General features: G+C 70.0%; 106 protein-coding genes and 2 tRNA genes (1 of these 108 running past the window's edge). 68 read left to right on the plus strand and 40 right to left on the minus strand.

Going from position 1 to position 113774, the window contains the following annotated elements; genetic code table 11:
- Positions 1–15 precede the first annotated feature (15 nt).
- From BMH31_RS15790 to upp, 3 genes are all read right to left on the minus strand, one after another.
- On the minus strand, positions 16–141 hold the full coding sequence (locus BMH31_RS15790) for a hypothetical protein (RefSeq protein WP_256382370.1): 126 nt from the start codon (positions 139–141) through the stop codon (positions 16–18).
- A gap of 156 nt (positions 142–297) precedes the next feature.
- Positions 298–1023 (minus strand): winged helix-turn-helix domain-containing protein, encoded by a 726-nt coding sequence (locus BMH31_RS00005; protein ID WP_099723875.1) that lies wholly within the window; start codon positions 1021–1023, stop codon positions 298–300.
- A gap of 381 nt (positions 1024–1404) precedes the next feature.
- Positions 1405–2040: a uracil phosphoribosyltransferase gene (upp, locus tag BMH31_RS00010; RefSeq protein ID WP_099723876.1), complete on the minus strand. Its 636-nt coding sequence runs from the start codon at positions 2038–2040 to the stop codon at positions 1405–1407.
- Positions 2041–2137: 97 nt separating this feature from the next.
- Between upp and BMH31_RS00015 the strand changes: the two genes are divergently transcribed.
- Complete coding sequence (locus BMH31_RS00015; protein ID WP_099723997.1) at positions 2138–2572, plus strand: nucleoside deaminase; 435 nt, start codon at positions 2138–2140, stop codon at positions 2570–2572.
- A gap of 30 nt (positions 2573–2602) precedes the next feature.
- Here the strand turns inward: BMH31_RS00015 and BMH31_RS00020 are convergent, their stop codons facing one another.
- The 5 genes from BMH31_RS00020 to BMH31_RS00040 all read right to left on the minus strand — a co-directional run bounded on the left by BMH31_RS00020 (position 2603) and on the right by BMH31_RS00040 (position 7847).
- Entirely contained in the window at positions 2603–3682 is a 1080-nt protein-coding gene (locus BMH31_RS00020; protein ID WP_099723877.1) for an ABC transporter ATP-binding protein, read from the minus strand.
- On the minus strand, positions 3672–4568 hold the full coding sequence (locus BMH31_RS00025) for an ABC transporter permease subunit (RefSeq protein WP_099723998.1): 897 nt from the start codon (positions 4566–4568) through the stop codon (positions 3672–3674). The genes BMH31_RS00020 and BMH31_RS00025 overlap by 11 nt, the downstream gene beginning before the upstream one ends.
- The gene (locus BMH31_RS00030; RefSeq protein ID WP_099723878.1) at positions 4565–5410 is read right to left on the minus strand and encodes an ABC transporter permease; all 846 of its coding nucleotides are present in this window, start codon (positions 5408–5410) and stop codon (positions 4565–4567) included. The genes BMH31_RS00025 and BMH31_RS00030 overlap by 4 nt, the downstream gene beginning before the upstream one ends.
- 143 nt (positions 5411–5553) lie before the next feature.
- Positions 5554–6696 carry an ABC transporter substrate-binding protein gene (locus tag BMH31_RS00035; RefSeq protein WP_241898046.1) on the minus strand — a complete coding sequence of 381 codons (1143 nt, stop codon included), beginning with the start codon at positions 6694–6696 and terminating at the stop codon, positions 5554–5556.
- 188 nt (positions 6697–6884) lie between these two features.
- Positions 6885–7847 (minus strand): cation diffusion facilitator family transporter, encoded by a 963-nt coding sequence (locus tag BMH31_RS00040; protein WP_099723879.1) that lies wholly within the window; start codon positions 7845–7847, stop codon positions 6885–6887.
- A 104-nt stretch (positions 7848–7951) separates the two neighbouring features.
- Between BMH31_RS00040 and proC the strand changes: the two genes are divergently transcribed.
- The gene (gene proC / locus BMH31_RS00045; RefSeq protein ID WP_099723880.1) at positions 7952–8815 is read left to right on the plus strand and encodes a pyrroline-5-carboxylate reductase; all 864 of its coding nucleotides are present in this window, start codon (positions 7952–7954) and stop codon (positions 8813–8815) included.
- A gap of 7 nt (positions 8816–8822) precedes the next feature.
- On the opposite strand, the gene BMH31_RS00050 is transcribed toward proC, so the two are convergent.
- Positions 8823–9488 carry a TrkA family potassium uptake protein gene (locus BMH31_RS00050; protein ID WP_199068322.1) on the minus strand — a complete coding sequence of 222 codons (666 nt, stop codon included), beginning with the start codon at positions 9486–9488 and terminating at the stop codon, positions 8823–8825.
- Positions 9481–10854, minus strand: coding sequence for a potassium transporter TrkG (locus BMH31_RS00055; protein ID WP_199069918.1), 1374 nt, complete (start codon positions 10852–10854; stop codon positions 9481–9483). The genes BMH31_RS00050 and BMH31_RS00055 overlap by 8 nt, the downstream gene beginning before the upstream one ends.
- Positions 10855–11013: 159 nt before the next feature.
- On the opposite strand from BMH31_RS00055, the gene BMH31_RS00060 reads away from it, so the two are divergent.
- The 5 genes from BMH31_RS00060 (at position 11014) to BMH31_RS00080 (ending at position 14380) form a co-directional block, all read left to right on the plus strand.
- Positions 11014–11469: a metalloregulator ArsR/SmtB family transcription factor gene (locus BMH31_RS00060; protein WP_099723883.1), complete on the plus strand. Its 456-nt coding sequence runs from the start codon at positions 11014–11016 to the stop codon at positions 11467–11469.
- Between the two features lie 106 nt (positions 11470–11575).
- Positions 11576–11674: an AURKAIP1/COX24 domain-containing protein gene (locus BMH31_RS00065; RefSeq protein ID WP_005504750.1), complete on the plus strand. Its 99-nt coding sequence runs from the start codon at positions 11576–11578 to the stop codon at positions 11672–11674.
- Positions 11675–11802: 128 nt separating this feature from the next.
- Entirely contained in the window at positions 11803–12099 is a 297-nt protein-coding gene (locus BMH31_RS00070; RefSeq protein ID WP_099723884.1) for a glutaredoxin family protein, read from the plus strand.
- Positions 12100–12156: 57 nt separating this feature from the next.
- Entirely contained in the window at positions 12157–12459 is a 303-nt protein-coding gene (locus tag BMH31_RS00075) for a Dabb family protein (RefSeq protein ID WP_099723885.1), read from the plus strand.
- A 118-nt stretch (positions 12460–12577) separates the two neighbouring features.
- Positions 12578–14380, plus strand: coding sequence for a cell wall-binding repeat-containing protein (locus tag BMH31_RS00080; protein ID WP_099747343.1), 1803 nt, complete (start codon positions 12578–12580; stop codon positions 14378–14380).
- Between the two features lie 14 nt (positions 14381–14394).
- On the opposite strand, the gene BMH31_RS00085 is transcribed toward BMH31_RS00080, so the two are convergent.
- Positions 14395–15216, minus strand: coding sequence for a helix-turn-helix domain-containing protein (locus tag BMH31_RS00085; RefSeq protein WP_099723887.1), 822 nt, complete (start codon positions 15214–15216; stop codon positions 14395–14397).
- Between the two features lie 121 nt (positions 15217–15337).
- On the opposite strand from BMH31_RS00085, the gene BMH31_RS00090 reads away from it, so the two are divergent.
- Entirely contained in the window at positions 15338–15847 is a 510-nt protein-coding gene (locus BMH31_RS00090) for a VOC family protein (RefSeq protein ID WP_099724000.1), read from the plus strand.
- A gap of 15 nt (positions 15848–15862) precedes the next feature.
- On the opposite strand, the gene BMH31_RS00095 is transcribed toward BMH31_RS00090, so the two are convergent.
- Positions 15863–16441 carry an XRE family transcriptional regulator gene (locus tag BMH31_RS00095; RefSeq protein ID WP_099723888.1) on the minus strand — a complete coding sequence of 193 codons (579 nt, stop codon included), beginning with the start codon at positions 16439–16441 and terminating at the stop codon, positions 15863–15865.
- A gap of 81 nt (positions 16442–16522) precedes the next feature.
- Between BMH31_RS00095 and BMH31_RS15610 the strand changes: the two genes are divergently transcribed.
- Entirely contained in the window at positions 16523–17521 is a 999-nt protein-coding gene (locus BMH31_RS15610; RefSeq protein ID WP_099723889.1) for an NAD(P)/FAD-dependent oxidoreductase, read from the plus strand.
- Positions 17518–18225, plus strand: coding sequence for a class I SAM-dependent methyltransferase (locus BMH31_RS15615; protein WP_099723890.1), 708 nt, complete (start codon positions 17518–17520; stop codon positions 18223–18225). Before BMH31_RS15610 ends, BMH31_RS15615 begins: the two co-directional genes overlap by 4 nt.
- 117 nt (positions 18226–18342) lie before the next feature.
- On the opposite strand, the gene aspS is transcribed toward BMH31_RS15615, so the two are convergent.
- The gene (gene aspS, locus BMH31_RS00110) at positions 18343–19686 is read right to left on the minus strand and encodes an aspartate--tRNA(Asn) ligase (protein ID WP_241898047.1); all 1344 of its coding nucleotides are present in this window, start codon (positions 19684–19686) and stop codon (positions 18343–18345) included.
- Between the two features lie 181 nt (positions 19687–19867).
- Here aspS and BMH31_RS00115 point away from each other — a divergent pair, with 181 nt between their 5' ends.
- The 10 genes from BMH31_RS00115 to BMH31_RS00160 all read left to right on the plus strand — a co-directional run bounded on the left by BMH31_RS00115 (position 19868) and on the right by BMH31_RS00160 (position 28447).
- Complete coding sequence (locus BMH31_RS00115) at positions 19868–20734, plus strand: transporter substrate-binding domain-containing protein (RefSeq protein ID WP_099723892.1); 867 nt, start codon at positions 19868–19870, stop codon at positions 20732–20734.
- 9 nt (positions 20735–20743) lie between these two features.
- Entirely contained in the window at positions 20744–21541 is a 798-nt protein-coding gene (locus BMH31_RS00120; protein WP_099723893.1) for an amino acid ABC transporter permease, read from the plus strand.
- The gene (locus BMH31_RS00125; protein WP_099723894.1) at positions 21538–22299 is read left to right on the plus strand and encodes an amino acid ABC transporter ATP-binding protein; all 762 of its coding nucleotides are present in this window, start codon (positions 21538–21540) and stop codon (positions 22297–22299) included. The genes BMH31_RS00120 and BMH31_RS00125 overlap by 4 nt, the downstream gene beginning before the upstream one ends.
- A 53-nt stretch (positions 22300–22352) precedes the next feature.
- Positions 22353–23390, plus strand: coding sequence for an LLM class flavin-dependent oxidoreductase (locus tag BMH31_RS00130; protein WP_099723895.1), 1038 nt, complete (start codon positions 22353–22355; stop codon positions 23388–23390).
- A complete protein-coding gene (locus tag BMH31_RS00135) occupies positions 23387–23908 on the plus strand; it encodes a GNAT family N-acetyltransferase (RefSeq protein ID WP_143469768.1) in 522 nt (173 codons plus the stop codon). The genes BMH31_RS00130 and BMH31_RS00135 overlap by 4 nt, the downstream gene beginning before the upstream one ends.
- Positions 23909–24038: 130 nt before the next feature.
- The gene (locus BMH31_RS00140; RefSeq protein WP_046456850.1) at positions 24039–24683 is read left to right on the plus strand and encodes a histidine phosphatase family protein; all 645 of its coding nucleotides are present in this window, start codon (positions 24039–24041) and stop codon (positions 24681–24683) included.
- On the plus strand, positions 24680–25315 hold the full coding sequence (locus BMH31_RS00145) for a TlpA disulfide reductase family protein (protein ID WP_241898048.1): 636 nt from the start codon (positions 24680–24682) through the stop codon (positions 25313–25315). The genes BMH31_RS00140 and BMH31_RS00145 overlap by 4 nt, the downstream gene beginning before the upstream one ends.
- A 4-nt stretch (positions 25316–25319) precedes the next feature.
- On the plus strand, positions 25320–26096 hold the full coding sequence (locus tag BMH31_RS00150) for a cytochrome c biogenesis protein CcdA (protein ID WP_099723898.1): 777 nt from the start codon (positions 25320–25322) through the stop codon (positions 26094–26096).
- Positions 26080–27816, plus strand: coding sequence for a cytochrome c biogenesis protein ResB (locus BMH31_RS00155; protein ID WP_241898050.1), 1737 nt, complete (start codon positions 26080–26082; stop codon positions 27814–27816). Before BMH31_RS00150 ends, BMH31_RS00155 begins: the two co-directional genes overlap by 17 nt.
- Before the next feature lie 148 nt (positions 27817–27964).
- Positions 27965–28447 (plus strand): SRPBCC domain-containing protein, encoded by a 483-nt coding sequence (locus tag BMH31_RS00160; protein ID WP_099723899.1) that lies wholly within the window; start codon positions 27965–27967, stop codon positions 28445–28447.
- A gap of 121 nt (positions 28448–28568) precedes the next feature.
- Here BMH31_RS00160 and BMH31_RS00165 read toward each other — a convergent pair whose 3' ends face one another.
- The 4 genes from BMH31_RS00165 to BMH31_RS00180 all read right to left on the minus strand — a co-directional run bounded on the left by BMH31_RS00165 (position 28569) and on the right by BMH31_RS00180 (position 32708).
- Positions 28569–29375, minus strand: a complete 807-nt coding sequence (locus BMH31_RS00165; RefSeq protein WP_099723900.1) for an ABC transporter permease — start codon at positions 29373–29375, stop codon at positions 28569–28571.
- A gap of 15 nt (positions 29376–29390) precedes the next feature.
- Positions 29391–30308, minus strand: coding sequence for an ABC transporter permease (locus tag BMH31_RS00170; protein WP_099723901.1), 918 nt, complete (start codon positions 30306–30308; stop codon positions 29391–29393).
- A gap of 80 nt (positions 30309–30388) precedes the next feature.
- On the minus strand, positions 30389–31573 hold the full coding sequence (locus BMH31_RS00175) for an ABC transporter substrate-binding protein (RefSeq protein ID WP_241898052.1): 1185 nt from the start codon (positions 31571–31573) through the stop codon (positions 30389–30391).
- 88 nt (positions 31574–31661) lie between these two features.
- The gene (locus BMH31_RS00180) at positions 31662–32708 is read right to left on the minus strand and encodes an ABC transporter ATP-binding protein (protein ID WP_099723902.1); all 1047 of its coding nucleotides are present in this window, start codon (positions 32706–32708) and stop codon (positions 31662–31664) included.
- A 117-nt stretch (positions 32709–32825) separates the two neighbouring features.
- Here BMH31_RS00180 and BMH31_RS00185 point away from each other — a divergent pair, with 117 nt between their 5' ends.
- Genes BMH31_RS00185 through ccsB form a run of 3 tightly spaced genes read left to right on the plus strand, consistent with a single transcriptional unit; the run spans position 32826 to position 35415 of the window.
- Positions 32826–33581, plus strand: a complete 756-nt coding sequence (locus BMH31_RS00185) for a GntR family transcriptional regulator (RefSeq protein ID WP_099723903.1) — start codon at positions 32826–32828, stop codon at positions 33579–33581.
- 13 nt (positions 33582–33594) lie between these two features.
- Positions 33595–34398 carry a cache domain-containing protein gene (locus BMH31_RS15280; protein ID WP_143469769.1) on the plus strand — a complete coding sequence of 268 codons (804 nt, stop codon included), beginning with the start codon at positions 33595–33597 and terminating at the stop codon, positions 34396–34398.
- 42 nt (positions 34399–34440) lie between these two features.
- Positions 34441–35415 carry a c-type cytochrome biogenesis protein CcsB gene (gene ccsB / locus BMH31_RS00195; protein WP_241898053.1) on the plus strand — a complete coding sequence of 325 codons (975 nt, stop codon included), beginning with the start codon at positions 34441–34443 and terminating at the stop codon, positions 35413–35415.
- Between the two features lie 78 nt (positions 35416–35493).
- Here ccsB and BMH31_RS00200 read toward each other — a convergent pair whose 3' ends face one another.
- The 4 genes from BMH31_RS00200 to BMH31_RS00215 form a co-directional block, all read right to left on the minus strand.
- On the minus strand, positions 35494–37881 hold the full coding sequence (locus BMH31_RS00200) for a cell wall-binding repeat-containing protein (protein ID WP_099723905.1): 2388 nt from the start codon (positions 37879–37881) through the stop codon (positions 35494–35496).
- A gap of 218 nt (positions 37882–38099) precedes the next feature.
- Positions 38100–38348 (minus strand): metal-sensitive transcriptional regulator, encoded by a 249-nt coding sequence (locus tag BMH31_RS00205; RefSeq protein ID WP_241898085.1) that lies wholly within the window; start codon positions 38346–38348, stop codon positions 38100–38102.
- A gap of 144 nt (positions 38349–38492) precedes the next feature.
- Positions 38493–39410, minus strand: a complete 918-nt coding sequence (gene rarD, locus BMH31_RS00210) for an EamA family transporter RarD (RefSeq protein ID WP_099723907.1) — start codon at positions 39408–39410, stop codon at positions 38493–38495.
- Positions 39411–39516: 106 nt separating this feature from the next.
- Complete coding sequence (locus tag BMH31_RS00215; RefSeq protein WP_099723908.1) at positions 39517–39969, minus strand: GNAT family N-acetyltransferase; 453 nt, start codon at positions 39967–39969, stop codon at positions 39517–39519.
- A 136-nt stretch (positions 39970–40105) separates the two neighbouring features.
- Here BMH31_RS00215 and BMH31_RS00220 point away from each other — a divergent pair, with 136 nt between their 5' ends.
- The 3 genes from BMH31_RS00220 to BMH31_RS00230 all read left to right on the plus strand — a co-directional run bounded on the left by BMH31_RS00220 (position 40106) and on the right by BMH31_RS00230 (position 43791).
- Positions 40106–41545, plus strand: coding sequence for a sugar porter family MFS transporter (locus tag BMH31_RS00220; RefSeq protein WP_099723909.1), 1440 nt, complete (start codon positions 40106–40108; stop codon positions 41543–41545).
- A 70-nt stretch (positions 41546–41615) separates the two neighbouring features.
- Positions 41616–42386 (plus strand): glucosamine-6-phosphate deaminase, encoded by a 771-nt coding sequence (gene nagB / locus BMH31_RS00225; protein WP_099724004.1) that lies wholly within the window; start codon positions 41616–41618, stop codon positions 42384–42386.
- Between the two features lie 190 nt (positions 42387–42576).
- A complete protein-coding gene (locus BMH31_RS00230) occupies positions 42577–43791 on the plus strand; it encodes an NADP-dependent isocitrate dehydrogenase (RefSeq protein ID WP_099723910.1) in 1215 nt (404 codons plus the stop codon).
- A gap of 72 nt (positions 43792–43863) precedes the next feature.
- On the opposite strand, the gene BMH31_RS00235 is transcribed toward BMH31_RS00230, so the two are convergent.
- Positions 43864–44679: a heme ABC transporter ATP-binding protein gene (locus BMH31_RS00235; RefSeq protein WP_099723911.1), complete on the minus strand. Its 816-nt coding sequence runs from the start codon at positions 44677–44679 to the stop codon at positions 43864–43866.
- Positions 44679–45755: an iron ABC transporter permease gene (locus tag BMH31_RS00240; RefSeq protein ID WP_099723912.1), complete on the minus strand. Its 1077-nt coding sequence runs from the start codon at positions 45753–45755 to the stop codon at positions 44679–44681. Before BMH31_RS00240 ends, BMH31_RS00235 begins: the two co-directional genes overlap by 1 nt.
- A 133-nt stretch (positions 45756–45888) precedes the next feature.
- On the opposite strand from BMH31_RS00240, the gene BMH31_RS00245 reads away from it, so the two are divergent.
- From BMH31_RS00245 to BMH31_RS00260, 4 genes are all read left to right on the plus strand, one after another.
- Entirely contained in the window at positions 45889–47028 is a 1140-nt protein-coding gene (locus BMH31_RS00245) for an ABC transporter substrate-binding protein (RefSeq protein WP_099724005.1), read from the plus strand.
- A gap of 104 nt (positions 47029–47132) precedes the next feature.
- Positions 47133–47810 carry a LytR C-terminal domain-containing protein gene (locus BMH31_RS00250; protein WP_099723913.1) on the plus strand — a complete coding sequence of 226 codons (678 nt, stop codon included), beginning with the start codon at positions 47133–47135 and terminating at the stop codon, positions 47808–47810.
- A gap of 182 nt (positions 47811–47992) precedes the next feature.
- Positions 47993–49612: a chaperonin GroEL gene (groL, locus tag BMH31_RS00255; RefSeq protein WP_046456867.1), complete on the plus strand. Its 1620-nt coding sequence runs from the start codon at positions 47993–47995 to the stop codon at positions 49610–49612.
- A gap of 211 nt (positions 49613–49823) precedes the next feature.
- Positions 49824–51977 carry a cell wall-binding repeat-containing protein gene (locus tag BMH31_RS00260; RefSeq protein WP_158234912.1) on the plus strand — a complete coding sequence of 718 codons (2154 nt, stop codon included), beginning with the start codon at positions 49824–49826 and terminating at the stop codon, positions 51975–51977.
- Between the two features lie 138 nt (positions 51978–52115).
- On the opposite strand, the gene BMH31_RS00265 is transcribed toward BMH31_RS00260, so the two are convergent.
- The 5 genes from BMH31_RS00265 to BMH31_RS00285 form a co-directional block, all read right to left on the minus strand.
- The gene (locus BMH31_RS00265) at positions 52116–53630 is read right to left on the minus strand and encodes a HAMP domain-containing sensor histidine kinase (protein ID WP_099723915.1); all 1515 of its coding nucleotides are present in this window, start codon (positions 53628–53630) and stop codon (positions 52116–52118) included.
- A 1-nt stretch (position 53631) separates the two neighbouring features.
- The gene (locus BMH31_RS00270) at positions 53632–54333 is read right to left on the minus strand and encodes a response regulator transcription factor (protein ID WP_046456869.1); all 702 of its coding nucleotides are present in this window, start codon (positions 54331–54333) and stop codon (positions 53632–53634) included.
- Between the two features lie 148 nt (positions 54334–54481).
- Entirely contained in the window at positions 54482–56122 is a 1641-nt protein-coding gene (locus tag BMH31_RS00275; protein ID WP_099723916.1) for a DNA repair helicase XPB, read from the minus strand.
- 57 nt (positions 56123–56179) lie between these two features.
- The gene (locus tag BMH31_RS00280; RefSeq protein ID WP_099723917.1) at positions 56180–58075 is read right to left on the minus strand and encodes a helicase-associated domain-containing protein; all 1896 of its coding nucleotides are present in this window, start codon (positions 58073–58075) and stop codon (positions 56180–56182) included.
- A 7-nt stretch (positions 58076–58082) separates the two neighbouring features.
- The gene (locus BMH31_RS00285; RefSeq protein ID WP_052961582.1) at positions 58083–58349 is read right to left on the minus strand and encodes a hypothetical protein; all 267 of its coding nucleotides are present in this window, start codon (positions 58347–58349) and stop codon (positions 58083–58085) included.
- 178 nt (positions 58350–58527) lie between these two features.
- Here BMH31_RS00285 and BMH31_RS00290 point away from each other — a divergent pair, with 178 nt between their 5' ends.
- Both BMH31_RS00290 and BMH31_RS00295 read left to right on the plus strand, forming a co-directional pair.
- The gene (locus tag BMH31_RS00290) at positions 58528–58908 is read left to right on the plus strand and encodes a cold shock domain-containing protein (protein ID WP_099723918.1); all 381 of its coding nucleotides are present in this window, start codon (positions 58528–58530) and stop codon (positions 58906–58908) included.
- Positions 58901–59698 carry a DUF3027 domain-containing protein gene (locus tag BMH31_RS00295; protein ID WP_099723919.1) on the plus strand — a complete coding sequence of 266 codons (798 nt, stop codon included), beginning with the start codon at positions 58901–58903 and terminating at the stop codon, positions 59696–59698. Before BMH31_RS00290 ends, BMH31_RS00295 begins: the two co-directional genes overlap by 8 nt.
- Before the next feature lie 85 nt (positions 59699–59783).
- On the opposite strand, the gene serC is transcribed toward BMH31_RS00295, so the two are convergent.
- A complete protein-coding gene (gene serC, locus BMH31_RS00300; RefSeq protein ID WP_099723920.1) occupies positions 59784–60902 on the minus strand; it encodes a phosphoserine transaminase in 1119 nt (372 codons plus the stop codon).
- A 107-nt stretch (positions 60903–61009) separates the two neighbouring features.
- Here serC and BMH31_RS00305 point away from each other — a divergent pair, with 107 nt between their 5' ends.
- The 4 genes from BMH31_RS00305 (at position 61010) to BMH31_RS00320 (ending at position 64334) form a co-directional block, all read left to right on the plus strand.
- Positions 61010–61720 carry a metal-dependent transcriptional regulator gene (locus tag BMH31_RS00305; RefSeq protein WP_099723921.1) on the plus strand — a complete coding sequence of 237 codons (711 nt, stop codon included), beginning with the start codon at positions 61010–61012 and terminating at the stop codon, positions 61718–61720.
- A 75-nt stretch (positions 61721–61795) separates the two neighbouring features.
- The gene (gene gdhA / locus BMH31_RS00310) at positions 61796–63145 is read left to right on the plus strand and encodes an NADP-specific glutamate dehydrogenase (protein ID WP_099723922.1); all 1350 of its coding nucleotides are present in this window, start codon (positions 61796–61798) and stop codon (positions 63143–63145) included.
- Positions 63146–63415: 270 nt separating this feature from the next.
- On the plus strand, positions 63416–64156 hold the full coding sequence (locus BMH31_RS00315) for a hypothetical protein (RefSeq protein ID WP_099723923.1): 741 nt from the start codon (positions 63416–63418) through the stop codon (positions 64154–64156).
- Between the two features lie 105 nt (positions 64157–64261).
- Positions 64262–64334: transfer RNA gene (locus tag BMH31_RS00320), tRNA-Arg, on the plus strand.
- Between the two features lie 24 nt (positions 64335–64358).
- On the opposite strand, the gene BMH31_RS00325 is transcribed toward BMH31_RS00320, so the two are convergent.
- The gene (locus BMH31_RS00325) at positions 64359–64931 is read right to left on the minus strand and encodes a hypothetical protein (RefSeq protein ID WP_099723924.1); all 573 of its coding nucleotides are present in this window, start codon (positions 64929–64931) and stop codon (positions 64359–64361) included.
- Positions 64932–64989: 58 nt separating this feature from the next.
- Here BMH31_RS00325 and BMH31_RS00330 point away from each other — a divergent pair, with 58 nt between their 5' ends.
- From BMH31_RS00330 to BMH31_RS00355, 7 genes are all read left to right on the plus strand, one after another.
- Positions 64990–65955, plus strand: coding sequence for an EamA family transporter (locus tag BMH31_RS00330; RefSeq protein ID WP_099723925.1), 966 nt, complete (start codon positions 64990–64992; stop codon positions 65953–65955).
- Between the two features lie 44 nt (positions 65956–65999).
- Positions 66000–66791, plus strand: a complete 792-nt coding sequence (locus BMH31_RS00335) for a CYTH domain-containing protein (protein ID WP_099723926.1) — start codon at positions 66000–66002, stop codon at positions 66789–66791.
- A gap of 16 nt (positions 66792–66807) precedes the next feature.
- A complete protein-coding gene (locus BMH31_RS15285; protein WP_143469770.1) occupies positions 66808–66984 on the plus strand; it encodes an HPP family protein in 177 nt (58 codons plus the stop codon).
- A 239-nt stretch (positions 66985–67223) separates the two neighbouring features.
- Positions 67224–68645, plus strand: a complete 1422-nt coding sequence (locus BMH31_RS00340; protein WP_099723927.1) for an FAD-dependent oxidoreductase — start codon at positions 67224–67226, stop codon at positions 68643–68645.
- A 32-nt stretch (positions 68646–68677) separates the two neighbouring features.
- Positions 68678–69052 carry a cupin domain-containing protein gene (locus tag BMH31_RS00345; protein WP_099723928.1) on the plus strand — a complete coding sequence of 125 codons (375 nt, stop codon included), beginning with the start codon at positions 68678–68680 and terminating at the stop codon, positions 69050–69052.
- Positions 69053–69161: 109 nt separating this feature from the next.
- Positions 69162–70538, plus strand: a complete 1377-nt coding sequence (locus tag BMH31_RS00350) for a solute carrier family 23 protein (protein ID WP_099723929.1) — start codon at positions 69162–69164, stop codon at positions 70536–70538.
- A gap of 207 nt (positions 70539–70745) precedes the next feature.
- On the plus strand, positions 70746–74477 hold the full coding sequence (locus BMH31_RS00355) for a DUF4011 domain-containing protein (protein WP_241898056.1): 3732 nt from the start codon (positions 70746–70748) through the stop codon (positions 74475–74477).
- Between the two features lie 308 nt (positions 74478–74785).
- On the opposite strand, the gene mscL is transcribed toward BMH31_RS00355, so the two are convergent.
- The 3 genes from mscL to BMH31_RS00375 all read right to left on the minus strand — a co-directional run bounded on the left by mscL (position 74786) and on the right by BMH31_RS00375 (position 76153).
- A complete protein-coding gene (mscL, locus tag BMH31_RS00365; RefSeq protein ID WP_046454137.1) occupies positions 74786–75181 on the minus strand; it encodes a large conductance mechanosensitive channel protein MscL in 396 nt (131 codons plus the stop codon).
- Positions 75182–75260: 79 nt separating this feature from the next.
- Complete coding sequence (locus BMH31_RS00370; protein ID WP_099723931.1) at positions 75261–75551, minus strand: FmdB family zinc ribbon protein; 291 nt, start codon at positions 75549–75551, stop codon at positions 75261–75263.
- Between the two features lie 11 nt (positions 75552–75562).
- The gene (locus tag BMH31_RS00375) at positions 75563–76153 is read right to left on the minus strand and encodes a 5-formyltetrahydrofolate cyclo-ligase (RefSeq protein WP_099723932.1); all 591 of its coding nucleotides are present in this window, start codon (positions 76151–76153) and stop codon (positions 75563–75565) included.
- Between the two features lie 122 nt (positions 76154–76275).
- Here BMH31_RS00375 and BMH31_RS00380 point away from each other — a divergent pair, with 122 nt between their 5' ends.
- The 4 genes from BMH31_RS00380 (at position 76276) to BMH31_RS00395 (ending at position 79199) form a co-directional block, all read left to right on the plus strand.
- On the plus strand, positions 76276–77205 hold the full coding sequence (locus BMH31_RS00380; protein ID WP_099723933.1) for a UTP--glucose-1-phosphate uridylyltransferase: 930 nt from the start codon (positions 76276–76278) through the stop codon (positions 77203–77205).
- A gap of 58 nt (positions 77206–77263) precedes the next feature.
- Positions 77264–77851, plus strand: a complete 588-nt coding sequence (locus tag BMH31_RS00385; protein WP_241898057.1) for a GNAT family protein — start codon at positions 77264–77266, stop codon at positions 77849–77851.
- Positions 77852–77856: 5 nt separating this feature from the next.
- The gene (locus BMH31_RS00390) at positions 77857–78885 is read left to right on the plus strand and encodes a hypothetical protein (RefSeq protein WP_099723935.1); all 1029 of its coding nucleotides are present in this window, start codon (positions 77857–77859) and stop codon (positions 78883–78885) included.
- A gap of 238 nt (positions 78886–79123) precedes the next feature.
- A tRNA-Ala gene (locus BMH31_RS00395) sits at positions 79124–79199 on the plus strand.
- A gap of 62 nt (positions 79200–79261) precedes the next feature.
- On the opposite strand, the gene BMH31_RS00400 is transcribed toward BMH31_RS00395, so the two are convergent.
- Positions 79262–80440 carry a MarP family serine protease gene (locus BMH31_RS00400; RefSeq protein WP_099723936.1) on the minus strand — a complete coding sequence of 393 codons (1179 nt, stop codon included), beginning with the start codon at positions 80438–80440 and terminating at the stop codon, positions 79262–79264.
- Between the two features lie 119 nt (positions 80441–80559).
- Here BMH31_RS00400 and BMH31_RS00405 point away from each other — a divergent pair, with 119 nt between their 5' ends.
- From BMH31_RS00405 to BMH31_RS00420, 4 genes are all read left to right on the plus strand, one after another.
- The gene (locus tag BMH31_RS00405; protein ID WP_099723937.1) at positions 80560–83472 is read left to right on the plus strand and encodes a DNA polymerase III subunit gamma and tau; all 2913 of its coding nucleotides are present in this window, start codon (positions 80560–80562) and stop codon (positions 83470–83472) included.
- Positions 83473–83483: 11 nt separating this feature from the next.
- Positions 83484–84080, plus strand: a complete 597-nt coding sequence (gene recR, locus BMH31_RS00410) for a recombination mediator RecR (RefSeq protein ID WP_099723938.1) — start codon at positions 83484–83486, stop codon at positions 84078–84080.
- Between the two features lie 114 nt (positions 84081–84194).
- Positions 84195–85472 (plus strand): aspartate kinase, encoded by a 1278-nt coding sequence (locus tag BMH31_RS00415; RefSeq protein WP_099723939.1) that lies wholly within the window; start codon positions 84195–84197, stop codon positions 85470–85472.
- 15 nt (positions 85473–85487) lie between these two features.
- Positions 85488–86558, plus strand: a complete 1071-nt coding sequence (locus BMH31_RS00420) for an aspartate-semialdehyde dehydrogenase (protein ID WP_099723940.1) — start codon at positions 85488–85490, stop codon at positions 86556–86558.
- A 124-nt stretch (positions 86559–86682) separates the two neighbouring features.
- Here the strand turns inward: BMH31_RS00420 and BMH31_RS00425 are convergent, their stop codons facing one another.
- Positions 86683–87639 carry a metallophosphoesterase gene (locus tag BMH31_RS00425; RefSeq protein ID WP_099723941.1) on the minus strand — a complete coding sequence of 319 codons (957 nt, stop codon included), beginning with the start codon at positions 87637–87639 and terminating at the stop codon, positions 86683–86685.
- A gap of 2 nt (positions 87640–87641) precedes the next feature.
- Positions 87642–90233, minus strand: coding sequence for a transglycosylase domain-containing protein (locus BMH31_RS00430; protein ID WP_099723942.1), 2592 nt, complete (start codon positions 90231–90233; stop codon positions 87642–87644).
- Positions 90234–90360: 127 nt separating this feature from the next.
- On the opposite strand from BMH31_RS00430, the gene BMH31_RS15290 reads away from it, so the two are divergent.
- Together BMH31_RS15290 and BMH31_RS00435 are read left to right on the plus strand one after the other, a co-directional pair.
- On the plus strand, positions 90361–90537 hold the full coding sequence (locus tag BMH31_RS15290) for a DUF4177 domain-containing protein (RefSeq protein WP_143469771.1): 177 nt from the start codon (positions 90361–90363) through the stop codon (positions 90535–90537).
- 3 nt (positions 90538–90540) lie between these two features.
- Entirely contained in the window at positions 90541–91014 is a 474-nt protein-coding gene (locus BMH31_RS00435; RefSeq protein WP_099723943.1) for a RidA family protein, read from the plus strand.
- A 76-nt stretch (positions 91015–91090) separates the two neighbouring features.
- Here the strand turns inward: BMH31_RS00435 and acs are convergent, their stop codons facing one another.
- Positions 91091–93073, minus strand: coding sequence for an acetate--CoA ligase (acs, locus tag BMH31_RS00440; RefSeq protein ID WP_099723944.1), 1983 nt, complete (start codon positions 93071–93073; stop codon positions 91091–91093).
- Positions 93074–93288: 215 nt separating this feature from the next.
- Between acs and BMH31_RS00445 the strand changes: the two genes are divergently transcribed.
- The 8 genes from BMH31_RS00445 to BMH31_RS00480 all read left to right on the plus strand — a co-directional run bounded on the left by BMH31_RS00445 (position 93289) and on the right by BMH31_RS00480 (position 101128).
- Positions 93289–94284 (plus strand): ATPase, T2SS/T4P/T4SS family, encoded by a 996-nt coding sequence (locus BMH31_RS00445; protein WP_099723945.1) that lies wholly within the window; start codon positions 93289–93291, stop codon positions 94282–94284.
- Between the two features lie 32 nt (positions 94285–94316).
- Positions 94317–95222, plus strand: coding sequence for a type II secretion system F family protein (locus tag BMH31_RS00450; protein WP_158234913.1), 906 nt, complete (start codon positions 94317–94319; stop codon positions 95220–95222).
- 131 nt (positions 95223–95353) lie between these two features.
- Complete coding sequence (locus BMH31_RS15795; RefSeq protein WP_099723947.1) at positions 95354–95728, plus strand: DUF4244 domain-containing protein; 375 nt, start codon at positions 95354–95356, stop codon at positions 95726–95728.
- Positions 95725–96207, plus strand: coding sequence for a TadE family protein (locus BMH31_RS00460; protein ID WP_199068324.1), 483 nt, complete (start codon positions 95725–95727; stop codon positions 96205–96207). The genes BMH31_RS15795 and BMH31_RS00460 overlap by 4 nt, the downstream gene beginning before the upstream one ends.
- A complete protein-coding gene (locus tag BMH31_RS00465) occupies positions 96204–97001 on the plus strand; it encodes a M23 family metallopeptidase (protein ID WP_099723948.1) in 798 nt (265 codons plus the stop codon). The genes BMH31_RS00460 and BMH31_RS00465 overlap by 4 nt, the downstream gene beginning before the upstream one ends.
- Before the next feature lie 223 nt (positions 97002–97224).
- On the plus strand, positions 97225–100053 hold the full coding sequence (gene topA, locus BMH31_RS00470; RefSeq protein ID WP_099723949.1) for a type I DNA topoisomerase: 2829 nt from the start codon (positions 97225–97227) through the stop codon (positions 100051–100053).
- A complete protein-coding gene (gene tmk, locus BMH31_RS00475) occupies positions 100053–100685 on the plus strand; it encodes a dTMP kinase (protein WP_199068326.1) in 633 nt (210 codons plus the stop codon). Before topA ends, tmk begins: the two co-directional genes overlap by 1 nt.
- 77 nt (positions 100686–100762) lie before the next feature.
- Positions 100763–101128 carry a hypothetical protein gene (locus BMH31_RS00480; RefSeq protein WP_099723951.1) on the plus strand — a complete coding sequence of 122 codons (366 nt, stop codon included), beginning with the start codon at positions 100763–100765 and terminating at the stop codon, positions 101126–101128.
- 145 nt (positions 101129–101273) lie between these two features.
- On the opposite strand, the gene BMH31_RS00485 is transcribed toward BMH31_RS00480, so the two are convergent.
- Positions 101274–102194, minus strand: a complete 921-nt coding sequence (locus BMH31_RS00485; protein ID WP_099723952.1) for a universal stress protein — start codon at positions 102192–102194, stop codon at positions 101274–101276.
- Positions 102191–103618 (minus strand): amino acid permease, encoded by a 1428-nt coding sequence (locus BMH31_RS00490; protein ID WP_099723953.1) that lies wholly within the window; start codon positions 103616–103618, stop codon positions 102191–102193. Before BMH31_RS00490 ends, BMH31_RS00485 begins: the two co-directional genes overlap by 4 nt.
- Positions 103619–103854: 236 nt before the next feature.
- Between BMH31_RS00490 and BMH31_RS00495 the strand changes: the two genes are divergently transcribed.
- From BMH31_RS00495 to BMH31_RS00520, 6 genes are all read left to right on the plus strand, one after another.
- Entirely contained in the window at positions 103855–104889 is a 1035-nt protein-coding gene (locus tag BMH31_RS00495; protein ID WP_099723954.1) for an iron-siderophore ABC transporter substrate-binding protein, read from the plus strand.
- A gap of 78 nt (positions 104890–104967) precedes the next feature.
- Positions 104968–106005: an iron-siderophore ABC transporter substrate-binding protein gene (locus BMH31_RS00500; protein WP_099723955.1), complete on the plus strand. Its 1038-nt coding sequence runs from the start codon at positions 104968–104970 to the stop codon at positions 106003–106005.
- A 158-nt stretch (positions 106006–106163) separates the two neighbouring features.
- Positions 106164–107165 carry an iron ABC transporter permease gene (locus BMH31_RS00505; protein WP_099724006.1) on the plus strand — a complete coding sequence of 334 codons (1002 nt, stop codon included), beginning with the start codon at positions 106164–106166 and terminating at the stop codon, positions 107163–107165.
- Complete coding sequence (locus BMH31_RS00510) at positions 107162–108205, plus strand: iron ABC transporter permease (protein WP_099723956.1); 1044 nt, start codon at positions 107162–107164, stop codon at positions 108203–108205. The genes BMH31_RS00505 and BMH31_RS00510 overlap by 4 nt, the downstream gene beginning before the upstream one ends.
- On the plus strand, positions 108202–109002 hold the full coding sequence (locus BMH31_RS00515; RefSeq protein WP_099723957.1) for an ABC transporter ATP-binding protein: 801 nt from the start codon (positions 108202–108204) through the stop codon (positions 109000–109002). The genes BMH31_RS00510 and BMH31_RS00515 overlap by 4 nt, the downstream gene beginning before the upstream one ends.
- Positions 108992–110053 carry a siderophore-interacting protein gene (locus tag BMH31_RS00520; protein ID WP_099723958.1) on the plus strand — a complete coding sequence of 354 codons (1062 nt, stop codon included), beginning with the start codon at positions 108992–108994 and terminating at the stop codon, positions 110051–110053. The genes BMH31_RS00515 and BMH31_RS00520 overlap by 11 nt, the downstream gene beginning before the upstream one ends.
- A gap of 317 nt (positions 110054–110370) precedes the next feature.
- On the opposite strand, the gene purL is transcribed toward BMH31_RS00520, so the two are convergent.
- Complete coding sequence (gene purL / locus BMH31_RS00525) at positions 110371–112701, minus strand: phosphoribosylformylglycinamidine synthase subunit PurL (protein WP_099723959.1); 2331 nt, start codon at positions 112699–112701, stop codon at positions 110371–110373.
- Between the two features lie 142 nt (positions 112702–112843).
- Here purL and BMH31_RS00530 point away from each other — a divergent pair, with 142 nt between their 5' ends.
- A protein-coding gene (locus tag BMH31_RS00530; protein WP_099723960.1) for a hypothetical protein crosses the window boundary here: on the plus strand, positions 112844–113774 show its 5' portion. 23 nt of this gene lie beyond the right edge of the window; only the first 931 of its 954 coding nucleotides appear in the window; its start codon is at positions 112844–112846; its stop codon lies off the right edge, out of view.

The raw sequence follows: 113774 nt of genomic DNA on the forward strand, positions 1-113774 counted from the left end.
GCAGTAAGACGGGTGTCAGCGCGACAGTGCGAGACGCGGAAGCGGCGGGACCGGTGCACCGGCGGGGGGAGGGACTGCGGCGCCGGAGCCGTTATCGGGGCCCTGCTGGCCGTCGTTGGCCTCGGGAGGCAGCGTGGTCATGTGAGTCTCCTCAACTTGGGTGCTTGCTATGTGCTCCCCGACGCTACTCCTGCTTGCGCCGAAACGGGAGAGCAGCACCGAGAATTCGTCTGATTGGCAGCAGATCGTGACCCGTCGGGTCGGCTCTGCGGGGCCGAGGGGATCTCGCCGGGGCGATCAGAACAGGTCGGGGCTCGGCGCCGAGGTGTGCAGGATCGAGACGTCGGCGTGGCGATCGAAGCGGTAGCCGATGCCGCGTACGGTGCGCACGATGTCCTGGTACTGGGCGAGCTTCACCCGCAGGCGGCGCACGTGCACGTCGATAGTGCGCTCGTTCGGGATCTCGCTCTCGGGGGCGTCGGCCCAGAGCGTCGTGATGATCTCCTCGCGGCTGACGGTGCGTCCCTCGCGGAGCACGAAGTACTGGAGCAGTTCGAACTCGCGGAAGGTGAGGGGAGCGGCGACGTTGTCGAGCAGCACCCGCTTGCGGGTGAGGTCGATCGTCACGCCGCTGGCGGCGCGATCCTCGTCGACGGGCTCGTCCTTCTTCTGCCGGGCGATGGCGGCGGGGTCGCCGAGCGCGAGGCGGACGACGTCGACGTCGCGGCCACCGGCGCCCTCGGGCGCCAGCGCCACGGCGGCGTAGGTCTCGGCCGCCGGCGAGAGCTGCGCGACGAGGTGCTTGATCTGCGCGACGATGGTGCCGAGCGCGGGGTCGCCCGCGGCGATCTTGTCCTCCGACAGACCGACGTAGAGTGCGAAGCCGCGGACCTCGGTGCCCTCGGGGACCCGACGGGCCGGGGCGGCCTGCGGCTCGGCGCCTCGCGGTGCGAGGTCGGGGCGGGCGGCGCGCAGGTCCTGGGCGGTCGAAGCGGTGCGAGCGGGAGCGGTGAGCGTGGTCATGATGATGTGCGTCCTTGCGGTGCGCCGAACGCGGTTCGGCGGAACGTGCCTCGTCGGTGACGAGCGGTGCGGCGGATCCAGAGCGGAAGCGGATCTCGCCGGAGGGGATGCAGCCTGCTCCCGATCGGGGCGGCGTGCGTGGGCACCTGCGGGTTCGCGCCTCTGCGCGGAACCTCTCGGTGCGGGCTACCGGTTTGTTAGATGCACATTCGACAGCGCATGACACCACGGCGGCACATCATCATGCCGTTCAGCCCAAAGTTCACCTCGAAGGCGGACTGGGTTCGCGTGGTTGCGGTCATAACGCAAAGTTAAGCAAAGTATTTCGCCCCGTGTCAAGCGGAATGCTCGGCACGGGGCGAAAGTGGTGCGTGACCTGGATTAATCGGCGGTTCCGTAGAGGCGGTCACCCGCGTCGCCGAGGCCGGGGACGATGTACGCGCGGTCGTTGAGGCCCTCGTCGAGCGCCCCGAGCACGAGCGTCACCTTGCGGTCGCCGGCGGCCTCGCGGATCGCCTCGACGCCCTCGGGGGTTCCGAGCACGCAGATCGCGGTCACGTCGTCGGCGCCGCGATCGAAGAGGAACTTGATGGCCGCCGCGAGCGAGCCGCCCGTGGCGAGCATCGGGTCGAGCACGAAGCACTGGCGCCCCGCGAGCGACTCGGGCAGTCGCTCGGCATAGGTGGTGGGCTGCAGCGTCTCCTCGTTGCGAGCCATGCCGAGGAATCCGACCTCGGCGGTCGGGACGAGCTTGACCATGCCCTCGAGCATGCCGAGGCCCGCCCGCAGGATCGGGACGATGAGCGGCAGGGGCTCGCTCAGACGCACGCCGGTGGTCGTGGTGACCGGGGTCGTGATCTCGACGGGCTCGACCCGGACCTCGCGGGTCGCCTCGTACGCGAGCAGGGTCATGAGCTCCTCGATGAGGAGCCGGAAGGTGGGCTGCGGGGTCCGCTCGTCGCGGAGAACCGTAAGCTTGTGAGTGATGAGCGGGTGATCCGCAACGACGACGCGCATACCTCGATTCTAGAGGGCGCGGAGCTGCGAGGGGAGTGGGATGCCGAGCACTGCATCGGCCGCGCCGATTCCCCCGACCGCCGAGGAGCTGCGGCTCATGGGGCTCGCCCTGGCCGAAGCACGACGGGCGTCCGCCGAGGGCGAGATCCCCGTCGGCGCGATCGTCGTCGACGCGGCCGGCGCCGTGGTGGGGACCGGCCGCAACGCGCGCGAGGCGGTGCCGGACCCCACGGCGCACGCCGAGGTGCTCGCGATCCGCGCAGCGGCGGCCGGCATCGGCGATCGCGTGCTCGACGGGTGCACGCTCGTCGTCACTCTCGAGCCCTGCGTCATGTGCGCGGCGACGATCCTCGCAGCCCGGATCCCCCGCGTCGTGTTCGGCGCCTGGGACGAGAAGGCCGGCGCGGTCGGCAGCGTCTACGACCTGCTCCGCGACGGCCGGCTGCCGCACGCGGTGCCCGAAGTGGTCGCCGGCGTGCGCGCCGACGAGGCCGCCGAGCTGCTGCGCGACTTCTTCGAGCAGCGCCGGTAGCCGATCCCGGACCCGTGCCGCAGCCGGACGCTAGCTCCGAGGAGCCACCGTCACGGCTTCGGGCGCGAACGTCACCCGCACCGAGTCGCCCGGGCGCAGCACGGTGTCGGCACCGTGCTGCGAAGCGAGGGTCGCCCCGTCCGCGAGCTGTACGACCGTGCGGCGGATCGAGCCGAGGAACCCGCTCGAGACCACGACGGCGTCGAGCGGGTCGATCCGCTCGGTCACCGGTTCCAGCCGGACGTGCTCGGGGCGGACGTAGGCCGTGACCTCGGCGCCGACGCCGGTGAGCTGCGGTGCCTCGAGCACCGGGATGCCGGCGCCGTGCACGCGCACCACACCGCCGTCGAGCCGGCCGTCGACGCGGTTCGACAGGCCGACGAAATCGGCGACGAACGGCGAGACCGGACGGCGGTAGAGCTCCTCGGGCGTGCCGAGCTGGGCGATCCGGCCGCCCTCCATCACGGCGACCCGGTCCGAGACGGCGAGCGCCTCCTCCTGGTCGTGGGTGACGAACACGGTCGTGATGCCGAGCTCGGTCTGGATCGCGCGGATCTGCTCGCGCAGGCGTACGCGCACCTTCGCGTCGAGCGCCGACAGCGGCTCGTCGAGCAGGAGCGCGCGGGGGCGGGTGACGAGCGCGCGGGCGAGCGCGACGCGCTGCTGCTGGCCGCCCGAGAGCTCGTGCGGGAACCGCTCGGCGAGGTGTTCGAGCCCGACGATCTCGAGCATCTCGCCGATGCGCGCGGTGCGCTCCGGCTTCGAGATGCGGCGCATCTGCAGTCCGAACTCGACGTTGCGCGCGACCGAGAGGTGGGGGAACAGCGAGTACTGCTGGAACACCATGCCGACGTCGCGACGGTTGACGGGAACATCCGTGACGTCGTCGGAGCCGATGGTGATGCGTCCGCCCGACACCTGTTCAAGGCCCGCGATGCAGCGCAGCGCGGTGGTCTTGCCGCAGCCGGACGGGCCGAGGAGGCAGATGAGCTCTCCGGGCGCGAGCGACAGGTCGACGCCGTGGAGCACCGTGGTCGAGCCGTAGGACTTGGTGACGGACTCGAGGCGGACGGGCGAGCCTGAGGAGGCGGCGCGGGGATCAGCGGACACTGGGGGACTCTTTCGACGGGGCGGGTGCGGTGGCGGATCCGGTGACGGCGGGCGCGGGCAGCGCGGGGGACGCCGCCCGACGGGCGCGGCGACCGCTGCGACGGGCCGAGCCGGTGGCGCTGACGAGCAGCAGCACGACGAAGGCGCCGACGAGCGAGAGCAGCGACACGATCACGGCTACGAAGGGATCCGATTTGGAGATCTGCAGCAGGGCGGTCTGCAGGGTGGTGCGGTTGAGCAGCGACGACACGGTGAACTCGCCGAGCACGATCGCGACGGTCAGCAGCGACGCGGCGAGCAGACCGCGGCGTACGCCGGGCGCGATCACCCGGGCGAGCACGGTGCCCCAGCCGGCGCCGAGCGATCGCGCGGCCTCGGCGCGGACCCGCGCGTCCATGCCCTGCAGGTCGGAGACGATCGCGCGGTAGGCGAACGGGAGCACGAGCACTCCGTAGGCGAACGCGAGGGTCCAGACACCGGATCCGAACACCTGACCGATGCTGCGGTAGATCGGCGCGAAGCCTACGACGAGCACGATCGCCGGGATCGCGATCGGCAGCACCGTGAGCAGGTCGAGCGCGCGCTCCAGCTTCGGGAAGCGGAGATGCACGAGCACGATCGTCGGGAAGAACAGCACGAGAACGATCCCGAGCGTGATCACGGCGAGCAGCACCGAGTTGCCGAGGCCCTGGAACAGGATCCGGTAACCGCGCGATTTCTCGGGGTCGAGGAGAGCCGCCCAGTGCTCGAGCCCGTAGCCGCCGGAGGTCTGGCGCAGGGTGAACTCGACCATGGCGCCGAGCGGGATCAGGAACACGAGGCCGATCACCGTGACGACGGTGATGGCGAGCCCCTTCGAGGGGCGCCCCGGGACGCGGGCGCTCATCGCTGCCACCTCGCGGCACGGGCCATCAGCCGGCCGTAGGCGAGCATGACCGCGGTCATGACGATGATCATGCCGAGGGCGAGCACTCCCGCGGTCGACGCCGTCGTGCCTCCGGTCTCGCCGATCAGAGCGGCACGGATCTGGAGGGGCACGATCTGCGATCCCTGGCTGATGAGGGCGGCGGCGGTCGCGTACGAGGAGAACGCGTTCGCGAACAGGAGCAGCAGGGAGCCGAGGAACGCGGGGGCGAGCACGGGCAGACCCACGCGGGTCCAGTAGCTCCAGCTGGAGCCGCCGAGGGTGGCCACCGCCTCGGCCCAGCCCGGGCGCAGCGCTGCGACCGCGGGCAGGAAGGTGATCACCATGAGCGGTACCTGGAAGTAGAGATAGGGGAGGATCAGGCCGGGCAGCTCGTAGAGCCAGACGCCCTCCTCGAAGATGTTCACGCCGAGGTGGTCCTTCAGTAGCACCGTGATGACGCCCTGGATGCCGATCGTGGCGATGAACGCGAAGGCGAGCATGACGCCGCCGAACTGCGCGAGCACCGAGCTCGCGGAGTCGATCACGCGGCGGATCGCGCCGCCCTCGGGGAGCGCGGCGAGCGCCCAGCAGAGCACGGCGCCGACGGCCGCGCCGACGCCGGCGGTGAGCGCGCTGACCCAGACGCTCGCGCCGAAGGCCTGCAGGGTGTCCGGGTGCACCAGCACCGAGAGGCTGGCGAGGGAGAAACCCTGCGTGGTGCTGAAACCGCTCGCGACCGCGAGCAGCGTGGGAACCGCGAGGAAGAGCAGGATGTATGCGCCGAACGGAGCGAGGCCGAGGGCGGGGAGCAGTCGTTTCATGGGGGTCCGTCGGGTCGGTGGGGTGGGGGCGGAGATCCTGCGACTCGCAGGCTCGCGCAGGATGACGAACGAGCGGCTTCGCGCAGGATGACGAACGAATACGCCCGTCATCCTGCGCGAGGAACGAGTCGCAGGATCCGCGACTACTTGACCGCCGCGGCCCAGCGGTCGGCGAGCACCTTGTTGGCGGCCTCGACCTGCGCGGCGTCGGGCGAGATCCAGTCGCTCGACTGGGTTCCGAAGGTCGCCTGCTCGATGAGCTTCTCGTCGGCCGAGCCGGCCTTCTTCAGCGCCTCGACGCGCACCGGGACCGCGTTCGCCTCGAGGTAGAGGGCCTGCGCCTCGTCCGAGAAGATCCACTCCTGCCACAGGCGCGCCGCGGCGGGGTTCGGGGCGTCCTTGCTGATGGCCTCGTTGTAGAACGAGACGTAGGCGGCGCCGGGAAGAACGGTGGTCTTCCAGCTCGGCTTGCCCGTGGCCGCCGCGACGTTGTTGAACGACCAGTCGAAGACGACCGGGGTCTCGCCCGAGGCGATGGTCGCGGGGGTCGGGTCGACGGTGAGGAAGTTGCCGGCCTGCTTGAGCTTCCCGACGAAGTCGACGCCCGGGCCGAAGTCCTTCACTCCGCCGCCGTTCTGCGCCGCGATGAGGCCCACCGCGGCGAACGCGGCGCCGGCCTGCGTCGGATCGCCGTTGAGCGCGACCGCGCCCTTGTACTTGGCGTCGAGCAGGTCGTCGAGCTTCTTGGGCTCGGGCACCTTGGCCGAGTCGTAGCCGATCGACATGATGCCGGAGTAGTTGTTGACCCAGAGGCCGGTCTTCTCCTTGTTGGCATCGGGGATCTCGTCCCACTTCTCGACCTGGTAGGGCGCGAACTTCGCGGTGTTCGCGAGTGCGACGGCGGCGCCGAGGTCGAAGACGTCGGGCGCGGTGTCCTGGCCCTTGAGATTATCGGCCGCCTGGATCTCCTCGGCGCTCGACGCGTCGGGGGAGGCCGAGTTCACGGTGATCCCGTACTTGTCCTCGAAGCCCTTGATGATCTTGCCGTAGTTGGCCCAGTCCTCGGGGAGGGCGATGACGTTGAGCTGGCCCTCCTTCTTGGCGGCCTTCACGAGGCCGTCGATCCCGCCGAAGTCGGCCGCGCTGGTCGCCTTCGCGGCGTCGACCGAGCCGCCCTTCGCGTCCGAACCCGAGTCGGACGACGAGCAGCCGACGAGCGTGCCGCCGAGGATGAGCGCTGCCGTCGCGCTGAGGGCGACCGTTCGCAGCATCGCGCGTGAGTTCACGTGGAGTTCCTTCCATCACCAGAGGGGCCACCCTGGCGGGTTCGATCCGGCGATGCCGGGTCGGTCGGCGATGCCGGGCCCGGGATCTCAAGCTACGTTCGGCGAGTAGCCGGAGTACGAAGCCCGGGTTACGGGAAGGTGACCGCTCGGTGCGGTCTCAGCGCGTCGTGGGGAACGTTCGGGGTGCCTCAGTCGCTCGACAGCATGACGATGGAGCCCGTGGTGGGCTGCACCGTGTTGGGATCGAGATAGACGTCGGGCTCGATGTAGATGATGCGGGCCGCGGGCACGGCCTCGCGGATCCGGCGCTCGGCAAGGTTCACGATCACCGAGACCTCGCGCATGGTGCGTTCGGCGGCGACGCCGATCTTGGCACCCACCATGAACTCGTCGGGGCCGAGGTAGAGGGTCTTCATGTGGATGATGCGCTCGACCTCGGAGTTCGCGAGCAGGGCCTGCTCGATCTTCGCCACGTCGTCGTCGCTCGCGCCCTCGCCGACGAGCAGGCTCTTCACCTCGATGCCCACGATGACCGCGACCGCGATGAGGAGCACGCCGATGAGGATCGTCGCGATGCCGTCGAAGAGCCCGTTGCCGGTGAGCGCGGTGAGCCCGACGCCGAACAGGGCGATGACGAGGCCGGTGAGCGCGGCGAGATCCTCGAGCAGCACGATCGGCAGCTCGGGCGCCTTCGAGCGTCGGATGAACGAGATCCAGCTGGCCGTCCCCTTGTGCGGGCGGCTCTCGGCGATCGCAGTGCGCAGCGAGAAGCCCTCGAGTCCGATCGCGATGACGAGCACGAGGAGCGGGAGCCACCAGACCTCGAGCGGGTGCGGTTCCCGGATCTTCGAGATGCCCTCGTACACCGAGAACACGCCGCCGACCGAGAACAGCACGATCGCGACCACGAACGCGTAGACGAAGCGCACCCGGCCGTAGCCGAACGGGTGCTCCTTGTCGGGGCGCTGCTTGGCACGGCGTCCGCCGAGCAGCAGGAGGAGCTGGTTGCCGGAGTCGGCGAGGGAGTGCACGCCCTCGGCGAGCATCGAGGAGGAGCCCGAGAACGCCCAAGCGATGAACTTGGTGACGGCGATCCCGAGATTCGCGAGGAATGCCGCGATGATCGCCTTGTTGCCGCCGGTCGCGCTCATCGCCGGGTCCCCTTCACCATGACTCCACCGGACCCGCGTCCGCGCGCTGGGCAGCGACCGTCGACTCCGTCCGCCCCGTGCCGGAGCGGTGCATCCATCCTAGGATGGGCGGCGTGAGCGACTCGAATACTTCTGCCGTGCGTCTTCCGCGAACCGTCCTCCTCGGAGTGGGATCGATGGGCGGCGCGATCCTCGAGGGCCTGCGCGCGCCCGAGGTGCGCCTCGATGGCCCCATCACCGTCACCACTCGATCCGCGGCCAGCGCAGCGGCGTTCGACGGCGCCGACGATGTGCGCGCGCTCGCGAGCGAGACCGAGCCGGATGCGAACCGGATCGCGGTGCGCGGAGCGCGCATCGTGATCCTCGCGGTCAAGCCGTGGATGATCCATGACGTGCTGCGCGAGATCGCGGAGGACCTCGACCCCGGCGCGATCGTCGTCAGCGTCGCCGCTGGAACCACGATCGCGAGCATGGAGGCGCTCGTGCCCGCCGCGAACCCGGTCGTGCGCGCCATGCCCAACACCCCGTCGGTGGTCGGCAAGGGCGTCACCGGCATCGCGGGCGGCGCGGCCGCCGACGCCGAGGTCATGGACGCGGTGCGCGCGGTGTTCGAGACCGTCGGACGGGTGCTCGTGGTCGACGAGGACCGGATCAACGCCGTCGCCGCCGTCTCGGGATCGGGCCCCGCCTATCTCTTCCTGTTCGTAGAGGAGTTCGCCGCCGCGGCGAAGCGGCTCGGCTTCGACGACGACGCGGCGAAGCTCCTCGCGGAGGGCACCGTCGCGGGCGCTGCGGCGCTGCTCGAATCCTCCGGTGAGGATCCGGCCGAGCTGCGCCGCCGCGTCACGAGCCCCAAGGGCACCACGGAGCAGGCCGTGCTCGTGCTGCAGTCGGGCGGCTGGGCCGATCTCTTCGACCGCGCGCTCGCCGCGAACATCCGCCGCTCCGAGGAGCTCGCGGCAGGCTGATCCGCGACTACGCGATCGCGGCGAAGCGCTCCACGTCCGCCGCGGTCCCCGACACGATGATCAGGTCGTGCGACGACACCACGGTGCTCGGCGTCGCGTAGGTGAACGGCTGGCCCGGCGTCTTCACGCCGACCACCGTGACCCGGTAGCGGGAGCGCACGCCGCTCGATTCGAGGTCGAGCCCGCGGATCGAGCGCGGCGGATACATCTTCACCAGCACGAAATCGTCGTCGAACTGGATGAAGTCGAGCATGCTGCCGCTCAGCAGGTGCGCGACGCGCTCGCCGGCTTCCCGCTCGGGATAGATGACGTGGTGCACGCCGATGCGCTCGAGGATCTTGCCGTGCGAGAACGAGATCGCCTTCGCCCAGATCTGCGGCACCCCGAGATCCACGAGGTTTGCGGCGATGAGCACGCTGGCCTCGATCGAGGATCCGACGGCGACGACCGCGATCTGGAACTCGTCCGCGCCGATCTGGCGGAGCGCCTCGATGGACCGCGCATCGGTCTGCACGGCGTGGGTGACGCGGTCTGCCCACTTCTGCACCAGGGTGGCGTCGGTGTCGACCACGAGCACCTCGCGGTCCTGGCGGTCGAGCTGGCCCGCGGTCGCGGCGCCGAAGCGTCCGAGTCCGATCACCAGCACGGGGGCATCGCTGCGGATATCAACCAACGATCGGCCTTTCTTCGGGGAGGCGGAACATGCGGGAGCGGCTGGTCGCCGCGACCGCGGCCGCGAGAGTGACGGTGCCGACGCGGCCCGCCCACATCGTCGCGGCGAGCACGTACTTGCCGGCATCCGGCAGGTTCGCCGAGAGGTCGGTCGAGAGCCCGCAGGTGCCGAACGCGGAGATCACCTCGAACAGCACGATGTCGAGCGGTTGGCCGGTCATGTGCATGATCGTGATCGAGGCGATGGCGACGATGGTCGCGCCCCAGATGACGATCGAGACGGCGACGCGCAGCACCTCGTTCGGGATTCGCCGACCGAACGCCTGCATGTCCTGGTAGCCGCGGGCTTCGGCGTACGCGGCGAGGAACAGCACCGCGATGGTGGTCACCTTGATGCCGCCGGCGGTCGAGGCGGAGCCGCCGCCGACGAACATGAGCATGTCCATGACGAGCAGGGTCGAGCCGTGCATATCGAGCGGATCGACGATCCCGAGGCCGCCCGATCTGGTCATGACCGACATGTATCCGGCGCTGAACAGCGTCTGCCCCAGGTTCTGCGAACCGAACGTCGACGGGTTGTTCCACTCGAGGCCGGCGATGGCGAGCCAGCCGAGGATCACGAACGCGATGGTGGTGGTGAGCGTGAGCTTGGCGTGCAGGCCGAGGCGCTTGTGCGCGCGCCAGCCGCCGCCGGCCAGGTAGCGGTAGAGCGCGAAGATGACGGGGAAACCGATGCTGCCGAGGAACACGCCGATGGCGAGCACCGACAGCAGGTAGCCGTCCGTCTCGTACGGGGCGAGGCCGCCCGGGAGCGGCACGAACCCGGTGTTCGTGAACGCCGATGCCGCGAGGTAGAAGCCGTTGCCGAGGGCGTGCGGCAGCGAGTACCCCTCGAGCAGCAGGCGGGGCGCGATCATCAGGGTCAGGGCGGCTTCGATCACGAGGAGGCTGATCGCGACGGCGCCGAGCAGGCCACCGATGTCTCCGAGGCCGACCGCCTGGCTCTCGCTGACGCCGCGGCCCGTGCGCATGGGATTCGTGTCGGTCGCGGCGAGCAGGCGCTGGCGCAGGCCCAGGCGTCGGGTGACGGTGAGGCCGAGGATGCTGGCGAGCGTGAGCACGCCGATGCCGCCGATCTGGATGCCGGCGAGGATCACGAGATCGCCGAAGATCGACCAGTGGCTCGCCATGTCGACGGTCGAGAGGCCGGTCACGCAGATCGCCGAGACCGCGGTGAACATGGCGTCGGCGAGCGGGGTGATGGTGCCGGCGGCCGAAGAGATCGGCAGCGAGAGGAGCGCGGTCCAGAGCAGGATCAGCGCGGAGAAGACCAGAATCGCGAAGCGCGCCGGCGACGACTGGATCATGCTCTGGATCCAGGACTTCTGCGCCAGCGGAGCGGACGTCCTGCGCATGGTGCGCTGTGCCCTCACGTCTCCTTCTTCCGATTCGCCCGAGGCCCCGGTGCAGCGGCCCCGGAGTTCGCGGTTGTCATGCTACACACCTGGCGGGCTACCCTGGTGGCTATGCCTGACATTTTCGGAGTCATCGCCGACGCGACCCGGCGCGACATCCTGCAGATCCTGCTCGAGCGGCATCTGGAGGGTACGGAGATCAGCGTCTCCGAGATCGTCGCCCGGCTCGAGATCAGCCAGCCCACGGTCTCCAAGCATCTGAAGGTGCTGCGGGACTCCGAGCTGGTCACCGTGCGCGAGGAGGGGCAGCACCGCTTCTACTCGCTGGACCCCGAGCCGCTCGAGATGATCGAGGACTTCGTGATCCCCTTCCTCTCGGCCGGCTTCGAGACCGAGGTGTCGGTCGAGTACCTGTCGGAATCGGGGGAGCCGGTTCCCGGCCCGGACTCGGACGAGGAGGTGCTGCCCGAGGGCGTGGCGGCTGCCGCCGAGGGGATCGGCCGTGTCGCGGCCAAGGCGGAGCACCAGGTGAAGGAGCTCGTCGCGCGCTTCCGACTGCGCGGCTGAGCGCAGAGCCGCGGCCCTCGGTTGGCTTCATGCGGCGCGCCGATGTTATGATGTGTGTTTTGTGGGCCATCGACCCGATGCGACCCTGAGACGTTGTGAGGTACCGATGGGTTCAGTAATCAAGAAGCGCCGCAAGCGCATGTCGAAGAAGAAGCACCGCAAGCTGCTTCGGAAGACTCGTCACCAGCGTCGCAACAAGAAGTAGTCGACGCGCGCCACGGGGCGCACGATCGGCGAAAGGCGTCGGGCTCAGCCCGGCGCCTTTCTTGCGTCTCGGCCGCATCGTCCCGTCATCCTGCGCGAGGGACGAGTCGCAGGATCTACACTGGCTGAGTGCCGAATCCCGTCTCGATCCGACTGCTGAGCAAGCCCGGATGCCACCTGTGCGACGACGCGCGAGCGGTGGTCGAGACTGTGCGGTCCGAGACCGCGGAGCGGGGGATCGCCACGGAGCTTGAGGAGCTCGACATCCTGCAGGATCCCGGACTGGCGAGGCGGCACTCCGAGGACATCCCCGTCGTGCTCGTGAACGGCCGCCGGGTGGCGATCTGGCGCGTTGATCCGGCGAAGCTGACCGCCGCGATCGAGCGTGCGGCGAACGGCCCGAGGCTGGTGCTGTTCCGGCGCTGAGCCCCGCTCGACCGCCTCGAAGACCGAACCACCGATCCCGAACCGAGGAGAACTCGAATGACCCTGCGCCATGTGGTGAGCTGGAAGCTGAACGGCGAGACCCGCGAGGAGCGCGATGAGCAGGCCGCTCGCGCGATCGCCGCGATCGAGCCGCTGCGCGAGAGCGTTCCGACGGTCCGTGCGCTCGATGTGCGCCGCAACGAGCTCTTCGACGGCGACAACTTCGACGTCACCCTCATCGCCGACTTCGACGACGCCGATGGGCTGGCCGTGTACGCCGGTCATCCCGAGCACCTCCCCGTGGTCGCGCTGATGAAGCAGATCACCGCGGCCCGCGCCGCGAGCGACTTCACCGTCTGAACCAGCGGTTCGGGTCGCGGCCCGAACCGCGCTGGAACGGTCGGCCCGAAATAGTTGAATCCTCCACTAGTGTGGGTCGAGTGCGCGACCGGCGCGTGCGACGACCCAGGAGGCAACGGTGCCCGTGCGACCGATCCGCAGACTCATCGGCCTGGCGCTGGGCGCCGCTCTCATCGTCTCGGGGGCCGTCGCCGCGTCCCCGGCGCTCGCCGATGACGCGCCGGCGCCGGAGACCCGGGCGGCGGAGGCATCCGCTTCCGGTGCGCGCGAGCACCGGGGGGACCTGACCCCGGCCGAGCAGCTGCAACGCTCCCGCGAACGCAAGCTCGTGGAGCGCCCCGCCGCGCTCCCCGCGGGGGCCGCGACGCTCCACGGCAGGATCGACGTCCCCGCGGGGGTGCTCGATCCCGATGGCTTCTCCGCCGTGGTCCTGGCCTCCAGCGACGGCACGTCCTACCTGGACATGTCACCGATCGAGGCGGACGGCGGGTACGCGTTCTCGGGGGTCGACCCGGGGGAGTACGTCCTCATCGCCGCGGGCACGTGCGGCTGCGAGCAGGGTTGGTTCACCCAGTTGCTGACGGCGGCGGACGGCACGGTGACCGTGTCGGTCGCCGACGCGGCCGACACCGCCTGGGACGCCGCGATGGCGGTGCCCGATGCGCAGATCTCGGGCACCGCGTTCGGGCTGCGGGACTCCTTCGATGCCGACGTCGCTCCGTTCGTCTACACGAAGGCGGACGGCCGCTGGATCCAGCTCGACATGGGGATGGTGGCCGAGGGGCCGCTGTCCTCGCGCGCCTACGCACTGCCGATGCTGCGGAACGGCACCTACACGGTCGGCCTCCTCGAGCAGCAGCCGAACGCGAAGGACCCCGAACGGACGGCCTGGCTCGGCGGGGCATCGCAGCTGGGATCCGCCAAGCCCGTCGCGCTCGCTGCGGCGCAGAACCGCACCGGGGTCGATCTCGGATTCCCGGGCAGGCCGGTCGTGACCGCCGCGAACCTCGCGGTCAAGCGCTTCTCCGGAGCGGACCGCTTCGACACCTCGGCGGCGATCTCGCGGGCGGCCTACCCGTTCGGGGCTTCCACCGTGTACATCGCGGACGGGAACGCGTTCCCCGATGCGCTCGCCGGTGCGGCGGCGGCCGGCGCCGAGGGGGCACCGGTGCTGCTCGTGCGGTCGGGCTCGATCCCCGCGTCGGTGCGCACGGAGCTCTCCCGGCTGCGACCCAACGACATCATCGTGCTCGGCGGCGCCGGCGCGGTCAGCGTCTCCGTGCAGGTCGAGCTGGAGCAGTACGCCGACTACGCCGTGCGACGCATGGCGGGTGCGGATCGCTACCAGACGGCAGCGACCATCTCGCGGAAGACCAGCGGGACCGATGTTCCCGAAGTCTATGTGGCGAGCGGCATGAACTTTCCCGACGCGCTCGCGGGTGCGGCCGCGGCCGGCGCAGCAGGCGCTCCCGTGCTGCTCGTGCCACCGGGGACGATCCCGGCGGCGGTGAAGACCGAACTCGCTCGCCTGCGGCCGGAGCGGATCGTCGTGCTGGGTGGGACCGGAGCGGTGAGCCGTACGGTCGAGTCCCAGCTGCGACGGTACGCGAGCGATGGAGTGGTGCGGATCGACGGCCCCGACCGCTTCGGAACCTCGGTCGCGATCTCGGAGTCGACGGTGGAACCGGGCGTCCCGATCGCGTATGTCGCGGACGGCATGAACTTCCCGGACGCGCTCGCCGGGGCAGCGGTGGCCGCGGCGCAGGGCGGCCCGATCCTGCTCGTGCGGCAGGGAGCGATCCCGTCGACGATCGGCTCGGAGCTGTCGCGGCTCCAGCCGCAGCGCATCGCGGTGCTCGGCGGAACGGGCGCGGTCGGGTCCGGCGTGCAGGCGCAGCTGAAGCAGTACCTCGTGCCCTGAGCCGAGGCCGTCGCTCAGCCCGGTTCGGCGTCCGCGGCCGCGCGTCGGTAGTCGCTCGGGGTGCGGCCCAGCACCGCGACGAAGTCGCCCGTGAAGTGGGCGTGGTCGGCGTAGCCGAGCTCGGTCGCGAGGTCGGCGATCCTGACCTCCGGGTCGTCCCGCAGCCGCTGCGCCGCTTCCTGCAGGCGTCGGCGGCGGATCAGGGCGAGGGGCGGAACGCCCAGGAACCGATCCGCGAGGCGCTGCAGACTCCGCACCGAGACGTGCATCCGCTCGGCGAGCTGCTCGACGCGCGTGAGCGACGGATCCTCGACGAGTGCCGCGAGGCGATTCGCGAGGGCGGCGTCCGAGCCCCGCGCGGGGGCGGGGACGCGGTCGGTGATCCACTCGATGAGGAGCGCCGCGGCCGCAGCGCGACGCGCGGTGCCGTCCGCCGCCGGCGCCGTCATCGCGCGGTCGACCCGATCGCGCAGTTCCTCCGCCCCCGGCGCGGTGAGGGGGATCGCGCGGTCGCGGAGCTCCGATGGGCTCCCGAGCAGCGCCGGCTGCGCCGCGGGCCTGAGCAGCGCGCCCACCGCCCAGCCCCGACCGCGGAGCACGCGCTCCGAGCGGCGGGTGGGCGGGCCGACGAGCATCGACCCCTCGGACTCGATGACCAGGTTGCCCGCGGGGAACGGCAGTATCTCCTGCCGGGATTCCTCTCCGGGGGCGAGATCCCACTGGGGGATCCAGATCCAGCGCACCGCGTAGGCCGCGGCGGGCGGCGCCGGCACTCGGTGGAACTCGGGAAGCCTCGACGGGAACAGCGTCCCGCGCTCGTCGTCGCGTCCGGTCATGCTGCTCCGAGGGAGTGTCCGGCCGAGGGCCGCGGCGCCGTTCGGCGACCGGTTCCCAGTGTCGCGGGATCTGGCGCGAATGTTCAAGTGCGGCGCGCGGTACCGGGCCTACGCTGGCGCCATGACTGAAGAACCCACCCGAGCTGTGACCGGATCCCACACGACGAACGGCATCCCCCACGGCGTGACCTCGCTCACGCCCTTCCTCGCGATCCCGCGCGCCGGCGAGGCGCTCACCTTCTACCGCGACGTGTTCGGTGCGCGCATCGTCGACACCACCGAGTTCGGCGGGGTCCTCGCGCACGCCGATCTCGACTTCGGCAACGGCCGACTGCAGCTCGGCGTGCCGATGCCGGATTACCACCTGGTCGCCCCGCCGGAGGGCGAGGACGACGTCTGCTATTCGATCGCGCTCTACGTGCCCGACGTGGACGCGGTGGTGGAGCGTGCGGTGGCGGCCGGTGCGGTGGTGCGCGAGCCGGCCGCGCACTTCGTCACGGGGGACCGGTTCGCGAGCATCCGCGATCCGTTCGGCGTGCGCTGGTCGATCATGACCCGTGTCGAGGACCTCTCCGAGGAGGAGAGCGTGCAGCGGGTGCGCGATTGGGCGGGCTCGTTCGAAGCCGAGTAGTGGCCGCGTGGCTCCCTACTCGGCTTCGGCGGCTTCGGCCGCCGCGGCGGGTGCGTGCAGGTGCAGGCGCTCGCCGCTCGTGTTGAGCAGGCTGATGGTCTCGGCCGGACGGTCGCCCTCGGCGCGCATCGCGTGCGGGGTGCGCGTGTCGAACTCGGCGGCCTCGCCGCGTTCGAGCACGAGCTCCTGATCGCCGAGCAGCAGCCGGAGCCTGCCGGAGAGCACGTACAACCACTCGTGGCCGTCGTGCGTGCGGGGCGTCATCCGGGGTGCGTCGGGGTGGTAGGTGATCTTGAACGCACGGACCTCGGACTCCTCGCGGGTGAGCGGAGCGATCGTCATGCCGTCCCGCTGCACCGATGGGCGACGCACCCTGGGATCGCGATCCTGCGGGTCGAGCAGATCGTCGATGCGGATCCCCAGCTGCCGGGTGAGCGGGAGCAGGAGCTCGAGGCTGGCCTGGCGCTTGCCCGATTCGAGCCGGGAGAGCGTGCTGGGCGACATCTGCGCCCGCCCGGCGAGCTCCTCGAGGGTCCATTCGCGGGCCTGACGCGCGGCGCGCAGACGAGGGCCGAGCCGGTCGAGTTCGGGCATGGAGCCTCCTCGGAGGTGAATGTCTTTGCTGCTTTCGCAAATATGATTGCAGAAACTGGATGCTCCGGCAACTCTGGATGCATGACAGCAGAGTGGATCGAAACCATCATCATCGGCGGAGGGGCCGCGGGCCTCAGCGCCGCGCAATCCCTCGGCCGTGCCCGCCGCGGCGTGCTCGTGCTCGACACCGGAACGCCCCGCAACCGCTTCGCGGATCGCATGCACAACGTGCTCGGACACGACGGGATCGACCCCGGGGATCTGCTCGAGATCGGCCGGCGCGAGGCGGCCGGGTACGGTGTGCGGATCGAAGAGGTCGGCGTGCGCGCTGTGCGGGAACCCCGCACGGACGAGGCGTCCGACGGTGCAGGCGGACCGGACCGCCCGGGTGCGGGCGAGACCCGATTGGTCGTCGAGCTCGAGGACGGCCGGAGCATCGGCACGCGTGCGGTGATCCTCGCCTCGGGCGTCACGGACGTGCTGCCCGAGGTCCCCGGCCTCGTCGAGCAGTGGGGGCGCGGCGTCGCGCACTGCCCCTACTGCCACGGCTGGGAGGTGCGCGGCGAGCGGATCGCCGTGCTCGCGACCTCGCCCATGAGCCTGCACCAGGTGCAGCTGCTGCGGCAGTGGACCGACGAGCTGACGGTGTTCACGGCCGACATCGGCGAGCTCTCCGAGCCGGTGCTCGCCGAGCTCCGTGCGCGCAGCATCCACCTGGTCGACAGCCCGGCGGCCGAGGTCGTGAGCGACGAGGACGGCGTGCTGCGCTCGGTGCGCACTGCCGACGGCCAGATGCACCTGATCGATGCGCTCTTCACGTTCGGGGTGGTGCGGCCGAACGACGAGCCGCTCGCGGGGCTCGCGCTCGACCGGGCGGATGCCCCGTTCGGGAGCTTCCTCGCGGTGAACCCGCTCGGGCAGACGAGCCATCCCCGCGTCTGGGCGGCCGGCAACGTGACCAACCCGTCGGGGGCGGTCCCCCTCGCGGTCGCCGCGGGCAGCATGGCCGGTGCCGGGGTCAACCTCGCCCTGGCCGAGGCCGACTTCGCGCGGGCCGCCGAGACTGCGGTGCTGCGATGAGTGCACCGCACGCCCACGGGCGTGGCCCGGGAACCGAGACCGGTGCCGCGAGCGGCGAGAGCGGCGAGGCTCCCATCGCGTTCTGGGAGCGCCGCTACTCGGGCGCCGAGCCCATCTGGTCGGGGCGCGTCAACGCGACGCTCGCCGCAGCGGTCGGCGATCTCGCGCCGGGAACTGCGCTCGACCTGGGCTGCGGCGAGGGCGGTGATGTGCGCTGGCTCGCCTCTCGCGGGTGGCGGGCCGTAGGGATCGAGCTGTCGCCGACCGCCGTCGCGCGGGCCGAGGCCGCCGCGGTCGAGGCCGGACTCGGTGTCGATCGCGCACGGTTCGTCGTCGCCGACCTGGGGGAATGGGCCGGCGACCCGGCCGGGATCGACGGCGGGGAGGCTCGCGGCTTCGACCTCGTGACGGCGAGCTTCTTCCAGTCGCCGGTCGAGCTGCCGCGGGATCGGATCCTGCGGGCGGCAGCGGGCCGTGTGGCCACCGGCGGGCACCTGGTGCTCGTCTCGCACGCGGCGGCGCCCTCGTGGGCCCCGGGTCACGGTGGCGACTTCCCGTCGCCCGCATCCGAGCTCGCGATGCTGGATCCGGCCCCGGATGACTGGGGCACCGTGACCGCCGAGGTACGCACTCGGGCCATCACCGGGCCGGATGGAGAACCGGCGACGCTCGACGACACCGTGGTGGTGCTGCGCCGCCGCTAGGGTTCGGTGCCGAAGCAGAGCTCGAATGCCGAGACCGAGACGGAGCCGGAACGGGTCGAGGCCCGCCCCGCATCAGCGGAGCGGGCCTCGACCCGTTCTTCGATCGCGCGCTGCGGGCTAGGGCAGCAGGCGGTTCGGGCCGCGGAAGAGGTACGTGACCTCGCGGATCGACGACTGCTGCAGCATCAGCATGAGCACGCGGTTCAGGCCCATGCCGAAGCCGCCGTGCGGCGGGACGCCGTAGCGGAAGAAGTCGAGGTAGAAGCCGAGCTCGGCGGGATCCATGCCCTTCTCGACGGCCTGCGCCTCGAGCACCTCGATGCGGTGCTCGCGCTGCGCACCCGTCGAGATCTCGGTGCCGCGATAGACCAGGTCGTAGCTGTTGGTCAGCTGCGGGTTCTCGCTGTTGCGCATGTGGTAGAACGGGCGGATCGACACGTCGTAGTCGGTGAGGAACACGAAGTCGTGGCCGTACTTCTGCTTGACGTGCGCGGCGATGCGGCGCTCGCCCTCCGGGTCCATGTCGGCGTCGGCGCGCGGCACCTCGTAGCCCTCCGCCTTCACGATCTCCTTCGCCTCGGCGAGGGGGATGCGCGGGAACGGGCGGGCGGGAACCTCGAGCTCGATGCCGAAGAGCTTCTGGATCTCCTCGCCGTGCTTCTCCTTGACCGCGGAGAGGCCCGCGACGATGAGCTCCTCGTGCAGCTCCATGACGTCCTCGTGGGAGTCGATCCAGCTGAGCTCGGTGTCGATCGAGGTGAACTCGGTCGCGTGGCGCGAGGTGAACGAGTGATCCGCGCGGAACGCCGGGCCGACCTCGAAGATGCCGCCGAAGCCCGCGGCCTGGGCCATCTGCTTGAAGAACTGCGGGCTCTGCGCCAGGAACGCCTTGCCCTCGAAGTACTCGACCTCGAACAGCTCGGCGCGGGATTCGGAAGCCGAGGCCATGAGCTTCGGGGTCTGGATCTCGATGAAGCCGCGGTCGACCCACACGTTGCGGAGCGCGTGCAGGAACGTGGTCTGGATGCGGAACACGAGGTTCTGCTCGGGGCGGCGCAGGTCGAGGAAGCGCCAGTCGAGGCGCACGTCGATGCCCGAGTCGGCCGCGATCGGGTTGTCGGGCAGCGCCGCGGTGACGACCTCGATGGTCTCGATCTGGATCTCCACGCCGCCGAGCTTCACGCGCTCGTTGTGCTGCAGCTCGCCCTCGACGGTCACGAAGGTGCCCTGCGTCAGCTCGGAGATGGTGGTCGTGCGCGGGACCAGGATGTCGGAGCGCGGGTTCTCGGGGTCGGGCTCGCGCAGCACGCCGCCGTTCACCAGCTGCACCGCGCCGCTCTCGTCGCGGAGCACGACGAACTGCACGTACCGCTGGTCGCGCACCTTCTCGACCCAGCCGGAAACACGTACGGGGCCGTCCTCGCGGGCGGCGAGATCCTTGATCAATACACGCTCAGTCACCCGGCCAGTCTAGTCGCGGTGCGAAGCGGCGTCGTGCGGGGTTCCCGGGGGTCGGGGCGCGGGTGCGCGCGGCGTCTCCGAGTGTCACTTTGACATAACTGGTAAGAATGCGAAACATAACTTGGATGGAACAGTGTTCGGTTCCTAACGTTGGCCTGTCACCCACGAAAGGACCCCGCTCATGACGCGCTCCGCCCGCTCCGCCGCCTTCCTCGGCGCTCTCCTCGTCGTCGGCCTCGGCGCCACCGCCTGCTCGGGCGCGGCCGGTGCGAGCAGCGGGGAGCCGAAGGACGGCGAGGTCCAGAAGATCGTGGTCGCGACGGGCGCGAGCCCCAAGCCCTACACGTACCTCGACGACAGCGACAAGCTGACCGGCTACGACATCGAGATCCTCCGGGCGGTCGACAAGAAGGTCGCCGATCTCTCCTTCGACTTCCAGGTGGCCGAATTCCCCGCCCTGTTCGCGGGCCTCGACTCCGGGCGCTTCAACATCGTCGCGAACAATCTCTCGGCGAACGAGGAGCGCAAGAAGAAGTACGACTTCAGCGACCCCTACATCGAGGCGCAGTTCGGCATTGTCGTGAAGCAGGACTCGAGCATCTCGAAGGTCGACTCGCTCGCCGATCTCGCCGGCAAGAAGGTCTACGGCGAGCCCGGGCTCAACTTCACGAAGATCCTCGAGAGCTACAACGAGAAGAACCCCGGCAAGAAGATCGATATCGAGTACACCGAGCTCGACCTGCAATCGCAGTACAACAACCTCGCCGCAGGCAACGTGGACTTCGAGTTCAACGAGCAGGTCGTGTTCGACGGCTACGGCAAGAAGCCCGAACTGAAGCTGAAGTTCATCCCGATCGACGGCGCGTACCTGACCGAGGAGTTCGGGACGAACCTGCGCTCCGCCTTCGCGATCTCGCGGCAGACCCCGAACCGCGAGCACGTCGAGCAGGAGATCAACACCGCGCTCGCCGGTCTCGCGAAGGACGGCACGCTGAAGCAGCTCAGCGAGAAGTTCTTCGGAACCGACTACTCCGTGCCCAAGCAGTAGCCGCCGCGCGTGACCATCATCGACTTCGGGGCGGTCGGCAAGTACGCCGTCGGTCTGCTGCCCTACATCCCGATCACCCTGGCGCTCAGCGTGGTCGCCACGCTGCTCGGCACGGTGATCGGGCTGGTCATGGCGCTCATCAAGATGAGCCGGATCCCGGTGCTGAGCCAGCTGAACGCGATCATCGTGTCGTACCTGCGCGGCACCCCGGTGCTCGTGCAGCTGCTGCTCAACGTGAACGCGGTGCCCATCGCGGTGCTGCTGATCAACCAGGCGGCCGGGACGAACTTCGATGCGCTCGCGCTCTCGCCGTTCCTCGTCGCGGCCATCACCTTCGCCTTCGCCGAGGCGGCGTACGCCTCGGAGACGATCCGCGCGGCGCTGCTCTCGGTCGACCGCCGTGAGATCGAGGCCGCCCAGTCGCTCGGGATGACCCCGTGGCAGACGCTCAGCCGGATCACGATCCCGAACGCCAGCGTGGTCGCGTTCCCGACGCTCGTCAGCCAGTTCATCGGCATGCTGAAGCAGTCGTCGCTCGCGTTCGTGGTCTCGGTGATCGAGGTGACCGCGTACGCCAAGATCCTCGGCGGACGCGATTACCACTACTTCGAGGCCTACCTCGCGACGGCCATCATCTACTGGGGGCTCACCGTCGTGATCGAGCAGGGGACCCGCGTCGTCGAGCGGCGCATGCAGCGTCCGATCCCGCGTCCGAAGCGGGGGCGCGGCGCGGCCGCCGGCCCTGATCGCCCGTCGGGCGCCCGCCCCGCCGCGCTCGACCCGAAGACCGCGGAGGTGCCCGCATGATCGCGCTCGACGCCGTCCGCAAGTCCTTCGGGGATCGCACGATCCTCGACGGCGTGACCCTGCGCTTCGAACCGGGGACGGTGACCGCCGTGGTGGGCCCCTCGGGGGCGGGGAAGTCGACGCTGCTGCGCTGCATCGACTTCCTCGAGCACCCGGATTCGGGGCGGATCACGGTCGGAGACCTGACGGTCGACGCCGCGACGGCGAAGCGCTCCGAGATCCTCGAGCTCCGCAGGCGCACGGCGATGGTGTTCCAGCAGTTCCACCTCTTCTCGCGCAAGACCGCGCTCGAGAACGTCGCCGAGGGGCTGCGGGTGATCCGCGGACTCGACCGGCGGACGGCCGAGCAGCGGGCGCTCGAGCACCTCGACCGCGTCGGCCTCGCGAGCCACGCCGCGCACTATCCGGCTCAGCTCTCGGGCGGCCAGCAGCAGCGCGTGGGCATCGCCCGCGCGCTCGCGATGGAGCCCAGCGTGCTGCTGCTCGACGAACCGACCTCGGCTCTCGATCCCGAGCTCGTCGGCGAAGTGCTCTCCACCATCCGCGGGATCGCGGCCGACGGCCAGACGATGGTGATCGTCTCGCACGAGATGCACTTCGTCCGGCAGGTGGCGCAGCGGGTGCTGTTCTTCGACGGCGGGGATGTCATCGAGGACGCGTCGCCCGATGCGTTCTTCGGTGCGGACGTCGGCAGCCGCACCCGCGCGTTCCTCCGCGAGTACCACCTCGCGCTCGGCACCCCCGACTACCAGATCTGACCGCGCCGACCGCGCCGATCCCGCCCGCATTGCAGAAGCAGAAGGAGACTCCCATGACCGATCCGCGCCCCCTGCGCCATCTCGGATTCATCCACCTCGTCCCGTTCAATCGAGACAACCCGCGTGCGGGCTTCGACGACGCCATCGAGCTGTTCCGCTACGCGGAGGAGCTCGGGCTCGACAGCGGCTGGACCCGCACCCGGCACCTGCAGCACGGCGTCTCGTCGCCCGCGGTGCTGTTCGGCGCCATCTCGCAGCGCACGGAGCGGATCGGCCTCGGCAACGCCGTGATCCCCGTGGGCTTCGAGAATCCGTTCCGCCTCGCGGAGGACCTCGCGACCGTCGACGTGATCTCGGGCGGACGCGCGCTGCCCGGCCTCAGCGTGCACCCGCCGGCCTACGACGACGCCGCGAACGACCTCGTGCACGACACCGGCTGGCGCGACGAGGACTACGGTTACGGACGCATCGAGCGGTTGCGCAGCCTGCTCGCGGGGGATCCCGTGCGCGAGGTGCCCGAGTACAACGGGATCGGCGGCGACTTCGACTCCGACCGCGTCGAGCCGCACAGCCCGGGCCTCTCGGACCGCCTCTGGTATGGGGGAGGTTCGCTCCGTTCGGCCGAGTGGGCCGGATCCGCGGGGCTCAACTGGCTCGTCAGCAACATCAGCTCCGCCGAGAACGGCGTGACCGACTTCGCGCAGGCGCAGCGCAACCAGATCGACGCGTTCCGCGCGGCCCACCCCGCGGGCGATGCCGCGCGGGCCACCGTCGCGCGCGTCATCGTGCCGACCGACGGCGCGACGCCCGAGCAGGAGCGGAAGTACCGCGAGTACGCCGAGGGCCGCAACCCGCGCACCGAACAGGTGCACGGTCGCAACACGATCATCGCGAAGGACGTGCTCGGCTCCCTCGACGAGATCGTCGAGTTCATCCGAACCGACATCGCGTTCCAAGCCGCCGACGACTACCTGTTCGAGCTGCCGTTCGAGTTCGAGCTGGCCGACTGGAAGCAGATCCTGCACCAGCTCGCGACGCGCATCGGCCCCGCGCTCGGGTGGACCCCCGCGAACGCCCGCGCCGGCGCATGACCGCGGGGAGCGAGACCCGGATCCGGGCGGCGCTGCCGACCGAGTACGCGGAGATCGACCGGCTCATCGACGCCGCGTACGCGCACGACTACGGCGAGGACGAGCACGACGACGATCCGATGCACCGTTCCGCCGTGCGAGCCGAGTCGTTCGACGTCTGGGTCGCGACCGACGAGCACGGCGATCTGCTCGGCAGCGTCACCACGCGGCGGGCGGGCGGGCCGCCGCTGCACGAGGACGTGGCCGCCGACGAGCTCGACCTGCGCCTGCTCGGCGTCGCGGTGCGGGCCCGCAGGCGCGGGATCGCCGCCGCGCTCATGCGGCACGTCCTCGCGGAGGCTCGGACGCAGGGCTTCAGCGCCGTGGTGCTCAAGACGGCGCCGAACATGCGCGGCGCCCACCGCCTCTACGAAACGCTCGGCTTCGAGCGCGCACCCGAGCGCGACGGACTCTGGATCGACGGCGTGCGCGTGCTCGAGCTCTTCACCTACGCCCAGCGCCTCGACGACCTGGACTGAGGCGGTCGGCCGTCCGGCCACCCGGTGGCCGGCGGCCCGGCTGCCCGGCTGCGCGGCTTCGCCGGGCGGGCTGCTCGGCTTCGCCGGGCCACCGGCAAACGCCCAGACGAGTCGAACGTAGAATGAAGGAGTGAGCGACAAACTCCTGCATTTGGTGCGCCACGGGGAGGTGCACAACCCCGACCGCGTCCTCTACGGACGCCTGCCCGGATACCGCCTCTCCGAACTCGGCCACCGCATGGCCGAGGCCGCAGCCCTCGAGATCGCCGGCAGCGACCGCGTGGTCGCGAAGCTCGTGGCGTCCCCGCTGCAGCGCACGCAGGAATCGGCGCGACCCGTCGCCGCCGCGCTCGGGCTCGAGATCGTCACCGACGAGCGCATCATCGAACCGACCAACCGCTTCGAGGGGCTTCCCAACACGGGTCCCGAGGCCGCCTTCAAGCAGGCGCGCAACTGGCCCAAGCTGTGGAACCCGCTGCGGCCCAGCTGGGGCGAGCCCTACCGCCAGATCGCCGGCCGCGTGCGCGAGGCGATGGACGAGCACTGGGACTCGGTGCGCGACGGCGACATCGTCATGGTGAGCCACCAGGCTCCCATCTGGATCGCCCACCTCGACATCGCGGGCAGGTCGCTCGCGCACAACCCCGCGAAGCGGCGCTGCGCGCTGTCGAGCATCACGACGTTCGAGCGGCGAGGGGAGCGATGGTTCGAAGTGGACTACCGCGAACCCGCCGCAGACCTGGTGGAGGATTCCGTGGATGTAGGTGCCGTGTGACCGGTCGATCGAAGAACCGGCGCGGAGCCGCGAGGATCGCCGCGCTCCTGGCACTCCCGCTCGCTGCAGCCGTCGCTCTCACCGGCTGCAGCGGCGGCAACGACTCCCTTCCCGAGCAGTGGAAGGACGGCGGCGGCAAGGGCTACATCTCGGGCGACGGCTCCTCGGTGAGCATCCCGCCCGCCGAGCGCAAGGACCCCGTCGAGTACTCGGGCAAGACCGAGGACGGCTCGACCTTCGGCTCGAAGCAGACGCTCGGCCACGTCACCGTCGTGAACTTCTGGTACGCGGGCTGCGCTCCCTGCCGAGTCGAGGCGAAGGACCTCAACACGGCCCAGAAGGAATTCGCGCCGAAGGGCGTCGAGTTCGTCGGCGTCAACACCCGCGATCAGGCGGCTCAGGCACAGCAGTTCTCCGAGGAATTCGGCGTGAAGTACCCGTCGATCCTCGACGTCGAGGGCGACCGCGGTGTGCAGCGGGCCTTCGCCGGCGCGATCCCGCTGAACGCGACCCCGGTGACCCTGGTGCTCGACGCGGAGGGACGCGTCGCGCACCGCGTGCTCGGCCAGCTGGCCGACGCCGGCCAGTTGCGCTCCATGCTCAACGAGACTCTCGCTGAGAAGACCCAGTAGCGTCGTGGGGGAGATCGGCAGACTCGTCGCGGACGGCCAGTTGGTCGTGGCCGTGGCGATCGCGCTCGCCGCGGGCCTCGTGTCCTTCCTCTCGCCGTGTGTGCTTCCGCTCGTCCCCGGCTATCTGGCGTACGTCTCCGGCACCTCCGGATCGAGCTCCGGCAGCACCGCCGCGGCGGACCCGAAGCGGGCCGGTCGTCGCGAGCGCGGTCGCATGCTCCTGGGGTCCCTGCTCTTCGTGCTCGGGTTCACCCTCGTCTTCGTACTCATCAACGTCTTCGCCGGGTCGCTCGGGCTCTGGCTCTGGGACTGGCAGGAGGCGATCACGCGAGCCATGGGCGTCGTCGTGATCCTCATGGGGCTCGTGTTCATGGGGGCCTTCTCGCGCATGCAGCGCACCACCAAGCTGAAGCTCAAGCCGCGCGTCGGGCTCATCGGTGCCCCCGTGCTGGGCATCGTCTTCGCCGTCGGCTGGGCGCCCTGCATGGGCCCCACGCTCGCCGTGGTGCTCTCGCTCAGCTCGCAGTCGGGATCGATCGGCCGCGCCGCGATCCTCGCGATCTTCTACTGCCTCGGGCTCGGGATCCCCTTCGTGCTCGCGGCCTTCGGGTTCGGCTGGATGACCCAGACCATGAGCTTCTTCAAGCGGCACATCCGCGTGATGAACCTCATCGGCGGCGGCCTGCTGATCCTGATCGGACTTCTGATGGTGACCGGCCTGTGGAGCCGGATGATGTTTGCGTTGCAGGCGGTGATCTCGAGCTATGCCCCGATCCTCTGATCCTCGATCCCGGGACTCCCGCGGAGGCGGCCGGGAATCCGAGAACCTGAGCCGACCGAGCGACTACGACGACGGCAACAGCGGCCGCGTCGCGTCGCAGAAGGTCGAGTCGCCCGAACTCGGCTTCGTCGGCTGGTTGCGCTGGTTCTGGCGCCAGCTCACCAGCATGCGCGTCGCGCTCGTGCTGCTGCTGCTGCTCGCCGTCGCCGCGATCCCCGGCTCGCTCGTGCCGCAGCGCAGCGCCGACCCGAACGGCGTGCTGCAGTACCAGCAGCAGCACCCCGAGCTGTTCAAATTCCTCGACGCGTTCCCGATCCAGGCGTTCGACGTCTACGGGTCGGTGTGGTTCTCGGCCATCTACCTGCTGCTCTTCATCTCGCTGATCGGCTGCGTGCTGCCCCGCATCCTGCACCACTGGCGCGCGCTCCGCGGGCGTCCGCCGAAGACCCCGGCGCGACTGCAGCGCATGGCCGGATTCTCCGAGGTCCGCATCTCGAACCCCGAGGCCTCCGCATCGGAGCGCGACGAGTTCGCCGAGCGCGCGGTCGCCGAGGCCGCGGGCGTGCTGAAGAAGCAGCGCTACCGCACCGAGATCCAGCGCGTCGCGGGGCGCGGCTCCCGGCCCGGATCCGTGTCGGTCTCGGCCGAGCGCGGCTACCTGCGCGAGACGGGCAACCTCGTGTTCCACCTGTCGCTCGTCGGCGTGCTGGTCAGCGTCGCCCTCGGCGGCGCGCTGAGCTTCAACGGGCAGAAGGTCCTGGTCGAGGGCGACACCCTGCTGAACCAGCTCATCGACTACGACTCGGCGAACTCGGGCCGGTCCTTCGATAACTCCACCCTCTCGCCGTTCCGCATGCGGCTCGACAACCTCGACGTGCAGTACGTCACTCCGAACGACAAGAACACGAAGGCCATCGGCCAGGTGCTCGACTACATCGCGCACGTCACGCTCATCGACCCCGACGGTTCGACGTCGAAGGACGAGATCCGGGTGAACCACCCGCTGCGCGTGCACGGCTCGCCCATCTACCTGATCGCCAACGGCTACGCGCCGACGATCACGATCAAGGATCCGAAGGGCACCGTAGTCTACAGCGAGTCGATGCCGTTCATCCCGCAGGACAACAGCACGCTGACCTCGCTCGGCGTCATCAAGGTGCCCTACGGGTTGAAGGACGCGGACGGCAAGCCGACGCAGGTCGGCCTGCGCGGCTTCTTCTACCCGACCAAGGCGGACCTCGAGAGCGGGGCGTTCACGTCGAACTACCCCGACCTGCTGAACCCGGTGCTCACGCTCGACGTGTTCTCGGGCGACCTCGGCATCGACCAGGGGATCCCGCAGTCGGTGTACGCGCTCGACACGAGCAAGATGACGCAGCTCACGGGCCGCGCGATCGACAAGAAGTCGATCGAGCTGAAGCCCGGGCAGACGACCGAGCTGCCGAACGGCATGGGCACGATCACGCTCGACAAGGTGCCCCGGTACGCATCCTTCGACGTGATGCAGAACCCGGCGCAGAACTACGTGCTGATCTTCGCGCTCGCGGCGCTCGGCGGACTGCTCACCTCGCTCTTCGTGCCGCGCCGACGCATGTGGGTGAAGGCGCAGGCGACCGAGGACGGCGTCGTGCTGCAGTACGCGGGTCTCGCGCGAGGCGACGATCCGACGCTCGAGCGCGCGGTCGAGGATCTGCGCGAGCAGCACCGGGCTCGGTTGTAGGGCGGGGCGCCGGCGGCAGATCGTGCCAGTCCCACGGACTGAGATTCGTGCCCAGACTGATCATCCGGCCGGACTTCTCAGTCCGAGCGCGGCTCTCGGTCTGAGGGCGAGCCTCGGCAGCAGGATCCCGGCTTGCTACCGTCGAGGCATGCCCCGCACCGATACCGCCTCCCGCCCGATCGCCGCGACCCCAGCCGAGGTGTACCGCGCCTTCGTCGATCCCGAGCTGCTGCTCGCCTGGCTCCCGCCGCAGAGCATGCGCGGTTCGTTCGAACGCTTCGACGCGACGCCCGGCGGTGGGTACCGCATGACGCTCGCCTACGAGAACGCTGGGGAGCCCGGCCGGGCACCGAGGGGCAAGACCACCGACGGCACCGACGTGGTCGAAGCCCGCTTCGTCGAACTGGTCGCGGGGGAGCGGGTCGTGCAGGAGGTCGACTTCGTCTCCGACGATCCGGCGTTCGCGGGCACCATGATCATGACCTGGCGCGTGCGCGAGGACCCGGAGACACCGGGCGGCAGCATCGCCGAGATCCGGGCCGAACGGGTGCCGAGCGGCATCTCCGCGGTGGAGCATGCCGTGGGCCTCGCGTCCTCGCTCGCGAACCTCGCGCGCCTCTTCGCCGCCTGACCCGGGCCGCGCTCGAGGTCTGTGACCCGCATCCGCCCCTGAAACGCGTCGAGTGGCGGCAAACGCTCCCGATGGATCCTCATCGGGCAGGTTTGCCGCCACTCGACGGAACCAGCGTGAGCTACTTCCCCTTCACCTCGCCGGCTCCGTTGCCGAGCTTCTGCGCGATGGCGATCGGCACGATCGAGACCACGATCAGCACGACGGCGATCACGGCGATGATCGGGGCCTGCGCCGGTCGGAGCATGTTGTTCATGATGAAGATCGGCAGCGTGGTCACCCCTTCGCCCGCGGTGAACGTGGTGACGATGATCTCGTCGAACGACAGGGCGAACGCGAGCAGCCCGCCGGCGAGCAGCGCGGAGCGCAGCTGGGGGAACGTGACGAGTCGGAACGTGGTCCAGACGCCGGCCCCGAGGTCGGCGGAGGCCTCCTCGAGGTTGGTGCCCATGCGGCGCAGCCGCGCGATCACGTTGTTGAACACGGTCACGATGCAGAAGGTGGCGTGCGCGACCGCGACGGTCCAGAGCGCGAGATCCACGCCGAGGATGGTGCGGAAGAAATTGTTCAGCGCGATACCGGTGACGATGCCGGGCAGAGCGATCGGCAGGATCACGAGCAGGTTCACCGCCTCGCGTCCGAAGAACTTGAAGCGCTGCAGCGCGAGCGAGATGAGCGTGCCGAGCACGAGCGCGATCGCGGTCGCGATCACCGCGATGAGGAGGCTCGTCCCGGTCGCCTGGATCGCGCCCGCGTTGGTGAAGGCGCGCCCCCACCACTCGAGCGTGAATCCGGGCGGCGGCCAGGTGAGGGACTTCGAGGTGGAGAACGAGTTCAGCACGACGACGAGCAGCGGCAGGTAGATCGCGGCGAGGATCACCCCGGTCACGATGCCGAGGGTGAGGCGCGAGGGCTTCGAGAGTCGCATGTTCGGGCTCCTGCTCTAGAGGTTGTCGAGCGCGCCGGTCCGGCGCACGATGAACAGGTAGATGAAGATGATCACCATCGGGATCAGCGCGATCGCGGACGCGAGCGGCAGGTTGTTGGCGCTGCCGACGTTGTCGTAGACGAGGTTGCCGAGCATCTGGCTGGTGCCGCCCACGATGCGCACGGTGATGTAGTCGCCGAGCGAGAGCGAGAAGCTGAAGATGGTGCCGGCGATGATCGCGGGGACCGCCATCGGCAGGACGACCGACCTGATGGTCCGCCAACTCTTGCCGCCGAGGTCGCTCGACGCCTCGAGCAGCGAGTCGGGTACGCGTTCGAGGCCGGCCTGGATCGGCAGGATCACGTACGGCAGCCAGAGGTACGACAGCGTGATGATCGTCGCCGGGAGCCCGTAGCCGGGGGTGCCGCCGCCGACGGGGGTGAGCAGCCACGAGAGCAGACCGTCCTCGGACAGCACCGAGCGCCAGGCGTACGCCTTCACCAGGTAGGAGGCCCACAGCGGGGTGAGCACCAGGATCATGAGGATCCGTTGCGTGCGGGGCGAGGCGACCTTCGCCATGAAGAAGGCGATGGGGAGGGCGAGCGCTACATCGATCACGGTCACGCAGAGCGCGACGAAGACGGTGCGCAGGGTGACCGTCTGGTAGAGCGAGTCGGTGACGACGCCGATGACGTTGTCGAGCGTGAACGTGGTGTTGATCGCGCCGGTGAAACTGTCCGTGGTCCAGAACGCGGTGACGAGCAGCAGCACGAGCGCGACGATGTAGACGAGACCGAGCCAGAAGAGCGGCGCGGTCAGCAGCATGGTGAGGCGGAGGCGCGGGTGCGCGTACAGGAAGGAGGAGAAGCGCCGGGCGAGGCTGGGCGTGCGTGCGACGACGGCCGTGGCGGGCGCTGCGGTGGAGGTGCTCATGGGGTAGTGGATCCTCTCGGGTGATCGGGGGCCGGGCGGGGAGGCGTTGCTCGCCTCCCCGCCGTAGGACGCCGAGCGTCCTAGCCCTTGATCTCCTGCCAGGCCTTGGTCCAGGCCGCGTAGTCGATGCACTTCACGTCGGTGCGTCCGTCGACGCACTCGGCGATGGGCGTGGTCCAGTACCAGATGTTCTTCGCGTACTCGGCGTCGCCCGCGTGGTAGGCCTCGCAGTCGTCGCGGAACTTGCAGGCCTCCTGGCTGGACGGAGCCTCACCGAAGTAGGCGGTCGCTTCGGCGTTGGCCTTCGGGCTCGAGATGTAGTCGAGCCACGCGTACGCGCAGTTCGGGCTCTTCGACTTCGACGAGATCATCCAGGTGTCGCTCCACCCGGTGGCACCCTCCTTCGGGATCGTCACCGCGGTGCTGCCGCCCTCGCCGGCGAGCACGTTCTGGATCACCTGCCAGCTGGTGCCGACGACGCTGGTCCCGGACTTGAACGACTGCACCTCCTTCAGATAGTCGCCCCAGTACTCCGAGATGTTCGGCTTCTGGTCCTTGAGCAGACTCACGGCCGCGTCGAACTGCTTCTGATCCAGCGCGTAGGGGTTCTTGATGCCGAGGTCGGGCTGGTGCGCCATCAGGTACATCGCGGCGTCCGCGATGTAGATGGGCGAATCGTACGCGGTCACCTTGCCCTGGTGATCGCCGGCCTTCTCGAAGACGACGTCCCACGAGTCGGGAGCGGTCGGGAAGGTCTTGGTGTCGTACATCAGCACGTTCGCGCCGTAGCCGTGGGGGACGCCGTAGGACTTGCCGTCGACGGTGTTCCAGGCGCGATCCTTCAGGAAGCTGAAGATCCCGTCGTAGTTCTTCAGGAGCTTCGTGTTGACGGGCGCGACGGCGCCTGAGGCGACGAGGCGGAGCGACGCGTCGCCCGAGGCCGAGATCACGTCGTAGTTGCCGGTCTTCATGAGGTTGAACGCCTCGTCCGAGGTGCCGAAGGTCTTGGTGGTGACGGTGCAGCCGGTCTCCTTCTCGAACGGCGTGACCCAGTCGACCTTCGGGTCGTTGGAGCCGTCCTCGACGTAGCCGGGCCAGGCGAGGATCGAGACCGACCCCTCGGTCTTGCCGAGCTTCTCGGCCTCCTTCGCGGTGCTTCCTCCGCCACCGCTGTTCGCGGTGCCGCATCCGGCGAGCATCAGGGTCAGCGCTGCCGCACTCGCCAGGGCGATTGCGACGCGACGCTGCGTCATCTTGCGGGTCATGGGTTCCTCTCCTCGAGGGTGTGACGGATCGGCGGCTTCGCCGTTCCTGGGTGATTCGGTTGGGGTCGGGAAAAGCTGGTTCGGTCGCTCAGGCGGCCAGGGGCGTCGCGGGCTCCAGCGCGACGATCGCGCTCTCGTGCCACTCGACGAAGACGTGCTCGCCGCGCAGGTCGCCGCGGTCGCCGCTCGCGTTCTGCTCGAGCACGCTCACGCGCTGGCCGGCCTCGAGGTCGACCACGACGCGGGTCGAGTTGCCGAGATAGATCGACTCGACCACGGTGCCCGGGGCGCTCAGCGTGCCGGGTTCCGCGGCCCGCTCGGTGGCGAGACGCATCTTCTCGGGTCGGATGGAGTGCTCGCCGGCGCGGGCGAGCAGCCGCTGCGAGAGCTCGGCGTCGAACAGGTTGGTGGTGCCGACGAAGTCCGCGACGAAGCGGGATCCCGGGCGTTCGTAGAGTTCCGCCGGGGTGCCGAGCTGCTCGATCCGGCCGGCGTTGAACACCGCGATCCGGTCCGACAGGGTCAGCGCCTCCTCCTGATCGTGCGTGACGAAGATGAACGTGATGCCGAGGTCGCGCTGGATCTGCTTCAGCTCGACCTGCATCTGCTCCCGCAGCTTGAGGTCGAGCGCGCCGAGCGGCTCGTCGAGCAGCAGCGCCGCGGGCTCCACGACGGTGGCGCGGGCGAGGGCGACGCGCTGGCGCTGGCCGCCGGACAGCTGCGACGGCATGCGCTCGGCGACGTGCTCGAGCCGCACCAACTCGAGAGCCTTCATGGCGCGGGCCTTGCGCTCGCCGCGGGAGACGCCGCGGACGCGGAGTCCGTAGGCCACGTTCTCGAGCACGTTCATGTGTGGGAACAGCGCGTAGTCCTGGAACACGGTGTTGACATTGCGGTCGAACGGGGCCTTCGCAGTGACGTCCTCGCCGAAGAGTTCGACCGTGCCCGAGGTGGGTTGCTCGAACCCGGCGATGAGCCGCAGCACGGTGGTCTTGCCGGAACCTGAAGGGCCGAGCATCGAGAAGAACTCGCCCCTGCTGATCTCGAGGTCGACGTGGTCGACCGCCGTTACGGTGCCGAATTCGCGGGTGAGGCCGGTGAGCCGGATGGCCGGTTCGAGCTGCGGTGCAGTCATGAACATCTCCTTTGATGTGTGGATAGCGACAATCATATGACTCCAGATGTTTAACGCAAGTCGGTCATGTTACGGTGAAGCAACGATCGACGAACGGACCGACGGAGGTGAGGCCGGATGCCGCGTGATCTCGCGCAGGCGGACGCCGCACGCGCCGTCGTGTTCGCGCCCCTCGACGGCATCGGCCGCGGGGAGCGCGTGGCGCAGCGCCTGCGCGACGCGATCCTCTCGGGCATCCTGCGCGACGGCGAGCGGCTCCCCAGCGAGAGCGAGACGGCGCGCCGCTTCGGCGTTGCCGTCGTGACCGCCCGCGAAGCGCTCGAATCGCTCCGCGAGCAGAAGCTCGTGCAGACCCGACGCGGTCGCGAGGGCGGCAGCTTCGTCACCTTCGATCGCGAGCGCGCCGCGCGCCTCATGGACGAGCGGGTCTGCGGGATGAGCCGCGGCGAGCTGCGCGATTTCGCGCTCTACTACGCGGCGATCGCGGGAGCCGCCGCCGAGGCGGCCGCGGATCGCGCGGGGCCGGAAGACCTCGCGCGGCTCGCCGAACTCGAGGACGGGGCCGTCGAGGAATCCCTCGGAGCCGCGCGTCGAGCCGTCGGCCGATTCCAGCTCGAGATCGCCGCGCTCTCGCAGTCCCCGCGACTCGTGCGCGCCGAGCTCAACCTGCAGGTCGAGGCGGGCAGCCTGCTCTGGCTCTGGCTGCGCGAACCCGACGGGCGTGCGCGAAGCCGGCAGGCTCGTGCGAAGATCCTGGAGTCGCTCGAGCAGAGCCCGGAAGCGGCCCGCGCGGCAGCCGTGGCGCACATCGAGGCGGCTGCCGACTGGCTCATCGAGGAGAAGGAACGGCTCGAAGCCGCTCTCGAGGGATGAAAGGACATCACTCATGATCGGAGACAACGGGGACTCCGCTCGTCACGCCGCGCAGGAGGTCGGAGCGGCCTTCGGCGAGGTGTTCCGCACGGTCGACGACTGGGGTGCGGAAATCCGCCGCACGCTGGAAGCGCCGGGACAGGCGCCGCCCACGGCCAAGCGGCTCGACCCGATCGTGGGGGACCTCGCGATCCCGCAGCTGCTCGATGACGGGCTCATCACCGGTGCGGGCTTCGTCTCCGCACCGGGGTTCCTGGGCGACGCCGCGTGGCACCTCGCCTGGTGGCTGCGGCGCCTCGAGATCCCGGCGGAGCGCGGCCCCGACGCCGCACTGCGCCGACTCGCGACCGTCGACGACCCCGAGGCCGAGCAGTTCCGCGACTACACGACGCTCGAGTGGTGGAAGGTGCCCGCGACCACGGGGCGCAGACACGTCACCGGTCCCTACGTGGACTACCTGTGCACCGACGACTACACCGTCACCATCACCGCCCTGGTCGGAGAGGTCGGCACGCCGTCGGGCGTCGTCGGTGCGGACGTGCACGTCTCGCGCATGGAGCGCGCGCTGATGCCGGTGCTGCGCTCGGTGCCCGGGGCGGTCACGATCGTGAGCCACGCGGGTCGGGTCATCATCTCGAACGAGACCCGGCGCGCACCGGGATCGCTCCTCCGCATCCCCGGTGTCTCCGAAGCGCTCGCGGACCTGCTCGCGGAGGATCCGGAGGGCGGCCGAGGGGCGGGGGTCGAGCTCGATCTGCCCGACGCGAAGGTGCTGCGGTGCGGCGACGCCCCGCTCGGGCTCGTGTTCCACGGCTGAGCCGGTTCGCGCGCTCAGGCTCAGCGGATAGAATGCGGAGCTGTGCTCGACTCGCTGGAACTGAACTCCACTCTCGCCCTCTACTCGGCGATGATCGTCTACGCGATCGCGTTCGTGTTCTACGCGGTCGATCTGGCCAACCGCAGCGGTGATGCGACCCGCCTCGCGGCGGCTCAGCCGGCCGCCGCCGAGCAGTCATCCGGGGGCGGCATCGCGACCCTGACCCGCACCGTGGCCCCGACCGAGGCGCCCGCGCGGCGTTCTCGTTCGCTCCGCATCGGCTTCTCGCTCACCGTGCTCGGCTTCCTCCTGCACCTCGCGGCGACCATCATGCGCGGCATCGGCGCGAGCCGGGTGCCGTGGGCGAACATGTACGAGTTCGCGCTGACCGCGACCTGCGCGATCGTGCTCATCTTCCTGCTCGTGCAGATCTTCGTCGACCTGCGCTTCCTCGGCACGCTCGTGACCGGACTGACCGTGCTGTTCCTCGGTCTCGCCAAGGTGAACTTCTACGTCTCGATCGTGCCGCTCGTGCCGGCGCTGAACTCCTACTGGCTGGTCATTCACATCCTCGTCGCGGTGCTCGCCACCGGCTTCCTCACGCTGTCCTTCGGCCTCTCGGTGCTGCAGCTGCTGCAGACCCGTCGCGAGAACCGCATGACCGCGGGCTCCGGCGAACCGATGAGGTTCCTCGCGACGTTCCCGAACTCGACCCGCCTCGAAGACCTGTCGTACCGCATGGCTATCATCGGCTTCGTCTTCTGGAGCTTCACCCTGATCGCCGGGTCGATCTGGGCCGAGTCCGCGTGGAGCCGCTACTGGGGCTGGGACACCAAGGAGGTCTGGACCTTCGTCATCTGGGTGCTCTACGCGGGCTTCATCCACGCGCGGGCGACGCGCGGCTGGCGCGGCACCCGCTCGGCCTGGCTGTCGATCATCGCCTACGCCGCCGTGCTGTTCAACTTCACCATCGTGAACGTGTTCTTCAAAGGCCTGCACGCGTACTCGGGTCTCTGATCCGGCACCGCGCGACAACGGAGCGGCCCCCGAACCATCCGGTTCGGGGGCCGCTCCGTTGTCGCGCGGACGGCTCGTTCAGCAGCGCTTGAGCGAGCCGACCGCGGAGGAGACGACTCCGGTCCCGCCGAGCAACCGAACCTGGGTGACCCCCTGGTTCAGCGCGTCGGTGATCATCGATCCGGGCACGCAGGAACCGGGGACGATGAACAGCGGCGTCTGCTGCGCGCCGGCGATCGCGGATCCCGCGAGCGCGTCGGCGAAGCCCTGACCCGTGGCGAAGTACATCGTCTTGAACGTGGGGAAGGACACCCGGCCGATGGCCTCGGAAGTGGCGTAGCGATCGCCGCCGGAGACCCGCGTCGTGGAGATGCCCGCCGCCTTCAGATCGCTCTGGATCCGGGAGGAGACCGCCCCGGTGCCGCCGGTGATGGTGGCGCTGGTGGTCTGCAGGCCCTTCAGGAACGACTTCGTCGTGGCATCTAGCGGACGGGTGCCGTTGACGAGCAGCACCGGGCGGCCCTTGGCGCCCGCAGCCGCACCGGTCGACAGCGCATCGGGGAAGTTCATACCGGTGGCGACGTACACCGAGGGCGCCGACGTCGGGAATCCGCGCTTGATGAGCTTGCGCGAGGTATCGAATCGATCCTTGCCCGCGAGCCGGCTGACCTTATTCGCGTACTTGCCGAGCGCCTTGCCGACGGAGGTCGGGACCGCTCCGGTGCCGCCCACGATGACGATCTCGGTCGGCTTCAGCCGCTTGAGCTCCGTCGTGACGCTGGCGGGGAGCGTCTTCCCGGTCAGGAGCAACGGTGCGTGCTCCTTGGCCGCGATCGGGCCGGCGCCGAGCGCGTCGGGGTAGTTCGCGCCGGTCGCGATGAAGACCGTCCTCGCTCCGTTCGGGTAGGCCGCCTTCGAGATCGCCACGCTGGTCGAGTAGCGATCGGCCCCCGCGTATCGAACGACGGACGGCTTCGCGATGATCCGCAGCGAACCGGAGACGGGAGCGCCGATCGACCACTTGCCCCAGGCTCCGCGCATGGTGAAGCTCTTCGTGCCCGGGGTGAGCCCGGCCAGCGAGACGGACCACTTGCCGTTCACGATCTTCGCGGTGCGGACCTTGGTCTCTCCCGAGAACTGGATCTTGAGGTAGTTGCCCGACGCGACGTTCGTGGCGGTGCCCGAGAGGGTTCCGCCGGCGAACACGCGGGTATTCGCGGGGAGGCTCGTGACCTTCGGAACCAGCTTCACCGTGACGAGGGGTTCCCAGTTGCCGCCGAGCCGGCCGGCGACGCTGTTGTTGGCGCCGGCCCGCTTGGAGACCATCGGCGCGTAACCCGACTGGTAGCCGGACTGGCCGCAGGAGGCCGAGGTGGTCGTGGAGGAGTTCACGCCGACGGCCGAGGTGCCGACGACCGCGGCGCCGCCGCTGTCTCCGGGGATCAGGCAGGCGGTCGAGCGGATCGAGTTCACGAGATGCCCGGCGACGTTCGCGGTCTGGTCGACCGCGATGACGCGGCCGCAGGTCCAGCCGCTCGTGGAACCCGTCTTGCAGATCGGAGCTCCGGCCACGGTCGAGGTCGAGGTCGTGACGAGCTTCTTCGCACCCGAGTTCGGTGCGCCCTTTCCGCCGCCCCAGGCGAGCAGCCCGGACTTCGGGGTGAAGTTCGCCGTATTGACGGCGATGAGCGCGGTGTCCGCACCGTTGCCGTACATCGGGGTTCCCGAGACCCAGGATCCGAGCGGGGCTCCGACGGTCACCTGCGGGGAGTTCTTCGGATCGTCGTCGTTGGCCTTCGTGAAGTTGAGCGCCCTGAGCGTCGGGTACGCCGACTTGTAGCAGTGGCCGGCGGTGAGGGTCTGGTAGGCGCCGGAACCGGCGAGCGCGCGGCCGTTGAACGCGGTGCTGCAGCGGTACCAGGAGTTGCTCGTGACCATGCTGCCGTACGGCTGGCCGCTGTAGAGGTCTGCTGCCGGCCCGAACTCGGCCTCGGGTGCGGTCGGGGGAGCACCGTAGCTCACCCGGGCGCCGGTGGACTCCGCGAGCGCCGCGGCCTCCGCGTCGGTGACGTAGACGGTGAGCTCGGTGCCGGTGACCTTGCCGCCGACGACTCCGGCGCTGCGCTCCTGGAGGGCTTCGAGCACGGTCGCGCCGTCGGTGGCGGCCTCGCCCTCGGCGAGATACTCCTCGATGCCGAGGCCGAGGTCGCGCTGGGCCGCGTCGGCGAGCTCGGGGTCGATCTCGGCGGCCGCCGCGGAGAACTCCGAGAGCGCGTAATCGCCCATGACCGGGAGCTCGTCGGGCGTGGCATTCGAGTCCACCGTCGGGGTCGACTCGTCGAAGACGGGCGCCGCGGGGACGGGTTCGGGCGCCGCGGCTTCCTCTGCGGAGGCGGGTGCGAGCCCGAATCCGACGAGGGACGCCGCGAGGACGAGGGCAAGTGAGGAAGCTAGGCGAGTTTTCACGAGATCCTTAGCTGATTACCGAGCAGAAATCAGGGGGCTCCTGTATGAGAGGAAGCTCCCTGGAGGGCAATAGTAAGCAGTTTCCGGATCGTTGTCTCGTTTGGTTGAAACGGCGAGCAAATCGCGGGAGCCGTCCCCGCGCATCGAACGACTCCCGAGCCGTTCGCCGATCCCGGTCCAGCGGGCTGATGCGGCCGCGCGGAGGAGGGGGAGTCGGCCTAGCGGACGAGGCGCGCGATCGCGTCCGAGGCCTCCTTGAGCTTCTCCTCGGCGATCGCTCCGCCCTCGGCGGCGGCGTGCGAGACGCAGTGGCTCAGGTGGTCGTCGAGCAGCGCGAGCGCGACGCGCTCGAGCGCCTTCGTCGCCGCGCTCACCTGCGTGATCACGTCGATGCAGTAGGAGTCCTCCTCGACCATGCGCTGGATCCCGCGCACCTGGCCCTCGGCCCGGCGCAGCCGCTTCAGCAGGTCGTCCTTGTGCGCGTCGTAGCCGTGCGTGTGCCCACCCGTCGGCTCGGCCGGCTCGGTCGGCTCGGTCGTCCCGATCTCCGCGATGCTCATGTGCGCCTCCCGCGTTTCGTGCATGGCGGCAGCGTACACCCCCGAGGGGTATCAGTCGAGGCGGGTTCGCCGAGCGCGCAGCAGCTCGCCCAGGCCGCCGATCACCAGGATCGCGACGGCGATCCAGATCGCGATGTAGGTCGGCCACTCGCCCGACGCGATGGTCTCGCCGAGCAGCAGCGAGGCGACGACGAGCAGCGCCGGTTCCGCGTAGCTCAGCAGCCCGAAGAGGCTCATCGAGAGGAGCTTCGAGGCGAGGATGTAGAGCAGCAGCGCGAAGGCGGCGAACAGCGCGAACAGCGGCGCGGTCCACTGCAGGGTCGGGTGCTCCGCGAACGCGGTACCGGTCGCGATCTCGATGCCGAGCACCGTCGCCGCGAGCGGGAGCACGGTCAGCAGCTCCCAGAACATCCCGCCGATGTGCCCGGTGCCGAGCGAGCGGCGCAGCACGAAGTAGACCGGATACCCGAGCGCGACGAGCAGCGTCTCCCAGGAGACGCCGCCCATGCGGACGATCTCCCAGACGACGCCGATCGCGGCGACCCCCGCGGCGACCCACTGCCACCAGCGCAGGTGGTCGCGGTACAGGAACTTGCCGAGCACGACGAGGACGAGCGGGAGCAGGAAGTACCCGAGGGCGACCTGCAGGCCGCGTCCGTGCAGCGGGGCCCAGCCGAACACCCACAGCTGCGCGCTGAGCATCAGCCCGCAGGCCAGGATCCCGAGCAGCGCGATCGGTCGGCGCCGCACCAGGGAACCGACCTCGACGATGAGCGCGCGGCGGCGCATGGCGAGCAGCGCGAACCCGACGAACGGCAGGGTCACGAGCGCGCGGACCGCCCAGATCGCCTCTGCCGGCAGCGGTGCGAGCATGGGCGTCGCGAAGTAGAGGATCGCGAAGCTCACCGACGAGCCGAGCGACACGAGCACACCGCGCGAGAGCGGCGGGGCGGCGGCGGAGGAGGTCATGGGCGATCCAAGGAGGTCGAACGGGAGGCGGGGATGCGCGCGGGCCCGGAACGCACCGGCGCCCCGGCCCGCTCAGGGCCGGGGCGCCGGTGTGATCCGGACCGGATCAGAGATCGATGGCGCCGATGACCTCGCCGTACTGGGTCTCGCCGACGGGTACGAAGCCCATGCGCAGGAAGAAGACCTCGGGGCCGTCCTCGCCGCGCTCCCAGAGAACGGTCAAGCGTCCGACGCCGCGTGCGCGGGCCTCGTCGAGCAGTGCGGCGACGGCGAAGCGACCGACACCCATGCCCTGAGCCTCGGCGTCCACGTTGATGCGCCACAGCGCCGCGCGGAACTCCTCCTCCTTGGCGTCGGGATCGAAATTCCCGTGCACGAAACCGACCACCCGGTCGCCGTCGAGCACGACGCGCTGCCAGGCGGAACCGATCGGGGTGACCGCTGCGGCCGCGGAGTAGGAGACGGGCGTGACGAATTGCTCCTGCCCGGGCTTCAGGCCCAGGCTGTTCACGGCCACGATCGTCGCGGCGGACAGTTCTTCGAGTCGCAGCTGGCTCATGTACTCAGGCTAGCGCTCCCGACGCGATGCGCAAGTGGTGAGCGGCAGACATGCAGGATCGCCGTACGATGAATGGGTCTCCGAGCTCTCGGCACGGATTCGCGCCGAAGAACCGAAGCACAAGAAGGGTGCGCGCATGGGGCTGCTGCACGAACTCAGAACCTCGTCGAAGACCGCGCTGCTCGTCGCGGTCGCCGCGGCGACGGTCGGCATCATCTACGGTTACGATTCGTCGAACATCGGCGGGGCGCTCGATTTCATCGCCAAGACCTTCGATATCCGCAGCGAGGCCGAGAAGGGCGTGCTCACCTCCTTCGTCATCTTCGGCGAGATCGGCGGCGCCCTCATCGGCGGCTCGCTCGCCAACCGCTTCGGGCGCAAGCGCATGATGGTGCTCGTGGCGGCCACCTTCGCGCTCTTCTCGCTCGCTTCCGGGCTCGCGTGGGACGTCCCCTCGCTTGCGATCGCCCGAGTACTGCTGGGCGTCTCGATCGGCATCTCGATCGTGGTCGTGCCCATGTACGTCGCGGAGTCGGCGCCCACCAAGATCCGCGGCGCGCTGCTCGTCATGTACCAGGTCGCGACCGTGGTCGGCATCATCTTCGGCTACCTGCTCGCCTGGGCGCTCGCCCCGACCGAGAACTGGCGGATCATGCTCGGCGCCGCCGCGGTGCCCGGCGTGCTCATCACGCTGCTGCTCCTGCGCGCCCCCGATACGCCTCGCTGGTACATGATGCGCGGACGCGTGTCGGATGCGACCCGCGTGCAGGCGCTGATCGAGCCGGACGGCGACACCGATGGCGAGATCGCCTCGATGCAGCGCGAGCTCGACAGCGGATCGGGCGTCCCCTCCGTCCGCAAGGGCCTCGCCGAGATGCTCCGCAAGCCCTACCTGCGGGCGACCGTGTTCGTCGTGCTGCTCGGCTTCTTCGTCCAGATCACCGGCATCAACGCGATCGTCTACTACAGCCCGCAGATCATCAAGGCGATGGGCTTCGCCGAGACCGACCACATGGCGATCTTCGGACTGCCCGCGCTGGTGCAGGTGATCGGCCTGATCGCGGTCTTCGTGTCCATGTCGCTCGTGGACCGCATGGGCCGGAGGCCCGTGCTGCTCACCGGCATCGGGATCATGGTCGTCGCCGGGATGCTGATGGTCGCGACCTTCGGCTTCGGCGCGGCGGGGCAGGATCCGACGAACGTGCGCCTCGACGGCGGCTTCGTGGCGCTCGGGTTCCTCGGACTCGTGCTCTTCAACGTCGGTTTCACCTTCGGCTTCGGATCGATGATCTGGGTGTACGCGGGCGAGGCGTTCCCGTCGCACCTGCGCGGCCTCGGGTCGAGCACCATGCTCACGAGCGACCTCGTCGCGAACTACATCGTCGGCGTCGCGTTCCTCCCGCTGCTGAAGCTCACCGGCGGAGCCGGGGTGTTCGCGGTTCTGGGCGCCTTCGCCGTGCTCGCCTTCCTGTTCGTGCTCAGGTTCGCGCCCGAGACCAAGGGGCGCCCGCTCGACGACATCCGCCTGTTCTGGGAGAACGGCGGCAAGTGGCCCGCCGAAGATCGTGCCGACTGAAAATCGGGCAGACTAGAGGCACGCCGGGCCTGGGCAGAGCGCCCGGCACCACTACGAAAGGCATGTGCGCATGCAGGTCATCATTGTCGAGACGCCCGAAGAGGTCGGGCGCGTTGCCGGCGAGCGCATCGCCGCGGTCATCCGTCGGAGCGCGTTCGCCGTGCTCGGCGTCGCGACGGGCTCGTCGCCCCTCGGCGCCTACGCCGAGGTCGCGCGCCAGGTGTCGGAAGGCTCGCTCGACACCGCGGGCGTCACCGCCTTCGCGCTCGACGAGTACGTGGGGCTCCCGCAAGAGCATCCCGAGAGCTACCACTCGGTGATCCACCGCACCGTGACCGAGCCGCTGCGGCTCGATCCGGCTCGGGTCCATGTGCCCGACGGCACGGCCTCCGACCTCGAGGCGGCCTGCGCCGACTACGAGCGCCGCATCCGCGAGGCCGGCGGTGTCGACCTGCAGCTGCTCGGCCTGGGCGCGAACGGGCACATCGGCTTCAACGAGCCGACGTCGTCCTTCGGGTCGCGCACGCGCCCCAAGACCCTGGCGCCCAAGACGCGTCAGGACAACGCCCGCTTCTTCGACTCCGCCGATCAGGTGCCGGTGCACTGCCTCACCCAGGGACTCGGCACGATCCTCGACGCGCGCGAGCTGCTGCTGGTCGCACAGGGCGCCGGCAAGGCTGACGCGGTCGCCGAGATGATCGAGGGCCCGCTGTCGAGCCGTTGCCCCGCGAGCGCGCTGCAACTGCACCCGGAGGCGACCGTGATCATCGACCGGGCGGCGGCGGCGAAGCTGGAGCTCACCGAGTACTACGAGCACGTGCTGAAGCACCTGCCGGCCTGAGTCCTCAACAGTCTCGTCGTCGCCAAATATCTCGACGTCGAGATACCCCGGAAACTTGGGTAGACTGTCGGTGGTCCCAACGGATCCACCGACGACGGCGATCCGGAAGGCGCTGCTGTGCGCGGTTCCGGACGGAGCGACACGCGCCCGCCGCCGTCCCACACCACTCACCACAGAACTGGGAGACGCGTTGGCGAAGATCAAGGTTGCAGGCACGGTCGTCGAGCTCGACGGCGACGAGATGACGCGGATCATCTGGCAGTTCATCAAGGACCGCCTGATCCACCCGTACCTCGATGTCACGCTCGAGTACTACGATCTCGGGATCCAGCACCGCGACGAGACCAACGACCAGGTCACGGTCGACGCTGCTCACGCGATCCAGAAGCACGGCGTCGGCGTCAAGTGCGCCACCATCACCCCCGACGAGGCCCGCGTCGAGGAGTTCGGCCTCAAGCAGATGTGGCGCAGCCCGAACGGCACGATCCGCAACATCCTCGGCGGCGTGATCTTCCGCGAGCCGATCATCATCTCGAACATCCCTCGCCTGGTGCCCGGCTGGAACAAGCCGATCATCATCGGCCGCCACGCCTTCGGCGACCAGTACCGCGCGACCGACTTCCGTTTCGCGGGCGAGGGCACCCTCACGGTCGAGTTCACCCCGAGGGACGGCGGCGAGCCGCAGAAGTTCGAGGTCTACCAGTCGCCCGGCGACGGCGTCGCGCAGGTGCAGTACAACCTCGACGCGTCGATCCGCGACTTCGCGCGCGCCTCGCTGAACTACGGCCTGTCGCGCAACTACCCGGTGTACCTCTCCACGAAGAACACGATCCTGAAGGCCTACGACGGCCGCTTCAAGGACATCTTCCAGGACATCTACGACACCGAGTTCAAGGAGCAGTTCGAGGCTGCGGGCCTCACCTACGAGCACCGCCTCATCGACGACATGGTCGCCTCGGCCATGAAGTGGGAGGGCGGTTACGTCTGGGCCTGCAAGAACTACGACGGCGACGTGCAGTCCGACACCGTCGCGCAGGGCTTCGGCTCGCTCGGTCTCATGACCTCGGTCCTCGCGACCCCGGACGGCAAGGTCGTCGAAGCAGAGGCTGCGCACGGCACGGTGACCCGTCACTACCGCCAGCACCAGCAGGGCAAGCCGACCTCGACCAACCCGATCGCCTCGATCTTCGCCTGGACCCGCGGGCTCGCGCACCGCGGAAAGCTGGACGACAACCAGGCGCTCATCGAGTTCGCGCACACCCTCGAGGACGTCGTCATCAAGACCGTCGAGTCGGGCAAGATGACCAAGGACCTCGCGCTCCTCGTCGGCCCCGAGCAGAGCTTCCTCACCACCGAGGAGTTCCTCGCAGCGATCGACGAGAACCTGCAGGCCCGCCTCGCGTAAGCGAGCGAGCACACGGTGAAGGCCGCGCCCCTCGGGGCGCGGCCTTCACCGTTTCCGGAGCCGATCGGCGGGTCAGGCGCGCAGCGGCAGGACGATCCCTCGACCGGTCTTCGGGTGGGGGATCACCTCGACCGGCGTGCCGTAGACCGCGGACACCGTCTCGGCGGTGAGCACGTGCTCGGGCGTATCGCAGGCCACGATCCCGCCGTCCTTCAGCAGCGCGATACGGTCGGCGTAGGCGCCGGCCAGATTGAGATCGTGCAGCACGACGAGCACCGCATCGCCCGCGCGCGCGCGTTCGCGAGCCATCGAGAGCACGGCCTCCTGATGCGCCAGATCGAGCGCGGCGGTCGGCTCGTCGAGCATGAGCACGCCGGTGCGGCCCGCGAGCACACGAGCGAACGCCGCGCGGGCCCGTTCGCCGCCCGAGAGCGACGGCACCCGGCGGTTGCCGAGGTGCGCCACGTCCGCAGCCGCGAGCGCCTCCGCGATCGCCGCGTTGTCGTCGTCCTCGCGCGGGGTGCGGCGCCAGGGCGCGCGACCCATCTCGACGATCTGGTGCACGGTGAACGGGAACAGCAGCTGCTGATCCTGCAGCAGCACGCTGCGCCGCCGCGAGAGCTCGGGAAGCGACCAATCGCCCAGGGGGCGGTCGCCGAACCGCACGTCGCCCCCGTCGGGCTCCACGTCGCCGCAGAGCACGCTGAGCAGCGTCGACTTGCCGGCACCGTTCGGGCCGAGCAGTGCGAGCACTTCGCCGGCGCGCAACTCGAGGGAGACCCCGTCGAGCAGGGCGCGGCCGCCGCGCACGAGGCGCACGGACTCGGCGGCGCACACGACCTCGCCGACGGGGGTGCGCTCGGGCAGCACCAGTGCGCGGGCGGCCATCACCCCCACCCCCCGCTCCGCTTGCGCGTTCGTCGCAGGAGCCAGAAGAAGAACGGGCCGCCGACGAGCGAGGTGAGCATGCCGATCGGCAGATCCGACATCGGCACGATGGTGCGGGCGCCCAGGTCGGCGAGTGTGAGCAGCAGCGCGCCGCCCAGCGCCGACGCGGTGACGAGCGGCAGGTGCGCCGGCCCGAGGATCATGCGCATGAGATGCGGGATCACGAGGCCGACGAAGGCGATGATGCCGACGAACGCGACGGCCACGCCGACGAGCAGCGCCACGAGTACGATCACGCCGACGCGGAGCAGTTCGACGTTCACCCCGAGGTGGCGGGCGTTGCGCTCGCCGAGCGAGAGGAGGTCGAGCTTGCGTGCCACGAGCCACGCGACGATCAGTCCGATCGCTACGACGGGGGCCACGATGAGCACCTGGGACCAGCGGCTGCCGGCCATGCTGCCGAGCTGCCAGAACACGATCTGCTCGCGCGACTGGGTGTCCCCGAGGAAGGTGAGGAGGGCGATCCCCGCACCGGCGACGGCGTTGACCGCGATGCCCGTGAGCACGAGGGTGACGACCTCGGTCTTGCCCTCAGATCGGCTCATGGCGTAGACGAGCAGGGTGGCGGCGAGGCCCGCGGCGAACGCGAACACCGCGATGGTCCATTCGCCGAAGATCGAGATGCCGAACACGATGCAGAGGCCGGCCCCGACCGCGGCGCCCGACGAGATGCCGATCACGCTCGGCTCTGCCAACGGGTTGCCGAAGATCGCCTGCATGAGCAGGCCGGACACGGCGAGCGCCGCACCGACGAGCGCGGCCATCGCCACGCGGGGGAAACGGATCGCCCAGAGCGTCTGGTCGCCGGCGGGGTGGGTGGGAAGCGGTAGCCAGTCGATCCCGATCCGGTGGAGCAGGGAGCCCACGACCTGATCCGGCGGGATCGCGAGCTGACCCGTTCCTGCGGACGCGATCAGCGCGACGAAAAGCGCGACCCAGAGGCCGACGAACAGTGCGGTCGTGGTCGCTGCATGCCTCGATTTCCGCGTGGACGCGGGTTCGTGGTGCAGGTTCATTTCTGGGGGAGGGCCTTACTCGCCGGTGCGCAGCGATCCCTGATCGGGACCGGGAACCCGGTCCCGGGTTCCTCATATCTATCTTAGGCTAGGCTAACTTGGTCGTCAGATCTGGAGGTGTGCGATGCCCCCGATGCGCCGAACCACCCGTGCGCACCGATCCCGAACGCGAGCCGCCGCGCTCCTCGCGATCACGCTCGCCGCGTCCCTGGGCCTCGCGGGCTGCCAGACCGGCGGTGACCCGAAGGCCACCTCCGGGCAGCAGAAGGTCGACCTCCCGCCGCTCTCGACGCTCACCCCCGTCGCGAACCCGCGCACGGTCGAGGGGCCGGCCACCGCCGTGATCGGCGGCCCGAGTCTGCCCCCGCTCTCGGCGAAGGCCGAAGCGAAGCTCCCGGTGACCGTCACCTCGCACGATCCCGGCGGCGACCGCCGGGTCGAGGTGACGGACACCTCCCGCGTGATCGCCCTTTCGCTGACCGGTACCGTCGCCGAACTGGTGTCGGCCTACGGGCTCACCGACCGGCTCGTCGGGCGCGACGTCTCCACGAAGCTGCCGGGCACCGAGGATCTGCCGGTGGTGACCAAGTCCGGTCACACGATCGACGCCGAGAGCGTGCTCGCGCTGAACCCGACCCTGATCCTCACCGACGGATCGATCGGCCCCACCGACGTCGTGCTGCAGCTGCGCGACGCCGGGATCACGGTCGTCACCGTGACCCGATCCACTGATCCGAAGAGCACCGACGTCGCGGCGAAGGAGATCGCGGCCGCGCTCGGCGTCGCCCCGCTCGGCGACGAGCTCACCGCTCAGCTCGACGCCGCCATCGCCGCGAAAGAGGACGAGATCCGGCCGCTGGTGCCGAAGGATCCGGCCAAGCGTCCGCGCGTGGCCTTCCTCTATCTGCGCGGCACGGCCGGAGTCTTCTATCTCTTCGGCGAGGGCAGCGGAGCGGACAGCTTGATCCGGGGGATCGGCGCGGTCGACGTGGCGAAGGAGATCGGCTGGGTCGGCGAGAAGCCGATGACCAGCGAGGCGCTCATCGCGAGCGACCCCGACGTGCTGCTCGTCATGACCGGTGGGCTCAAGAGCGTCAAGGGCGTCGACGGTCTGCTGGCCGCCCAGCCGAGCATCGCGCTCACGCAGGCCGGCAAGCACCGTCGCATCATCGACGTCGATGACACCCTCGTCTTCGCGGGCGGCACGCGCTACCCCGACGTGCTCGACGGCCTCGCCCGGGCGATCTACACCGACGGATCCGCCGGATCGTAGACCGCGGCCCCCTACCCGGAACCTGGCAGATTCCACGTGTACGCTGTGCTGAGTGCTGGGCCGCTGCTGGTCGCCCGACACCGGACGACTAATGGGAGACACGCGTGACGGGTGAACTGACGGAGGCTTCGAGTGCGGCTCGACGCCCCAATCGGCTGCCGGAAGACCGCTTCGACCGCGTCCAGCACACCCGCAGGGCGGGTGCGCATCGACTGACTGCGCGTCCGCGCACCTTCTGGACCTACGCGGTCGCAGCGCTCGTCGGCACCGCCGTCTGCGCCACCGCGGGGATCTTCGCGCTGCAGGCGGCGAGCAGCACGGGCGAGGTCCGCCTGCCCACCGGGAAGACCACGACTACGGCCGCTGAAGCCGCCAAGCTCGATCCGAAGGCGACGGTCGCCGTCATCAACGGCACCTCCACCGACGAGCTCGCCGGCGGCGTCGACAGCGTCATCACGAAGGAGAAATGGGGCCAGGTCAGCTTCTCGGGCGACGCGGCCAAGCGAGACGTCAAGATCTCGGCGATCTTCTACTCCGCCGACGCCGATCGCCCTGCGGCCGAGGGGCTCGCGAAGAAGCTCGGCGGTCTCTCCTCTTACAAGTCGTCGAGCTACGACAGCTATCAGGTGAAGCTCGTGGTGCTGCTCGGCGCCGACTACGCGGGGCCGGGCAAGGCCGAGGCCGCGAAGATCGTGAGCGGGCAGACCACGGCGCCGGATCGCGACGCCGGGACGACCGCTCCGTTGTCCGGGGCCGGCGACGAGCAGGCTCCGGCGCAGTAGCCGCAGGGGTTCGCCCAGCGTTCTCCCGGTGTTCGCCGAGCGCGAGCGTCTCCGCTTGCACTCCCCAATGGTGAGTGCCAAGATTGGCTTAGCACTCGGTTCTCCCGAGTGCTAATACCCAAGTGCTTCAGGCGACGCGCCACCGCGCGCCGCCCACCACGACCGACCGGGAGGGTCGACACATGGCAAAGATCATTGCGTTTGATGAGGAAGCGCGTCGCGGACTCGAGCGGGGTCTGAACATCCTCGCCGATACCGTCAAGGTGACGCTCGGCCCGCGCGGCCGCAACGTCGTGCTCGAGAAGAAGTGGGGCGCCCCCACGATCACCAACGACGGCGTGTCCATCGCCAAGGAGATCGAGCTCGACGACCCCTACGAGAAGATCGGTGCAGAGCTCGTCAAGGAGGTCGCGAAGAAGACCGACGACGTCGCGGGTGACGGCACCACCACCGCCACCGTGCTCGCTCAGGCGCTCGTGCGCGAGGGCCTCCGCAACGTCACCGCCGGTGCCGATCCCATCGCGATCAAGAAGGGCATCGAGAAGGCCGTCGCCGCCGTCTCGGCTCAGCTCCTCGAGAACGCCAAGGAGATCGAGACCACCGATCAGATCGCGGCGACCGCTTCGATCTCGGCCGCCGACGAGCAGATCGGCAAGCTGATCGCCGAGGCGATCGACAAGGTCGGCAAGGAGGGCGTGGTCACCGTCGAGGAGTCCAACACCTTCGGTACCGAGCTCGAGCTCACCGAGGGCATGCGCTTCGACAAGGGCTACCTCTCGGCGTACTTCGTCACCGACGCCGATCGCCAGGAGGCGGTCTTCGAGGATCCTTACATCCTCCTCGTCAACAGCAAGGTCTCCAACATCAAGGACCTGCTCCCCGTCGTCGATCCCGTGATCCAGTCGGGCAAGCAGCTCCTCATCATCGCCGAGGACGTCGAGGGCGAGGCGCTCGCCACCCTCGTGCTCAACAAGATCCGCGGCATCTTCAAGTCCGTCGCCGTCAAGGCTCCGGGCTTCGGCGACCGTCGCAAGGCCATGCTGCAGGACATCGCGATCCTCACGGGCGGACAGGTCATCTCGGAGGAGGTCGGCCTCAAGCTCGAGAACGCCACCCTCGACATGCTCGGCACCGCCCGCAAGGTCATCATCACCAAGGACGAGACCACCATCGTCCAGGGCGGCGGCGAGGAGGAGGCGATCCAGGGTCGCGTCCAGCAGATCCGCCGCGAGATCGACAACACCGACTCGGACTACGACCGTGAGAAGCTCCAGGAGCGCCTCGCGAAGCTCGCCGGCGGCGTCGCCGTCATCAAGGCGGGCGCTGCGACCGAGGTCGAGCTCAAGGAGCGCAAGCACCGCATCGAGGACGCTGTCCGCAACGCGAAGGCTGCGGTCGAGGAGGGCGTGCTGCCCGGCGGCGGTGTCGCACTGATCCAGGCCGGCAAGGACGCGTTCGCGTCGCTCGAGCTCTCGGGCGACGAGGCCGTCGGCGCCAAGATCGTGCAGGCGGCCATCGAGGCTCCGCTGCGCCAGATCGCGCTCAACGCCGGTCTCGAGCCGGGTGTCGTCGCGGATCGCGTCGCCAACCTGCCCACCGGGCACGGCCTGAACGCCGCGACCGGCGAGTACGGCGACCTGGTGGCACAGGGCATCCTCGATCCTGCCAAGGTCACCCGCTCGGCGCTGCAGAACGCCGCGTCGATCGCCGGCCTGTTCCTCACCACCGAGGCAGTCGTCGCCGACAAGCCCGAGCCCGCTGCCGCGGCTCCGGCCGATCCCGGCGCAGGCATGGACTTCTAAGTCCCGGCCTCTGTGTGAAGCGGGGTCGCACCTTCGGGTGCGGCCCCGCTTCTGCGTTCTCCGGGTCACTCCGTTCGCCGCTCACTTGTGCATAGATGACCTTGCGTGCAAATAACATGTTACCTTTAGCATGCGAGTGACGGCGTGTCGTCGCCGGCACTGCGGTGCGCCCGATCCTCGGGCGCCGGTTGAGAAGGGAACGACGGACACTATGACGCAGAACCAGAAACGGGTTCGTGCAAAGCACTGGAGCCGTTCGGCAGCCGGGATCGCGGTCGGCGCGCTCGGGCTGAGCAGCCTCGTCGTGGGCGGTGCCGCGGCCACGGCCGCGCCCGAGGGGCCACGGTATGTTCCGGGAGCGAGCATCCTGGGCACCTCGGCGGAGACCGAGAGCGAGCACTATAACGAGTGGCACTTCGGCCCGGGCGCGGGCTATGCGCAGTCGGTCGAGCAGCAGCGCAACGGGATCCAGCTGCAGGCGGAAGCTCCTACGCAGGTGATCCGCGGGAACGGGAACGACCTCGATCCGTCTGCTGACGAGACCCCGTTGAGCGAGGTGCTGGACGGGCTCGAACTGGTGGCGTCCGACGATGCCGCACTGACGTTCCAGGTGGGCGTGCGTATCGATGACGATGCAGACGGTGTCTGGGAGCCGGGTGAGTCCTGGGCGACCCTGCGTGCTCCGGCGGACGACACGGACGCGTGGACCACGAGTCGTGCAATCGGTGAACTGCAGCCGGGCGAGACCGTCGACCGGGCCGGGGCCATCGCGGCTCTGGGCTCGAACGCCTACGCGATCTCGACGGGCTTCCTCTCGTGGAAGCCGGCCTCACCGGTGCTGGTGACCTCGTTCACCGACCCGTCGGGCACCACCCGCTTCACCGCCGAGCCGGCGGCGCCGACTGCGGGAGCAGAGCGCACCGAGTACCTCACCGAGATCCGTCCGGACGAGGACACGTACCCGGGGTGGCACAACGGGGCCGACTCCGGCGAAGCCTGGGAGTTCGTGCACGAGACCGAGTCCCCGAACAGCATCGCGCTCACGGGTCGCGTGCAGCTCCTCAACGGCTTCGCCGAGGAGGACTTCCTGGCGAACGGGCTCGAGCTCGCCCTGACCATGCAGGTCGGCCGCTCCGGCGGGCCGGTCTGGGTGCAGATCCCCGTCTTCGCCTCCCCCGATGGGCAGGACGGCAAGCCCGTATTCACCACGGTGCGCGCGCTCGTGCCCGAGTCCGGAAATCTGGCGGATGCGACCGAGTGGGAGATCTCCCGCGCGGTCGGCGGCCTCGACAAGAACACCCCCGCAACCTTCGAGAGCGTGCGGGCTGCGCTGGGCGAGCACGACGTGATCGGGTACGGCATCTACGTCGACACCGGTCAGTCGGCGCTCGTCGGTTCGATCGTCTTCAACGGCCTCACCACCGTATTCGGTGCGGAGCGGAAGCCGGTGGATCCGGCCCCGGTGTGGTCGCGTCTGGGTGGCGCCGACCGGTTCGAGACCGCGGTCACGGTGTCGCGTGAGCACTTCCCGAACGGCGCGAAGGCCGTGGTGCTGTCCCGCTACGACGTCCCCGCGGACGCGCTGACGGCGGCCCCGTTCGCCGTGAAGCAGAACGCGCCCCTGCTCCTCACCCAGACCGGTACCCTCACGGCCGCGACCAAGACGGAGCTGCAGCGCCTGAAGCCCGACACGGTGTACATCGCCGGTGGTACCGGTGCGGTGTCCGCGCAGGTCGAGCAGCAGGTGCGTGCGCTGGGCGTCAAGACGGTGCGCATGGGCGGGCAGGATCGGTACGCGACGGCGAACCAGATCGCGAAGACCGGCTGGGGCAAGAGCGGCGCAGACGCCGTGTTCGTCGCGACGGGTCGGGACTTCCCCGACGCCCTGTCCGCGGGAGCGGCCGCGGGCAGCGTGGACGCTCCGGTGCTGCTCGTCGACGGAAAGGCCGGGGCGGCGCGTCAGGACGTGCAGGCGCAGCTGAGCGCGCTCAAGCCGGCCGCGGTGCATATCGCGGGCGGCACGGGTGTGGTGTCGACGGGCATCGAGTCCGGCCTGGGGAAGAGTGCGAAGGTCGCCCGTCACAGTGGTGCGGACCGGTATGCGACGTCGGCGGCGATCGGCAAGGTGTGGCATACGAAGTCGGGCACGGTGTATCTCGCGACGGGTGCGGGGTTCGCTGACGCGCTGACGGGTGCTGCGGTTGCTGGTGGGAAGCCGGGGCCGGTGCTGCTGGTGCGTCCGGGCTGCGTGCCGCAGCCGGTCGCGGGTGTGCTGGGTGAGATTGCGCCGCAGGCGGGGTATGTGCTGGGTGGTTCGGGTGTGGTGAGTGAGCGTGTGCTGACGAACCGCAACACCTGCGCCTAGGCCATCGACGGGCCTCACGGCCCGTCTGCCGAGGTGGCGGGTCAGCGCACAAGAACGCTGACCCGCCACCCGTCAACGGGACCTTCCGGCTCGCGCCGGAACCGTCCGGCTCGCGCCCGAGAGCCGAGCCGGACGGGCTCAGCCCGTCGAACCGGGCTCGGCAGGTGTTTCTGGGCGTGGGCCGGTGTGCTCGAGCGAACCCGTGGTGGGTGCGACCGGCAGATCGACTCGGAACGTGGCCCCTCCGCCCTCCGTCTCGTGCACGCTCACCGATCCGCCGTGGGCGTCGACGATCGACTTGACGATCGACAGCCCGAGGCCGGAACCGCCGGTCTCGCGGTTGCGTGAGGTGTCTGCGCGCCAGAAGCGATCGAAGATCTTGGTGCGGAGCTGCTCGGGTACGCCCTCACCGTGGTCGATGATCTCGAAGTGACCCGAATCCGGGCCGGAGGCGACCGCGATCTCGATGGGGCTGCCCTCGGGGCTGTACCGCAGCGCGTTCCCGATCAGGTTGGTCATGAGCTGCCGTACCTTGTGCTCGTCTCCCAGCACCGTCGGGCGCGACGGATCCTCGATCACGCTGACCGTACGGTCCGGAGCCTGGGCGAGCGCGTCGAACGCCGCATCCGCAGCGAGCGCGTTCAGGTCCAGCGTCTTGAGTTCGAGCGGACGCCGCTCATCGAGTCGGGCCAGCGAGAGCAGATCCTCCACCAGGGAGGTCATGCGGATCGCCTCCTTCTCGATCCGGCCCATCGCCTGGCCGACCTGCTCCTCGTCCTGCAGCGCCCCCATACGGTAGAGCTCGGCATAACCCCGCACCGACACCAGGGGCGTGCGCAGTTCGTGGCCGGCGTCGCCGACGAAGCGGCGCATCTGGTCGATGGTCCGAGCACGCTCCGCCAGAGCGACATCGATGTGGTCGAGCATCACGTTGAGCGACTCGCCCAGATGACCGACCTCGGTGTGCGGGTGCGCGACGTGGATGCGCTTCGAGAAGTCGCCCTTCGAGATCTCCATCGCGGTGCGCTCCACCTGGGCGAGCGGCACGAAGGTCGTGGTCACGAGGATCCGAGTGAGCGCCGCGCCCAGCAGGATCACCGCGATGCCGAAGCCGCCGAAGATCAGGATGAACTGCGCGGTGGTCTGGCCGGTGTGCGCGGTCGACGCCGCGATCAGCAGCGTGCCGGTCTGCCCGGGGGTGGCCCCGTGGACGAGCAAGGCGGTCGCCCGCCACTCGAGGCCGGCCGCGTCCGTGATGGTGAACGTCGAGCCGGCCACCCGGGTCTCGACCACGGTATCGGTGAGGCCCGGCGGGATCCGCGGAACGTTCTCGGTCGGCCAATCCGTGGCGTTGTCGTAGCGCTTCTTGCCCGTCGAATCGAGCATCGCGACGTAGTACGAGCTGTTCGCGCCCTGCACGTCGTAGGGCGTCAGCGCTTGCAGGTTCACCCCCGAGGCCAGAGCCCGGGTGGGATCCTTGCTCATGCTCTGCAGATCGCTGTCGACCACCTGGACGAGGTACGGGCGCAGGAAGGAGAGCGTGCCGACTCCCGCGACGATGAGCCCGAGCGACAGGATGAACACGGTGACACCCGTGATCTTCGTGCGCAGCGAGACATCGGCCCAGCGCTGCGCGGGCGATCGGCGCGCCACCCTACTTCGCTTCGGTCTTCAGCATGTAGCCGAAGCCGCGCTTGGTCTGGATCAGCGAGTCGCCCGTGAGCGGATCGAGCTTCCGGCGGAGGTACGAGATGTAGGACTCGACGATGCCCGCATCGCCGTTGAAGTCGTACTCCCACACGTGGTCCAGGATCTGCGCCTTCGACAGCACGCGGTTCGCGTTCTGCATGAGGTAGCGCAGCAGCTTGAACTCGGTGGGGGAGAGCTCGACCGAGGTGCCGTCGACGGTCACCTCGTGGGTGTCCTGGTCGAGCACGATCGGGCCGGCCGAGAGGACCGCCTCCTCGTCCTCCTGGATCGTGCGGCGCAGGATCGCCTTGATGCGGGCGATGATCTCGTCGAGGCTGAACGGCTTGGTCACGTAGTCGTCGCCGCCGACGGTGAGACCCGTCACCTTGTCCTCGGTGTCGTCCTTCGCGGTGAGGAACAGGATCGGCGCGGTGTAACCCGCCGAGCGCAGCCGCTTGGTCACGCTGAAGCCGTTCATATCGGGGAGCATCACATCGAGGATGATGAGATCCGGCTCCTCCTCGAGCACGGCGGAGATGGTCTGCGCACCGTTGCCCACGGCGCGCACGCCGAAGCCCGCGAAGCGGAGGCTGGTGCTGAGCAGCTCGCGGATGCTCGGCTCATCGTCGACGATCAGGATCCTGGGGCCCTTGTGCTGCGTGTTCATGCGACCAGTCTCTGACCGTTTGCTATGGGTTCCCTGGAAGTCCCTCGGTGCGCCGCGCGTTCCAAGCCGACGCCGTGCATCGGCCGCCCGAGACGACGACGGCCCCGGTCGAGCGCTCGCTCGACCGGGGCCGTCGTGGCGGAACCGCCTACTCCGCGTTGGTGATCGTGTAGGCGTAGCCCTGCTCGGCGAGGAAGCGCTGACGGTTCTGCGCGAAGTCCTGGTCGACGGTGTCGCGGGTCACGATCGTGTAGAACGAGGCCGTGGCGCCGTTGCTCTTCGGGCGCAGCAGGCGACCGAGGCGCTGCGCTTCCTCCTGCCGCGAGCCGAAGGACCCCGAGATCTGGATCGCGACCGAGGCGTCGGGCAAGTCGACCGAGAAGTTCGCGACCTTCGACACCACGAGGATCCGCTCCTCGCCCGAGCGGAAGGCGTTGAACAGCTCCTCGCGCTCGTCGACCGGGGTCTGACCGGTGATGAGCGGGGCGCCGAGCGCCTCCGACATCGCCTCGAGCTGGTCGATGTACTGGCCGATCACCAGGATGCTCTCGTCGGGATGCTTCGCGATGATCTCTCGGGCCACCCGCTGCTTGACCGTGGCGCTCGCCGCGATCCGGTAGCGATCCTGATCCTCGGCGACCGCGTACTCGAGCCGCTCCGATTCGGGCAGCTCGACGCGGATCTCGAAGCAGGCGGCCGGAGCGATGAAGCCCTGCGCCTCGATGTCCTTCCAGGCTGCGTCGTAGCGCTTCGGGCCGATGAGGCTGAACACGTCGCCCTCGCGGCCGTCCTCGCGCACGAGCGTCGCGGTGAGGCCGATGCGGCGGCGCGCCTGCAGTTCGGCGGTCAGCTTGAACACGGGCGCGGGCAGCAGGTGCACCTCGTCGTAGACGATGAGGCCCCAGTCGTGCGCGTCGAGCAGCGACAGGTGCGCGTACTCGCCCTTCCGGCGGCTCGTGAGGATCTGGTAGGTCGCGATCGTGACCGGCCGGACCTCTTTCACCTGGCCGGAGTACTCGCCGATCTCGTCCTCGGTGAGGGAGGTGCGGCGCAGCAGCTCGGAGCGCCACTGGCGGGCCGACACCGCGTTCGTCACGAGGATCAGGGTCTTCGCGCCGACCGCGGCCATGGCCCCGGCGCCGACGATGGTCTTGCCCGCGCCGCAGGGAAGCACGACGACGCCCGAGCCGCCCGCGTGGAACTTCTCGACCGCCGCGCGCTGGTAGTCGCGCATCTGCCAGCCGTCCTCCGCCAGCTCGATCTCGTGCGGATCGCCGGGCGTGTAGCCGGCGAGGTCCTCGGCGGGCCAGCCGCGGGCCACGAGCTGCTGCTTGAGCTCGCCGCGGGCCCAGGCCTCGACGGGGAACGTCAGCTCGTCGATGCGGTTGCCGAGCAGCGGAGCGATCTTCTTCGCGCTCGAGACCTCCCGCAGGATCATCGGCTCGTCGGAGCGCAGCACGAGCTCGCCCGCTCGGTCGCCGTCGGCGATGCGCTCGATGGTGAGCCGCCCGTAGCGCTGCATGGTGTCGGAGATCTCGCCGGCGACCCCGCTCGGCACGGGGAACTTCGCGTACCGGTTGAGGGTGTCGAGGATCTCGGCGTCGGTGTGGCCGGCCGCGCGCGCGTTCCAGAGCCCGAGCCGGGTGATGCGATAGGTGTGGATGTGCTCGGGGGCGCGCTCCAGCTCCGCGAAGACGGCGAGCGCGTGGCGCGCCTCCTCCGCGTCGGGGTGCGCGACCTCGAGCAGGACGGTCTGGTCGCTCTGCACGATGAGGGGGCCGAGGGTCATAACCATCCAGTTTACGCGCCTCGGGCGAACGTCGGGAGGCGTTCGCTCAGGGCCGGATCAGTCGAGGATCTCGACGCCCGTGATCGCGGAGACGGGCAGGGTGCGCTCCACCCCGGCCGTCTGATCGCTCGCGCGCAGCCTCCCGCCCGAGAGCGAGGCCGGGAGCAGCCGGAACGTGCGGACCTCGGATCCCGCAGCAGCGGTGATCTCGATCGCGCGCTTCTCGCGGATCGCCAGCTCGATGCGTCGGGTCCACTCGCCGGATCCCGGCTGCTCGGCGCCGGCGAGGACGCGGTCGACCAGTTCGGCGACGGCGGGGTGCGCTCCGCGGGCGGCCGAACCGGTGGCGGGCGCGGGCTCGCCGCCCGGCTCCGATCCGGCGGCGGCCGGTGCCGGCGCCATGGCGACGGGCTCCGAGGGTGCGGCGGGCGCCGCATCGGGATCCGATCCCGCGATCGCCGCGTAGCGCGCGTCGACTAGCGCAGCGAGCACGTGCTCCGGACGCAGCCGGGAGAGCAGCACATACGCGATCGCGCCGGGATCCCGCTGCAACTGCAGGTGCAGGAGCGCCCGATCGACGAGCATCGCGTCGCCGACCGCGGGGTCCGCGACCCGGACCCGGGTGCGGCTGGTCCCGGCGAAGACGATCACGCTGCCGTGCTTGGACTCCACATCCGAGAGGAGGAAGTCGAGGGGCTGCGGGATCCCGGTGAGCGAGAGCCGTTCCAGCAGCGCCCGCGCATCGGCGATTCCGACCCCGTTCTCGAGCGCGCGCGCGAGCGACGACGGGGTGATCCGCAGGCTCGAGGCGACGCCGAGCTGCTCGATGTCGGCCACTCCGAACAGGGCCGCCTCGTCGTCGGGCGAGAGCGGGCCGGGAACGACGACGCTCAGGTCGGGCTGCACGTAGACGCCCGGAGCGATCGGGGGCAGCGCGGCGCGGATGCTCGCGAGCGGCTCCTCGGGGTCCGATGCGAGGTCGAGATCGCGATCGAGGAGGGAGGACGCGATCGGCGTCAGGGCCCCGTCGACGGTGAAGCCCAGATCCTCCGCGGCGTCCGCGAGTGCGCGCGCGTCGGCGAGGCGGGATTCGGACAGCAGCGGGAACTCGACCGGCAGGATCTCGCTCACGGCAGCCCCGAGCGCGCCCTCGGAGATCCGCAGGGCGGTGGCCAGCGGGCCCGAGATGCGCTCGGCGAGCGCCTCGGCGAGCGCGAGCCAGCGCTCCGCGTGCGGGAGCCCGAGCCACGCGATCCCCGCGGGGGAGACCGCGAAGCGATCGCCGTGCGCCGCCGAGACCACGCCGTGGATCAGGCCCGCGGATCGCAGCATCTCGACCACGCGCTCTGCCTGCTCGTGACCGGTGCGCAGCGCTTCGGCGAGGGTCTTCACCCCGGTCTGCGAGGTGCCGCCGCGGCGGTTCCGCTTGACCGGCTCGAGGGCGAGGGTGCGCAGCGCCGCCGCGGCGCGCTGGGTGGTGGTCTGCGCCGCGCCGAACCAGGCCGCGGAGGACGGATCGTGCGGCTCGATCCGCGACGGGACCGGGACGGATCGCTCCAGACGCTCCCGCGCGTCGGCGGAGTCGATCAGGAGCCGCAGCTGATCGGCGACCTCGTCGAGCGGGACCGGTTCGGGGCGGGACCGGACGTCGTCTCCGGGCTGCGGGGCGAGCCCCGCGAGCCCCAGGGCGAGCACGGAGGATCCCGCGTCCTCCCGCTCCGGATCGGGGTCCGCGGGCGACTCCGTCGTGAGCGCGAGCAGTGCGCGGATCCCCGATCGGTCGAGGGTCTCGAGTGCGCGCGCGACGGAATCCGGCCGGAGCAGCTCCAAGGCCAGGCTCAGCGGATCGCGGACCGCAGCGGGGTTCGCGATCCAGCGGCGCTCGAGCAGCGCGGTCAGATCGGCGCGCTCCATTCCCGCGATCGACGCGGCGAGGGGGAGCGACCCGCTCATGCTGCGGCTACTTCCCGTCGCCCCGGCGCTGCGCCGCGCTGCGGCGACGCATGCTGACGATCAACAGGACCATGAGGAGCACGAAGCCGACGGGCAGCCCGACGTAGGCGACCCAGGCGACGAACACGAAGAAGCCGTGGGCCAAGGCGAAGCGGTCGACCAGACCGATGATGAGGGTCGTGAGGTAGGACACCACCGCGAGCGCGATGAGCGACAACGAGGAGTATGCGAGAACGCGCTCGAGGCGAGTAGGCTGAGTGGCATCTGCGGACATCCTCACCAGAATACCCCGGACCGGGGCGCGACGCCCGCCCCTTCCCGAGCGGGGCGCGGACGCTCCCGGCGAGGGACGGCGCCACGGCCTAGACTGGAGGGCACGATACGGCGCCGCGACCGGCGCGATCGGAACACGTGCCGGCGGCCGAGAGCCGCCGAGAGAAGAGGGACGACACATGCCGAGCGGCAAGGTCAGGTTCTACGACGAGGAGAAGGGCTTCGGCTTCATCCAGGGCGACGACGGGCAGCAGGTCTACCTGCACGCGTCGGTGATCCCGGACGGCGCCGACATCGCCGCGGGGACCCGGCTCGAATACGGGATCGCCGACGGGCGCCGCGGCCCGGCCGCGCTGTCCGTCCGCGTGATCGACACTCCGCGTCTCGCCCGTCGGGGCAACCGCAAATCGGCCGACGAGATGTCGGTGATCATCGAGGATCTCGTCAAGCTGCTCGACGCGGTCGGAGGGCGCCTCAAGCAGGGGCAGTACCCCGAGCGGGCCCAGTCGCGCCAGATCGCCACCATGCTCAGGAAGGTATCGGAGGACTTCGATGTCTGATCTGGAACCGACGACCGAGGAATCGGCCGAGATCGTCGAGGCCGAAGCGCGCTCCGAGAGCGTCGAAGCGTCGGCCGAGGAATCGGAGGCCCCGGTCGAAGCGCCGGCGGCGGCGCCGGACGCCGAGCCCGCCGTCGAGGCCGAGTCGTCGACCGCGGTGCCGGAGGCGCCCATCCAGCCCGATCCAGTGCTGCTCGCCGCGCGAGTCCGCGCGCGCGAGGCGCTCGCGGAGATCACCGACCCGAAGACGATCGGGGCGGACGAGGGGCACGAGGTCCACGGCGAGCACGTGCTCTCCCTGTTCTTCGAGTGCCGCCTGGCGGGCTACCCGGGGTGGCACTGGACCGCGACGCTGGCCCGAGTCGACGAGACCTCCGAGATCAACGTGCTCGAGGTCGAGCTCCTCCCCGGGGCGGGAGCGGTGGTCGCCCCCGAGTGGGTGCCCTGGTCCGACCGTCTCGCGCAGTACCGCGAGACCCAGGCGAAGCAGGCCGCCGACGAGGCGGCAGCGGCCGAGGACGCGGCGGAGGAGCTGGCCGAGGAGGACGAGCTGGATCCCGAGCAGGATCCGATGGAGAACGACTTCAGCGACTTCGACGACGAGATCGACGGCGTCGACCTCGAAGCCGACGAGGACGATGACGAGGACTCCGAGGACGAGGACGACGACGGCTTCGACGATGACGACCTGGACGACGAGGACGACGAGTTCGACCACCTCGACGACGATTCGGATCACGACATCGAGACGCTGACTGGCACCGCGGACGGCTCCGACGACGAGGAGTGACCGCGGTGAACGACGGAGGCCGCCGGAAAGCTCAGCTTTCCGGCGGCCTCCGCCGTTTCCCGTTCCGAGCGATGCGCCCGCCGGTTCAGACCAGACGCTCGAGCACGTAGTCGATGCTCGCGGTGAGCGCGCGCACGTCGTCGGGCTCGATCGCGGTGAAGGTCGCGACGCGCAGTTGGTTGCGGCCCAGCTTGCGGTACGGCTCGGTGTCGACGACGCCGTTCGCGCGGAGCGCGGCCGAGATCGCGGACGCGTCAACCGAGTCCTCGAAATCGATGGTGACGACCACGTTCGAGCGGTGCGCGGGGTCTGCGACGAAGGGGGTCGCGACCGAGGTGCGCTCGGCCCAGTCGTAGAGGACGGCGGCGGACTCGGCCGTGCGGGCCGCGGCCCAGTCGAGCCCGCCGTTGGCGTTGATCCAGCGCACCTGCTCGTCCATCAGCGCCAGCGTCGAGAGCGCGGGGGTGTTGAGGGTCTGATCCTTGCGCGAGTTCTCGATCGCGCCCGCCAGGTTCAGCGTCTCGGGGATGTAGCGGCCCGACGCGGTGACGCGCTCGATCCGTTCGATCGCCGCGGGGGAGACGAGGGCGAACCAGATGCCCCCATCGGAGGCGAAGTTCTTCTGCGGCGAGAAGTAGTAGACGTCGGTCTCGTTCGCGTCGAAGTCGAGGCCGCCCGCGCCGCTCGTGGCGTCCACGACGGTCAGCGCCCCGGCGTCGCCGTGCACGCGCTTCACCTCGGCCATCACGCCGGTGGAGGTCTCGTTGTGGGGGAATGCGTAGACGTCGACGCCCTCGACGGCCTCGGCCTGCGCGCGCGAACCGGCGTCCGCGGTGCGCACGTCGGGGTCCTGCAGGAACGGTGCGGCCTGGGCCGCCTTGGCGAACTTCGCGCCGAACTCGCCGAAGGCGAGGTGCTGGCTGCGCTGCTCGATGAGCGAGTGGACGGCCGAATCCCAGAAGGTGGTCGCCCCGCCGTTCGCCAGCAGGATCTCGTACCCCTCGGGTGCGCGGAACAGCTCCGCGAGACCGGCGCGCACGCTGCCGACCAGGTTCTTCACGGGCGCCTGACGGTGCGAGGTGCCGAGCACCCCGGGCTGCAGGGTGGCGAGGAAATCGAGCTGTTCGGTGCGGACCTTCGAGGGGCCGCAACCGAAGCGACCATCGGCGGGCAGGAGCGAAGCGGGGATCGTGATGTCGGCCATGACGCGATTCTATCCGCGCACGGACACGACCCGAGGCGTCGGAGACGCCGCATTGCACCGTGCTCATGTCATAGGCTGGAGGTCGCGAGCGACGAGGAGGAATGCCGATGGCCGATCTCATTGACACGACCGAGATGTATCTGCGCACGATCCTCGAACTGGAGGAGGAGGGCATCGTCCCCCTGCGCGCACGGATCTCGGAACGGCTCGGCCACTCCGGTCCGACGGTGTCCCAGACGGTCGGCCGCATGGAGCGCGACGGCCTGGTCGTCGTCTCGGGCGACCGGCATCTCGAACTGACGGCCGACGGCCGAACCAAGGCCGTGCACGTGATGCGCAAGCACCGGCTCGCCGAGCGGTTGCTGGCCGACGTGATCGGGCTCGAGTGGGAGTACGTGCACGAAGAGGCCTGCCGCTGGGAGCACGTCATGAGCGAGCAGGTCGAGCGCAAACTGCTCGACATCCTGCATCACCCCACCGAGTCGCCCTACGGCAACCCCATCCCGGGCCTCGACGAGCTCGGCTCCATGCCGACCGCTCCCTTCCAGTCGGGTGTCGTGTCGTCGGTGGACCTGCCGATCATCGACGGGGACCCCGGGGTGCAGACCCGTGTGCGCAGACTGGCGGAACCGGTGCAGACGGATCCCGAGCTGCTGCGCACTCTCGGCCGAGGCGGCATCCGGCCGGGTACTCCGGTCCGGGTCAGCCGGGTCTCCGGCTTCCTGCGGTTCGAGGTCACCGCGGAGGGCGAGTCGATCGACCCGATCGAGCTTTCGCCCGAGATCGCCGCGCACATCTACGTGTCGCGCACCTTCTGAACCCGCGGGTCGAACCCGCTGCGGGCCGTTCGGCCCGCCCCTATTACACGAAGACGTGACCCCGCGAGGAGCCCCATGCCCGTTTCCCCCGAGGCCCACCTGCGCCGCATCGTCGAGACCGTCGAGGCGCGCAACCCCCACGAGCCCGAGTTCCTGCAGGCGGTGCACGAGGTGCTCGAATCCCTCGTGCCGGTGCTCGCCGATCACCCCGAGTTCATCGAGGGCGGGGTGCTCGACCGGATGGTGGAGCCGGAGCGGCAGATCGTCTTCCGGGTTCCGTGGCTCGACGATCGCAACCGGGTGCGGGTGAACCGGGGATTCCGCGTGCAGTTCAACTCGGCGCTCGGCCCCTATAAAGGAGGGCTGCGGTTCCACCCCAGCGTGAACCTCTCGGTCGTCAAGTTCCTCGGGTTCGAGCAGATCTTCAAGAACGCGCTCACCCGGCAGCGCATCGGCGGTGGCAAGGGCGGGTCCGATTTCGATCCGCGGGGGAAGAGCGACGCCGAGGTGATGCGCTTCTGCCAGAGCTTCATGACGGAGCTCGTGCGCCACATCGGCGAGCACACCGACGTCCCCGCCGGCGACATCGGCGTCGGCGGGCGCGAGATCGGATACCTCTTCGGCCAGTACCGTCGGCTCACCGGGCGCCACGAGTCGGGCGTGCTCACGGGCAAGGGCATCGGATGGGGCGGTGCCGAGGTGCGCACGGAGGCGACCGGATACGGTGCGGTCTTCTTCGCCCAGGAGATGCTGCACCGCGCTGGCCAGGGCATCGGGGGTCGCCGGGCGGCGGTATCGGGCTCGGGCAACGTCGCCATCTACGCGATCGAGAAGATCGGGCAGCTCGGCGGCAGCGCCATCACCGCATCGGACTCATCGGGCTACGTCGTCGACGAGGCGGGCATCGACGTCGCGCTGCTCAAGCAGATCAAAGAGGTCGAGCGCGAGCGCATCTCTGCCTACGCCGAGCGGCGGCCGGGTGCGCGATTCGTCGCCGGTGGATCGGTGTGGGACGTCCCGGTCGAACTCGCGTTCCCCTGCGCGACGCAGAACGAGCTCGACGAGAGCGCGGCGCGCACCCTCGTGTCGAACGGGGTGCGCGCGGTGGCCGAAGGCGCGAACATGCCGACCACTCCCGGAGCGGTCGCGCTGTTCCAGCAGGCCGACGTGCTCTTCGCTCCGGGCAAGGCTGCGAACGCCGGCGGCGTCGCGACGTCCGCGCTCGAGATGAGTCAGAACGCGGCACGGGAACGGTGGGGCTTCGAGACCAGCGAGGAGCGGCTGCACGCCATCATGCGCGATGTGCACGACGCGTCCTACGACGCCTCGGCCCGGTACGGTCGGCCCGGCGACTACGTGCTCGGCGCCAATACGGCGGCGTTCGCGACCGTGGCTCGCGCGATGCTCGATCAGGGCGTGGTCTGAGGGATCGCGGACTCCCCGGTCAATCACTGGTCAGGAGTGGTTTCCGCGGTCCGCCAGAGGGGGTTTTGGGGCTCCAAGTATCTCGATATCGAGATACTGCCGGGTGTTCGCTCCCTCGAATCCCCGCGAAATCACGCCATTCTTTCGGCGAGTTCAGTCGGATCGCAGCTCAGCGTGACAATTCCGTGATCTTGGGTTAGGCTGGTCGAGATTTTGGTCCAGACGGGCCGTACCTCGCAAGAGAACGATTACGTAAGGCAGACACCACTCGTGACTCAGCACCCCGGCTCAGCTCAGACCCCCGGCACCGACGTGGCGATCGCAGCACCCGCTGCGCGCTCCGCTCACCCGGCACGCAGGCGCCTCGTGCGCATGCTCGGCGCAGGCGTCGTCAGCGCGGGAATGGTCAGCGTGTTCGCTCTGCCGGCGTACGCGACCGACATCCAGACCGAGGGCTACCGCGCCCCCGCCGCGATCCAGGTGAACCAGGTGCTGACCACCGCGGACGCCGAGGGCGCTCTGCAGACCGAGGCGCCGAGCACCGAGCTCGCCCCGGCCCCGAAGCCCGTCGTGCCCGTCAAGAAGGTCGACGACGCGACGACCGCGACGACCGAGTCGGGCAACACCCAGACCGAGGCCCCGAAGCTTCCCGACATCCCCGCGGGCAAGGGCGCTGCCGGCCTCGTCGCCGCGGCTCGTGCCCAGATCGGCGTCAATCAGGACTGCACCGACCTCGTCCAGAACGCTCTCGCCGCGATCGGCATGTTCGAGCGCCGCGATCAGGGCGGCTACGACCTCGGCCCCATGGACTTCGGGCGTTTCGGCACCCAGGTCTCGCCCGACGCGGTCAAGTTCGGCGACATCATGATGCGTGGCGGCCACGTCGCCATCTACACCGGCGACGGCGTCAACCACCGCGCGGTGCACGGCGGCTTCGGCGGCAATCAGACGGTCGAGACCGACGTGGACTCGAACCCGGGCAACTACGCGGTCATCATCCGCATCCCGTAAGCGGATCCAGAACCTTCGATGTGAGGGGCGCGGCCGGAAGGCTGCGCCCCTCACGCGTATCCCGCGTCGCGTCGCAGGCGTGCAACCGGATAGCATGGAAGCTCCGCCTCAGTAGCTCAGTGGATAGAGCACTTCTCTCCTAAAGAAGGTGTCGGAGGTTCGATTCCTCTCTGGGGCACTCGGTCGCTGCGCTCCCTCGCGCTCAGGCGCCCTCGCGCTCCGCGATGAGCCGCACGCGCTCCGCGAGGAACGCCTCCAGCGTCGGTGCGGTCGCGAGATCGGCTCCCGCGCGCCAGCGGACGCGCACCTCCTCGGGCTGCGCCTCACCGGAACCGCCGTCGATGGGGAGAACCCCGACGGGAGCCTCGGAGCCGAGCGCGCGCAGCCCGTCCCCGTCGAGGGGGAGAGGAACGGCGTCGAAGTTCACGGAGGATCCCGCGGCGTAGCCGCCGCGCAGTGCGGCCGCGGCGATCTCGCGGCGCTCCTCGTGCGACACCGACTGGTATCCGGGACGGCCGCGCTCTGCGGCGCGGGTCGCGGTTCCTCCCGTGAACCACTCGTTCCGATCGGCCGAGATCAGCAGCGAACCCACTCGCCAGACCTCGCCGAGGGGACGCATGGTCGGTGCGAACCGGATCAGCATGCGCCGTCGGGCCGGCACGAGTTCGGCGAGAGCCTCGGTCGGGACCGAGGCGGCGCGGAGCGCTGTGGAGGCGCGGGCGAGGGCCTGCTCGACGACGGTCCGGATCGGGTCGGAATCGTGTGCTGCAGTCACGCGAGCAGTGTATCCGTGCGAGTACGGACAGCGGGCTCTCCGGCGATAGGCTGTTCCGATGCCCTCCGTCACCGATGACACCGTCGCCGGCGCGCCGCTGCGCCGCACCGCCCCCGCCGCCGCGAGCGAGAACCGCCGATCCACCCTGCAGGCCGCGGGCCTGATCATCACGGGTGCGCTCGGCGTGCAATTCTCGGCGGTACTGGCGTACGGGCTGTTCGACGAGGTGGGCGTGCTCGGCACGAGCGGCGCGCGGCTGCTCATCGCCGCGGTGCTGCTCGTGCTGATCTTCCGCCCGAAGCTGCGTGGCCGGAGCCGACGCGAGTGGGGCGGGATCGCGCTCTACGGCGTCGCGATGGCCGCGATGAACCTGTTCCTCTACCTGGCGATCGCTCGGATCCCGCTCGGCATCGCGACCACGATCGACTTCCTGGGTCCCTGCCTCGTCGCGCTCATCGGCTCCCGCCGTCTGCGGGACGGGCTGCTGGCGCTCCTCGCGTTCATCGGCGTCGCGCTCATCGCGGGGCTCGGCGGGCCGCTCGATCCGATCGGCGTGCTGTGGGCGGCCGCGGCGGGAACCTGCTTCGGCCTCTACACGCTGCTCGCATCGCACGTCGGCAAGGAGGGCGGCGGTTTGCCCGGCATGGCGCTGTCGGTCTGCATCGGCGCGATCGTCACGCTGCCGTTCTCGCTGCCGGCGCTGCCGCACATCGCTCCGGGCTCGCTCGGCGTGCTCCTGCTGTCGGCCGTGCTCGGTACCGCGCTCGCGTTCACGGTCGACACCCTGGCGGGCAAGGTCACCTCGGCGCGGATCATCGGGGTGCTCTTCGCGTGCGATCCGCTCGTCGGAACGCTGCTCGGTGCGCTCCTGCTCGGTCAGGCGCTGACCCTGCCCGCGCTGGCCGGCATCGCGCTGGTCGTCCTCGCCGGGGCCGGGATCGTCTGGTTCTCGGGCGATCGGGAGTCCACGCCGAAGGCGGCTCCCGCGCCCGGGCCGGTCGTGGAGCGTCCCGGAATCGAGTGAGCCGTCTCCACTGCGCGTCCTCGTCCAGCGCCTAGGCTGGGTCCGTGACTGAACAGGGTGCCGCCTCGCTCGAGATCGAGCGCAAGTACGAGATGATCGGCGCATCGGCGCTGCCGGGAGCCGACGCCTGGGCCGCGGCGGGGCTGCGCGCCGGTGAGCCGCGACGGGTCGAGCTGCACGCCAGCTATTTCGACACGGACGACCGCGCGCTCGCGACCGCTCGTCTCGCGATGCGCCGCCGGGCGGGCGGGGGCGACGAGGGCTGGCACCTGAAGGAGCGCACTCCTGGGGGTGTGCACGAGCTGCACTGGCCGCTGAGCGACGAGCTCCCCGAAGGCCTGCGCGCCGAACTGCGCTCCCGAATCGGTGAGGCTGCGGATCGGGTGGCGCCCGTGGCGACCCTCGAGACGGTGCGAGTGACGGTCCGCCTGGCGGAGTCGGGCGCGGACGCGGTCGAGCTCGCCGACGACACGGTGCTCGCGACCGATCACCGTGCGGGGGTGAGCCGCCTCTGGCGCGAGTGGGAGGCGGAGGTCGCGGGCAGCGCCGACCCCTCGGTGCTCGACCGCGTGGAGCCGCTGCTGATGGCGGCCGGGGCGGTACCCTCCCCGAGCGAGGCGAAGATCGCCCGCGCGACGGGGCGCCTGATCGATCTCGCGATCGCGCACGACGGTCCGGCTCGGCTGCTCGAAGCGCTGGCGGTGATGGATGCGGCCGACCGGCTGGCCGCGTCGCTGCGGCGCGACGGCGCTGAGGCCCTGGGCGATCCCCGGGTCGCCGAGCTCCGTGCCCGGGCTCAGCAGCTGCTGGGGATCCCGGCCGCCGCTCACGATTGACCCGTAGGCTGGACGCATGAGCGAAGTGAGCCCCGAAGCGCGGCGCAAGCAGATCATCGTCGGCATCGTGATGGGCGCGATCATGGGCATCGTGATCAGCGCGCTCACCCAGTTCTGGCTGTGGCTGCCCGCGGGCCTGGCGCTCGGTCTCGCGACCGGCGCGATCATGAAGCCGCCGGCCGACAAGAGCTGAGCGGGGAGCCGCTGCGCGGACGCGGTGGGAGCAGAGGGGTCAACGAGAATGTCAATGCGACTGACTCGTGCGGTTCACGATGCTCATTTCTACTGATTTCGCAGGAATCTTCTCTTCTTGCAACTGGATGAGTGGCGATACCGAGGGTTTCGACACTGAAAACGCGCAAGCAGGGATGCGGTTCCGCGGAGAGTGTGCGAGGATCTCAGCAGACCTCATCGAAGGCGAGCCGAGGAATCATGGAACCCACCATTTTCGAGAAGAACCGTCCGGCCGCAGCGATCATCGACGCATCGCTCGCGGATACGAAGCTTGAGTGCTTCTGGATCGACGACATCGCGGCCACCGCCGCACGATACCCCTCGCTCGGGGGTGATGTGCGCGCCGACGATGCGGTCGTCGGCGGCGGGTTCGCGGGACTCTGGACCGCGATCAAGCTGAAGACCGAGCACCCGGAACGCCGCGTGATCCTGCTCGAAGGGAAGCGCGTCGGCTGGGCGGCGTCCGGCCGCAACGGCGGATTCTGTGAGGCGAGCATCACGCACGGCGAGCCCAACGCCGAGGCGCGCTGGCCCGACGAGGTCGGCACGCTCCGCCGCCTCGGCTACGAGAATCTCGACGCGATCGAGCGCTTCATCGCCGAGAACGACCTCGATGCGGAGTTCGAGCGCACCGGCCAGCTGGCCGTGGCCAACAACGACTACCAGGTCGAGTGGCTCGGCGAGAGCGACGACCCCGAGGTCGTGACCCTCGATGCCGAGCAGGTGCGCGCCCGCATCAACTCGCCGACCTTCCTCGGCGGCGATTTCTCGCCGCGCGAGAACGCGAACCTGCACCCCGCGAAGCTCGCGATGGAGCTCGCGCGGCACGCGAGCGCCATCGGTGTCGAGATCCACGAGGACACCCGGGTCGACGACCTCGCCGGCAGCGCCGAGGATCCGATCCGGCTCACCACTTCGCACGGCACCGTCACCGCGGACCGCGTGGCGCTCTGCACCAACGTGTTCCCGTCGCTGCTGAAGCGCTACCGCTTCCACACGATCCCCGTCTACGACTACGTGCTGATGACGGAGCCCCTGACCGACGAGCAGCTCGCCTCCATCGGCTGGGAGGGACGTGAGGGCCTCGCCGACATGGCGAACCAGTTCCACTACTCGCGGCTCACGAAGGACAACCGGATCCTCTGGGGCGGCTACGACGCGGTGTACCACACGGGTGGCCGCATCCGCCAGAAGTACGAGGACCGGATGGAGAGCCACCGCAAGCTGGCGAGCCACTTCTTCACCACCTTCCCGCAGCTCGCCGGGGTCAAGTTCAGCCACCGTTGGGCCGGCGTGATCGACTCCAGCACTCGCTTCTGCGCCTTCTTCGGGCAGGCGCACGGCGGCCGCGTGCAGTACGTCGCGGGCTTCACCGGTCTCGGCGTCGGCGCGACCCACTTCGCCGCCGACGTGATGGTCGACCGGTTCGAGGGGCGCACCACCGAGCGCACCGAGCTCGAGATGGTCAAGCAGATGCCGCTGCCCTTCCCGCCCGAGCCCGCCGCAGCCATCGGCGTCAACATGTTCCGCTGGTCGTTCGACCGAGCCGACCACAACCGGGGCAAGCGCAATCTCTTCCTGAAGGTCATGGACGCCGTCGGCTTCGGCTTCGACTCCTGACCGCACCGAGCGCACAGAACAGGATCACACCCATGAGCGAACTGCTGCCCACGGGCGCGAACGCCGCCGTCCGAGCGACCGAGGTCGCGATCGACCTGGAGGCGGTCCCCGCTGACGACACCGTCGCGGGGACCCCGCGCCAGGGCCTCGCCGAGCTCGGCACCATCGGCGACTGCGAGGCCGGCATCTGGGAGCTGCGCGAGGGTGTCACGACCGACACCGAGGTGGATGAGCTCTTCGTGGTGCTGTCGGGCGGTGCCACCATCGAGCTGCTCGGCGGCCCCGGTATCGAGGCCGGTACGGTCTTCGAGGTGACGGCGGGCGACGTGATGCGTCTCGTCGCCGGGACCCGCACGAAGTGGACGGTGCCCGACCACATCCGCAAGGTCTACCTCTCGGAGCAGTAGCCCGGAGCTCGTCCCGCGGGCTCCGAGGCGCATAAGATGATCCCTTGGCGCGGCAGCGCCTCGGGGTCGAGGCGCTGGACCGGCGCCCCGACAGGGAGAAGGAACCTCGATGGCGCTGCCTTGGAAGCTGCACGGCGACGGACGCACGGTCGCGAACGACGCGATCGTCCTCCCGGAGGAACGACTCGGCTGGGTCAAGACGATCGGCTTCGGCGCGCAGCACGTGGTCGCCATGTTCGGCGCGACGTTCCTCGTGCCCCTGCTCACCGGGTTCAGCCCGACGGCGACGCTCTTCTTCTCGGGCCTCGGCACGCTCCTCTTCCTGCTGCTGACCGGCAACCGGCTGCCGAGCTACCTCGGCTCCTCCTTCGCGTTCATCGCGCCGGTGCTCGCGGCGACGGCGGGCGGCGGCGACCTCGCGCGGGCCTCGTTCGGGATCCTTGCCATCGGCGTGCTCATGGCCGTCATCGGCCTCATCGTCGTGCGCTTCGGCGCGGGCTGGATCAACGCCCTCATGCCGCCGGTGGTGATGGGCGCGATCGTTGCCCTCATCGGCCTCAACCTGGCGCCGGCCGTGCGCAACAACTGGAACGGCGGCGTGAACGCGCCGCCCGAGACGGTGGTCCCCTCGGCCATCGTCGCGTTCATCACGATCGTCTCGATCCTGCTGATCACGGTGCTGTTCCGCGGCCTGGCCGGGCGTCTCGCGATCGTGCTCGGCATGGCCGTCGGTTACATCGCCGCGGCGTGCTTCGGGCTCGTCGACTTCGAGAAGATCGCGCAGGCGGACTGGCTCGGCCTGCCCGAGTTCCACGCCGTCGCGAACCCCTTCGCAGACCCCTCGCTCTGGGGCCTGCTGCCCGCCTTCCTCCCGGTCGTGCTCGTGCTGATCGCCGAGAACGTCGGGCACGTGAAGAGCGTCGGCCTCATGATCGGCCGCGACCTCGACCCGCTCACCGGGCGGGCGCTCCTCGCCGACGGCGTCTCGACGATCCTCGCCGGCTTCGGCGGCGGCTCGGGCACCACCACCTACGGCGAGAACATCGGCGTCATGGCGGCGACCCGCGTCTATTCGACCGCGGCCTACTGGGTCGCGGGCATCGTGGCGATCCTGCTCGGCTTCTCGCCGAAGGTCGGCGCGGTGATCTTCTCGGTGCCGAACGGCGTGCTCGGCGGCGTCACCGTCGCGCTCTACGGCCTGATCGGTCTCATCGGCGTCAAGATCTGGCTCGACAACAAGGTCGATTTCTCGAAGCCGATCAACCAGTTCACCGCGGCGATCCCGCTGATCGTCGGCATCGCGGACTTCACGATCAAGATCGACGCGGTCGTGTTCAACGGCATCGCGCTCGGCACGGTCTCGGCGATCCTGATCTACCACCTGATGAACGGGCTGGGACGACTGCGGGGCACCGTTGCGGCGCCCGCAGCCGCCCCGGCTCCGGCTGAGAGCGGCGCGGACGCGAGTTCGGTCACGGATCGATAACCCGCTGCGCGGGAACTTGCGCAAAACTCCGCGGATCCTCCGGGGATTTTCGGCTCCGCGCCTTAGTGTGGCGATGTGTGGAGTGTGGATCGACGTCGGCGACCCGACGAGACGGAGCGCGGGACGGGTGCGCCCGCTGATCGCTCGGCGCCGAGCGAGCCGCGCAGCGAGGGATCGCTCGCGCCCAAGCACGATGCGGACGCGCAAGTGACCGAGCAGCAGCCAGAGGTGGTGAATTCGGCCGTGATGACCGCGGTCGATCCGCACACCGCCGAGCACGCGGCCTGGCGCGAGGAGCTGGCATCGCTCGGCGGCCGGAACCCGCTGCTCCACTTCGCCGACGAGCACGCCAACCGGATCGAGCTCTCGACCACGCACCCCGGTGGGCTGCCGCAGTTCATCACCGGGCAGAAGATCCTGCTGTCGGCGCTCATCCGCGACGACCTGGCGCTGCGCCACGCGCGCCTCGCCGCGGGACGGGTGACCGACAAAGCGGTCGAGATGCGCACGGTGCGCGGCCTCGAGACCGTCCACCTCGGCATCGGAATCGCGAAGTGGGAGTTCGAGGGGCAGGAATTCTGCGCCCCCGTTCTGCTGCGTCCGCTGGCGATCCGTCGCTACGGCCGGGACTTCGAGCTGAAGCTCAAGCAGAACCCGGCCGTCAACCCCGCGCTCGTGCGGGTCCTGCACGAGCAGTTCGGCATTCGCGTCGACGCTCGCTCGCTCATCGAGCTCTCGCAGTCCGAAGGCGTGTTCAAACCGCAGCCCGTGATCGATCGCCTGCGCCAGATGGTGGTCGGGGTCTCGGGCTTCGTCGTCCAGCCGCGCCTCGTCGTCTCGTCGTTCCATGACGTCGCGCACGCGATGGTCGCCGACGCCGAGGATCTCGACACCCCCGTGCTCTCCGCCGTGTGCGGCAGCGAGGTGGCGAAGCGACGGCTCTCCGAGGCGTACCGGCCCGTCACGGCGACGCCGAGCAACACCCGCTCTCCCGAGACGGACCGGGATCTCTACGACGTCGACGCCGAGCAGGAGGACGTGCTCGCGCAGGTCGCCGCCGGCCACTCGCTCGTCGTCCGCACGCTTCCCGGCACCGGCGGAACGCAGACGGTCGTCAACGCCATCGGCGGGCTCGTCCGAGCCGGCAAGCAGGTGCTGGTCGTGTCGCCGCGACGCGCGACGCTCGACGGCATCACCCACCGGCTCTCCCGCGTCGGGCTCTCCGGACTCGCCGCGACGCCGCGTCTGCTGCGCCGCAACCTGGTCGAGTCGATCAGCCGCAACGAGGGCGCGCGGAGCGAGCAGCTGCGAGAGGTCGACGAGGCGCTCGTGCGCCTGCGCGGGGTGCTGCTCGACTACCAGACCGGGCTCGGCGCGAAGGATCCCCGGTTCGGCGTCTCGCCGCTCGAGGCGCTGCGCGAGCTCACCCGACTCGCGCTGCGCGAGCACTCGCCGACCACCACGGTGCGTCTCGACGATCACGCGCTGGGCCAGTTGACCCTCGACCGCTCCTCGATCGCCGAGGCGCTCACCGAGGTCGCGCGCCTCGGGCAATTCCAGTACGGCCCCGAGGACTCGCCCTGGTACGGCGTGAGCTTCTCGACCACCGAGGACGCGCGCAAGGCGTACTCCACGGCCGTGAACCTGGCGGAGTCCCAGCTGCCCCGGCTCATCACGATGGCCAACGAGGTCGTCGAGCAGACGTCGCTGCGGCCCTACGAGAGCATCGCCGAGCTCGGCATCTACCTGCGGCTCCTCATGGGGATCCGCGAGACGCTCGACCGCTTCGTGCCCGAGGTCTACGACCGGTCGCTCACGGAGGTCATCGCGGCGCACGCCCCGCGCGGCGGCGACGAGATGTCGAACGCCAACAAGCGGCGACTGCGCAAGCTCGCTCGCGAGTACGTCCGTCCGGGCGTGCACGTCACCGACATGTACGCCCGCCTCCTGCAGATCCAGCAGCAGCGGGTGCTCTGGCAGCGCTATTCGACCGTGGTCGGTGCGCGTCCCGAGGTCCCGGTCGGCATCGCCGACGTCGTGGTCGCCTACCAGTCGGCATACCAGGATCTCGACGCGATCGACCGGGTGCTCGGCCACGACACCGACGCGCAGCGGTTCCGCTCGCTCCCGCTGACGGTGCTGGCGCGCGACACGACCGAGCTCGCCCGCGAGTCCGAGGTGCTGCAGAACATCCAGGAGCGCACCGCGATCGTGGAGCGCCTGCGTGCCGCGCACCTGGAACCGCTGCTCGACGACCTTTCGGCGCGCCACGTGCCGTCGGATCGTGTCGCGGCGGAGCTCGAACAGGCGTGGTGGCAGTCGGCGCTGGAGCGCATGCTGCAGACCAATCAGGCCCTGCTGAGCGCGAACACCGGTGTCATCGACCGGCTCGAGGCGGACTTCCGCCTGGTCGACGACGCGCACGCCGGGTCGAACGGCCCCCAGCTCGCCTCCAAGCTCGCCGATGCCTGGCGCGTCGCGGTCCTCGACCACCGTGATGAGGCGCTCGCGCTCCGCGAGGCGCTCCGTGCGGGCGAGAACTCCATCGATGCGCTCGTGCAGCGGGCACCGTCGCTCCTGGCCGTCCTCACTCCGGTGTGGGCCATGTCGCCCTACGAGGTCGCGCAGCTGCCCGACACCTTGCGCTTCGACACCGTGCTGCTCGTCGACGCCGGCGCGACGACGCTCGTCGAGAACGTCGGCGCGATCCGTCGGGGCAAGCAGGTCGTGGCGTTCGGCGACCCCATGACTCAGACTCCCGCTCCGTTCGAGATCGCCGTGCGGCAGCGCGGGGAGACCGTCGCGGCCGATCCCGAGCTGCACGAGCAGTCGGCGTACGCGCAGCTCCGCACCGTGCTGCCCGAGCTCGCGCTCACCCGCAGCTACCGGGCGGGCGGCGAGGACCTCACGCAGCTCGTCAACACGCGCTTCTACGACGGGGAGATCTCGTCGCTGCCGTGGGCCGGCACCTTCCTCGGGCACTCGAGCATCTCGCTCGAGTTCGTCCGCGGCGGCCAGGGCCTTCCCGACCAGCACACCGGCGCGGTCGAGAGCACCGACGCCGAGGTGGAGCGGGTCGTGCAGCTCGTGCTCGAGCACGCGGCCGACCGGTCCCGCGAGTCGCTCATGGTCATCACTGCGAGCGAGCGCCACGCGGTCCGGGTCAACCAGGCCGTGCTGCAGACCTTCGCGAAGTTCCCGCAGTACCGCGATTTCCTGCTGGGCGAGCGCGCCGAGCCGTTCGCGGTGCTGACGCTCGAGCAGGCGATGGCGCAGAGCCGTGACCGCGTGATCTTCTCCATCGGCTACGGCCGCACCCCGCACGGCCGCGTGCTCTCGAACTTCGGCAGCCTCGGCCAGCCGGGCGGAGAGCGCCTGCTCGCGGTCGCCATGACGCGCGCCCGCCGCGCGATGACGATCGTCAGCTGCTTCCGGCCCGCGGATCTCGACACCGCGCGGATCAAGCACGGCGTCGTCGAGCTGGCCGAACTGCTGGCGATGGATCACCAGGAGCCGGCGCCCGCGGCGCTCCCCGCCGAGCGCGATCCGATGCTCGGCGAACTGGCCGACCGGCTGGAGCGGCTCGGGCTGTCGGTCGCGCTCGACTACCGCGGCGCGATCCCGCTCGCGGCTTCGCTCGACGATCGCGCGATCGCGGTCGACGTCGACTTCGCCGGCGGTGAGGACAGTCTGCGCGATGCGCTCCGACTGCGCCCCGCGGTGCTGCGTCGACTCGGGTGGCACTACCACCGGGTGCACAGCTTCGACCTCTTCAGCGATCCGGAACAGGTCGCGCTGCGGATCGCGCGGATCGTCGGTTACGACGAGGGGTCCGCGGGGGACAGCGGCCCGATCGAGGTCGCGCCGACCGAGGACCTGGACTCGCTCCGGGTGCGGTCCGACGCGCCCGCGGACCCCGATCTCGCCTCCGACGAGTAGTCCGATGAGCGACCGGATCCCGGAGCCCGCGGACTCTGCTCCGGGCCTCGGCGCGCGCCGACCGAGACGGGCGAGCCGTCCCGCGCCGGAGGGCGTGGATCCGCGACCGTCGAGTCATCCGCTCGGCGACCGGGCAGCCGAGGACCGTCCGGAATCCTGGGGTGACGGAGCACGCGGAGGCTCGGCGGCGAAGCCGGCGCGCGGGGACTCGAAGCCCGGCGAGAACGACGAACGGCTGCGTCGCGATCGTCCGCCCCACTGGGGCTGAGCGTCGCGACGCAGCCGTTCGGTCCGCGTCGAGCGCGCGGCTACTTGCCGGCGCGCTGCTCGCGCAGCAGATCGCGGATCTCCGCGAGCAGCTCCTGCTCGGACGGGGCCGCGGGCTCCTCCGGCGTGTTCTTCGCGGTGCGCTCGCGCATATGGTTCATCGGCAGCACGAACACGAAGTAGACCACTGCCGCGACGATCACGAAGTTGATGATCGCGCCGATGAGCGCACCGAATGCGAGCGCGCCGCCGCCGGGCAGCTCGACCATCAGCGCCTTGTCGAGCGAGTCGGCCTTGAAGACGACGCTGATGAGCGGATTGATGAGCGACGAGACGACCTTCTCGACCACGGCGTTGAACGCGGCGCCGATGACCACCGCGACCGCCAGATCGACGACGTTCCCGCGGAGCAGGAACTCCCGGAATCCCTTGAGCATGGTTCCCCTTCCCCAGAGTGTTGTTTCCTCGTGGGCAAGGCTAGAGCATGGTCCCGGGGGAACCGCGGCGATTCGCCGGTCAGGCGGCGGACCCGCCGCTCGATGAGCTCGAACCCGCGGACGACGACGATGAAGATGACGAGCCGGTACCGGACCCGCTCGTCCCCGCGGAGGGCGAGGATCCCTTTGCGCCCGCGCGCGAATCGGTGCGGTAGAACCCGGACCCGTTGAAGGTGACCCCGAGGGAACCGAACACCTTGCGCAGGGTCCCGCCGCACTCGGGGCACTCGGTCAGGGCCGAGTCCGAGAACGACTGGTAGATGTCGAAGGCGTGGCCGCAGTCGGCGCAGCGGTAAGCGTAGGTGGGCACGAGGAAGAAGTTTACCGCTCCGCGCGCACGTACTCGATGCGGCTCGGTGTCACGACGCCCGTGACCGGGACATCGTGCAGTTCGCTAGGGAGCGTCTCGAAGACCTCCTCGTCGTGGACGATCGCGAATACCGGAGGGCTCTGATCCATCGACCCCAGGTTGCGGTCGAAGAAGCCGCGTCCCCAGCCGAGGCGCACGCCCGAGCGGTCGACGGCGCACGCGGGCACCAGCATCAGGTCGACATCGCTCACCGCGAGCGGGCTCAGGCATTCTCCGAGCGGTTCGGGAATCCCGAACGCGCCCCGCACATTGCCCTCCCAGCTCGGGCGGATCCAGTCGAGCAGGCCGTCCTCCCGAGCAGCGGGCAGCAGCACGTCGATGCCCTGCTCGCGGGTCCACGCGAGGAACGCGGAGGTGTCGGGTTCGCCGGCCATGGGCATGTAGCAGGAGACGGAGCGCGCTCCGCGTCCGGTCACGAGAGTGATCAGCTGGGCAGTGATGCCGTCGCGGATCTCCGCCCGTTCCACCTCGGTGGTCGCGGCTCTGCGCTCCCGGACCAGTTCGCGGATGCGCTGCTTCTCTCGGTCGATCTCATCGGCCATGCCGCCCAGTGTATGCGCACCGGCTGGGATTCTCCGGCCGGAACAGGCCCCCGGAACGCGTGCGCCGCTCGAATCGCCTCGGTGATTGGCCGTGTGGGCGAGTGCGGCATAGGCTATGCCCCATGTCTCACGATGCGAACGGCGCCCACCCCCGCGTCACGAAAGCAGTGATCCCGGCGGCAGGACTCGGGACCCGGTTCCTGCCGGCGACCAAGGCGATGCCGAAGGAGATGCTGCCGATCGTCGACAAGCCGGCGATCCAATACGTGGTCGAAGAGGCCGCTTCGGCCGGTCTCGACGACGTCCTGATCATCACGGGACGCAACAAGGGCAACCTCTCGAACCACTTCGACAGCGTGCCCGAGCTCGAGTTCACCCTCGAGAAGAAGGGCGACGAGGGGCGCCTCGGTCGCGTCCACAAGTCCAGCGAACTCGCCGAGGTGCACTTCCTGCGCCAGGGGCAGCCGCTCGGTCTCGGCCACGCGGTCGGGCGCTCGCACCGCCACGTGGGCGAGGAGTCCTTCGCCGTGCTGCTCGGCGACGACCTCATCGACGAGCGCGATCCGCTGCTCACGCGCATGATCGAGGAGCACGACCGGCGCCAGGCGACCGTCATCGCGCTGATGGAGGTCCCGCAGGAGTCGATCCACCTCTACGGCTGCGCAGCAGTCGAGCCGACCGACGACCCCGATGTCGTGAAGGTCACCGAGCTCGTCGAGAAGCCCGACGCCGCGGAGGCGCCGTCGAACCTCGCCGTGATCGGCCGCTACGTGCTCCGCCCCGAGATCTTCGGTCTGATCGAGAACCTCGAGCCGGGCCGCGGCGGAGAGTACCAGCTGACCGACGCGCTGAACGAGCTCGCGCAGGGCCACGGCAAGGACCCGGTCTACGGCGTCATCTTCCGCGGTCGCCGGTACGACACCGGTGACCGGGCCGACTGGATCAAGGCGAACCTGCTGCTCGGCGTCGACCACCCCGAGCTGGGGGCGGAGCTCACCAGCTGGGTGCAGGAGTTCGCGGAGCGCCTGCGCGCCCGCGACGCGGAGGGCTAGGCCGGACGTGCCTCTCGGGATGCCGATCCCGGTACCAGCCCCGCGAGCGAGCGGACCGGTGGGGATCCGGGCGATCCGGCTCTCCGACGCTCCGGTGCTCGAACAGCTGCTGCGCGAGAACCGGGACTGGCTGCAACCCTGGGAGGCGACGCACCCGAGCGGTGCCGGCGCGGTCCCGGGGTCGGTCTCGATGCGGCCCACGATCAAGGCGATGCGGCGTCAGCTGCGCACCGGATCCGGGGCGCCCTTCGTGATCACGCTCGGCGACGCGGTCGTCGGGCAGCTCAGCGTCTCTGAGATCAGCGGGGGAGCGCTCCGCTCGGCGCAGCTCGGATACTGGATCGCGCGGAGCGCGGCGGGCCGGGGCGCGACGCCGACGGCGTGCGCGCTCGCGATCGACTACCTGTTCCGCGAGCTGGGACTGCACCGGGTCGAGATCTGCATCCGCCCCGAGAACGCGCCGTCTTTGCGGGTGGTCGAGAAGCTGGGCCTGCGTTACGAGGGTCGGCGTGCGGCGTACATCCACATCGATGGCGCCTGGCGCGATCACGACTGCTTCGCCATCACCGCCGAGGAGGCAGGACCGGGGATGCTCTCGAGACTCGGCGCGTCACTCGATGCCGGAGCGCGTCCGCACGTACAGTAAGGCCCATGACGGGTGGCGGTGCGTTCGGCGGCGGGGTGATCTTCGTGGTCGCTGCGCTGCTCTGGGGCGCCGTTCTGGTGCCCGGCTGGATGCGCCGGCGCGAGTTCCGTGCGGCGGAGCGCAACGCGATGCGCCTGCAGCGCACGCTGCGCATCCTCGCCGAGACCTCGGAGGTGCCCGCCGAGGTGCGGGCGGAGGCGACCGCCCGCGAAGCGCTCGCGCACGAGAAGCTCGTCCGCTCGGCTGAACGCCGGCAGGCCGCCGATCGCGAGACGGAGCTGGCCGAAGCCCGCGCCGCAGAGGTGCGCGCCGAGATCCGTGCGCAGCGGATGCGACGTAAGCAGGCCGCCCTTGCGCGCTCCGCGCGTCTGCGTCGCCCGGCAGCCCGGCGGATGCGCGCATTCGCCGCGCTCGTCGCGGTGCTCTGCATCGCCGGAGCGCTCGTCGGCACCGGCCTCGCGATCGCCGGTCTCGGGACCGTGACCCTCGTGGTCTCGGCGCTCGGCCTGCTCGCCGCGGGCGGAGCGCTCGTGCTCCTCGCGCCGGGCCGGGTGCGGCTCGCCGAGATCCCCGAGGAGCGAGTGGCGGAGCCGGCTCCGGCTCAGGGTCCCGCCGCGGTTGCGTCGGAAGTGGAGGATCCCGCCGTGGGTGAGGCCGCCGCAGCAGCCGCCCACGCCGCGGCGCAGGCCGTGGCGGCGGCGCGCATCGAACGCGCCAAAGCGCTGGCCCGTGCTCGCGAGCGGGCTCGCACCGCCGCCGCGCAGGCTGCGGCCGCAGAGGCGCGCCCGCGCGCCAACCAGGCCGATTCGATGCTGCTCGACGAGGCGCGTGCGCAGGTCGCCGCGGCCCGGACCGCCGAGGTCAAAGCGGACGCCACCGTCGACGCGCAGCGCACCATCGAGGCCTCGGTGCGGACGCACGCGCCGGTCGATTCCACCGCGGATCGGCTGCGGCGCATGGGCGTGATCGGCGACACCGCCGAGGGCATGCCCGACCTCGACGCCGTGCTGCGTCGCCGCCGCGCGGCCGGCTGATCCCGAGCCGCAGTCCGACTCGCCGTCTGGCCCGGTCCCGCATGGGGACAGTCTCGACTCTGTCCGCGAAACACCGCCCTGCCGGCGAAACACCAGTCAGCAACAAGGTGTCTCGCAGGTGATGTGGTGTTTCGTGCAACGCGCCCCGTGCGGCGGCTCCGTGCAACTCGGACTCCGGATCCGGCGTGTCGTGGATTTCGCGTCGCCGATCGCGCGCTGCTATGCTGGACGGGTTCACGGGTCCTTAGCTCAGTTGGTAGAGCGCGTCGTTCGCAATGACGAGGTCAGGAGTTCGATTCTCCTAGGATCCACCACACACGAAAAGCTCCGCTGAGGCGGGGCTTTTCGCATTTCCGGCGCGGCCGTCGGGTGCGCGCTACTGCGCCACGCAGCTGCCGGTGCTCACCGGGGCGGTGAGCGCGGGCGCCTTCTGGGCGAGCGGATCCAGTACCGAGGTCGGCACCGCGTAGCCGAGATTCGCGTTGGTCTCGGACTTCGCGAACACGACGCCGATCACCTCGCCGTCGGCGCCGAGCACCGGACCGCCCGAGTTGCCGTGGTTCACCGTCCCAGCGAGGGAGGTGACCTCGCGAATAGAGCGGCGCCCCTCGATGGTCATGTCCGCCGGGGCCGTGCCGATGACGGAGACGGTGCCGACGGTGAGCGGGCCGCCGAACGGATACCCCGCGATCCATCCCGTGGTGGCGGGCAGGGGCACCGGGGCGACGGGCAGCTCCGGCACGTCGAAGCCGTTCACGGCGATGACCGCGAGGTCGTGCTCGGGGTCGTACGCGACCACCCGGCCCGAGACTGCGGCTCCGTTCGGGGCCTCGACGACGGGGCGATCCACCCCGGCGACGACGTGCGCGTTGGTCACGATGCGGTCGGGGGCGACGACGAAGCCCGATCCCGAGAGCGAGGTGCCGGACTGGAATGCGGCCCCCGAGACGCGCACGACCGATCCCAGCGCGCGCTGCACCGCTGCGGTCTCGGACGCCGCGGGCGGCGCGGCGACATCGACCGGCTCGTTGAGCACGCGGGCGACCCAGGGTGCGGCGCCGTCGAGCGCGGTGTCGCGCGCCTGGGCGAGGAACGACTGCAGAGGTTTCGGGGTGAGGCCCTCCACGGCCGCGACGATGCGCGAGCCGGCGATGGCGGGGGAGAGCGCCGGGACGCCGAGCCCCTGCACGGTCGTCGCGACCAGCACGGCGATCAAGATCGCGACCACCAGGTTTCCGAGCGCGCCCGTGAGGCGATCGAGCCAGCCGAGGCGGATCCGCTTCGCGCCGCGGCGCAGCAGCCTGCCTATTGCGCCGCCGAGCGCGGTTCCGACACCGAGCAGCAGCACGATCGCACCGATCGCGGCGGGGATCCGCCACTCCGGCTGTGTCACCTGCGCGGTGAGCCAGGGCACGATGAAGAAGGCGGCGACGCCGCCCGCGACGAGGCCGGCGAGGCCCGCCGCGGTGCGCAGCAACCCCGCCCGGTAGCCGTTGACGAGCGCTCCGATCCCGATGGCTGCGAGGAGCAGGTCGACCAGCACGCTGCCGTTCATCGCGTCCTCCTCGTGTTCATCGCCGGGGGTCTCCGTGCTCCAGCCTGCGGCAGTCTGCCTCCGAGGAGCCTGTGCGACGGACCGGGCCGGTTGTCGGTGGCCGCCGCTACCATGGACGGGTGGCTACCGCACTGTATCGCCGTTACCGGCCAGAGTCCTTCTCCGAGATGATCGGACAGGAGCAGGTGACGGCACCGCTCATGACCGCGCTGCGCTCGGAACGCATCGGCCACGCCTACCTCTTCAGTGGGCCGCGCGGCTGCGGCAAGACCACCTCGGCCCGCATCCTCGCGCGCTGCCTCAACTGCTCCGAGGGCCCCACCGACACCCCGTGCGGCGTGTGCCCCAGCTGCGTCGAGCTCAGCCGCGCGGGCGGCGGTTCCCTCGACGTGGTCGAGATCGACGCCGCGAGCCACGGCGGCGTCGACGACGCGCGCGATCTGCGCGAGCGCGCGGTGTTCGCTCCGGCGCGCGACCGCTACAAGATCTTCATCATCGACGAGGCCCACATGGTCACGGCGGGCGGCTTCAACGCACTGCTCAAGATCGTGGAGGAACCGCCGCCCCACGTGAAGTTCATCTTCGCGACGACGGAGCCCGAGAAGGTCATCGGCACCATCCGCTCCCGCACGCACCACTACCCGTTCCGGCTCATCGCCCCCGCCACGCTCATCGAGTACGTGCAGTCGCTGTGCGACAGCGAGCAGGTCGAGGTCGAGCCCGGCGTGCTGCCGCTCGTGGTGCGCGCCGGCGGCGGCTCGGTGCGCGACACCCTCTCGATCCTCGACCAGCTCATCGCCGGGTCCGAGGGGAACCTCGTCACCGCCGAGCGGGCCACGGGTCTGCTCGGCTACACCCCGAGCGAACTGATCGACGAGGTCGTCGTGGCGATCGGGGCTGCCGACTCCGCTGCGGCCTTCCACGCCGTCGACCGCGTGGTGCAGACGGGTCAGGATCCCCGCCGCTTCGTCGAGGACATGCTCGAGCGTCTGCGCGACCTCATCGTCATCAGCGCCACCACGGTCCAGGGCGCGTCCGCCGTGTTCCGCGGGGTGCCCGAGGACCAGCTGCAGCGCATGTTCGAACAGGCGCAGGTCTTCGTGCCGGGTCGCCTTTCGCGCATCGCCGACACGGTGAGCGAATCGCTCGACCGCATGGTCGGAGCCACTGCGCCCCGACTGCACCTCGAACTCATGATCGCCCGCGCCCTCGTGGCCGAGGCACCCGCGGCCGGTTCGGCGAATTCGGCCGGACAGGCGGCAGAGCCGCAGCTGTCGCTGCGGGCGGCGATCACCGGCCAGTCGGCACCGGCGGCACCGCAGCGTGCCGCCTCCGCGCCGGCGTCCGCCCCAGCGGCGGCCCCGGCCCCGACTGCGGCTCGGCCCGCGCAGCAGCCGAACGGGGGCACCGCTGCGCAGCCGCGGCCCTCGGTCGAGACCGCCGGTGCGCCGGCTCCTGCGGCGCAGCCCGCGTCGGCACCTGCGGCGACTTCTGGGGCTCCGGCGGCACCGGCGAACGCCGCCCAGACCGCCCGCGCGGTGCGCGAGTTCCTGCGCGAGGATTCTGCGGGCGCCGCGCCGTTCGGCCGTCCCGTCTCCGACGTGCTCGCCGGCGTCCCGCGCGAGCCCCTCAACGTGAGTGCGGAGCCGAGCGCTCCTGCTCCCGCACCTGCTCCGTCCGCGGCTCCCTCCGCACCGGCGGCCGCGAGCCGCGCCGCTCAGCCCGCCGCTCCCGCTCAGGCCCCGGCGGGCGACGCTGCCGAGGCCGGATCGGATGCCGCCGCCGCGGGCGAATCGGGTGAGGCGACGCTCGACGACCTCACCGAGATCTGGCCCGACCTGCTCGAAGAGCTGCTCGAGGGCGACCGGGACGCGTGGAACGCGGTCCGCGAGATCACGCCGCTCGGGCTCGATGGCGACGTGCTGTCGCTCGGCTTCCCGTCGAAGTCGAGCCTCGACGTCTTCAAGACGGCCGGGGCCGGGCCGCTGCGCGAAGCGATCCTGTCGGCGGTCGGGGTGCAGGTGCGATACCAGCCGAAGCAGCTCCCCGCGGGCGCGAGCCCGCGCGAATCCACCCCCTCGGCGTCCGGAGAAGGCGGTGCCCCGCAGCGCTCGGGAACGCCCGACTCCGACGATTCGGACCCTCACCGAGCCGGATCCGCTCCCAGCGCCGAACACGTACGAACCGAACCGGAAGCATCCCGGCCCGAGGCGGAGCCCGCCCCCGCGGGTGAGGGGCCCGATCCTGCTGTCGCCCCCGTGACGGCAGCACCGAGCCCGGAACCGATCGACCGGGCTCCGGCGCCCGCCGCGGACCCGACTCCCGCGAAGTCCGCCGCCGCAGTGCCGGCCGTTCCGGCACCGGTGCCCGGATACGGCGACGACCCCTACGCGAACGACGATGGAATGCCGAGCGACGACGACGGCGAGGGGGATCCCTACGGAGACCCGTACGCCGACCGCCGCACGGTCCCGATCTCCGCGCCGCAGACGGCTGCGCCCGCAGCAGCAGCCGCGACCGCGACCGCGACCGCCGACGCTGGGCCCGCGCAGCTCCCCGAGGATCGCGCGTCCAGCCGGCTCGCCGCTCTCGCCTCTGCGATGGCCGCCCGCGAGTCCGCCCCCGCAGCTGCGCCCGTTCCGTCGAACAGCGCCCCCGCGCACGAGCGACCCGCTCCCATGACCGAGTGGGCCGCGCCCACCGCGGCTGCCGAACCGGCCCCGGTCCGAACTCCTGCCGTGCCCGAGCGCGAAGCCCAGGTCGAGGCCCGGCCCGCTCGGCCGAGCGAGCCGCCGGCCGCCGGCGGGAGCGGGTCGCCGGAGCGCGCACCTTCGCGCGTCGGTTTCGCCGCCGCGGGGCAGGACACCGCGTCACCGAAGGCTGCCGCCGCCGAAGCGTCGGCCCCCGCACCCGGTATCGCGGATCCCGACACCGGCCCCGAACTCGTCCGCTACGGCGAAGCCGTGGTGCGCGAGGTCCTCGGAGCCCGATTCGTCGAGGAGCGCCCGCTCCCCGGACAACCCGAAAGTTGAGCTGCTGAACCATGTACGACGGCATCGTTCAAGACCTGATCGACGAGTTCGGCCGGCTTCCCGGCATCGGCCCGAAATCGGCCCAGCGCATCGCCTTCCATATCCTCCAGACTCAGAACTTCGACGTGTCCCGGCTCGCCGAACTGCTGAGCGAGGTGCGCGAGAAGGTGCGGTTCTGCGAGGTCTGCGGCAACATCACCGAAGAGGTGCGCTGCTCGATCTGCCGGGATCCCCGACGCGATCAGGCGCTCATCTGCGTGGTCGAGGAGCCGAAGGACGTGGTCGCGATCGAACGCACCCGGCAGTTCCGCGGGCTCTACCATGTGCTCGGCGGGGCGATCAGTCCCATCGACGGCATCGGTCCGGACGACCTCAGCATCCCCGCGCTCATGCGCCGGCTCGGCGACGGTGAGGTGAAAGAAGTCATCCTCGCCACCGACCCCAATCTCGAGGGCGAGGCGACCGCGGCGTACCTCTCGCGGTTGCTCACCGCGATCGACGTTCCCGTCTCGCGGCTCGCATCGGGTCTCCCTGTCGGCGGCGACCTCGAGTTCGCCGACGAGGTCACGCTCGGTCGGGCGTTCGAAGGCCGCAGGCAGGTCGAGTAGCGCCCGCTTGCCTCGGAGCGCACCGATCCGCGTAACGCAGGCATCCCGCAGGCGTCGGCGCGATAGACTGGACGCTCGCATATATTCCGTCCCTGACTGCTGGAGGTCTCCGACGTGGCATTGATCGTGCAGAAGTTCGGCGGCTCGTCGGTCTCGGATGCCGAGAGCATCAAGCGCGTCGCCAAGCGCATCGTCGAGACCCGTCGCGCCGGCAACGAGGTCGTCGTCGCGGTCAGCGCCATGGGCGACACCACCGACGAGCTGCTCGATCTGGCGGCCGCGTGCACGCCGATCCCCGCCCCGCGCGAGCTCGACATGCTGCTCACCGCGGGCGAGCGCATCTCGATGGCGCTGCTCGCCATGACCATCAAGGGCATGGGCGTCGAAGCGCTCTCCTTCACCGGGAGCCAGGCCGGCATGATCACGACCGCGGAGCACGGCTCCGCCAAGATCGTCGACGTGACCCCGGGCCGCGTCCGCGAAGCGCTCGACCAGGGCGCCGTCGCCATCGTCGCCGGCTTCCAGGGCTTCAGCCGCGACTCCCGCGACATCACGACTCTCGGCCGCGGCGGCTCCGATACGACCGCCGTCGCCCTCGCCGCCGCGCTCGGAGCCGACGTCTGCGAGATCTACACCGACGTCGACGGGGTCTTCACGACCGACCCCCGCATCGTCCCGCTCGCCCGCAAGATCGACGCGATCACCGCGGAGGAGATGCTCGAGCTCGCCGCCTCCGGAGCCAAGGTGTTGCACCTGCGCGCCGTCGAGTACGCGCGCCGGCACGGTGTCGCACTGCACGTCCGCTCCTCGTTCTCCAACGAGACGGGCACCATCGTCTACGACCCCGCGAAGGGGCACCCGAAGGGAGCACAGGTGGAAGAGCCGATCATCACCGGGATCGCCGCCGAGAAGAACGAGGCGAAGGTCACCGTGGGTGGCGTGCCCGACGTCCCGGGCAAGGCCGCGCAGATCTTCGAGATCGTCGCGAAGACCAACGCCAACATCGACATCATCGTGCAGAACGTGTCGGCCGCCGACACGAACCGCACCGACATCTCGTTCACCGTGCCCCTCGAAGAGGGCCGCCGCGCGGTCGAGGCGCTCGAGGCCGAGCGCGAGTCCGTCGGGTTCCTGAGCCTGCAGTACGACGACCAGATCGCCAAGGTTGCCGTCGTGGGCGCTGGCATGCGCACCAGCTCGGGCGTCTCAGCCCAGCTGTTCCGTGCGCTCTACGACGCGGGCATCAACATCGAGATGATCTCGACGTCCGAGATCCGCATCTCCGTCGTCACGCGCGCCGACCTCATGGAGCAGACGGTGCGCGTGCTCCACACCGCCTTCGGCCTCGACTCCGACACTGAGGCGACCGTCTACGCCGGCACCGGCCGATAGGCCCGAGAGGAACACATGGCAGAGCAGCAGGGTTTCAACGTCGCCGTCGTCGGCGCCACGGGTCAGGTCGGCGCGGTCATGCGCAGGCTCCTGGTCGAGCGGGAGTTCCCGATCGCCTCGATCCGCTTCTTCTCGAGCGCGCGCTCGGCGGGGACCGTCATCGAGTTCCGTGGTGAGCAGATCACCGTCGAGGACGTCGCGACCGCCGACAAGGGCGGCATCGACATCGCCCTGTTCTCGGCGGGCGGCGCGGCATCCCGTGAGTACGCGCCGCAGTTCGCGGCGGCGGGCGCCATCGTCATCGACAACTCGAGCGCGTGGCGCCTCGCACCCGAAGTACCGCTCGTCGTCAGCGAGGTCAACCCGCACGCCGTCGACGAGATCGTGGCCGCGGGCAGCGGCATCATCGCGAACCCGAACTGCACCACCATGGCGGCGATGCCGGCGCTGAAGGCGCTCGACGCCGCGGCCGGCCTCGAACGACTCATCGTGACCACCTTCCAGGCCGTCTCGGGCTCCGGTCTCGCTGGAGCCCGCGAGCTCGCCGGCCAGGTGACCGCCGCCGTCGAGGCGGGCGGCATCGAGGGCCTCGTGCACGACGGTGCGGCGGTCGACTTCCCCGCTCCCGAGGTCTACACCAAGACCATCGCGTTCGACGTGCTGCCGCTCGCCGGCTCCATCGTCGACGACGGCGAGGGCGAGACCGACGAGGAGAAGAAGCTCCGCAACGAGAGCCGCAAGATCCTCGAGCTGCCCGAGCTGCTCGTCGCGGGCACCTGCGTGCGCGTTCCGGTGTTCACCGGGCACTCGCTGTCGGTGCACGCCGAGTTCGCGAACGGCATCACGCCCGAGCGGGCCACCGAGGTGCTCGCAGCGGCCCCCGGCGTCGAACTGAGCGATGTTCCGACTCCGCTCGAGGCCGCAGGCCAGGATCCCTCGTTCGTCGGCCGTATCCGCCGGGACCAGTCGGCTCCCGCGGGCCGCGGCCTCGTGTTCTTCGTCTCCAACGACAACCTGCGCAAGGGCGCTGCGCTCAACGCGGTGCAGATCGCGGAACTCGTGGCGGCGAAGCGTTCGGCAGCGTAACCACCGCGCTTTCACCCGTTCGGCCCCGGCACTGGATCCAGTGCCGGGGCCGAACGTGTTGTGGACGGTGGCAGTCGGAGCGCGCCGGACGCTTCGCCGGTCACTGATGGTGGGCGGCCAGGGGCTACCGCGCGGCTTCGAGGGTGAGCAGGGTCACCTCGGGCTTGCAGCAGAAGCGCACGGGTGCGTAGATGGAGTTGCCGAGGCCAGCGCTCACGTTGAGGTAGGCGGCGCGCTCCGCGTCGTACCAGACGCTCAGGCCGCGCGCCTGGCGCACGGGAAGGTCGCAGTTGGCGGTGAGTGCGCCGACACCGGGGATGCGCACCTGGCCGCCGTGGGTGTGACCCGCGAGGATCAGTTCGGACCCCTCGTCGAGCAGCGCCCCGAGCGCGCCCTGGTACGGCGCGTGGACCACGCCGAGACGCACGGGGGAGCCGGCCTGCGGTGCTCGCTTCGATGCGCGCGCCTCCGTGGACTCGGCGGTGCGCGCCGCACGCATGCGTTCGGCGTCGTCGTAGCGGATGTGCGGGTCGTTCAGGCCGAGGAGCTCGAATCGGGTACCGGCCAGCTCGAGCCATTCGGCGGAGTTGTTGAGGTCCGTCAGACCCAGGTCATCGGTGAGCGAGCGGGTGAGCGCGGCGTTGTCGATGTCCTGCGCACGAGTACTCAGCCTGCTCGGAGCGCTGAGGTATTTCAGCGGGTTCTTGAGCTTGGGACCGTAGTAGTCGTTCGACCCGTGGACGAAGACGCCGGCCCGAGCCCGCGCCGCGAGGGGCTGGAGCGCGTGGACGAGGGAGGGCCGCGCGTCGATGTGCCCCATGAGGTCGCCGGTGAGCACGAGCAGATCGGGGTTCAGTTCGGAGAGCGAACGGACCCAATCGATCTTGCTCTCCTGCCAGGGGGCGAGGTGCAGATCGGAGAGCTGCAGGATCCGAACCGGTGCCGAGCCACGGGGGAGCAGCGGCAGGGTGTGGCGCCGCACGGTGAAGAGTCGGCGTTCGACCAGCGTCGCCCAGACGGCGACTCCGGCTGCGGCCGCCCCGAGGGCGACCGCAGCGCGTGCGTTCTTGCGTCCTGCCACGCCTAGTCCTTGCAGTTCAGGGTCAGCGTGATCTGGGAGCTCTGTTTCGCTTCCTTGCCGCTGCCGGGGCTGACGGACTTGACGATGTCCTTGCCTGGGTTGGGTTTGCCGCTTCCGGTGTCGCACTGCAGTGCGACCTTCGTGAATCCGGCGCCGGCGAGCGCGCTCTGAGCGTCCGCACCGGTCCGTCCGGTCAGCCCGTCGGGCACCTTCGCGAGGTTCCCGCTACTGCGGAAGATCTTCACGTCGGCGCCGGCCGGTGCCGAGCTGCCGCCGGCCGGGTCGGTCTTCGCGACCATGCCCTTGGCCACCGCGGAGTCCGTGGTGCCGCCATCGACCGGAGTGAAGCCGGCCGTGGTGAGCGCCTTCACTGCTTCGTCGTACGACTTGCCGGTCAGATCCGGGACGGTCTGCGTGGTCACTCGGAGCGCCGAGCTGGAAGGCTCGGGGAACGCCTTGCCGCCGTACTTGTTATCGGCCGCTCGCATCGTGTCACGCCAGATCTGCGAATCGGCGGTCTGGAAGCTGTAGCCGAGCGTGGAACGTTTGCCGGTGACGTTGCCGACCCAGGTCGAGGTGGCGACAGTGGTGCTGGAACCAACGGTCCAGTTGTCGACCACGTCGTCGGTGGTGCCGGTCTTCGCCAGGTGCGGGACTCCCTGGTAGGGAGCGGCTGCATCGCGGGCGAGGCCCGACTCGGCGGTGTACTGCAGGGTATAGGCGACGCCCGCGGCGACCTCGGGCGAGATCGCGTTGGTGCACTTGCTCTTGGTGAAGTCGACGGGCTTGCCGTCGGGGCCCGTGATCGACTCGATCGGCACGGGCGTGCAGACCTTGCCGCCGCCGGCGAACGCGGCGTAGGCGGAGGCCATGGTGATCGGGGCGATCTCGTCGACGCCGCCGAAGGTGTTGGAAGGCACCATCGAGAGGTCGCGGAAGTTTCCGGAGATGGTCGGAACGAACGGCTTCTTCGGATCCTCAGCGTCCTTCGGGAGGTCCGAGGCGCGATGGATGCCGAGGTCCTTCGCGGTCTGGAAGATCTCGCAGAGGTCGAGTTTCTGCGCCATCGAGGCGACGCCACCGTTGATCGAGAAGCCGATCGCGGTCTTGACGGACTGGTTGCCCTTGATCCCCGTGTTGTCGTTCGAGAACGTCCAGTCGCCGTAGCTGTAGACGCCCTCGGGCATGCAGGACGCCTGGAAGGACTGCAGCTGCACGGTGCGGCCGTTGACGTTGACGATGTCGTTCACCGAGTGGCCGCTCTTGAGCCATTGGGTCAGCGTGATCGGCTTGAACGTCGATCCCACCTGGAAACCGCCGGAACCTCCGTACTCGAAGTCGGTGTTCCAGTTGATGCTCGTGTAGTTCGGGTGCTTCTTGAGGAAGGTGCCGTCGTCATTGAACGGTCGGCTCTGCACCATGGCGAGCACCTTGCCGGTATCGACCTGGACCGAGGAGCTCGCGCCGCCCACGTCGATCCCGTCGACCGGGGTCTGAGGCACGCGCTCGTGCATGGCGTCGAGTCCGGCCTTCTGCAGGTCGAGGTCGATCGTGGTCATGATCTGGTAGCCGCCGCGGCGGAACTGGAACATGCGCTCCTCGGGCGTCGCGCCGAAGCTCGGATCGTTGCGGATGTAGCGCTGGACGTAGTCGCAGAAGTGGCCGAGGCCGTAGGCGTTCTCGGCGACCGAGCAGCCGGGCACACGCGGGGTGATCTTCGGGACGATCGGCGCCGCGATGGCCTCGTCGTACTGAGCCTTGGTGATCTTCTCGGTGCGGAGCATCGAGCCGAGAATCTTGTCGCGGCGCTGCTTGTTGCGCTCGAGGTTCTCGGGCAGGTCGAGCTGCAGCTTCGACGGGTTGTTCACGATCGCCACGAGGCTCGCCGCCTCGGAGAGCGTCAGATCCTTCGACGACTTGCCGTAGTAGTAGTGCGCGGCGGATTCGATGCCGTAGATCTGGCGGCCGAACAGCGCGATGTTGAGGTAGCCGAGGAGGATCTCGTCCTTCGAGTACTTCTTCTCGATGCTGATCGCGAGCTTCATCTCCTTGAGCTTGCGGTCAGCGTCCTGCCGGGTGGCCTCCTTGTAGGCCGCTGCGCGCTCCTTCTCGTCGACGATCGCCTGCGACTCCTGGATCAGCACGTTGCGCACGTACTGCATGGTGATGGTCGAAGCGCCCGACAGGTTCTGGCCGGCGACGTTCTGCAGCATCGCGCGGCTCGTGGCGATGACGTCGACACCGCCGTGCGAGTAGAAGCGCGGGTCCTCCTCGGCGACCGCCGCGTCCTTCACGTACTGCGAGATGTCGTCCCACTTGACCTCTTTGCGGTCCTGGTCGTAGAAGGTCGCCAGCTGGACGGTCTTGCCGCCCTTCTTCGCGTAGAGCGTCGAGGGCTGTGCCAGCTGACCGGGATTGATGTGGTCGGGCAGGTTCTCGAAGATCTTGATCGCCGAGGTCGCAGCGGCACCGCTGACGGCGACGACGGGAGTGATGGCGGCGGTGAGCAGCACGCCGGCCACGACGCTCATGGCGATGGCTCCGAAGAAGCCGGCGAGCGCGCCACCCGCGCTCCGCGGCTTCACCGTACGCACGCCGGAAGATTTCGCGCGCGAAGACGATGGGGTCTGATGGGTCATACAATCAAGGGTACGCGACACGCCTGACAATCCTGATCGCGCGACGCTCCTGCGCGCGCTGCGATCGAGCGAGGAGCCCTGTATGGACAACGCATCCGTGCCCGCCGAGCCGCAACGCTGGGAATATTTCGTGACCCCGCTGCTGCTCCATAACGAGGCCCAGATCCTCAATAACTGGGGTGCGCAGGGCTGGGAGCTCGTGCAGATCATCGAGGGCCCGGCCGGCGGCAACGTCGCGTACCTCAAGAGAAAGGCCTGACACATGTCGGTTATCGAAGAACGTCTGCGCGAACTCGGCTACGAGATCCCCGAGGTCGCGGCGCCCGTCGCCGCCTACGTCCCCGCACTGCGGCAGGGACGCCACGTGCACACGAGCGGGCAGCTGCCCTTCGTGAACGGCGCGCTGCCGGCGACCGGCAAGGTCGGCGAGGGCGAAGGCTTGGTCTCCCCGGAGCAGGCGGAGGAGCTCGCCCGCATCTGCGCATTGAACGGTCTCGCGGCAGCCCGCGGCGTGCTCGGCTCGCTCGACAAGATCACCCAGGTCGTCAAGGTCACGGCGTTTGTGGCCTCCGACCCGTCGTTCACGGGTCAGCCCGCGGTCGCCAACGGAGCCTCGATGTTCCTCGGCCGCGTGTTCGGCGACATCGGGATCCACGTCCGCTCGGCGGTCGGCGTCGCGGTGCTCCCGCTCGACGCCCCGGTCGAGATCGAGTTCACCTTCGAGGTCGAGAAGTAGCCACCGGCGGCTTCGCTCGAACGAGCAAAGGGGCGCGGGATCACGATGATCCCGCGCCCCTTCTGCCTCCGGTGAATTACTTCGCGCCCTGCTCCGAGCGCATCCGGAGCGAGATGGTCTGCATCACCGCGGTGTCGGCGAGGGTCGTGGTGTCGCCGATCTCGCGCCCTTCAGCCGCATCGCGGAGCAGGCGTCGCATGATCTTGCCGGAGCGGGTCTTGGGCAGCTCGTTCACTACGAACACCTGGCGGGGGCGGGCGATGGCGCCGATCGCCCGGGCGACGTGCCCGCGCAGTTCCTGCTCGGCCTCCTCCGGCGTGAGCAGATGCTGCTGGCTCTTCAGGATCACGAACGCGACCACGGCCTGGCCGGTCGTCTCGTCGCTCGCGCCGACCACGGCGGCCTCCGCGACCGCGTGGTGGCCGACGAGCGCCGACTCGATCTCGGTGGTCGAGAGACGGTGGCCCGACACGTTCATGACGTCGTCGACGCGGCCCAGGAGCCAGATGTCCCCGTCCTCGTCGAGGCGTGCGCCGTCGCCCGCGAAGTACTGATCGCCGAACTTCTCCCAATAGGTCTCGACGAAGCGGTCGGGGTCGCCCCAGATGGTGCGCACCATGCTCGGCCAGGGACGCTGCACCACCAGCAGGCCGCCCTGGCCGCGATCCACCGCGTTCCCCTCGTCGTCGACGACCGCGATCGAGATCCCCGGCAGGGGGACCTGAGCGCTGCCGGGCTTCAGCGTGGTGAGTCCGGGCAGCGGCGAGATCATCATCGCGCCCGTCTCGGTCTGCCACCAGGTGTCGACGATCGGGGCGGTGCCCGCGCCGATCACATCGCGGTACCAGCGCCACGCCTCCGGGTTGATGGGTTCGCCCACGCTGCCGAGCACCCGGATGCTCGAGAGGTCGTGCTGCTCGGGGACCTGGCGGCCGACCTTCATGCATGCCCGGATGGCGGTCGGCGCGGTGTAGAGGACCGTGACGCCATACTTCTCGACGATCTGCCACCAGCGGCCCCAGTCCGGGGTCTCCGGGGTGCCCTCGTACACCACCTGGGTCGCGCCGTTGGCGAGCGGGCCGTAGACCACATAGCTGTGCCCGGTGATCCAGCCGATGTCGGCGGTGCACCAGTAGACGTCGGTCTCGGGCTTCAGATCGAACACGTTGCGGTGCGTGCTCGACGCCTGGGTGAGGTAGCCGCCCGAGGTATGCAGGATTCCCTTGGGCCGTCCGGTGGTGCCGGACGTGTACAGGATGAAGAGCGGGTTCTCGGCGGGGAACGCCTGGGCGGTGTGCTCGCCGTCGTACGAGGTGATCTCCTCGTGCCACCACAGATCGCGGCCCTCCTGCATGGAGATGTCGTTGCCCGTGCGCTGCACGACGAGCACCCGCTTCACGCTGAGCTCGGTCCCGTTCTGCAGTGCCAGCGCATCGTCGACCGTCGGCTTGAGCGCCGAGACGCGGCCCTTGCGGTTGCCGCCGTCGGCGGTGATCACGAGCTCCGCCTGCGCGTCGTCGATCCGTGCGCGCAGGCTCTCCGCGCTGAACCCGCCGAACACGACCGAGTGGATCGCGCCGAGTCGGGCGACCGCCAGCATCGAGACGATGGCCTCGGGGATCATCGGCATGTAGATCGCGACGCGGTCCCCCTGCTTCACACCGAGGCTGGTCAGCATGTTCGCCGCGCGCTTCACCTCGTGCGTCAACTCGGCGTAGGTGATGGTGCGGGTGTCGCCGGGCTCGCCCTCGAAGTGGATCGCGACCCGGTCGCCGAGTCCCGCGGCGAGGTGACGGTCGAGGCAGTTCGCGGCCACGTTCAGCGTGCCGTCGGCGAACCACTTCGCGAACGGAGGATTGGTCCAGTCGAGCGTCTCGGTGAAGGGGCGGGCCCACTGCAGTTTGCGCGCTTCCTCGGCCCAGTAGTTCTCGGGATCTTCGGCAGCGCGCCAGTAGACCGACGAGTCGTTGAGGCTCGCCTGCGCCGCGAACTCCGCGCTCGGCGGGTAGGTCTCGGTGTCGAGCGGGTGGCTGTCGATGGTGCCGTGCTGGTCAGTCATTGCGGCTGCTTCCCAATCTGTGCGCTTCCGGTCAGGCATCCTTGCTCGGACCGGTTGCCGACAGCGTAATATATAACTCCCGCTGCCGGGGGAATCCGGCTCTGAGCGGCATGTTTTCCCCTCACAGGCGGCGTGTTCGACCGATTCGGCGGGGCGACCGCTGAACGCCGGTGGAGTCCGTTCGTTCAGCGCCGGTGCGCGACCACACTGGCCGCATGACCGAACCAGATCGCCCCGGCTTCGCCGCTTCGAAGCTCTCGACCCGTCTCCCTCCCGGAGCTCGCCGCGCCTTCGGCGATCTGCTCCCGATCCTCGATCTTCCGGGAGCCCGGGATCTGCTGATCCAGGTCACCGGGAGAACCGGTCGTGCCTGGGTGGATCGTGCCGGAGCGTTGCAGGTCGTGCCCGGTTGGCGTGCGAGCCCGGAACGGGTGCGACGGATCGCGGTGGATCTCGTGTCGGCCGGCAACCGTCAGCTCGACGAGCTGCATCCCTGCACCGATGTCGCGATCGGTGCGGGGATCCGGGTGCACGCCGTACTGCCTCCGATCTGCGTGGCCGGAGCTGCGGTCTCGATCCGCCTCCCCGCGGCGGTGCAGCCGCATCTGCGCGGGCTGATCGAGGCGGGTCTCTGCTCCGGCCGCATCGCCGACAAACTGATCGCGCTCGTACCGGAACGCCGCAACGTTCTGATCTCCGGGGGAACCGGCAGCGGGAAGACCACGCTGCTGGGAGCGCTGCTCGATGAGGCTCCGCCGGACGAGCGCGTGGTCACCATCGAGGATGTCGCCGAGCTGCGGCTCCGGCGGGAGAACTGGGTCGCCCTCGAAGCACGGACCCCGAATGCGGAGGGCTCCGGTGCGGTGTCGCTCGATCGGTTGCTGCGGGAATCATTGCGCATGCGGCCGGACCGGATCGCGCTGGGCGAGTGCCGAGGGTCCGAGGTGGCGACGCTGCTCGCCGCGCTCAACACCGGTCACGACGGAAGCGCCGGAACAGTGCACGCCAATCGGCTGGGGGATCTTCCGGCGCGGTTGGAGGCGTTGGGGGCCTTGGCCGGCCTGAACCCCGGTGCGCTCGGGCGTCAAGCGGTGGCGGCGTTCCACGCGTTCGTTCACCTCGAGCGCGGGCCCGATGGCCGTCAGCGCGTCGGCGCGATCGGGAGGCCGGTCCTGGCACGTGATCGACTCGAGATCGGGCCGCTCCGATGAGCCCGGACGGCGACCCTCCGGCGGAGGACCTCGTGACCTGGCCCGCCGGCGAGTTCGCGCTCCGGTGCGCGGTGCTCTTGCGCGGGGGCCTGTTGGCCGCTCGCGCGATCGAGGTGCTCGCCGACACGGACACCGGCGGGGTCGGGGCCGCCGCCGGTCGCATCTTCGACCGGATCGCTCTCGGGCGACGGCCGTCGGTGGCGATCGCGGCCGAGAACGGTCCGGACTGGCGGTACCTGGCAGCGGCGTGGGAGGCTGCGGGACGCAGCGGGGCGCCGCTCTCCGACGCGCTGACCCGACTGGCCGAGGCGCTCGACGGGTTGCGCCGGCTCGCGGATCGCCGAGGCGTGCTCCTCTCGGGTCCCCGCGCGACCGTCCGCCTGGTCGCGGTGCTTCCGATCCTCGCGCTGCTGCTCGGGATCATCCTGGGATTCGACCCGCTGCCGGTGCTGCTCGGTCCGTTCGGTGGCGCGTCCGCGGCAGCGGGGGCGGCGCTGCTCTGGGCCGGAGTCGTGTGGGCGAGAGCGCTGGCCGACCGGGAGCTCGGGGCGGAGCGGGTCGCGGGTCTCGAACTCGAACTGCTCCGCATCGCCGCGCACGGAGGAGTCGACCTGCGTGCGGGCGTTCGGCGAGCGGTCGACTGCGCCGACCTGCACGGAGTCGAGTGGGTGCGGTTCGACGATCTCCGCCGGGGCAGCAGGGTGCGCCGGGCCCTCGAATCGGCGTCGGAGACCGGGGTCGGATTCGGGGACGCGCTGCTCCGCTTCGCCGTCGAACGGCGGGAATCGGCGCACGCCGCTCTAGAACGCAGCGCGGAGCGGCTCGGCGTCCGGATCCTGGTCCCGCTCGCGGTCTGCGTGCTCCCGGCCTTCGTGCTGCTCGGCGTCGTGCCCGTGCTGATCGCCGTGCTCGGCGGAGTACTCGAGAGCGGCCGATGAGCTGCCGTCCTCCACAGCGGCCTTCGCAGCATCCGGCCTGTGCACAACCCGGGGAACGGCCGCCGCCGCGCCCAGACTCTATCCACTGCATCCCACTGAACCTCGAACCGTATCCACCAGAAGGAGCCCCTATGCCGAACCGAACCGACACCGACCGAAGCGGATCCGAGATCAGGTCCCGCGCCGCTCACCCGGCGTCCGCCTCTTCCGGAGGCGCAGCGGACAAGAACGGTACGCGCCGCGTGCCGAGCTCTCGTTCCCCTCAATTGCGGCCCTCCGCCCGCTCGAACGCCTTCGACGAGCGTCGGCCGCGCACCGAGACCCGCGTCGCTCCGGAACGGAGAGGGCTTCGTCGTGACGAGCGCGGAGCGGTGACCGCCGAATACGCGGTCGTGATCCTGGCCGGGGTGGCCTTCGCCGGGCTGCTCATCGCGGTCATCCGATCGGAAGAGGTCCGTACGATGCTGGTCGACCTCGTGCAGCAGGCCCTGGGGTCCGCCGGATGAAGACGGTCACCCAGGCCGGATCGCTTCGGCACGATGAGCGGGGCAGCGTCACCGCGGAGTTCGCGGTCGTGATGCCGGCGATCCTCGCCGTGCTCGCACTGGTGCTCGGCGGCATCATGCTCGCCGGTCGGCGCATCGAACTCGTGTCCGCATCCGCCGAACTCGCGCGCCTCGAAGCCCGCGGCGACACCGTGCTCGCTTCCGAACGCGAGCGGCGATTGCCCCGGGGCACGAGCGTCTCGAGGGAACGCGCCGGGCAACTGCTCTGCGTGCACCTGCGCGCCGCTCCGGGCCGCGGCATCCTCTCGGTCCTCGGGATCTCCGCGCGAGCGTGCGCGGCGGCGCACGCTTCGGGCCCGGGGCACGGAGCGGCTTCGGTCGACGAACCGGGCTTCTCCTCCACGGCGCGTTCGGGCCCGATCGCGCGCCCGGCGCTAGCCGCACGATCGGGTCCGCCCCGCGGCGGGCGTCGGCAATGAGCGTTCCCGTTTCCGTGGGAGTGATCGCTGCGGCGCTCGCTCTCGGGGTGCCCGTGATCACCGCGGCAGTCCGTGCCGAAGCCGGCCATCGTGCGCTCGGCACGGCGGACGCGGCCGCGCTCGCAGCAGCGGACGCGAGCATCGGTTTCCTCGACGGCGAGCCTTGCGCGGCCGCAGAGCAGGTGGCGAGAGCCGCAGGCGCCCGGCTCTCGGAATGCGAGGCCGACCGGGACCGGTTCGAGGTCCGGGTCGTCATCGAGACCTCCGCACCGTTCGGAGCCGTCGTGGGCCGGGCTCGGGCCGGCGCGCAGCCGAACGCCGAGGCCCCGGTCGGCAGCGCGTCCATCGGGGCGAATGGGTGGGCATGGCCCTCGGCAGTCCGGGCGGTCACCCAGGGGCCGCACGACGGGTATGCGATCGATCTCGCCGTCGACACGTCCGGGGTGCTGTACGCGCCCTATCGAGGCATCGTGGTGCGTGTCGGCGACGATGGGAACGGGATTCCGACGGAATGCCGAGCGCGTCCGGACTGGTGGCACGGTCCGAACCAGACCGTCCTCATCCGGCACGAATACCTCGGGCGCACCCTGTACAGCTCCCACAACCACCTCGTGGCGGGATCATCCGCGCGAGCGGGCATCGGGGTCGGCACCGTGGTTTCGGCGGGCCAGCCGGTCGGGGCCGCCGGGCGCAGCGGGTGCACCTCCGGACCGCACTCGCACTTCACCCTGGCGAGCACCCCGCGCAACACGAATCCCGACCTCGATCCCTACCGCTACATCGGCTCACCGTGAACTGCCCAGCGGACCTCCGGTACCATGACGCGAAGCAACCCGGAATGCTGGGCTGTGTATCGTTGCGAAGCAGGAACCTCTCGACGGTGGAACTCCGAAGAGGGGTGCGCACGATACGCAGCGCACCTTCGGGCGCTGGACCAGAACCGCGCGAAGCGCGGATCACCCGGCGGACCGGCACCGCGAGAAGGTGCGAACGAACGCCACAGAAGAAGGAGTGCCCGTGGGGGCCGCGAAGAAACTCGTGATCGTCGAGTCGCCGACCAAGGCGAAGACCATCGGCGGATATCTCGGCGATGACTACGAAGTGATCGCCTCGGTCGGGCACGTGCGCGACCTGGCGGAGCCGTCGGAGCTGCCCAGCGAGCTGAAGAAGGGCCCCTTCGGCAAGTTCGCCGTCGACGTTGATAACGGGTTCGCCCCGTACTACGTTGTCGCCGACAATAAGAAGAAGACGGTCAGCGAGCTCAAGCGCGCGCTCAAGGGAGCGGACGAGCTGTGGCTCGCCACCGATGAGGACCGCGAAGGAGAGGCGATCGCCTGGCACCTGCTCGAGGTGCTCAAACCCAAGGTGCCCGTGCGCCGCATGGTGTTCCACGAGATCACCAAGGAAGCCATCGAGCAGGCCAAGGCGAACACGCGCGACCTCGACATCGCACTCGTCGACGCTCAGGAGACCCGCCGCATCCTCGACCGGTTGTACGGCTACGACATCTCGCCCGTGCTCTGGCGCAAGGTCGCCCCCAAGCTCTCCGCAGGGCGCGTGCAGTCCGCCGCGACCCGACTCGTCGTCGACCGCGAACGCGAGCGCCTCGCGTTCGTCTCAGCCGAGTACTGGGACATCACCGCGACCTTCACCCCCGAGGCCGGCTCCGCCGACACCACGCCGTTCGCTGCACGGCTCGTGCGCGTCGACGGCAAACGCCTCGCCACGGGCGGCGACTTCGCCGACGACGGCACCCTGACCTCGCGCGCGGCGAAGGCCGGAGTCGTCGGCCTCGAGCGGACGCGTGCCGAACGACTCGCGTCCGCGCTCGCCGCCGGAGCACCGGCACGGGTCCGCTCGGTCGAGACCAAGCCGCACACCCGTCGTCCGGCCGCACCGTTCACCACCTCGACCCTGCAGCAGGAAGCCTCCCGCAAGCTCCGCTACAGCTCGCGCCAGACCATGTCGTTCGCCCAGTCGCTCTACGAGAACGGCTACATCACCTATATGCGAACCGATTCGCCGTCCCTCTCGGGGCAGGCGATCCGCGCTGCACGCACTCAGGCCGCAGAGCTCTACGGCGCGCAGACGGTCCCCGAGAAGCCGCGCGTCTACACGGGCAAGGCCAAGGGCGCCCAGGAGGCGCACGAGGCCATTCGTCCCGCGGGTGACGCCTTCCAGCGTCCCAGCGCTCTGAAGGGCAAGCTCACCCAGGGGGAGTACGCCCTCTACGAACTCATCTGGAAGCGCACCGTCGCCAGCCAGATGGCCGACGCCAAGGGATCGACCGACACCGTGACCGTCGGCGTCGAGGTCTCGGAGCCGGGCGAGACGCGAGCGACCGACACCGAGTTCACGGCGAGCGGCACCGTCATCACCTTCCCCGGCTTCCTGCTGGCATACGAGGAAGGCCGCGACGAGAAGCGCGGCGATAACGAGCAGAACGTTGCGCTCCCGCAGCTCGCCGAATCGCAGGCGCTCGGCGTGACCGAGCCCGAGGCCAAGGGGCACGAGACCAGTCCGCCGCCGCGCTACACCGAGGCCAGCCTCACCAAGCGGCTCGAAGAACTCGGCATCGGCCGACCCTCGACCTACGCGGCGATCATCAGCACGATCATGGATCGCGGCTACGTCGCCAAGAAGGGCCAGGCGCTCGTCCCGAGCTGGATCGCCTTCTCGGTGGTCCGCCTGCTCGAGGAGCACTTCGCGGCGCTCGTGGACTACGACTTCACCGCCGAGATGGAGAACGACCTCGACCGGATCGCCTCCGGCGACGCCGATCGCAGCAGCTGGCTCACCGAGTTCTACTTCGGCAGCGATGCGCACCCCGGCCTGCGCGGCGTCGTCGACAACCTCGGCGAGATCGACGCACGAGCCATCAACACCATCAAGATCGACGATTCGATCTCGCTGCGCAACGGCAAGTACGGCCCCTACCTTGAAGTCTTCGACGACAAGAGCGAAGTCGGCGAGGACGGGACGCTGAAGCCGCGCAGCGTCAACATCCCCGATGGCATGGCTCCCGACGAGCTCACGCCCGCGAAGGCGCACGAGCTGGCCGACGCCGAACCCGCCGAGGACCGCGTGGTCGGCCAGCACCCGAAGACGGGCAAGCGCATCGTGGCGAAGAACGGCCGCTTCGGCCCCTACGTCACCGAACTGCTCGACGACGGCGAAGAGCTGCCCAAGGGGCAGAAGCCGCGCACCGCTTCGCTCTTCAAGAGCATGGACCCCGCCACCATCGATCTCGACGCGGCGGTCGCCCTGCTCGATCTGCCGCGAGTCGTCGGTGTCGATCCCGAATCGAATGCCGAGATCACCGCGCAGAACGGGCGCTACGGTCCCTACCTCAAGAAGGGAACCGACACCCGGACGCTCCCGAGCGAGGACGCGATCTTCTCCATCGACCTCGCCGGAGCCCAGGAGCTGTTCGCACAGCCCAAGTACGGTGCGCGTCGCGCCTCCAGCTCGCTGAAGGAGTTCGACGCGGACCCGGTCAGCGGCAAACCGATCAAGGTCCGCGACGGTCGCTTCGGTCCCTACGTCACCGACGGTGAGACCAACGCGACGATCCCGCGCGGCGACAGCGTCGAAGACATCACCTTCGAGCGCGCCGTCGAGCTCCTCGCGATCAAGCGGGCCAAGGGCCCCGCCAAGCGCAAGGCCCCCGCCAAGAAGGCGCCCGCGAAGAAGGCCCCGGCCAAGAAGGCCGCCACCGCGAAGAAGACCACGGCCGCCTCCGGCGCGAAGAAGGCCGTCGATCCCGCCCGATCCGCAGCAGCGAAGAAGGCCGCGGCCACCCGAGCCGCGAAGAAGGCCGCCGAGCAGGCCGCCGCCGGAGCGTGATGAACGGACTGTTCATCACGCTCGAGGGCGGAGACGGCGCGGGGAAGACCACTCAGGCCGAGATGCTCGCGAGCTGGCTCGAAGCGCGCGGGCTCGAGACACTGCGCACCCGCGAGCCGGGCGGAACACCGCTCGGCTCCGCGGTGCGGGACATCCTGCTGCACGGCGGCGACGAACTGGGCGCCGTCGACCCCCGCGCGGAAGCGCTGCTCTACGCCGCGGACCGGGCACAGCACATCGCCGAACTCGTCCGCCCCGCGCTCGACCGCGGAGTCGTCGTCGTGCAGGACCGCTACATCGACTCCTCCCTCGCCTACCAAGGCGCCGGACGCGTGCTCGACAACTCGGACGTGCGCCGCATCAGCGAGTGGGCGAGCGGCGGCCTGTGGCCGGCGCTCACCATCCTGCTCGACGCGAGCCCCGAACTCGCCGCCGAACGCCGCTCCGCGCGAGGAGGAACCGCGGACCGGCTCGAAGCCGAAGCCGCCGCATTCCACGCCGCAGTCCGCAACGGGTTCCTCGACCTCGCCGCCGCCGAACCGGAACGCTTCCTCGTGCTCGACGCCTCCCGCCCCGTCGCCGAACTGCACCGCGAGATCACCGCCCGAGTCGAAGAACTGCTCGCGCGATAGCAGCAGCGCGGTAGCAGCAAGCGCAGCGGCGAAACTCGGCACAGCAGAAGCACCAGCTCGGCAGAAGGAGGGCGGGAATGGTCGTCCCCTACCCCCGCATGCCGAAGAATCCCATCGGGCGCTGGCTCTGGATCGGGCTGAGCTGTGTACTCATCCTCGCCTTCCTCGCGCTCTCCGGAGCGCTGATCATGCTCGCACTCTCCACGAGCGGCTCGAGCGGCCCGAGCACCCCGAGCGGCTCCGCCGATCGGCCGGTCGGTGCGGACCTGATCCCTCTGGTCGCCATGCTCCTCGCCTGCCTGCTCGGCACGACCCTCTTCGCCTGGATCCTCTTCGACGGACTCCGGACGATCGCGCGCGAACGCGCGGAACAGCGACGCCTCGAAACCAGTATCCGAGAGACCCGGGCCCGCATCGAAAAGCTGCGAAACCGCCGGCACTGAGCACTGAGCGCATTACCGCCGACGCGAATCGCTGACCGCGTCACCGCCGGCGGGGGATGCGCGCCTGAGGCCCGGATCGACGAGCGATCCGGGCCTCAGTTGCGTTGCGGTGCGGGCGGAGTTCCGCTGTCGGAACTTCCCGCCCTCAGAACTCCCCGCCGGCGGCGTACTCCTCGGCGGCGCGACGCGGCACCACGATCACGGGGACGACCGCGTGGTGCACGATCTTGCGGGCGTGCGAGCCGAGCGTGACCCGCGCGAACGGTCCGCTGCTGCTCGACCCGATGACGAGCACGTCGCCCTGATTCCAGTCGACTGCACCCATCGCCTCGTCCCAGTCGTCGCCGATGCCGAGCACCACTTCGGCCGCCTTCGGCAGCTCGGTGCGCGTCGCAGCCGACTCGAGCGCGGCGTTCGCGTCGGACAGCAGCGTCTGCCGCCACTCCTCGAACACCTCGTTCTCGTAGTCCTGGCCCACTCCGGACGTGGCCATACGGCGCGGGCGCACGGCGAACGACGCGATCCGGAACCGCAGATCGCTCTCGGCCGCGATCGTCGCCGCGCCGAGGATCAGGTCGCTGTCGGCCTCGGTGCCGCGGTACGCCGCGGTGATCTGCTCGATGTCCTGCCCGTCGCGCAGACGGAACCCGCGCGGGGCGATCGCGACGGGCACGGGCGACGTCTGCATGAGGCCGGAATCGACCGAGCCGAGCGAGATGCGGCCGATGGGCGACGACTTCGCCGCGCCCACCACGAGCCGTTGCCCGCCGACCGCCTCGACCACGTCGATGAGTCCCTGCCGCACCGACGACGGATCCTGATGCACCAGGGTACGCGCGGTCACGTCGGCCGGCACGAGCGCCAGCGCCTCGGCCAGGGTCGCTTCGGCCTGCGCGACCACGCGATCCTGGTAGTCCTGGTCGCCGCGGCTGAACGCCAGCGGCCAGCCGGTCGCGGTGACCGCCGCGATGACGAGCTCGAGCTTCATGCTGCGCGCGAGAAGCGCGCCGAGGTGCACGGCCGAGCTGGAGCTGTGCCCCGGGGCGATGCCGACGACGATGGTCACGAGGCGACCTCCTGGGAGAACGCGCCGGGCTGTGCGAGGGCCGAGCGCTTGCGGGCGTAGAAGAAGTAGTAGAGCAGGAACAGGGCGGTCCACCCGGCGAACACGGCGATCGTGATGAGCTGCAGGTTGGTGATGATCCAGAGGCAGCCGAGGATCGACAGGATCGGGATGACGTAGCCGCCCGGCACCTTGAATCCGCGCTCCAGGTCGGGCTCGCGCCGCCGCAGGATGATGACGCCGAGCGAGACGACGATGAACGCGGCGAGGGTGCCGATGCTCGTCATCTCGGCGAGGAAGTTGATCGGGATCACGCCCGCGAGGATGCCGGTCGCGATCGCCACGATGATCGTGTTCGGGATCGGCGTCATGGTGCGCGGGTTGACCTTCTGGAACACCTTCGGCATCATCCCGTCCTTCGACATCGCGAAGAGGATTCGGGTCTGGCCGTAGAGCACGACGAGCGTGACGCTGAAGATCGAGATCACGGCGCCGGCGGCGACGAGAGTGCCGGGCCAGGACGCCCCGACGAGGTTCTCGATGATCGCCGAGAGGCCGGCGCTCTGATCCTTGAACTGCTCGGGCGCCTGCGCGCCGAGGCCGGCCATGGCGACGAGCACGTAGATGCCGGTGACGATGACGAGGGCGAAGATGAGCGCGAGCGGCAGGTTCTTCTTGGGGTTCTTCGCCTCTTCACCCGCGGTCGAGACGGCGTCGAGGCCGACGAACGAGAAGAAGATGATGCCGGCGCCCGACATGATGCCGGCGAAGCCGAAGGGGGCGAAGTTCGCGAAGTGGTCGGCGTTCCACCCGGTGAAGGCGATCGCTGCGAAGAAGACGAGCACGACGAGCTTGATGACCACCATGATCGTGTTGGTGATCACCGACTCCTTCGTGCCGCGGATCAGCAGCAGGGCGCACAGCGCGATGAGGATCACGGCCGGGAGGTTGATGATCCCGCCCTCCTCTGGCGCGTTCGAGAGCGCCGCGGGCAGCTCGAAGCCGAACAGGTTGTGGAACAGCTGGTTCACGTACTGTGACCAGCCCACCGCGACCGCCGCCGTCGAGACGCCGTACTCGAGCAGCAGGCAGGCGGCGACGCCCATCGCCGGCATCTCGCCGAGGGTCGTGTAGGCGTAGGAGTAGGAGGATCCCGAGACCGGGACGCTGCCCGCGAGCTCCGCGTAGCAGAGGGCGGTGAGGCCCGCGACGACGCCGGCGATGAGGAACGAGATGATGACCGCGGGCCCTGCGGTCGGGACGGCCTCGGACAGGATGAAGAAGATACCCGTTCCGACGGTGCCGCCGACACCGATCATGGTGAGCGAGAAGAGTCCGATGCTGCGCGAGAGTTTGGGGCCGTGCGTTTCCTCTCCCTCTCGCGGGATCGGCTTGCGGCGCAGAAGCTGCTGCGGCATCGAAGTCATGCGTGTGAGTCCTTCGGACGTCGTTGTCGGGTGGGTGCATGACAGTGTCCCCCCAGATGGGCCGCGGCCACAAATTCTCGACACGCTGAGAGCCCGTGGGGGAGAGAGTCCCTGTCTGGAACGGAACGGTTTCTCGTCGACCCGATACACATCTGATGTAGTTAAGGGTAGGCTAACCTGGCACCTTCGATGAAGCGGGTCCATCACGCATCGATCGGGCCCGGAAAGGACCCCACGTGCGCACCCGTCGTCTCCTCAGCATCGCCGCGGCGCTCGTCGCCGCAGTCTCGATCTCGGCCTGCTCCTCGGCGGCTCCGTCCGGATCCGGTGACGCAGGCGGAGCCGGAGCCGGAGACGACGCGTCGGGCGCATTCCCCGTCACCATCGAGCACGCCTTCGGCAAGACCACGATCGAGCGGCAGCCCGAGCGCATCGCCACGGTCGGCTGGACCAGCCAGGAGGTGCCGCTGGCGCTCGGCATCGCGCCCGTCGGCATGGCGAAGATCACCTGGGGCGACGACAACGGCAACGGCATGATGCCGTGGGTCGAGGACAAGCTCGCCGAGCTCAAGGCCCCGACCCCGAAGCTGTACGACGAGACCGACGGCGTCGACTTCGAAGCGGTCGCCGCGACGAAGCCCGACGTGATCCTCGCGGCCTACTCCGGGATCACGAAGGAGGACTACCGGACCCTCTCGAAGATCGCTCCCGTCGTCGCCTACCCGCATACCGCGTGGGGCACGAGCCTCGACGACCTGGTGCGCATGGACTCCGAGGCGATCGGCAAGAAGGCCGAGGGGGACGCGCTACTGAAGCGTCTGCACGAGGAATCCGCGGCCTCGCTCGCGAAGCACCCGAGGCTCGCGAAGGCCAAGGTGCTGATCGCGAACATCGACCCCAAGAACCTTAGCCAGATCACGATCTACACCTCGCACGACACCCGCCCCCGGTTCCTCGAGGAGCTCGGACTGCCCGAGCCCGCGATCGTGACCGAGGAGTCGAAGCAGACCGATGCCTTTTTCGCGACCGTCAGCTCCGAAGCCGCCGACCGCTTCTCGGACGTCGACCTGATCGTCTCGGCCGGGACCCCGGACCTGCTGAAGCGCATGCAGGCGGATCCGCTGCTGAGTAAGATCCCCGCCGTTGCGAAGGGGCGCGTCGCGATCCTGCCCGACGCCTCGCCGCTGGCCGTCTCGGCCTCGCCCTCCCCGCTGTCGATCGGCTGGGGCGTCGACCGCTACTTCGACGCGCTCTCGGCGCCGCTGCAATAGCCCCTCCACGAACGACCCGACGCCCATCCAGGCATCCGCGCACCACGTCCGGTGCGCGTTCCGACGAAAGGACACCCCGTGCGACGTTCTCGCATCCTCGCCCTGGCCGCAGCGGCCCTGATCGCCCTCACCGCGAGCGCGTGCTCGTCCCCGGGCGGATCCTCGGAGGGATCCGGCTCGGCGGAAGGTGGCAGCGCGAAGGGCGCGTTCCCGGTCACGATCGAGCACGCCTTCGGGAAGACGACCATCGAGAAGCAGCCGAAGCGCGTCGCCTCGGTGGCCTGGATGAATCACGAGGTCCCGCTCGCGCTCGGCGTCGTACCCGTGGGCATGAGCAAGGCGACCTGGGGCGACGACAACGGTGACGGGGTGCTGCCCTGGGTCGATGATCGGCTGAAGCAGCTCGGGGCCAAGACTCCGACCCTGTTCGACGAGACCGACGGGATCGACTTCGAGGCGGTCGCCGCGACGAAGCCCGATGTGATCCTCGCCTCCTACTCGGGCCTGACGAAGGAGGAGTACGAGACGCTGTCGAAGATCGCGCCGGTGGTGGCGGAGCCGGGCGTCCCCTGGGGCACGAGCCTGCAGGACGTCATCCGCATGAACTCCGAGGCGATCGGCAAGAAGGCGGAGGGCGACGCGCTCATCACCGAGCTCGACCAGAAGACCGATGCGGCCCTCGCGAAGCACCCGAAGCTGAAGGAGGCCAAGGCGCTCTTCGCGTACATCGACCCCAAGGACTTCAGCAAGATCGGCTTCTACACCACGCACGACACGCGCCCCGGGTTCCTCAAGGACCTCGGCATGCCGGTGCCGAAGGTCGTGGAGGAGGAGACGAAGAAGACGGATCAGTTCTACGTCACCGTCAGCGCCGAGGCGGCGGACCGGTTCTCCGACGTGGACCTCGTGATCGTCTACGGCGATACCAAGGGCGAACTGGTGAAGCGTCTGCAGGCGGACCCGCTGCTCTCCAAGATCCCCGCGATCAAGGCCGGCCGCATCGCGGTGCTGCCGGACCAGACCCCGCTCGCGGCCTCGGCGAACCCCTCGCCGCTGTCGATCGGCTGGGGCATCGACCGCTACTTCGACACGCTCGCCGCGCCGCTCGAGAAGTGAGCGGGGGAGTGTCCGTCGCCGTGAGCGAAGAAGGAGCGGGAACGGCACCCACGCGCGGCGCCCGCGGGGGATCCGTGCCCGCTCCGACCGCTGCGTCGACGGATGCGGCCCGGGCGACGGCGGCGGATCCTCGTGCCGCTGGGCGCCTGCCGCTTCGCCTGACCTGGATCCTCGCCGGCCTCGCGCTCCTCGTGCTGCTGAGCGCAGCGTCGCTCGCGTTCGGCGTCCGGGGCGTCTCGTTCGACGACATCCTCGTGGCTCTGGGCGGACGCACTGCGACGGTGTCCGAGGCCGCGGTCGCGGCGCGGATCCCGCGCACCGTGCTCGCACTGCTCGTCGGGGCGGCGCTCGCGATCGCGGGCACCGCCATGCAGGCCGTCACCCGCAACCCGCTCGCGGACCCCGGACTCCTCGGCATCTCGGGAGGAGCCTCGCTCGCCGTAGTGGTCGGTCTCGCCTTCTTCGGCCTCTCCGCGCCGGTGAGCACCCTGTTCATCGCGATGGCCGGCGCCGCCGTCGCCGCGGTCTTCGTCTACACCGTGGGCTCGCTCGGCGGCGGGGGTGCGACCCCGCTCAAGCTCGCGCTCGCCGGAGCCGCGACCTCCGCCGCGCTGCTCTCGCTCGTCAGCGCGATCCTGCTGCCGCGTGTCGACGTGATGGCGCAGTTCCGCTTCTGGCAGATCGGCGGCGTCGGAGGCGCCGACTGGGGGCGCATCGCGCTGATCGCCCCCGGCCTCCTCGTCGGGGCGCTGATCTGCTTCGCGACCGCGCGGGGCATGAACGGGCTCGCGCTCGGCGACGAACTCGCGACCGGTCTCGGCATCAACGTGCTCCGCACCCGCCTGCTGGCGGGGCTGGGTTCCGTGATCCTGTGCGGCGCGGCGACCGCGGTCGCCGGTCCCATCGGCTTCGTCGGGCTCGTCGTACCGCACCTCTGCCGTCTGCTCTTCGGGCCGGACCACCGATGGCTGTTGCCGGCGAGCGCGATCGCCGGGTCAGCACTGCTCGTCGCCTCCGACGTGGTCGGGCGGCTCATTGCCCGCCCCGCGGAGGTCGAGGTCGGAATCGTGACCGCCGTGATCGGAGCGCCGGTGTTCATCTGGATCGTGCGTCGCGGTGCCACGGGGCGCGGCATGAGCGGAAGCGGGCGCGCACGATGAGCGTCGGAACCGCCGCGGCCGCAGCCGCGATCGGTCGCGGGCGCCGCACCCGTCGCGGGCGTCGAGTCGCGGTATCGGCGACGCTGGCGCTGCTCGCGTTCGCGCTGTATGCGCTCACCCTCATGATCGGGGACGCCTGGGCGACGCCCGGCGAGGTGCTCCGAGTGATCGCGGGCGAGACCGTGCCCGGCGTCTCCTTCACCGTGGGAGAGCTCCGGCTGCCGCGTGCGACGCTCGGGCTGCTCGCCGGACTCGCGTTCGGCGCGTCGGGCGTCACCTTCCAGACCATGCTGCGCAACCCGCTGGCCGCCCCCGACATCATCGGGATCAGCGCGGGCGCGAGCGCGGCGGCGGTGTTCGGGATCGTCGTGCTCTCGGTGAGCGGCCTCCTGCTCTCGGCGCTCGCGCTCGCCGGTGCGGTCCTCACGACGCTCGTGATCGCCCTACTCGCGCAGAAGCGCGGATTCTCGACCATGCGCCTCGTGCTCATCGGCATCGGCGTCGCCGCCCTGCTGCAGAGCGCGATCTCGTACCTCATCTCGAAGGCGGGGGAGTGGGATCTCCAGACCGCGATGCAGTGGATGACCGGCAGCCTGAACGGGGCGGGCTGGGAGAAGATCCTGCCGCTCCTCGGCGCGCTGCTCCTCTGCGCACCCCTGCTCCTCGCGAACGGCCGGGGGCTCGACCTGCTCCGCCTCGGAGACGACGCCGCGACCGCGCTGGGTGTGCGCGTCGGCCGGGTGCGGATCCTCGCCGTCATCGCGGCGGTCGGCCTGCTCGCCTTCGCGACGGCGGGTGCCGGGCCCATCGCCTTCGTCGCGTTCATGGCCGGTCCGATCGCGGCGCGGCTCGTCGGACCGGGCTCGCGGCTCACGATCCCGGCCGCGCTGGTGGGCGCCTGCCTCGTGCTCGGTGCCGACCTCATCGGGCAGAACCTGTTCGACAACCGCTATCCGGTCGGGGTCGTGACCGGCGTGCTCGGCGCGCCCTACCTCGTCCTCCTCCTCATCAGGATGAACCGCTCGGGAGGCTCCCTGTGACCATCGACCACCGCCTCACCGCCGAAGGGCTGCGCCTCGGCTACGACGACCGCGTGATCCTCGACGGGCTCGATCTCGCGATCGAACCCGGTCGCATCACCTCGATCGTGGGCGCGAACGGCAGCGGCAAATCCACGCTGCTGCGCGCATTCGCGCGCCTGCTCAGGCCGCAGGCCGGATCCGTCCTGCTCGACGGCGCCGAGATCCACAAACGGCCGTCGAAGGAGCTCGCCCGGCTGCTGGGTCTGCTGCCGCAGAGCCCCATCGCTCCCGAGGGGATCGCGGTCTCCGACCTCGTCGGTCGGGGCCGGCACCCCCACCAGGGTGCGCTCGCGCGCTGGAGCGCCGCGGACACCGAGGCCGTCGCCGAAGCGCTCGAGGCGACCGCGACGACCGAGCTCGCCGACCGCTCCGTCGACGAGCTCTCGGGCGGCCAGCGGCAGCGGGTCTGGATCGCGATGGCGCTCGCGCAGCAGACCGACATCCTGCTGCTCGACGAACCCACGACGTTCCTCGACGTCGCCCACCAGATCGAGGTGCTCGATCTGCTCACCGACCTGAATCGCCGACGCGGCACCACCATCGTGATGGTGCTGCACGACCTCGGTCTCGCCGCGCGCTACTCGGATCGCCTCGTCGCCATGAGCGACGGCGGAGTGCACGCCTCGGGCGCGCCCGGCGAGATCGTCACGCCCGACCTCGTGCGCGAGGTGTTCGGGCTCGAAAGCCACGTGCTCGTCGACCCCGTCTCGGGAGCACCCATCGTCTCGCCCATCGGGAGGCATCATGTCCGCTGAGTCCACCTGGTGCGAAACCTCCGAGACCCTGCGGGCAGAGGTCCCCGACCTCCCCGGGTTCGTGATCGCGCGCGCGGCCGTCGAGCGGATCGAGCTCGTCTCGCCGACCTTCGCCCGGATCACCTTCGCGGGTGCCGAGCTCGACGCGTTCGGCACCCCCGGCCGGGTGCTCGACCAGCGGATCAAGCTGATCTTCCCCGGAGCGAGCGGTCGCGTGCCCGACCTCTCGGAGACCGACGACTGGTACCGCGGCTGGCTCGACCTCCCCGAAGTGGAGCGCGGGTCGATGCGGACCTACTCGATCCGCGAGCTGCGGGTCGAACCCTCCGGGACCCGGGTCGTCGTCGACTTCGTGCTCCATCTCAAGCCGGGTGCGACCGGTCCCGCATCCTCCTGGGCCGCCGCCGCAGCGCCCGGGGACGAACTGCTGCTCGTCGGGCCGCGACGCGGTGGCCCCGACTGGGGCGGGATCGAGTTCGACGACGCCGTCGACGGACCGGTGCTGCTCGCGGGCGACGAGACGGCCGCTCCGGCCATCGCCCGGATCCTCGAGGATGTTGCGCCCGGCACCGTCGGCACGGCCTGGATCGAGATCCCGCACGCCGAGGACCGGCTCGACATCGCGGCGCCCGCGGGTGTCGAGGTGCGCTGGCTCGTGCGCGGTGAGGAGGCGCACGGCAGCGCGCTGATCCCGGCGCTGCTCGCGCACGTCGGGCTCGACGGGCCGGCCGGTGTCGGGGCCGGCGCAGGGGCCGACGCCGATACCGAGGCGCCCGTATGGGAGACGCCCACCTACTCGAACCTGGAAGAGGCCGGATACCGGCCGACGCACGCGCCGACCTCGCAGGCGTGCATCATCGGATCCTGCGCCGAATGCGTGCGCTCCTTCGACGCGCGCATCATCCGAGCGCGCGAGTGCCGCTACTGGATCGCCGGCGAGAGCGGCGTCGTGACGACGCTGCGTCGCCACCTGGTGCGCGAGTGCGGCGTCGACCGTGCCCGGGTCGCGTTCATGGGCTACTGGCGCCGCGGCGTCGCCATGCGCGGGTAGCGCAGGGCCGGTCCCGGTCCGAGACCGGTGTTCCTGCCGATGCGCGGTGTTCCGGTCGAGGGGCGGTGTTCCCGTCGAGGGGCGGTGCGACTGCCGAGGCCCGGGCTGAAATCGCAGAAGTTTCACCGTTCCTCGACACTGAACCTGTTCCTCGACACTGAGCCCGTTCCTCGGCGTCGGGTGCGACCTTGTGCGACTGATCGTGCCCGCGGATTCGGCCCACTGATCCGCCCGCGGACCGAGCGCACCCCGCACACACGCGAAGGGCGCCGGCACGGAATCCCGTGCCGGCGCCCTCAGTGCAATGCGATCGAGTGCTACTCGCCGACGACCGGACCGAAGCGCACGGGCAGCGTCGCCTGCGACGCGGCACGCAGCTCGGCGAGGGGCAGCTCGAAGCGGTCCTGGACCTCGATCGACGCCTCGTCGCCCGCACGGTCGGTCACGCCGATGCGCAGCACGGGGAAGCCGCGGCCCTCGCAGAGCCCGCGGAACTTGACCTCCTCCTCGTGCGGCACGGCGACGAGCACGCGCGCCTGCGACTCCGAGAAGAGCGCGGCGGTCGCGTCGACGCCGTCGCGCGAGATGATCTCGTCGATCCAGACTCGCGCGCCGACGCCGAAGCGCAGCGCACCATCGGTGAGCGCCTGGGCGAGGCCGCCCTCGGACAGATCGACCGCGGCCGACAGCAGGCCGCCCTGGGCCGCCGCGTGCAGCAGCTCGGCGAGCGCGCGCTCGTCGTCGAGGACCGCGATCGGCGGGCGCCCGCCGAGGTGCTGGTGCACGGTCTCGGCCCAGGCCGAGCCGTCGAGCTCGTCGCGGGTGGTGCCGAGCAGGTAGAGGTGCTCGCCCTGATCCTGCCAGCCGCTCGGGATGCGGCGGGCGACGTCGTCGATGATGCCGAGCACGCCGACTACGGGGGTCGGGTGGATCGGGGTGTCACCCGTCTGGTTGTAGAGCGAGACGTTGCCGCCGGTGACGGGGACCTCGAGGGAGAGGCACGCGTCGGACAGGCCTTCGACGGCCTGCGAGAACTGCCACATGACCTCGGGGTTCTCGGGGCTGCCGAAGTTGAGGCAGTCGGTGACGGCCGTGGGCACGGCACCCGAGGTGGCGACGTTGCGGTAGGCCTCGGCCAGCGCGAGCTGCGATCCCACGTAGGGGTCGAGCTGGCAGTAGCGGCCGTTCGCGTCGGTCGCGATGGCGACGCCGAGGCCGCTCGCCTCGTCGACGCGGATCATGCCGGCGCCGTCGGGGAACGAGAGCGCGGTGTTGCCGAGCACGTACTTGTCGTACTGGTTGGTGATCCAGTCGACCGAGGCCTGGTTGGGGGATCCGGCGATCGCGACCATCTGGGCGCGCAGATCGTCACCCGCGGCCGAGCGCGCGAGGCCCGCCGCGTTGACCGAGTCGGCCTGCAGCGCGTCGATCCAGGTCGGGTAGACGACGGGACGCTCGTAGACGGGGCCGTCGACCGCGACGGTCGAGGGATCCACGTTGACGATCTCTTCTCCGCGCCAGTTGATGACCAGGCGGCCGGTGTCGGTGACCTCGCCGAGCACGCTCGTCTCGACGTCCCACTTCTTCGTGACCTCGAGGAACGCGTCGAGCTTGTCGGGGTGCACGACCGCCATCATGCGCTCCTGGCTCTCCGACATGAGGATCTCCTCGGCCGTGAGCGAGGGATCGCGCAGCAGCACGCTGTCGAGCTCGATGAACATGCCGCCGTCGCCGTTGGCCGCGAGCTCGGAGGTGGCGCAGGAGATACCCGCGGCACCCAGGTCCTGAATGCCCTCGACGAGCTCGCCGCGGAACAGCTCGAGGCAGCACTCGATGAGCACCTTCTCGGCGAAGGGATCGCCGACCTGCACCGCGGGGCGCTTGGTGGGGCCGCCCTCGCTGAAGCTGTCGGACGCGAGGATCGAGGCACCGCCGATGCCGTCGCCGCCCGTGCGGGCGCCGAACAGCACGACCTTGTTGCCGGTGCCCGAGGCGTTGGCGAGGTGCAGATCCTCGTGGCGGAGCACGCCGACGCCGAGCGCGTTGACGAGCGGGTTGGCCTGGTAGACGCCGTCGAAGACGGTCTCGCCGCCGAGGTTCGGCAGGCCCAGGCAGTTCGCGTACGACGAGATGCCGGAGACGACGCCGTGCACGACGCGGGCCGTGTCGGGATCGTCGATCGCGCCGAAGCGGAGCTGATCCATGACCGCGACGGGACGCGCGCCCATCGAGATGATGTCGCGGATGATGCCGCCGACGCCGGTCGCGGCGCCCTGGAACGGCTCGATGTAGGAGGGGTGGTTGTGGCTCTCGACCTTGAAGGTCACGGCCCAGCCCTCGCCGATGTCGATGACGCCGGCGTTCTCGCCCATGCCGACGAGCAGGCGCTCCTTCATCTTGTCGTTGACCTTCTTGCCGAACTGGCGCAGGTAGATCTTCGAGGACTTGTAGGAGCAGTGCTCGGACCACATGACCGAGTACATGGCGAGCTCGCCCGAGGTGGGGCGGCGGCCGAGGATCTTGCGGATCTGCTCGTACTCGTCGGCCTTGAGCCCGAGCGCCTCGAACGGCTGCTCCTTGTCGGGGGTCGCGATCGCGTCTGCGACGGTGTCGGGCGCGGGGATCGAGGCTGCGGTGGTGTCGGTCACGCTCGTGTGCTCCGAAGGGTCGATGGCGGGGCCCGGGCGCTATGGACCGGGCGGCTCGGCGAGCCGGAGGCCGATCCCAGTCTACGCGGCCCGGAGCACTCGCATGTTGGCGCTCGCATGCATCTCGGGGGAGACTGTGTGCATGAGCACCCCCACTCCGCAGAACCAGCCCAACGGCCAGGCGCCCCGAGCGCCCCAGCCGACCGCAGAAGCGCACGCGGCCGTTCCGCACGGTCAGGCCGCCGGACGTCCCGCTCGCAAGCTGTCGACCTTCCTGAAGGTCAGCATCATCCTGCTCGCCGTGCTGTCGGTCGCCTCCATCGGGCTGCTCTTCATCGGCGATTTCGAGGGCCGGTTCGAGCGCGTGTTCTCGACCTTCGTGCTCTTCGCGGTGTTCGTGGGCCTCACCGCGCTCGACACCCGCCGCGACCTGAAGTCCGACTGGTACGCGCCGGTCGCGCTCATCGCCAACGCCTACATCCTCGGACTGCTCCTCATCGTCATCTGGATCTCGGACTACGACCGCTACTGGCTCGTCTGGGACATCTTCTGGAAGTCGGTCGTGGTGATCGGCGTCACGCGCGCGGTGCTCGGCTGCTGCCAGCTGCTGCTGGGCCTCGGACGCGGACGCCCCGAGACGCTTAACCGCTTCGCCTTCATCACGAGCGTGTTCGCCGTGCTCTCGGGCATCCTCTTCACCGCGCCGATCGCGATCGATTCCTTCGGAGTGGTCGTGCCCGAGCTGTACTGGAAGATCGCGGTCGCGACCCTGATCCTCACCGCGCTCGGGCTCGCCATCACCCTGCTGCTCCGCTGGTCGTACTCGGCGGGCGACCGCGAGGCGGCGCGCGTCGCGCGCGCAGCGCAGGCCGAGGCCTACGCGGCCGCGCAGGCTCAGCAGTCGATGCTGGGGCAGGCGCAGCCGTTCTCGGGCCAGCCCGGCACGCTCCCGGTGCCGCCCGCGGCTCCGGTCCCGCCGGCCGCGCCGCAGACGAACGCGCAGGGCCTGCTGCCCTGGCCGACGTTCCCCGACGGGCGCCCGTTGCCGATGGGCCCCGACGGACAGCCCGATT

This window comes from Leucobacter sp. OLIS6, from assembly GCF_002752355.1.
Classification (GTDB): domain Bacteria; phylum Actinomycetota; class Actinomycetes; order Actinomycetales; family Microbacteriaceae; genus Leucobacter.

What these genes read in the sequence shown, in the direction of transcription:
- BMH31_RS15790 (WP_256382370.1), bottom strand. Translation starts at nt 141, where the DNA reads ATGACCACGCTGCCTCCCGAGGCCAACGACGGCCAGCAGGGCCCCGAT.
- BMH31_RS00005 (WP_099723875.1), bottom strand. Translation starts at nt 1,023, where the DNA reads ATGACCACGCTCACCGCTCCCGCTCGCACCGCTTCGACCGCCCAGGAC.
- upp (WP_099723876.1), bottom strand. Translation starts at nt 2,040, where the DNA reads ATGCGCGTCGTCGTTGCGGATCACCCGCTCATCACTCACAAGCTTACG.
- BMH31_RS00015 (WP_099723997.1), top strand. Translation starts at nt 2,138, where the DNA reads ATGGGGCTCGCCCTGGCCGAAGCACGACGGGCGTCCGCCGAGGGCGAG.
- BMH31_RS00025 (WP_099723998.1), bottom strand. Translation starts at nt 4,568, where the DNA reads ATGAGCGCCCGCGTCCCGGGGCGCCCCTCGAAGGGGCTCGCCATCACC.
- BMH31_RS00030 (WP_099723878.1), bottom strand. Translation starts at nt 5,410, where the DNA reads ATGAAACGACTGCTCCCCGCCCTCGGCCTCGCTCCGTTCGGCGCATAC.
- BMH31_RS00040 (WP_099723879.1), bottom strand. Translation starts at nt 7,847, where the DNA reads ATGAGCGCGACCGGCGGCAACAAGGCGATCATCGCGGCATTCCTCGCG.
- proC (WP_099723880.1), top strand. Translation starts at nt 7,952, where the DNA reads ATGGGCGGCGTGAGCGACTCGAATACTTCTGCCGTGCGTCTTCCGCGA.
- BMH31_RS00055 (WP_199069918.1), bottom strand. Translation starts at nt 10,854, where the DNA reads ATGATCCAGTCGTCGCCGGCGCGCTTCGCGATTCTGGTCTTCTCCGCG.
- BMH31_RS00060 (WP_099723883.1), top strand. Translation starts at nt 11,014, where the DNA reads ATGCCTGACATTTTCGGAGTCATCGCCGACGCGACCCGGCGCGACATC.
- BMH31_RS00065 (WP_005504750.1), top strand. Translation starts at nt 11,576, where the DNA reads ATGGGTTCAGTAATCAAGAAGCGCCGCAAGCGCATGTCGAAGAAGAAG.
- BMH31_RS00075 (WP_099723885.1), top strand. Translation starts at nt 12,157, where the DNA reads ATGACCCTGCGCCATGTGGTGAGCTGGAAGCTGAACGGCGAGACCCGC.
- BMH31_RS00085 (WP_099723887.1), bottom strand. Translation starts at nt 15,216, where the DNA reads ATGACCGGACGCGACGACGAGCGCGGGACGCTGTTCCCGTCGAGGCTT.
- BMH31_RS00090 (WP_099724000.1), top strand. Translation starts at nt 15,338, where the DNA reads ATGACTGAAGAACCCACCCGAGCTGTGACCGGATCCCACACGACGAAC.
- BMH31_RS00095 (WP_099723888.1), bottom strand. Translation starts at nt 16,441, where the DNA reads ATGCCCGAACTCGACCGGCTCGGCCCTCGTCTGCGCGCCGCGCGTCAG.
- BMH31_RS15610 (WP_099723889.1), top strand. Translation starts at nt 16,523, where the DNA reads ATGACAGCAGAGTGGATCGAAACCATCATCATCGGCGGAGGGGCCGCG.
- BMH31_RS15615 (WP_099723890.1), top strand. Translation starts at nt 17,518, where the DNA reads ATGAGTGCACCGCACGCCCACGGGCGTGGCCCGGGAACCGAGACCGGT.
- BMH31_RS00115 (WP_099723892.1), top strand. Translation starts at nt 19,868, where the DNA reads ATGACGCGCTCCGCCCGCTCCGCCGCCTTCCTCGGCGCTCTCCTCGTC.
- BMH31_RS00125 (WP_099723894.1), top strand. Translation starts at nt 21,538, where the DNA reads ATGATCGCGCTCGACGCCGTCCGCAAGTCCTTCGGGGATCGCACGATC.
- BMH31_RS00130 (WP_099723895.1), top strand. Translation starts at nt 22,353, where the DNA reads ATGACCGATCCGCGCCCCCTGCGCCATCTCGGATTCATCCACCTCGTC.
- BMH31_RS00135 (WP_143469768.1), top strand. Translation starts at nt 23,387, where the DNA reads ATGACCGCGGGGAGCGAGACCCGGATCCGGGCGGCGCTGCCGACCGAG.
- BMH31_RS00155 (WP_241898050.1), top strand. Translation starts at nt 26,080, where the DNA reads ATGCCCCGATCCTCTGATCCTCGATCCCGGGACTCCCGCGGAGGCGGC.
- BMH31_RS00160 (WP_099723899.1), top strand. Translation starts at nt 27,965, where the DNA reads ATGCCCCGCACCGATACCGCCTCCCGCCCGATCGCCGCGACCCCAGCC.
- BMH31_RS00165 (WP_099723900.1), bottom strand. Translation starts at nt 29,375, where the DNA reads ATGCGACTCTCGAAGCCCTCGCGCCTCACCCTCGGCATCGTGACCGGG.
- BMH31_RS00170 (WP_099723901.1), bottom strand. Translation starts at nt 30,308, where the DNA reads ATGAGCACCTCCACCGCAGCGCCCGCCACGGCCGTCGTCGCACGCACG.
- BMH31_RS00175 (WP_241898052.1), bottom strand. Translation starts at nt 31,573, where the DNA reads ATGACCCGCAAGATGACGCAGCGTCGCGTCGCAATCGCCCTGGCGAGT.
- BMH31_RS00180 (WP_099723902.1), bottom strand. Translation starts at nt 32,708, where the DNA reads ATGACTGCACCGCAGCTCGAACCGGCCATCCGGCTCACCGGCCTCACC.
- BMH31_RS00185 (WP_099723903.1), top strand. Translation starts at nt 32,826, where the DNA reads ATGCCGCGTGATCTCGCGCAGGCGGACGCCGCACGCGCCGTCGTGTTC.
- BMH31_RS15280 (WP_143469769.1), top strand. Translation starts at nt 33,595, where the DNA reads ATGATCGGAGACAACGGGGACTCCGCTCGTCACGCCGCGCAGGAGGTC.
- rarD (WP_099723907.1), bottom strand. Translation starts at nt 39,410, where the DNA reads ATGACCTCCTCCGCCGCCGCCCCGCCGCTCTCGCGCGGTGTGCTCGTG.
- BMH31_RS00215 (WP_099723908.1), bottom strand. Translation starts at nt 39,969, where the DNA reads ATGAGCCAGCTGCGACTCGAAGAACTGTCCGCCGCGACGATCGTGGCC.
- BMH31_RS00220 (WP_099723909.1), top strand. Translation starts at nt 40,106, where the DNA reads ATGGGGCTGCTGCACGAACTCAGAACCTCGTCGAAGACCGCGCTGCTC.
- nagB (WP_099724004.1), top strand. Translation starts at nt 41,616, where the DNA reads ATGCAGGTCATCATTGTCGAGACGCCCGAAGAGGTCGGGCGCGTTGCC.
- BMH31_RS00235 (WP_099723911.1), bottom strand. Translation starts at nt 44,679, where the DNA reads ATGGCCGCCCGCGCACTGGTGCTGCCCGAGCGCACCCCCGTCGGCGAG.
- BMH31_RS00240 (WP_099723912.1), bottom strand. Translation starts at nt 45,755, where the DNA reads ATGAACCTGCACCACGAACCCGCGTCCACGCGGAAATCGAGGCATGCA.
- BMH31_RS00245 (WP_099724005.1), top strand. Translation starts at nt 45,889, where the DNA reads ATGCGCCGAACCACCCGTGCGCACCGATCCCGAACGCGAGCCGCCGCG.
- groL (WP_046456867.1), top strand. Translation starts at nt 47,993, where the DNA reads ATGGCAAAGATCATTGCGTTTGATGAGGAAGCGCGTCGCGGACTCGAG.
- BMH31_RS00260 (WP_158234912.1), top strand. Translation starts at nt 49,824, where the DNA reads ATGACGCAGAACCAGAAACGGGTTCGTGCAAAGCACTGGAGCCGTTCG.
- BMH31_RS00270 (WP_046456869.1), bottom strand. Translation starts at nt 54,333, where the DNA reads ATGAACACGCAGCACAAGGGCCCCAGGATCCTGATCGTCGACGATGAG.
- BMH31_RS00275 (WP_099723916.1), bottom strand. Translation starts at nt 56,122, where the DNA reads ATGACCCTCGGCCCCCTCATCGTGCAGAGCGACCAGACCGTCCTGCTC.
- BMH31_RS00280 (WP_099723917.1), bottom strand. Translation starts at nt 58,075, where the DNA reads ATGAGCGGGTCGCTCCCCCTCGCCGCGTCGATCGCGGGAATGGAGCGC.
- BMH31_RS00285 (WP_052961582.1), bottom strand. Translation starts at nt 58,349, where the DNA reads ATGTCCGCAGATGCCACTCAGCCTACTCGCCTCGAGCGCGTTCTCGCA.
- BMH31_RS00290 (WP_099723918.1), top strand. Translation starts at nt 58,528, where the DNA reads ATGCCGAGCGGCAAGGTCAGGTTCTACGACGAGGAGAAGGGCTTCGGC.
- BMH31_RS00295 (WP_099723919.1), top strand. Translation starts at nt 58,901, where the DNA reads ATGTCTGATCTGGAACCGACGACCGAGGAATCGGCCGAGATCGTCGAG.
- serC (WP_099723920.1), bottom strand. Translation starts at nt 60,902, where the DNA reads ATGGCCGACATCACGATCCCCGCTTCGCTCCTGCCCGCCGATGGTCGC.
- BMH31_RS00305 (WP_099723921.1), top strand. Translation starts at nt 61,010, where the DNA reads ATGGCCGATCTCATTGACACGACCGAGATGTATCTGCGCACGATCCTC.
- gdhA (WP_099723922.1), top strand. Translation starts at nt 61,796, where the DNA reads ATGCCCGTTTCCCCCGAGGCCCACCTGCGCCGCATCGTCGAGACCGTC.
- BMH31_RS00330 (WP_099723925.1), top strand. Translation starts at nt 64,990, where the DNA reads ATGCCCTCCGTCACCGATGACACCGTCGCCGGCGCGCCGCTGCGCCGC.
- BMH31_RS15285 (WP_143469770.1), top strand. Translation starts at nt 66,808, where the DNA reads ATGAGCGAAGTGAGCCCCGAAGCGCGGCGCAAGCAGATCATCGTCGGC.
- BMH31_RS00340 (WP_099723927.1), top strand. Translation starts at nt 67,224, where the DNA reads ATGGAACCCACCATTTTCGAGAAGAACCGTCCGGCCGCAGCGATCATC.
- BMH31_RS00345 (WP_099723928.1), top strand. Translation starts at nt 68,678, where the DNA reads ATGAGCGAACTGCTGCCCACGGGCGCGAACGCCGCCGTCCGAGCGACC.
- BMH31_RS00350 (WP_099723929.1), top strand. Translation starts at nt 69,162, where the DNA reads ATGGCGCTGCCTTGGAAGCTGCACGGCGACGGACGCACGGTCGCGAAC.
- mscL (WP_046454137.1), bottom strand. Translation starts at nt 75,181, where the DNA reads ATGCTCAAGGGATTCCGGGAGTTCCTGCTCCGCGGGAACGTCGTCGAT.
- BMH31_RS00375 (WP_099723932.1), bottom strand. Translation starts at nt 76,153, where the DNA reads ATGGCCGATGAGATCGACCGAGAGAAGCAGCGCATCCGCGAACTGGTC.
- BMH31_RS00380 (WP_099723933.1), top strand. Translation starts at nt 76,276, where the DNA reads ATGTCTCACGATGCGAACGGCGCCCACCCCCGCGTCACGAAAGCAGTG.
- BMH31_RS00390 (WP_099723935.1), top strand. Translation starts at nt 77,857, where the DNA reads ATGACGGGTGGCGGTGCGTTCGGCGGCGGGGTGATCTTCGTGGTCGCT.
- BMH31_RS00400 (WP_099723936.1), bottom strand. Translation starts at nt 80,440, where the DNA reads ATGAACGGCAGCGTGCTGGTCGACCTGCTCCTCGCAGCCATCGGGATC.
- recR (WP_099723938.1), top strand. Translation starts at nt 83,484, where the DNA reads ATGTACGACGGCATCGTTCAAGACCTGATCGACGAGTTCGGCCGGCTT.
- BMH31_RS00420 (WP_099723940.1), top strand. Translation starts at nt 85,488, where the DNA reads ATGGCAGAGCAGCAGGGTTTCAACGTCGCCGTCGTCGGCGCCACGGGT.
- BMH31_RS15290 (WP_143469771.1), top strand. Translation starts at nt 90,361, where the DNA reads ATGGACAACGCATCCGTGCCCGCCGAGCCGCAACGCTGGGAATATTTC.
- BMH31_RS00435 (WP_099723943.1), top strand. Translation starts at nt 90,541, where the DNA reads ATGTCGGTTATCGAAGAACGTCTGCGCGAACTCGGCTACGAGATCCCC.
- acs (WP_099723944.1), bottom strand. Translation starts at nt 93,073, where the DNA reads ATGACTGACCAGCACGGCACCATCGACAGCCACCCGCTCGACACCGAG.
- BMH31_RS00445 (WP_099723945.1), top strand. Translation starts at nt 93,289, where the DNA reads ATGACCGAACCAGATCGCCCCGGCTTCGCCGCTTCGAAGCTCTCGACC.
- BMH31_RS15795 (WP_099723947.1), top strand. Translation starts at nt 95,354, where the DNA reads ATGCCGAACCGAACCGACACCGACCGAAGCGGATCCGAGATCAGGTCC.
- BMH31_RS00460 (WP_199068324.1), top strand. Translation starts at nt 95,725, where the DNA reads ATGAAGACGGTCACCCAGGCCGGATCGCTTCGGCACGATGAGCGGGGC.
- BMH31_RS00465 (WP_099723948.1), top strand. Translation starts at nt 96,204, where the DNA reads ATGAGCGTTCCCGTTTCCGTGGGAGTGATCGCTGCGGCGCTCGCTCTC.
- tmk (WP_199068326.1), top strand. Translation starts at nt 100,053, where the DNA reads ATGAACGGACTGTTCATCACGCTCGAGGGCGGAGACGGCGCGGGGAAG.
- BMH31_RS00480 (WP_099723951.1), top strand. Translation starts at nt 100,763, where the DNA reads ATGGTCGTCCCCTACCCCCGCATGCCGAAGAATCCCATCGGGCGCTGG.
- BMH31_RS00490 (WP_099723953.1), bottom strand. Translation starts at nt 103,618, where the DNA reads ATGACTTCGATGCCGCAGCAGCTTCTGCGCCGCAAGCCGATCCCGCGA.
- BMH31_RS00510 (WP_099723956.1), top strand. Translation starts at nt 107,162, where the DNA reads ATGAGCGTCGGAACCGCCGCGGCCGCAGCCGCGATCGGTCGCGGGCGC.
- BMH31_RS00520 (WP_099723958.1), top strand. Translation starts at nt 108,992, where the DNA reads ATGTCCGCTGAGTCCACCTGGTGCGAAACCTCCGAGACCCTGCGGGCA.